Source organism: Mesorhizobium sp. M0571 (assembly GCF_040320985.1).
In the GTDB taxonomy this organism is placed as follows: Bacteria; Pseudomonadota; Alphaproteobacteria; order Rhizobiales; family Rhizobiaceae; genus Mesorhizobium.
The window spans coordinates 1-112,939 of the sequence record NZ_JAMYQT010000020.1; the positions used below are offsets into that span (position 1 = coordinate 1).

Annotated in this window: 110 protein-coding genes, 2 tRNA genes and 2 pseudogenes (1 of these 114 cut by a window edge); 68 read left to right on the forward strand and 46 right to left on the reverse strand. The window is 61.8% G+C overall.

Annotated elements, in window-relative coordinates:
* The 3 genes from NKI85_RS22445 to NKI85_RS22455 all read left to right on the forward strand — a co-directional run.
* Positions 1-810, forward strand: an 810-nt coding sequence (locus NKI85_RS22445) for a DMT family transporter (protein ID WP_352777944.1), incomplete at its 5' end; no start/stop codon positions are given.
* Positions 811-812: 2 nt separating this feature from the next.
* Positions 813-1,604 carry an ATP12 family chaperone protein gene (locus tag NKI85_RS22450; RefSeq protein WP_352532608.1) on the forward strand — a complete coding sequence of 264 codons (792 nt, stop codon included), beginning with the start codon at positions 813-815 and terminating at the stop codon, positions 1,602-1,604.
* 186 nt (positions 1,605-1,790) lie between these two features.
* Positions 1,791-3,677 (forward strand): MFS transporter, encoded by a 1,887-nt coding sequence (locus tag NKI85_RS22455; protein WP_352532610.1) that lies wholly within the window; start codon positions 1,791-1,793, stop codon positions 3,675-3,677.
* Positions 3,678-3,759: 82 nt separating this feature from the next.
* On the opposite strand, the gene NKI85_RS22460 is transcribed toward NKI85_RS22455, so the two are convergent.
* Positions 3,760-3,954 (reverse strand): DUF2735 domain-containing protein, encoded by a 195-nt coding sequence (locus tag NKI85_RS22460; protein WP_292660390.1) that lies wholly within the window; start codon positions 3,952-3,954, stop codon positions 3,760-3,762.
* Between the two features lie 318 nt (positions 3,955-4,272).
* Between NKI85_RS22460 and NKI85_RS22465 the strand changes: the two genes are divergently transcribed.
* Positions 4,273-5,313, forward strand: coding sequence for a glutamine synthetase beta-grasp domain-containing protein (locus NKI85_RS22465; RefSeq protein WP_352777947.1), 1,041 nt, complete (start codon positions 4,273-4,275; stop codon positions 5,311-5,313).
* Positions 5,314-5,428: 115 nt separating this feature from the next.
* Here the strand turns inward: NKI85_RS22465 and glnA are convergent, their stop codons facing one another.
* Entirely contained in the window at positions 5,429-6,838 is a 1,410-nt protein-coding gene (gene glnA / locus NKI85_RS22470) for a type I glutamate--ammonia ligase (RefSeq protein ID WP_352523841.1), read from the reverse strand.
* A gap of 54 nt (positions 6,839-6,892) precedes the next feature.
* The gene (locus NKI85_RS22475) at positions 6,893-7,231 is read right to left on the reverse strand and encodes a P-II family nitrogen regulator (protein ID WP_019857988.1); all 339 of its coding nucleotides are present in this window, start codon (positions 7,229-7,231) and stop codon (positions 6,893-6,895) included.
* 359 nt (positions 7,232-7,590) lie between these two features.
* On the opposite strand from NKI85_RS22475, the gene NKI85_RS22480 reads away from it, so the two are divergent.
* Both NKI85_RS22480 and NKI85_RS22485 read left to right on the forward strand, forming a co-directional pair.
* The gene (locus tag NKI85_RS22480; RefSeq protein WP_352523839.1) at positions 7,591-9,120 is read left to right on the forward strand and encodes an NAD(P)H-hydrate dehydratase; all 1,530 of its coding nucleotides are present in this window, start codon (positions 7,591-7,593) and stop codon (positions 9,118-9,120) included.
* Complete coding sequence (locus NKI85_RS22485) at positions 9,117-11,120, forward strand: hypothetical protein (protein WP_352777950.1); 2,004 nt, start codon at positions 9,117-9,119, stop codon at positions 11,118-11,120. Before NKI85_RS22480 ends, NKI85_RS22485 begins: the two co-directional genes overlap by 4 nt.
* An 82-nt stretch (positions 11,121-11,202) precedes the next feature.
* Here the strand turns inward: NKI85_RS22485 and NKI85_RS22490 are convergent, their stop codons facing one another.
* Positions 11,203-12,126 carry a M48 family metallopeptidase gene (locus tag NKI85_RS22490; protein ID WP_352777952.1) on the reverse strand — a complete coding sequence of 308 codons (924 nt, stop codon included), beginning with the start codon at positions 12,124-12,126 and terminating at the stop codon, positions 11,203-11,205.
* Between the two features lie 153 nt (positions 12,127-12,279).
* Positions 12,280-13,812, reverse strand: a complete 1,533-nt coding sequence (locus NKI85_RS22495; protein WP_352777954.1) for an acyl-CoA carboxylase subunit beta — start codon at positions 13,810-13,812, stop codon at positions 12,280-12,282.
* 387 nt (positions 13,813-14,199) lie between these two features.
* Between NKI85_RS22495 and NKI85_RS22500 the strand changes: the two genes are divergently transcribed.
* Positions 14,200-15,600: a DEAD/DEAH box helicase gene (locus tag NKI85_RS22500; protein WP_352777956.1), complete on the forward strand. Its 1,401-nt coding sequence runs from the start codon at positions 14,200-14,202 to the stop codon at positions 15,598-15,600.
* Positions 15,601-15,703: 103 nt separating this feature from the next.
* Here the strand turns inward: NKI85_RS22500 and NKI85_RS22505 are convergent.
* Both NKI85_RS22505 and NKI85_RS22510 read right to left on the reverse strand, forming a co-directional pair.
* Positions 15,704-16,676, reverse strand: a pseudogene (locus NKI85_RS22505) (alpha/beta hydrolase).
* An 8-nt stretch (positions 16,677-16,684) separates the two neighbouring features.
* On the reverse strand, positions 16,685-17,506 hold the full coding sequence (locus tag NKI85_RS22510; RefSeq protein ID WP_352523830.1) for an SDR family oxidoreductase: 822 nt from the start codon (positions 17,504-17,506) through the stop codon (positions 16,685-16,687).
* Between the two features lie 215 nt (positions 17,507-17,721).
* Here NKI85_RS22510 and NKI85_RS22515 point away from each other — a divergent pair, with 215 nt between their 5' ends.
* The 7 genes from NKI85_RS22515 (at position 17,722) to NKI85_RS22545 (ending at position 23,093) form a co-directional block, all read left to right on the forward strand.
* Entirely contained in the window at positions 17,722-18,756 is a 1,035-nt protein-coding gene (locus tag NKI85_RS22515; RefSeq protein ID WP_352777959.1) for a cysteine synthase A, read from the forward strand.
* Entirely contained in the window at positions 18,756-19,499 is a 744-nt protein-coding gene (locus tag NKI85_RS22520; RefSeq protein ID WP_352777961.1) for an alanyl-tRNA editing protein, read from the forward strand. Before NKI85_RS22515 ends, NKI85_RS22520 begins: the two co-directional genes overlap by 1 nt.
* 37 nt (positions 19,500-19,536) lie before the next feature.
* Positions 19,537-20,394 carry a 3-mercaptopyruvate sulfurtransferase gene (sseA, locus tag NKI85_RS22525; RefSeq protein ID WP_352777963.1) on the forward strand — a complete coding sequence of 286 codons (858 nt, stop codon included), beginning with the start codon at positions 19,537-19,539 and terminating at the stop codon, positions 20,392-20,394.
* Positions 20,394-20,957: a GNAT family N-acetyltransferase gene (locus NKI85_RS22530; RefSeq protein ID WP_352523826.1), complete on the forward strand. Its 564-nt coding sequence runs from the start codon at positions 20,394-20,396 to the stop codon at positions 20,955-20,957. Before sseA ends, NKI85_RS22530 begins: the two co-directional genes overlap by 1 nt.
* Positions 20,958-21,045: 88 nt before the next feature.
* Positions 21,046-21,603, forward strand: coding sequence for an OmpA family protein (locus NKI85_RS22535; RefSeq protein WP_352777965.1), 558 nt, complete (start codon positions 21,046-21,048; stop codon positions 21,601-21,603).
* A gap of 137 nt (positions 21,604-21,740) precedes the next feature.
* Positions 21,741-22,547 carry a 4-hydroxy-tetrahydrodipicolinate reductase gene (gene dapB, locus NKI85_RS22540; protein ID WP_352523824.1) on the forward strand — a complete coding sequence of 269 codons (807 nt, stop codon included), beginning with the start codon at positions 21,741-21,743 and terminating at the stop codon, positions 22,545-22,547.
* Positions 22,548-22,625: 78 nt separating this feature from the next.
* The gene (locus NKI85_RS22545) at positions 22,626-23,093 is read left to right on the forward strand and encodes a DUF1203 domain-containing protein (protein WP_352523823.1); all 468 of its coding nucleotides are present in this window, start codon (positions 22,626-22,628) and stop codon (positions 23,091-23,093) included.
* Between the two features lie 251 nt (positions 23,094-23,344).
* Here the strand turns inward: NKI85_RS22545 and ald are convergent, their stop codons facing one another.
* Positions 23,345-24,460: an alanine dehydrogenase gene (ald, locus tag NKI85_RS22550; protein ID WP_352777968.1), complete on the reverse strand. Its 1,116-nt coding sequence runs from the start codon at positions 24,458-24,460 to the stop codon at positions 23,345-23,347.
* A 157-nt stretch (positions 24,461-24,617) separates the two neighbouring features.
* Here ald and NKI85_RS22555 point away from each other — a divergent pair, with 157 nt between their 5' ends.
* Positions 24,618-25,091 carry an Lrp/AsnC family transcriptional regulator gene (locus tag NKI85_RS22555; RefSeq protein ID WP_023675099.1) on the forward strand — a complete coding sequence of 158 codons (474 nt, stop codon included), beginning with the start codon at positions 24,618-24,620 and terminating at the stop codon, positions 25,089-25,091.
* Between the two features lie 43 nt (positions 25,092-25,134).
* Here NKI85_RS22555 and NKI85_RS22560 read toward each other — a convergent pair whose 3' ends face one another.
* The 3 genes from NKI85_RS22560 to NKI85_RS22570 all read right to left on the reverse strand — a co-directional run bounded on the left by NKI85_RS22560 (position 25,135) and on the right by NKI85_RS22570 (position 27,387).
* Positions 25,135-25,965, reverse strand: coding sequence for a peptidoglycan-binding domain-containing protein (locus NKI85_RS22560; RefSeq protein WP_352777970.1), 831 nt, complete (start codon positions 25,963-25,965; stop codon positions 25,135-25,137).
* Between the two features lie 2 nt (positions 25,966-25,967).
* The gene (locus NKI85_RS22565) at positions 25,968-26,606 is read right to left on the reverse strand and encodes a hypothetical protein (protein ID WP_352777973.1); all 639 of its coding nucleotides are present in this window, start codon (positions 26,604-26,606) and stop codon (positions 25,968-25,970) included.
* A gap of 94 nt (positions 26,607-26,700) precedes the next feature.
* The gene (locus tag NKI85_RS22570) at positions 26,701-27,387 is read right to left on the reverse strand and encodes a 5-formyltetrahydrofolate cyclo-ligase (protein WP_352777975.1); all 687 of its coding nucleotides are present in this window, start codon (positions 27,385-27,387) and stop codon (positions 26,701-26,703) included.
* Positions 27,388-27,563: 176 nt separating this feature from the next.
* Between NKI85_RS22570 and NKI85_RS22575 the strand changes: the two genes are divergently transcribed.
* On the forward strand, positions 27,564-28,829 hold the full coding sequence (locus NKI85_RS22575) for an NAD(P)/FAD-dependent oxidoreductase (protein ID WP_352777977.1): 1,266 nt from the start codon (positions 27,564-27,566) through the stop codon (positions 28,827-28,829).
* Between the two features lie 151 nt (positions 28,830-28,980).
* A pseudogene (locus NKI85_RS22580) lies at positions 28,981-30,959 on the forward strand (bifunctional 2',3'-cyclic-nucleotide 2'-phosphodiesterase/3'-nucleotidase).
* A 56-nt stretch (positions 30,960-31,015) separates the two neighbouring features.
* Here NKI85_RS22580 and NKI85_RS22585 read toward each other — a convergent pair.
* Complete coding sequence (locus tag NKI85_RS22585) at positions 31,016-32,005, reverse strand: glycerophosphodiester phosphodiesterase family protein (protein WP_352777979.1); 990 nt, start codon at positions 32,003-32,005, stop codon at positions 31,016-31,018.
* A 199-nt stretch (positions 32,006-32,204) separates the two neighbouring features.
* Between NKI85_RS22585 and NKI85_RS22590 the strand changes: the two genes are divergently transcribed.
* Positions 32,205-32,339, forward strand: coding sequence for a hypothetical protein (locus NKI85_RS22590; RefSeq protein ID WP_352523813.1), 135 nt, complete (start codon positions 32,205-32,207; stop codon positions 32,337-32,339).
* A gap of 102 nt (positions 32,340-32,441) precedes the next feature.
* A complete protein-coding gene (locus NKI85_RS22595) occupies positions 32,442-32,729 on the forward strand; it encodes a Dabb family protein (RefSeq protein ID WP_352523812.1) in 288 nt (95 codons plus the stop codon).
* Between the two features lie 52 nt (positions 32,730-32,781).
* Here NKI85_RS22595 and NKI85_RS22600 read toward each other — a convergent pair whose 3' ends face one another.
* On the reverse strand, positions 32,782-32,907 hold the full coding sequence (locus NKI85_RS22600) for a hypothetical protein (RefSeq protein WP_352523811.1): 126 nt from the start codon (positions 32,905-32,907) through the stop codon (positions 32,782-32,784).
* Between the two features lie 127 nt (positions 32,908-33,034).
* Here NKI85_RS22600 and NKI85_RS22605 point away from each other — a divergent pair, with 127 nt between their 5' ends.
* From NKI85_RS22605 to NKI85_RS22670, 14 genes are all read left to right on the forward strand, one after another.
* A complete protein-coding gene (locus NKI85_RS22605) occupies positions 33,035-33,919 on the forward strand; it encodes a VOC family protein (RefSeq protein ID WP_352777982.1) in 885 nt (294 codons plus the stop codon).
* Complete coding sequence (gene kdsA / locus NKI85_RS22610; RefSeq protein WP_352523808.1) at positions 33,916-34,767, forward strand: 3-deoxy-8-phosphooctulonate synthase; 852 nt, start codon at positions 33,916-33,918, stop codon at positions 34,765-34,767. Before NKI85_RS22605 ends, kdsA begins: the two co-directional genes overlap by 4 nt.
* 130 nt (positions 34,768-34,897) lie before the next feature.
* Complete coding sequence (locus NKI85_RS22615; RefSeq protein WP_023717559.1) at positions 34,898-35,263, forward strand: PRC-barrel domain-containing protein; 366 nt, start codon at positions 34,898-34,900, stop codon at positions 35,261-35,263.
* A gap of 388 nt (positions 35,264-35,651) precedes the next feature.
* Positions 35,652-36,926, forward strand: a complete 1,275-nt coding sequence (eno, locus tag NKI85_RS22620; RefSeq protein ID WP_352777984.1) for a phosphopyruvate hydratase — start codon at positions 35,652-35,654, stop codon at positions 36,924-36,926.
* A gap of 135 nt (positions 36,927-37,061) precedes the next feature.
* Positions 37,062-37,382 (forward strand): FtsB family cell division protein, encoded by a 321-nt coding sequence (locus tag NKI85_RS22625; protein ID WP_352523806.1) that lies wholly within the window; start codon positions 37,062-37,064, stop codon positions 37,380-37,382.
* 171 nt (positions 37,383-37,553) lie between these two features.
* Positions 37,554-38,594 carry a pyruvate dehydrogenase (acetyl-transferring) E1 component subunit alpha gene (gene pdhA / locus NKI85_RS22630; protein WP_352523804.1) on the forward strand — a complete coding sequence of 347 codons (1,041 nt, stop codon included), beginning with the start codon at positions 37,554-37,556 and terminating at the stop codon, positions 38,592-38,594.
* Between the two features lie 15 nt (positions 38,595-38,609).
* Positions 38,610-39,995 (forward strand): pyruvate dehydrogenase complex E1 component subunit beta, encoded by a 1,386-nt coding sequence (locus NKI85_RS22635; RefSeq protein WP_352523803.1) that lies wholly within the window; start codon positions 38,610-38,612, stop codon positions 39,993-39,995.
* An 18-nt stretch (positions 39,996-40,013) separates the two neighbouring features.
* Complete coding sequence (locus NKI85_RS22640; protein WP_352777986.1) at positions 40,014-41,420, forward strand: pyruvate dehydrogenase complex dihydrolipoamide acetyltransferase; 1,407 nt, start codon at positions 40,014-40,016, stop codon at positions 41,418-41,420.
* A gap of 18 nt (positions 41,421-41,438) precedes the next feature.
* Positions 41,439-41,858 (forward strand): hypothetical protein, encoded by a 420-nt coding sequence (locus NKI85_RS22645; RefSeq protein ID WP_352777988.1) that lies wholly within the window; start codon positions 41,439-41,441, stop codon positions 41,856-41,858.
* Entirely contained in the window at positions 41,855-42,493 is a 639-nt protein-coding gene (locus tag NKI85_RS22650; protein ID WP_352777990.1) for an SGNH/GDSL hydrolase family protein, read from the forward strand. The genes NKI85_RS22645 and NKI85_RS22650 overlap by 4 nt, the downstream gene beginning before the upstream one ends.
* Before the next feature lie 11 nt (positions 42,494-42,504).
* Complete coding sequence (gene lpdA, locus NKI85_RS22655; RefSeq protein ID WP_352777992.1) at positions 42,505-43,950, forward strand: dihydrolipoyl dehydrogenase; 1,446 nt, start codon at positions 42,505-42,507, stop codon at positions 43,948-43,950.
* 98 nt (positions 43,951-44,048) lie between these two features.
* Positions 44,049-44,306 carry a GlsB/YeaQ/YmgE family stress response membrane protein gene (locus NKI85_RS22660; protein WP_352523796.1) on the forward strand — a complete coding sequence of 86 codons (258 nt, stop codon included), beginning with the start codon at positions 44,049-44,051 and terminating at the stop codon, positions 44,304-44,306.
* A gap of 136 nt (positions 44,307-44,442) precedes the next feature.
* Positions 44,443-45,408 (forward strand): lipoyl synthase, encoded by a 966-nt coding sequence (lipA, locus tag NKI85_RS22665; RefSeq protein WP_352523794.1) that lies wholly within the window; start codon positions 44,443-44,445, stop codon positions 45,406-45,408.
* A 12-nt stretch (positions 45,409-45,420) separates the two neighbouring features.
* Positions 45,421-45,882 carry a type II toxin-antitoxin system RatA family toxin gene (locus tag NKI85_RS22670; RefSeq protein WP_352777994.1) on the forward strand — a complete coding sequence of 154 codons (462 nt, stop codon included), beginning with the start codon at positions 45,421-45,423 and terminating at the stop codon, positions 45,880-45,882.
* Here the strand turns inward: NKI85_RS22670 and NKI85_RS22675 are convergent.
* Both NKI85_RS22675 and NKI85_RS22680 read right to left on the reverse strand, forming a co-directional pair.
* Positions 45,858-46,367: a CinA family protein gene (locus NKI85_RS22675; RefSeq protein WP_352523790.1), complete on the reverse strand. Its 510-nt coding sequence runs from the start codon at positions 46,365-46,367 to the stop codon at positions 45,858-45,860. The two genes, NKI85_RS22670 and NKI85_RS22675, sit on opposite strands and share 25 nt — an antisense overlap.
* Positions 46,364-47,584, reverse strand: a complete 1,221-nt coding sequence (locus NKI85_RS22680) for a bifunctional 2-C-methyl-D-erythritol 4-phosphate cytidylyltransferase/2-C-methyl-D-erythritol 2,4-cyclodiphosphate synthase (protein ID WP_352523788.1) — start codon at positions 47,582-47,584, stop codon at positions 46,364-46,366. The genes NKI85_RS22675 and NKI85_RS22680 overlap by 4 nt, the downstream gene beginning before the upstream one ends.
* 181 nt (positions 47,585-47,765) lie before the next feature.
* Here NKI85_RS22680 and dusB point away from each other — a divergent pair, with 181 nt between their 5' ends.
* The 8 genes from dusB (at position 47,766) to hflX (ending at position 57,988) form a co-directional block, all read left to right on the forward strand.
* Positions 47,766-48,791, forward strand: a complete 1,026-nt coding sequence (gene dusB, locus NKI85_RS22685) for a tRNA dihydrouridine synthase DusB (RefSeq protein ID WP_352777996.1) — start codon at positions 47,766-47,768, stop codon at positions 48,789-48,791.
* Positions 48,788-49,930: a two-component system sensor histidine kinase NtrB gene (locus NKI85_RS22690; RefSeq protein ID WP_352523785.1), complete on the forward strand. Its 1,143-nt coding sequence runs from the start codon at positions 48,788-48,790 to the stop codon at positions 49,928-49,930. Before dusB ends, NKI85_RS22690 begins: the two co-directional genes overlap by 4 nt.
* Positions 49,927-51,387, forward strand: a complete 1,461-nt coding sequence (gene ntrC / locus NKI85_RS22695; RefSeq protein ID WP_254817199.1) for a nitrogen regulation protein NR(I) — start codon at positions 49,927-49,929, stop codon at positions 51,385-51,387. The genes NKI85_RS22690 and ntrC overlap by 4 nt, the downstream gene beginning before the upstream one ends.
* A gap of 126 nt (positions 51,388-51,513) precedes the next feature.
* Positions 51,514-53,799, forward strand: a complete 2,286-nt coding sequence (locus NKI85_RS22700) for a sensor histidine kinase NtrY-like (protein ID WP_352523784.1) — start codon at positions 51,514-51,516, stop codon at positions 53,797-53,799.
* Positions 53,789-55,150 carry a nitrogen assimilation response regulator NtrX gene (gene ntrX, locus NKI85_RS22705; protein WP_352777998.1) on the forward strand — a complete coding sequence of 454 codons (1,362 nt, stop codon included), beginning with the start codon at positions 53,789-53,791 and terminating at the stop codon, positions 55,148-55,150. Before NKI85_RS22700 ends, ntrX begins: the two co-directional genes overlap by 11 nt.
* Positions 55,151-55,341: 191 nt before the next feature.
* Positions 55,342-56,205 (forward strand): D-amino-acid transaminase, encoded by an 864-nt coding sequence (locus NKI85_RS22710; protein ID WP_352778000.1) that lies wholly within the window; start codon positions 55,342-55,344, stop codon positions 56,203-56,205.
* A gap of 145 nt (positions 56,206-56,350) precedes the next feature.
* On the forward strand, positions 56,351-56,596 hold the full coding sequence (hfq, locus tag NKI85_RS22715) for an RNA chaperone Hfq (protein ID WP_006202172.1): 246 nt from the start codon (positions 56,351-56,353) through the stop codon (positions 56,594-56,596).
* The gene (hflX, locus tag NKI85_RS22720) at positions 56,597-57,988 is read left to right on the forward strand and encodes a GTPase HflX (RefSeq protein ID WP_352523780.1); all 1,392 of its coding nucleotides are present in this window, start codon (positions 56,597-56,599) and stop codon (positions 57,986-57,988) included.
* A gap of 6 nt (positions 57,989-57,994) precedes the next feature.
* Here hflX and mazG read toward each other — a convergent pair whose 3' ends face one another.
* Positions 57,995-58,819 carry a nucleoside triphosphate pyrophosphohydrolase gene (gene mazG / locus NKI85_RS22725; RefSeq protein WP_352523778.1) on the reverse strand — a complete coding sequence of 275 codons (825 nt, stop codon included), beginning with the start codon at positions 58,817-58,819 and terminating at the stop codon, positions 57,995-57,997.
* Between the two features lie 83 nt (positions 58,820-58,902).
* Positions 58,903-60,087, reverse strand: coding sequence for an amino acid aminotransferase (locus NKI85_RS22730; RefSeq protein ID WP_352778003.1), 1,185 nt, complete (start codon positions 60,085-60,087; stop codon positions 58,903-58,905).
* A 217-nt stretch (positions 60,088-60,304) separates the two neighbouring features.
* Between NKI85_RS22730 and NKI85_RS22735 the strand changes: the two genes are divergently transcribed.
* The 4 genes from NKI85_RS22735 to NKI85_RS22750 are packed head-to-tail and all read left to right on the forward strand — an operon-like array spanning position 60,305 to position 62,929.
* Positions 60,305-60,835, forward strand: a complete 531-nt coding sequence (locus tag NKI85_RS22735; RefSeq protein WP_502896076.1) for a sigma-70 family RNA polymerase sigma factor — start codon at positions 60,305-60,307, stop codon at positions 60,833-60,835.
* Positions 60,835-61,608, forward strand: coding sequence for an anti-sigma factor family protein (locus tag NKI85_RS22740; RefSeq protein ID WP_352523869.1), 774 nt, complete (start codon positions 60,835-60,837; stop codon positions 61,606-61,608). Before NKI85_RS22735 ends, NKI85_RS22740 begins: the two co-directional genes overlap by 1 nt.
* Before the next feature lie 27 nt (positions 61,609-61,635).
* A complete protein-coding gene (locus NKI85_RS22745; protein WP_352778006.1) occupies positions 61,636-62,343 on the forward strand; it encodes a Bax inhibitor-1/YccA family protein in 708 nt (235 codons plus the stop codon).
* Positions 62,344-62,374: 31 nt separating this feature from the next.
* Complete coding sequence (locus NKI85_RS22750) at positions 62,375-62,929, forward strand: DUF2076 domain-containing protein (RefSeq protein WP_352778009.1); 555 nt, start codon at positions 62,375-62,377, stop codon at positions 62,927-62,929.
* An 89-nt stretch (positions 62,930-63,018) separates the two neighbouring features.
* Here NKI85_RS22750 and NKI85_RS22755 read toward each other — a convergent pair whose 3' ends face one another.
* The 9 genes from NKI85_RS22755 to NKI85_RS22795 all read right to left on the reverse strand — a co-directional run bounded on the left by NKI85_RS22755 (position 63,019) and on the right by NKI85_RS22795 (position 72,774).
* Positions 63,019-63,618 carry a hypothetical protein gene (locus NKI85_RS22755; protein ID WP_352778011.1) on the reverse strand — a complete coding sequence of 200 codons (600 nt, stop codon included), beginning with the start codon at positions 63,616-63,618 and terminating at the stop codon, positions 63,019-63,021.
* A 399-nt stretch (positions 63,619-64,017) separates the two neighbouring features.
* Complete coding sequence (locus tag NKI85_RS22760; RefSeq protein WP_352778013.1) at positions 64,018-64,836, reverse strand: MBL fold metallo-hydrolase; 819 nt, start codon at positions 64,834-64,836, stop codon at positions 64,018-64,020.
* Between the two features lie 3 nt (positions 64,837-64,839).
* Complete coding sequence (locus NKI85_RS22765; RefSeq protein ID WP_352523768.1) at positions 64,840-65,634, reverse strand: TatD family hydrolase; 795 nt, start codon at positions 65,632-65,634, stop codon at positions 64,840-64,842.
* A complete protein-coding gene (gene metG, locus NKI85_RS22770; RefSeq protein ID WP_352523867.1) occupies positions 65,634-67,220 on the reverse strand; it encodes a methionine--tRNA ligase in 1,587 nt (528 codons plus the stop codon). Before metG ends, NKI85_RS22765 begins: the two co-directional genes overlap by 1 nt.
* Before the next feature lie 120 nt (positions 67,221-67,340).
* Positions 67,341-68,396, reverse strand: a complete 1,056-nt coding sequence (locus NKI85_RS22775) for a DNA polymerase III subunit delta' (protein WP_352523766.1) — start codon at positions 68,394-68,396, stop codon at positions 67,341-67,343.
* Positions 68,393-69,067, reverse strand: a complete 675-nt coding sequence (tmk, locus tag NKI85_RS22780; protein WP_352523865.1) for a dTMP kinase — start codon at positions 69,065-69,067, stop codon at positions 68,393-68,395. The genes NKI85_RS22775 and tmk overlap by 4 nt, the downstream gene beginning before the upstream one ends.
* 64 nt (positions 69,068-69,131) lie before the next feature.
* A complete protein-coding gene (locus NKI85_RS22785; RefSeq protein WP_352523863.1) occupies positions 69,132-70,262 on the reverse strand; it encodes a D-alanyl-D-alanine carboxypeptidase family protein in 1,131 nt (376 codons plus the stop codon).
* Between the two features lie 130 nt (positions 70,263-70,392).
* Complete coding sequence (locus NKI85_RS22790; protein WP_352778016.1) at positions 70,393-71,610, reverse strand: septal ring lytic transglycosylase RlpA family protein; 1,218 nt, start codon at positions 71,608-71,610, stop codon at positions 70,393-70,395.
* A 279-nt stretch (positions 71,611-71,889) separates the two neighbouring features.
* Positions 71,890-72,774, reverse strand: coding sequence for a GNAT family N-acetyltransferase (locus NKI85_RS22795; RefSeq protein ID WP_352778018.1), 885 nt, complete (start codon positions 72,772-72,774; stop codon positions 71,890-71,892).
* Positions 72,775-73,097: 323 nt separating this feature from the next.
* On the opposite strand from NKI85_RS22795, the gene NKI85_RS22800 reads away from it, so the two are divergent.
* The 4 genes from NKI85_RS22800 to rimO all read left to right on the forward strand — a co-directional run bounded on the left by NKI85_RS22800 (position 73,098) and on the right by rimO (position 75,975).
* Positions 73,098-73,187, forward strand: a tRNA-Ser gene (locus NKI85_RS22800).
* Positions 73,188-73,253: 66 nt separating this feature from the next.
* On the forward strand, positions 73,254-73,661 hold the full coding sequence (locus NKI85_RS22805) for a DUF930 domain-containing protein (RefSeq protein WP_352523762.1): 408 nt from the start codon (positions 73,254-73,256) through the stop codon (positions 73,659-73,661).
* A gap of 182 nt (positions 73,662-73,843) precedes the next feature.
* A complete protein-coding gene (locus tag NKI85_RS22810; RefSeq protein ID WP_352523761.1) occupies positions 73,844-74,503 on the forward strand; it encodes a TerC family protein in 660 nt (219 codons plus the stop codon).
* 158 nt (positions 74,504-74,661) lie between these two features.
* Positions 74,662-75,975: a 30S ribosomal protein S12 methylthiotransferase RimO gene (gene rimO / locus NKI85_RS22815; RefSeq protein WP_352778019.1), complete on the forward strand. Its 1,314-nt coding sequence runs from the start codon at positions 74,662-74,664 to the stop codon at positions 75,973-75,975.
* Positions 75,976-76,002: 27 nt separating this feature from the next.
* Here the strand turns inward: rimO and NKI85_RS22820 are convergent, their stop codons facing one another.
* Positions 76,003-76,911, reverse strand: a complete 909-nt coding sequence (locus NKI85_RS22820; RefSeq protein ID WP_352778021.1) for a LysR family transcriptional regulator — start codon at positions 76,909-76,911, stop codon at positions 76,003-76,005.
* Positions 76,912-77,113: 202 nt separating this feature from the next.
* On the opposite strand from NKI85_RS22820, the gene NKI85_RS22825 reads away from it, so the two are divergent.
* Entirely contained in the window at positions 77,114-78,331 is a 1,218-nt protein-coding gene (locus NKI85_RS22825) for a beta-propeller fold lactonase family protein (RefSeq protein ID WP_352778023.1), read from the forward strand.
* A gap of 111 nt (positions 78,332-78,442) precedes the next feature.
* Here the strand turns inward: NKI85_RS22825 and NKI85_RS22830 are convergent, their stop codons facing one another.
* The 8 genes from NKI85_RS22830 to NKI85_RS22865 form a co-directional block, all read right to left on the reverse strand.
* Entirely contained in the window at positions 78,443-79,510 is a 1,068-nt protein-coding gene (locus NKI85_RS22830; RefSeq protein WP_352778025.1) for a BMP family ABC transporter substrate-binding protein, read from the reverse strand.
* 48 nt (positions 79,511-79,558) lie between these two features.
* Positions 79,559-80,479, reverse strand: a complete 921-nt coding sequence (locus tag NKI85_RS22835; protein WP_352778027.1) for an ABC transporter permease — start codon at positions 80,477-80,479, stop codon at positions 79,559-79,561.
* Positions 80,479-81,591, reverse strand: a complete 1,113-nt coding sequence (locus tag NKI85_RS22840) for an ABC transporter permease (protein ID WP_352778104.1) — start codon at positions 81,589-81,591, stop codon at positions 80,479-80,481. The genes NKI85_RS22835 and NKI85_RS22840 overlap by 1 nt, the downstream gene beginning before the upstream one ends.
* Positions 81,588-83,180, reverse strand: a complete 1,593-nt coding sequence (locus NKI85_RS22845; protein ID WP_352778029.1) for an ABC transporter ATP-binding protein — start codon at positions 83,178-83,180, stop codon at positions 81,588-81,590. The genes NKI85_RS22840 and NKI85_RS22845 overlap by 4 nt, the downstream gene beginning before the upstream one ends.
* Before the next feature lie 154 nt (positions 83,181-83,334).
* Complete coding sequence (locus NKI85_RS22850) at positions 83,335-84,312, reverse strand: quinone oxidoreductase family protein (RefSeq protein WP_352778031.1); 978 nt, start codon at positions 84,310-84,312, stop codon at positions 83,335-83,337.
* A gap of 18 nt (positions 84,313-84,330) precedes the next feature.
* The gene (gene pcsA, locus NKI85_RS22855) at positions 84,331-85,149 is read right to left on the reverse strand and encodes a phosphatidylcholine synthase (protein ID WP_352523748.1); all 819 of its coding nucleotides are present in this window, start codon (positions 85,147-85,149) and stop codon (positions 84,331-84,333) included.
* Positions 85,146-85,760 (reverse strand): DUF1326 domain-containing protein, encoded by a 615-nt coding sequence (locus tag NKI85_RS22860; protein ID WP_352778033.1) that lies wholly within the window; start codon positions 85,758-85,760, stop codon positions 85,146-85,148. Before NKI85_RS22860 ends, pcsA begins: the two co-directional genes overlap by 4 nt.
* A 15-nt stretch (positions 85,761-85,775) precedes the next feature.
* Positions 85,776-86,714 carry a DUF2182 domain-containing protein gene (locus NKI85_RS22865; protein ID WP_352778035.1) on the reverse strand — a complete coding sequence of 313 codons (939 nt, stop codon included), beginning with the start codon at positions 86,712-86,714 and terminating at the stop codon, positions 85,776-85,778.
* A 61-nt stretch (positions 86,715-86,775) separates the two neighbouring features.
* Between NKI85_RS22865 and NKI85_RS22870 the strand changes: the two genes are divergently transcribed.
* Positions 86,776-87,987: a UbiH/UbiF family hydroxylase gene (locus NKI85_RS22870; protein WP_352778037.1), complete on the forward strand. Its 1,212-nt coding sequence runs from the start codon at positions 86,776-86,778 to the stop codon at positions 87,985-87,987.
* 220 nt (positions 87,988-88,207) lie between these two features.
* Positions 88,208-88,531 carry a heat shock protein HspQ gene (hspQ, locus tag NKI85_RS22875; protein WP_352523741.1) on the forward strand — a complete coding sequence of 108 codons (324 nt, stop codon included), beginning with the start codon at positions 88,208-88,210 and terminating at the stop codon, positions 88,529-88,531.
* Between the two features lie 122 nt (positions 88,532-88,653).
* Here the strand turns inward: hspQ and NKI85_RS22880 are convergent, their stop codons facing one another.
* Positions 88,654-89,283, reverse strand: a complete 630-nt coding sequence (locus NKI85_RS22880) for an invasion associated locus B family protein (protein ID WP_352523739.1) — start codon at positions 89,281-89,283, stop codon at positions 88,654-88,656.
* 229 nt (positions 89,284-89,512) lie between these two features.
* Here NKI85_RS22880 and NKI85_RS22885 point away from each other — a divergent pair, with 229 nt between their 5' ends.
* Both NKI85_RS22885 and NKI85_RS22890 read left to right on the forward strand, forming a co-directional pair.
* Entirely contained in the window at positions 89,513-91,333 is a 1,821-nt protein-coding gene (locus NKI85_RS22885) for an extracellular solute-binding protein (protein ID WP_352778040.1), read from the forward strand.
* 23 nt (positions 91,334-91,356) lie between these two features.
* The gene (locus NKI85_RS22890; RefSeq protein ID WP_352523735.1) at positions 91,357-92,034 is read left to right on the forward strand and encodes a DsbA family oxidoreductase; all 678 of its coding nucleotides are present in this window, start codon (positions 91,357-91,359) and stop codon (positions 92,032-92,034) included.
* A 6-nt stretch (positions 92,035-92,040) separates the two neighbouring features.
* Here the strand turns inward: NKI85_RS22890 and NKI85_RS22895 are convergent, their stop codons facing one another.
* Positions 92,041-92,475 carry a hypothetical protein gene (locus NKI85_RS22895; RefSeq protein WP_352523733.1) on the reverse strand — a complete coding sequence of 145 codons (435 nt, stop codon included), beginning with the start codon at positions 92,473-92,475 and terminating at the stop codon, positions 92,041-92,043.
* 650 nt (positions 92,476-93,125) lie between these two features.
* Here NKI85_RS22895 and NKI85_RS22900 point away from each other — a divergent pair.
* Positions 93,126-95,015 carry an ABC transporter ATP-binding protein/permease gene (locus NKI85_RS22900; protein ID WP_352523731.1) on the forward strand — a complete coding sequence of 630 codons (1,890 nt, stop codon included), beginning with the start codon at positions 93,126-93,128 and terminating at the stop codon, positions 95,013-95,015.
* A 279-nt stretch (positions 95,016-95,294) separates the two neighbouring features.
* A complete protein-coding gene (gene mgtE / locus NKI85_RS22905) occupies positions 95,295-96,659 on the forward strand; it encodes a magnesium transporter (protein WP_352778042.1) in 1,365 nt (454 codons plus the stop codon).
* Positions 96,660-96,716: 57 nt separating this feature from the next.
* Here the strand turns inward: mgtE and gor are convergent, their stop codons facing one another.
* From gor to rpiA, 3 genes are all read right to left on the reverse strand, one after another.
* Positions 96,717-98,105 carry a glutathione-disulfide reductase gene (gene gor / locus NKI85_RS22910; RefSeq protein WP_352778044.1) on the reverse strand — a complete coding sequence of 463 codons (1,389 nt, stop codon included), beginning with the start codon at positions 98,103-98,105 and terminating at the stop codon, positions 96,717-96,719.
* A 117-nt stretch (positions 98,106-98,222) separates the two neighbouring features.
* The gene (locus NKI85_RS22915) at positions 98,223-98,801 is read right to left on the reverse strand and encodes a DUF2059 domain-containing protein (protein WP_352523726.1); all 579 of its coding nucleotides are present in this window, start codon (positions 98,799-98,801) and stop codon (positions 98,223-98,225) included.
* On the reverse strand, positions 98,788-99,519 hold the full coding sequence (gene rpiA / locus NKI85_RS22920) for a ribose-5-phosphate isomerase RpiA (protein ID WP_352778045.1): 732 nt from the start codon (positions 99,517-99,519) through the stop codon (positions 98,788-98,790). The genes NKI85_RS22915 and rpiA overlap by 14 nt, the downstream gene beginning before the upstream one ends.
* Before the next feature lie 144 nt (positions 99,520-99,663).
* Here rpiA and NKI85_RS22925 point away from each other — a divergent pair, with 144 nt between their 5' ends.
* The 4 genes from NKI85_RS22925 to NKI85_RS22940 all read left to right on the forward strand — a co-directional run bounded on the left by NKI85_RS22925 (position 99,664) and on the right by NKI85_RS22940 (position 101,497).
* Entirely contained in the window at positions 99,664-100,347 is a 684-nt protein-coding gene (locus tag NKI85_RS22925) for a phosphoglycolate phosphatase (protein ID WP_352523722.1), read from the forward strand.
* Between the two features lie 103 nt (positions 100,348-100,450).
* Positions 100,451-100,525 (forward strand) — tRNA-Val (locus NKI85_RS22930).
* Positions 100,526-100,653: 128 nt separating this feature from the next.
* A complete protein-coding gene (locus NKI85_RS22935) occupies positions 100,654-100,905 on the forward strand; it encodes a PepSY domain-containing protein (protein ID WP_352523721.1) in 252 nt (83 codons plus the stop codon).
* Positions 100,906-101,020: 115 nt separating this feature from the next.
* On the forward strand, positions 101,021-101,497 hold the full coding sequence (locus NKI85_RS22940; RefSeq protein ID WP_352523719.1) for a hypothetical protein: 477 nt from the start codon (positions 101,021-101,023) through the stop codon (positions 101,495-101,497).
* A 9-nt stretch (positions 101,498-101,506) separates the two neighbouring features.
* On the opposite strand, the gene NKI85_RS22945 is transcribed toward NKI85_RS22940, so the two are convergent.
* Complete coding sequence (locus NKI85_RS22945) at positions 101,507-103,399, reverse strand: L,D-transpeptidase family protein (RefSeq protein ID WP_352778048.1); 1,893 nt, start codon at positions 103,397-103,399, stop codon at positions 101,507-101,509.
* Between the two features lie 226 nt (positions 103,400-103,625).
* Positions 103,626-104,372, reverse strand: a complete 747-nt coding sequence (locus NKI85_RS22950) for a 3-oxoacyl-ACP reductase family protein (RefSeq protein WP_352778050.1) — start codon at positions 104,370-104,372, stop codon at positions 103,626-103,628.
* Positions 104,373-104,470: 98 nt separating this feature from the next.
* On the opposite strand from NKI85_RS22950, the gene NKI85_RS22955 reads away from it, so the two are divergent.
* Positions 104,471-105,085 (forward strand): TetR/AcrR family transcriptional regulator, encoded by a 615-nt coding sequence (locus tag NKI85_RS22955; protein ID WP_352523714.1) that lies wholly within the window; start codon positions 104,471-104,473, stop codon positions 105,083-105,085.
* Positions 105,086-105,120: 35 nt separating this feature from the next.
* Here NKI85_RS22955 and NKI85_RS22960 read toward each other — a convergent pair whose 3' ends face one another.
* A complete protein-coding gene (locus NKI85_RS22960; protein ID WP_352778052.1) occupies positions 105,121-106,029 on the reverse strand; it encodes an alpha/beta hydrolase in 909 nt (302 codons plus the stop codon).
* A 47-nt stretch (positions 106,030-106,076) separates the two neighbouring features.
* On the opposite strand from NKI85_RS22960, the gene NKI85_RS22965 reads away from it, so the two are divergent.
* Complete coding sequence (locus tag NKI85_RS22965) at positions 106,077-106,529, forward strand: MarR family winged helix-turn-helix transcriptional regulator (RefSeq protein ID WP_352778054.1); 453 nt, start codon at positions 106,077-106,079, stop codon at positions 106,527-106,529.
* 44 nt (positions 106,530-106,573) lie between these two features.
* Here the strand turns inward: NKI85_RS22965 and NKI85_RS22970 are convergent, their stop codons facing one another.
* Positions 106,574-107,185 (reverse strand): pyridoxamine 5'-phosphate oxidase family protein, encoded by a 612-nt coding sequence (locus NKI85_RS22970; RefSeq protein ID WP_352523708.1) that lies wholly within the window; start codon positions 107,183-107,185, stop codon positions 106,574-106,576.
* 159 nt (positions 107,186-107,344) lie between these two features.
* Here NKI85_RS22970 and NKI85_RS22975 point away from each other — a divergent pair, with 159 nt between their 5' ends.
* Positions 107,345-107,899, forward strand: coding sequence for a nuclear transport factor 2 family protein (locus tag NKI85_RS22975; protein ID WP_352778056.1), 555 nt, complete (start codon positions 107,345-107,347; stop codon positions 107,897-107,899).
* Here the strand turns inward: NKI85_RS22975 and NKI85_RS22980 are convergent.
* Positions 107,799-108,152 carry a gamma-butyrobetaine hydroxylase family protein gene (locus tag NKI85_RS22980; protein ID WP_352523705.1) on the reverse strand — a complete coding sequence of 118 codons (354 nt, stop codon included), beginning with the start codon at positions 108,150-108,152 and terminating at the stop codon, positions 107,799-107,801. The genes NKI85_RS22975 and NKI85_RS22980 overlap by 101 nt on opposite strands.
* A gap of 199 nt (positions 108,153-108,351) precedes the next feature.
* Between NKI85_RS22980 and moaA the strand changes: the two genes are divergently transcribed.
* A complete protein-coding gene (gene moaA / locus NKI85_RS22985; RefSeq protein WP_352778058.1) occupies positions 108,352-109,347 on the forward strand; it encodes a GTP 3',8-cyclase MoaA in 996 nt (331 codons plus the stop codon).
* Between the two features lie 55 nt (positions 109,348-109,402).
* The gene (locus tag NKI85_RS22990) at positions 109,403-109,876 is read left to right on the forward strand and encodes a hypothetical protein (protein ID WP_352778060.1); all 474 of its coding nucleotides are present in this window, start codon (positions 109,403-109,405) and stop codon (positions 109,874-109,876) included.
* A gap of 51 nt (positions 109,877-109,927) precedes the next feature.
* Here the strand turns inward: NKI85_RS22990 and NKI85_RS22995 are convergent, their stop codons facing one another.
* On the reverse strand, positions 109,928-110,653 hold the full coding sequence (locus NKI85_RS22995) for a hypothetical protein (protein WP_352778062.1): 726 nt from the start codon (positions 110,651-110,653) through the stop codon (positions 109,928-109,930).
* A 197-nt stretch (positions 110,654-110,850) separates the two neighbouring features.
* On the opposite strand from NKI85_RS22995, the gene NKI85_RS23000 reads away from it, so the two are divergent.
* From NKI85_RS23000 to mobA, 3 genes are all read left to right on the forward strand, one after another.
* A complete protein-coding gene (locus NKI85_RS23000; RefSeq protein ID WP_352523698.1) occupies positions 110,851-111,207 on the forward strand; it encodes a hypothetical protein in 357 nt (118 codons plus the stop codon).
* Positions 111,208-111,329: 122 nt separating this feature from the next.
* On the forward strand, positions 111,330-112,250 hold the full coding sequence (locus NKI85_RS23005) for a DMT family transporter (RefSeq protein WP_352778064.1): 921 nt from the start codon (positions 111,330-111,332) through the stop codon (positions 112,248-112,250).
* A 64-nt stretch (positions 112,251-112,314) separates the two neighbouring features.
* A protein-coding gene (gene mobA / locus NKI85_RS23010; protein ID WP_352778066.1) for a molybdenum cofactor guanylyltransferase MobA crosses the window boundary here: on the forward strand, positions 112,315-112,939 show its 5' portion. Its footprint extends 5 nt past the window's final position; 625 of the gene's 630 nt are visible here — the first part of the coding sequence; it begins with the start codon at positions 112,315-112,317; its stop codon lies beyond the right edge, outside the window.

Consider the following 112,939-nt stretch of genomic DNA (forward strand, 5'->3'; position numbering starts at 1 on the left):
ATCTCGTATGCCGGCTACGACCCTGTTTTCCTGTCCATCGCCCGCTCGGTGATCGGCGGCCTGTGTGTTTTCGGTTGGTGCCGCTGGCGCGGCATTGCGCTGTTCACGCCCGACAAAACCCTTGTCGCCGGAATTCTGGCGGGTGCGCTTTTCGGTCTCGAGTTCCTGTTCCTTTACGTCGGGCTCGAGCACACGACGGTTGTGCGCAATACCTTGCTGGTCAACACCATGCCGTTCTGGATGCTGGTCGGCGGCCATTTCCTGCTGGGCGAAAGCATCACGGCGCGCAAGCTCATTGGCCTGCTGCTCGCTTTCGCCGGGCTGGTTGCGGTGTTTTCAGACAAGCTTAGCGCCAATGGCGGCGCGACGCTGAGCGGCGACTTGCTCAGTCTCGGCGCCGGCATTCTGTGGGCCGTGACTAACATTGTCATCAAGCGGTCGAAACTGGTGGAGGCAAGCGCCGAAAAGCTGCTGCTCTATCAGCTGGCCGGGGCCGCTGTCGTCGGCATTTTGGTGATGCCCTTTGCCGGGCCGCCCGTCCGCAGCTTTACCCTTCTGCCGACCTTGGCGCTGCTGTTCCAGGCCGTCTATGTCGTCGCCTTCACCTATGTGCTGTGGTTCTGGCTGCTGCGGCGCTACCCTGCATCTGGACTGTCGAGCTTCACCTTCCTGTCGCCGGTCTTCGGCGTGCTCTGCGGCGCCGTGTTCTTGAACGAGCCGTTGACCGTTCGTATCTTCCTGGCACTCGGCCTCATCGCCGCCGGTCTTATCGTCGTCAACCGGCCGGCCCGAAAACAAAGCCCCGGATGAGCATGCGCGATATATTGAACGACCTCGAAGCGGGAAAGCAGCTCTCCGATCCGGATCCGGTACGCCGTGCCCAAATCCAGATGAAGACGCACCTGCCGAAACGCTTCTACAAAGCCGTCTCGGTCACGCCGGTCGAAGATGGTTTTGCCGTCCATCTCGATGGCAAACCCGTCCATACGCCGGCCAAGGCGCTGCTGGCGCTGCCGACCGAAAAGGCGGCCGCTCTCGTCGCCGAGGAATTCGCCGCACAAGAGGAGATCATCGACCCGGTGACGATGCCGGTGATGCGTCTGGTCAACACCGCAATCGATGGCGTCGCCAGTGATCCCCAGGCGGTGCTGGAGGACATCCTGCGCTTCGCCTCATCCGATCTGCTCTGCTACCGCGCCGATGCACCACAGGGGCTGGTCGACCGGCAGAACCAACATTGGGATCCGGTCATCGACTGGGCGCGCAGCGCGCTCGGCGCCCGGTTCCATCTCGCCGAAGGGGTGATCCATGTCGAGCAGCCGCGCGAGAGTATCGCGCTGCTTGGGCAGCATCTTGCCCAGCGTGCCGATCCGCTGCGCCTTGCCGCCATCCACGTCATGACCTCGCTGACTGGATCGGCGCTGCTGGCGCTGGCTGTCGATTTCGGCGAGCTAGACGGCGAGGCGGCTTGGGCTGCCGGCCATGTCGACGAGGACTGGCAGGCCGAGCAATGGGGCCATGATGCCCAGGCCGTCGCGCGCCGCGCTGCCCGAAAGCGCGACATGATGGCGGCAGTCGGACTGCTCGAAGCTCTCAAAGGCTGACGGCACCGCCTGCTATTTCGCACTGCACATTAGACCAAAGTCATAATCCCAAAGGCGGTCTGCCTCTGGACGGCGCTTTCTGTCATTTTTTGCACCGGTGGCTGCACTGAGTCTGCGTTGCGAGGAAACGCGGACGATGACGCGCAGCATCGAGGACGGACGGATTTCACACGGGAGGATACGCTCATGGCAATGGCATCGACCGCCGGCAAAACAAGCCGCGGCATGACGCGCGAGGAGAAGAAGGTCATCTTCGCTTCCTCGCTCGGCACCGTTTTCGAATGGTACGATTTTTATCTCTACGGCTCGTTGGCCGCCTTCATCGGCGCCACCTTCTTCTCGTCGGCGCCGGAAGCGACACGCAACATCTTCGCCCTGCTCGCCTTTGCGGCCGGTTTCTTGGTGCGCCCGTTTGGCGCCCTGCTGTTCGGCCGCATCGGTGATCTCGTCGGCCGCAAATACACCTTCCTCGTCACCATGACGATCATGGGCCTGTCGACCTTCCTGGTCGGACTTCTGCCCGGATATGCGAGCTGGGGCATCGCCGCGCCGGTGATCCTGATCATCCTGCGCATGCTGCAGGGCCTGGCGCTCGGTGGCGAATATGGCGGCGCCGCGACCTATGTCGCCGAACATGCGCCCGACGACCGTCGCGGCTACTACACGTCGTGGATCCAAACGACGGCGACGCTCGGCCTGTTCCTGTCGCTGATCGTCATCCTGATCGTCCAGGGCTCGATGAGCAAGGACACCTATGCCGCTTGGGGTTGGCGCGTTCCTTTCCTGGTTTCCTTCCTGCTGCTCGGCATCTCGCTCTGGATCCGGTTGTCACTTGCCGAATCGCCGACCTTCCAGCGGATGAAGGACGAGGGCAAGGGTTCCAAGGCACCGCTGACGGAAGCCTTCGGCCAGTGGAAGAATGCAAAAATCGCGCTGCTGGCACTGCTCGGCCTCACCGCCGGCCAGGCCGTGGTCTGGTATAACGGCCAGTTCTACGCGCTGTTTTTCCTGCAGAACGTGCTCAAGGTCGAAGCGCAGTCGGTCAACATCATGATCGCCATCGCGCTGGCGTTCGGCTCGATTTTCTTCGTCGTGTTCGGCTGGCTCTCCGACAAGATCGGCCGCAAGCCGATCATCATGGCCGGCCTTGCACTGGCGATCGTCTGCACCTTCCCGTTGTTCAAGGCGCTGACCAGGGCAGCCAACCCGGCGCTCGCCACCGCGCAGCAGAACACGCGCGCGACGGTGACCGCGGCACCGGGGGACTGCAAGTTCCAGTTCAATCCGGTGGGCACGGCGAAATTCACGACGTCCTGCGATATCGCCACCTCTTTCTTGACCAAGAACTCAGTGCCTTATGACGTGGTAACGACGGCAGCGCCCGGCACTGCTGCGTCGGTCAAAATCGGCAACGAGACAGTTGAGTCGTATGACGCGACTGCGGCCGGCGATCAAGCCAAGGCCAAGGACGCTGTTTTTGCCAAAGCGGTAAACACGGCGCTTCATGACGGCGGCTATCCGCTGAAACGGGCAGCGGCCAAGGTGCCGGACCAGAAGCTTGAAGCCTTCATTGCGGCCAATCCCGAGCTGAAGCTCGATGCGGCAGCCATCCGCGCTGGCGACAAGGCTACCGTCCCGACCGACCAAGCGATCAAGGACAAGCTGCTGACTGCCGATGAGGCCGCGGGAGCCCCCGAGGTCACCGTCTACACCATACCGGGCGGCGGTCCCTTCGCCATGTTTGCCGACCCGGCCGCGGTCAACTGGCCGATGACGATCGCCATCCTGTTCATCCTCGTAATCTTCGTCACGATGGTGTACGGGCCGATCGCCGCGATCCTGGTCGAGATGTTCCCGACCCGCATCCGCTACACCGGCATGTCGCTGCCCTATCACATCGGCAATGGCTGGTTCGGCGGACTGTTGCCGGCGACGGTGTTCGCGCTCAGCGCCTACAAGGGCGACATCTACTACGGTCTCTGGTACCCAGTGGTGATCGCGGCGATGTCGCTGATCATCGGCATGATCTTCATCAGAGATACGCTCGGAACAAACCTTCACACCAAGCAGTAGCCGGCCTGTACCGGTTCCAAAACAGAGCCCGGCGCGAGCGATCGCGCCGGGCTTTGCAATTCATCAAATACGCGGAGAAGGCCTAGCTTTTGCGATCCTGTTTCGCTTCCTCGATCGCTGCTTCATGATACCAGGCGCTTCCGAAATCCGTGCGGTTGCGCAAAGAAGCAAGTTCTGCCGCGAACTTAGCCTTTCCGCTTAAATTTGAGGCAGACGCGCGCGCTGCCACCGGGAACATCAGGATTTTGGCCGACTGACGAGTGGAAGTGATTTCCATTATCGGTTTCCTTTCTTCGACAGAACCTTGCCGATTCAACCTTTCCCCAAGATAGGTTCAGCAACCGAATTAGGCAACATGATTACGAAAGGATCAGTATTTGCACATTATTTATGCAAGATATGCTTGTGAGTGATCCGAACGCAGCACGGCGGCGGCCCAGCGATTTGCACCGATGCGACCTCACTTTTGCCGCACCCTTCGCTGGCGAGAATGGCACACGAATTGCTTTTTATTAATCCGGCAGGTCGGCTGCTGGATAGGCCGGCTCGCCCCGGCACCATCCAGGGTTCGGTGATCAAGCAACGAGAGGCTAGAATGACGAAATACAAGCTCGAGTACATTTGGCTCGATGGATACACCCCGGTTCCCAACCTCCGCGGAAAGACGCAGGTCAAGGACTATGCCGAGTTTCCGACGCTCGACCAGCTTCCGCTGTGGGGCTTCGACGGTTCTTCGACCATGCAGGCCGAGGGCCACAGCTCCGACTGCGTTTTGAAGCCGGTCGCCGTCTATCCGGATCCCGCCCGCACCAACGGCGCGCTCGTCATGTGCGAGGTCATGATGCCCGATGGCGTGACGCCGCATGCGTCCAACAAGCGCGCCACCATCCTCGACGACGAGGGCGCCTGGTTCGGCTTCGAGCAAGAGTATTTCTTTTACAAGGACGGCCGCCCGCTCGGCTTCCCCGAGAGCGGCTATCCGGCGCCGCAAGGCCCGTACTACACCGGCGTCGGCTACAGCAATGTTGGCTCCGTCGCCAGACAGATCGTTGAGGAACATCTCGACCTTTGCCTCGCCGCCGGCATCAACCATGAAGGCATCAACGCCGAAGTGGCCAAGGGCCAATGGGAATTCCAGATCTTCGGCAAGGGTTCCAAGAAGGCCGCCGACCAGATGTGGATGGCACGCTATTTGATGCAGCGCCTGACCGAGAAGTACGGCATCGATATCGAATACCACTGCAAGCCGCTCGGCGACACCGACTGGAACGGCTCCGGCATGCATGCCAACTTCTCTACCGCCTATATGCGCGAAGTCGGCGGCAAGGATTATTTCGAGGCGCTGATGGCTGCCTTCGACAAAAACCTGATGGATCATATCGCCGTCTACGGGCCGGACAATGACAAGCGTTTGACCGGCAAGCATGAGACCGCGCCGTGGAACAAGTTCAGCTACGGCATCGCCGACCGCGGCGCCTCGATCCGCGTGCCGCATTCCTTCATCAACAATGGCTACAAGGGCTATCTCGAGGATCGCCGCCCGAACTCGCAGGGCGACCCCTACCAGATCGCTTCCCAGATATTGAAGACGATCGCCTCCGTTCCAACCAGCGCCGAGGTTTCGGCCGCGGCTTGAGCATTTGTTGCGGCGTGGACCTCAGGTCTGCGCCGTGATTTTCTCTCCAATCGCATCGCAATAAAAAACCCCGGCGTCTCCGCCGGGGTTTTCTATTTGGCTGTAACGATCCGGATCACACCGAATAATACATATCGTATTCGACCGGATGCGGGGTCATTTCGAAGCGCATCACCTCGGCCATCTTGAGCTCGATATAGGAGTCGATCTGGTCGTCGTCGAAGACGCCGCCGGCCTTAAGGAAGCCGCGGTCCTTGTCGAGGCTCTGCAAAGCCTCGCGCAGCGAACCGCAGACGGTCGGGATCTTCTTCAATTCCTTCGGCGGCAGGTCGTAGAGATCCTTGTCCATCGGCTGTCCCGGGTGGATCTTGTTCTTGATTCCGTCGAGGCCGGCCATCAGCATGGCGGCGAAGGCGAGATAGGGGTTGGCACCCGGATCGGGGAAGCGGACCTCGACGCGCTTGGATTTCGGCGATGAGCCAAACGGAATGCGGCAGGAGGCCGAGCGGTTGCGTGCCGAATAGGCGAGCAGCACCGGCGCTTCATAGCCGGGCACCAGGCGCTTGTAGGAGTTGGTCAGCGGGTTGGTGAAAGCGTTGATCGCCTTGGCATGCTTGATGATGCCGCCGATATAGAACAGGCAGCTTTCCGACAGGCCGGCATATTCGTTGCCGGCGAAGGTCGGCTTGCCTTCCTTCCAGATCGACTGGTGGACATGCATGCCCGAGCCATTGTCGCCGAACACCGGCTTCGGCATGAAGGTGGCGGTCTTGCCGTACGCATTGGCGACCTGGTGCACGACATATTTGTAGATCAGCATCTTGTCGGCGTTGCGGACCAGCGTGTCGAACTTGATGCCGAGCTCATGCTGGGCGGCGGCCACTTCGTGGTGGTGCTTTTCGACCCGCACGCCCATTTCGGCGAGCACGGTCAGCATTTCCGAGCGCATGTCCTGTGCCGAATCGATCGGCGGCACCGGGAAATAGCCGCCCTTGATGCGCGGCCGGTGGCCGAGATTTCCGGTCTCGTAATCGGTGTCGTCATTGGACGGCAGTTCGGTGGAATCGAGCTTGAAGCCGGTGTTGTAGGGGTCGGCCTTGTACTTGACGTCGTCGAACACGAAGAACTCAGCTTCCGGGCCGACGAAGATCTGGTCACCGATGCCTTCGGCCTTCATGTAGGCCTCGGCTTTCTTGGCGGTGCCGCGCGGATCGCGGTTGTAGGATTCCCCCGAGATCGGATCGAGAATGTCGCACAGGATGACCATGGTCGACTGCGCGAAGAACGGGTCCATATGCACCGTGTCAGGGTCGGGCATCAGCACCATGTCGGACTCGTTGATCGCCTTCCAGCCGGCGATCGAGGAACCGTCGAACATGACGCCATCGGCAAACATGTCTTCCTCGACCTCGACGACATCCATCGTTACGTGCTGCAGTTTGCCCTTCGGATCGGTGAAGCGCAGATCGACGAACTTCACGTCGTTGTCCTTGATCTGCTTCATGATGTCTTTGGCTGTCGTCATGTCCCTGCTTCCCTATGTGATGACGTTTTGAACATGGCCTTTTAACGGGAAAATTCAGACGGCGTCCATGCCGGTTTCGCCGGTCCGGATACGCACCACCTCCTCGATGTTGGAGACGAAGATCTTGCCGTCGCCGATGCGGCCGGTCTGGGCGGCCTTGCGGATGGCCTCGATCGCGGCTTCGACCGCATCGTCGCCGAGCACGACCTCGATTTTCACCTTCGGCAGGAAGTCGACGACATATTCGGCGCCGCGATAAAGTTCGGTGTGGCCCTTCTGGCGGCCAAAGCCCTTGGCTTCGGTGACGGTGATGCCTTGCAGCCCGGCCTCCTGAAGCGCTTCCTTCACTTCGTCTAGCTTGAACGGCTTGATGATCGCTTCGATCTTTTTCATGTAAAAAGTGGCCTCCACTGCCAAAAAAGACGGGTTGTGAGCCCCGCTTGCGCCTCAATCAAGCACGAACTGTGCCAGTTGATGCGGTGCCGGGCAGCCTCACATGATTTGGATAGCATGCCACGCGGGAATGTACATTCGCGTCATTCGCTGCATTGGATGCGCCATGAATGCCGCGAGCCTACACACCGCCGCTCCCGCCGTCCGCACAAAAATTGAGCAGATCGGATATTTCATGGGCAGCCATGGAATTGCGAACTCGTCGTTCCGAGCGCTGCCGGAGTGCTTCGTAGCCTTCGCTGTTTGCTTCGGATCAAAAACTGGACAATGCTTCGGGAGATGATGTGCATGTCGCCCGCATGAGCAACGAACTTCTGTCTCCGTCCGAAATGGCCGAGGCCGACCAGCTGGCGATTGCCGCTGGTCCATTCGACGGCATCGGGCTGATGCGCAATGCCGGCGCTGCGGTTGCTGCCGTAGTGCTCAAGCGCTACTCGAACGCAACACGCGTCCACGTGCTTTGCGGCCCCGGCAACAATGGCGGCGACGGCTATGTCGTGGCCCGCATCCTTCGGGAGAGCGCCGTCGACGTCTCTTTATGGGCGTCCGGATCGCCCACAGACGGCAGCGATGCAGCACTCGCTGCTTCGGAGTGCCCGGTCGAGGCTGGACCGCTGTCTGATTTCGTTGCTAAGACGGGCTCGATCGTGGTCGACGCGCTTTACGGGGCGGGGCTGTCCAAACCGCTGTCCGGCGACGCCGCCAAGGCGATCGAGATTGCTGCGGAGCTGAACTTGCCGGTTGTAGCGGTCGATCTGCCGTCGGGCGTTGCCGGTGAGAGCGGCAATGTCCTCGGCCAGGCCTTCCGCGCCCGAACCACCGTGACCTTTGCGCGAAAAAAGCCTGGTCACCTGCTGTTTCCGGGCCGCGAGCTGTGCGGCGACATCGTGGTCGCCGATATCGGCATAAACAACAGCATCGTTGCGCAGCTTCAACCGCGGACATTCGAGAACATTCCGGCGCTCTGGCTTGGCGGCCTTCCGGTTCCGGCCGTCGACGCCCATAAGTATAAACGCGGCCATGTCGGCGTCTTTTCCGGCGAGCCGTCAGCGACGGGTGCTGCGCGGTTGTCGGCATTAGCCGCGGCCAGGAGCGGGGCAGGGGCCGTCACCTTGCTGTCACCGGCGAACGCCATGCAGGTGAACGCGGCGCATCTGACCTCGATCATGCTGCGCAAGGTAGACACCGTCGCGGATGTGGACGAATTCGTCGGCAGCCGCCGGCCATCGGCCTTCGTTCTCGGCCCGGGATTTGGCATCGGGGAGAAAACGCGCGATTTTGCCCTGGCCGTGCTCGGCGGCGCCCGTGGGCAGGACAGCGGGATCGACGGGCTGGTGCTCGACGCCGACGGCGTCACCTCGTTTCGCGACGCGCCGGATGCCCTGTTCGAAGCCGCCCGTCGACCGAATACGCCGGCTCTGGTGATGACGCCGCATGACGGCGAATTCGCCAGGCTTTTTCCAGATATCGCCGGGGACAAGGACCTGTCCAAACTCGCCAAGGCACGCGCCGCAGCCGAACGGGCCAGCGCCACTCTCGTCTACAAAGGTGCCGACACTGTGATTGCGGCCCCCGATGGCCGGGCAGCGATTAACAGCAATGGCGCGCCTTGGCTGGCCACCGCCGGTTCGGGCGACGTGCTGTCGGGCATCATTGCCGCGCTGCTGGCGCAGGGCATGCCGGCCTTCGAAGCGGCCTGTGCGGCAGTCTGGATCCATGCCGAGGCCGGCAGCCGTTTCGGACCGGGGCTGATCGCGGAGGACCTGCCGGTGGCACTGGTGCCGGTGCTGCGCGAGCTTATCGAAGGTCGCGAGATGGCTGCCGAATGAACCGCCTGTTCGCGCTGCTCGTTGCGATCGTTATTGCCGTATTCATGGCGCAGCCCGCGCGCGCCGAAGCTCCACTGACGATCGTCGACGACCCGGCCGTTCTCACCGCCCTCGATAGCACAGGCTATGGGTTCGCCGGCATTTTCGGCGTCGATGGCAAGGGCGATTTGAGGACGCTTTACGACAAGGCGCCGGCCTATCACGCGATCGTCGAAACGGTTGCAAGCGACGTCGCAGCATTGCGGGCCGAGATGAAGGCCGGCGGGCGGCCACTTTATGAGGTGACCGACGGCAATGTCGGCCGCATCATGGACATGCGCTGGCTGAAGACCGACGCAGCACGCTTCCGCCTCGTCGGCATCGTAAATCGGCTCGATCGGCGCGATTTTTCCGCGCTGAAAGGCGACAAGAGTTGCGGCGAAGTGCGCTTCGTCTATCGTCTCGCCTATAGCTTCAAGAAGAACGGCAAGGTTCTGGCCTCGCGTCTGCCGTTCAATTTCAGTGCCGTCTACAGCGCCGCGCCGGATGCCGACGGCGGTTGTGTCGGCGTCGCCGGACGCTGGACACCGCAACTCGATGAAAGCGTCGATGCCGGCTGGCTGGCCGGTGGCCCGCTGGAAATGTCGGCGCTCACCTTCAAGCAGCTCGAGCTCAATGCGCAGGTGGTCCGCTTCCCCTCCGGCCAGGAGACCGAATTCGGCGGGCAGGCTGCCTATCTCATGCGCATCTTCGGCATCGATGGCGCGGCTGCCAGCGAAAAGCCGTTGGAAAACACGCCCGATGCGGCACGCCTTGCCGAAGACACCGCGCTGAAAGCAAAACTTGCGGACTATGTCCGCACCAATGTCGCGACGGTCGATCTCGGCGTTTACCAAATCCCCGACGAATTCTTGGCAAAGAAGGTCGTCTCGTGGTCGACCTTCGGCAGCGCGAGGCAAGCCAACCACCCATTCACGCCGCTGTTCCAGCCCGCGGATTTCGCCGGGATCGACTACTCCGCGCTAAAGCTGGTGCGCACGCCCGAGGCGCTGGTCGAGCGACTGGACAACGGCGCCTGCCACGGCTGCCATCAGGCGGGCTCGACCGCCGGCTTTCATTTCATCGGCCTCGACGACAAGACGACCTCGCCGCTCAACCGCATCGAGGTCGGCATCTCCCCGCATCTCCACGCCGACATCCCGCGCCGCGGCGCCTGGCTGCGCGCGACTGCCGACGGCAAGGAACCGAACCGCTTCCGCCCGCTGTCGTTCGCGCCGCCGGCGACATGGAACGATGCCGGCGAAATCGCCTATTCGCCGGCCGAAATGGCGATGCCGTGCCTGATGCCACAGGATGCGGCCCGCTTCGGCGCGACATGGCAATGCGGCGCCGGCACCGTCTGCACGCCGCTGGCGACCGCGTCCGGCGTGCGCACCAAGCTGGCGCAATGCCTGCTGCCCAAGGATAGCGAAAACATGTTTTCCGGCCACCCCTGTTTAACGGGGTCCATCGCCAGTAACCCGGCACAGCCTTTCAATGACCGCTATACCATCACCGGCCAGTTCGCGGCGTTCGCGCCAGGCATTTCGCGTACCAGCTACACCTGCCGACCGCCGAAGATCGGCGTGCCGGCGGGTATCGCCTATCGCGGCTGCGACAACCGGGATCGCAGCTTTACCGCCTTCAAAACGGGCAAGCCGATGCCGAACGAGATTTGCGGGTTGGTTGGCGGCAATAAATTCGACACCTGCGTGGCGACCAATAATTTCGACCAGTGCCTGGGCGGCGCCGTCAATCGCGGTAATCGTCCTGCCTGCTCGGCCGACCATTTCTGCCGCGAGGATTACATGTGCCAGTCGCTGCCGCCCGACACGCCCGGTATCGGCAAGGCGAAGGGCATCGGCTTCTGCTCGCCGACCTATTTTATCTTCCAGATGCGCATCGACAATCACGCCACGCCATGGGCGAGTGCTGTCCGCGCGACGACGGGGGCCGGGTTTGGAGCGGCGGAAGCGGAATAGGCTGTCAGTTACGGGTGGCGGCGATCGGCAAAAAAAGCGTCCCGCACTTGGGTCCCGCTGACACCAATGTGCGAACACCGCCTTAGCGTTGAAGATAGTCCTCCATGTGCCCAGTCCACGTCTTGTTGAATTCCGCAATATGTCGTTCGGCTGCGTTCGGGCCCAGCAGCGTCGAGAGTGCCGTGACGGCTATGGGTTGGATGTCGGGCGCTTCTCCGTACCCAAGTGCCGCCAGCCTCTGTGCCCATGACGGATGCGTCGACCTTTCGTCATCTGGACGTTCCCACGCCCTGTGAACGCAAGCGTTCAGGTAAATGTGTTCCGACAACTGCCCGGCCATTTCTAGAAGGCGGTCGAGTGGTGGCCGTGGTGGTCGCATCGCTCCCATCAGTTCCTGGTGCAAAGGGTCATATACCTTTTCCTTGAAGTGCGCGTCTGCTGCAGCAACAAGCAACAGAGCGCGCGCAGCTTGTTCAGCGTTACCGGATACTGCCGCATGACGATCCGCCTTGATCTCGGCTTCGCGCGATAGCCGGATATTCTCCCGTTCAAAAGATTTCGACAGCCAGCCGATTGCAGCGTGAAGGAGGCTGCCTGAGATCGTCGTTCCTGGAGGTGCGTACTCGAAGACAAATTCGAAACTGTTCTCGAATTCGGCGAGATTGAGACCGCCATTTGTGTCCTTGTTCCGCACATGCGCGTCTTCATGGGCAAAAATTGCGGCGAGGGCCTTTTCGTCGGCCACGGCGAGGAGGGGAATGCCAACGGTCAAAAACAAGCGGCTGCCGAGAAGTCCGAGCAGCGTACGCTCTTCCCGCACACTGGCGTTAAGGTTGTCCTCCAGCGTAATGACCGTGCGCGCCGCCCGGCGCCGTCCAGCAATCATTTCCCACAGCGCCCACAGCCCAGGCGCCTCCGCTCTGCTCACGCCCTTGACCTTGCTGCGCCGAAAACCGGCAAACAATGTGCCGAACAGGAATGCCGCTGCGGTGGTCGCGATCGGCATGGCAACAAAGCCACTGACGATGAATCAGATCGGATGGCTGTCGAGCAGGGACATCCAGACGCAGAAAATGATGGCAGCCGGGGCAACGAAAAATAGGACTGCAAACCTGCCAAACCGCCGCCCAGCGCTGATGATCATGCGCGACATTCAGAATCACAGCGGGATGTTGTCGTGTTTCTTCCAGGGGTTCTGCATATCCTTGTTGCGCAGCATCCTGAGTGCGCGGGCGATGCGCCGGCGGGTCGAATGCGGCATGATCACCTCGTCGACATAGCCGCGCTCGGCGGCAACGAAGGGCGACAGGAAGCGATCCTCGTAAGCCTTTGTATGGGTTGCGATTTTCTCAGCGTCGCCGATATCCTTGCGGTAGATGATCTCGACCGCGCCTCTCGCACCCATCACCGCGATCTGCGCCGTCGGCCAGGCATAGTTCATGTCGCCGCGCAAATGCTTTGACGCCATCACGTCATAGGCGCCGCCATAGGCCTTTCTGGTGATGACGGTGATCTTTGGCACGGTCGCTTCCGCATAGGCGAACAAGAGCTTGGCGCCATGCTTGATCAGCCCGCCATATTCCTGCGCGGTGCCCGGCAGGAAACCGGGAACGTCGACGAAGGTGACGATCGGAATCGAGAAACAGTCGCAGAAGCGCACGAATCGCGCCGCCTTGCGGCTGGCATCCGAATCGAGCACGCCGGCCAGCACCATCGGCTGGTTGGCGACGAAGCCGACCGTGCGGCCCTCGACACGGCCGAAGCCGGTGACGATGTTTTTGGCGAAACTCTGCTGGATCTCGAAGAAGTCACCCTCGTCGGCAACTTTAAGGATCAACTCCTTGATGTCGTAGGGTTTGTTGGCATTGTCGGGGATCAGCCGGTCGAGCGACAGATCGTGATCGATGACCGACTGGTAGCATTCGATCTCGGGAATTTCCGCCGTGTTGGAAGCGGGCAGCAGATCGATCAGCCGGCGCATCTGCAGCAGCGCCTCGACGTCATTGTCGTAGGCCCCATCGGCGATCGAGGACTTCGTCGTGTGGACGGAGGCGCCGCCGAGGCTTTCTGCGGTCACCGTCTCGTTGGTGACGGTCTTCACCACATCCGGACCGGTGACGAACATGTAGGAGGTGTCGCGGACCATGAAGATGAAGTCGGTCATCGCCGGCGAATAGACGTCGCCGCCGGCGCAAGGACCCATGATCAGCGAAATCTGTGGGATGACGCCGGAGGCCAGAACATTGCGCTGGAAGATCTCGGCGTAGCCGCCGAGCGCCGCCACGCCTTCCTGGATGCGGGCGCCGCCGGCGTCGTAGAGGCCGATGATCGGCGCGCGGTTGCGCAGCGCCATCTCCTGCACCTTGACCACCTTCTCGGCATGCGCCTCGGACAGCGAGCCGCCGAACACCGTAAAGTCCTTTGCAAAGAGGTACACTGGCCGGCCATTGACGGTGCCCCAGCCGGTGACGACGCCGTCGCCGGCGATCTTGGTCTTCTCCATGCCGAAATCGGTCGAGCGGTGCTCGACAAACATGTCGAATTCCTCGAACGAGCCTTCGTCGAGGAAGACGTCGATGCGCTCACGGGCCGTGAGCTTGCCCTTCTTGTGCTGGGCGTCGATGCGGGCCTGTCCCCCGCCCATGCGGGCGACCTCGCGGCGGCGCTCGAGTTCCTTCAGCACGTTCTTCATGACCGGTCCCCGAAACGGAAAGCTGGATTGTGGTAATCATGCCCGCGGGAGAGCGCAAGCGCCGCTTCCTCATGGCCTTTGCTGCACTGCAGCATCAGGCCCCTTGCATTTCGATGCGAACTGGGCCATATGCGGCGGTATAGGCGCTTGGGCCGGGATAATCCGGCCTTCTCGATGAATGAGACTGGTTGCGTCTGTTTTCCCTCTTCCCGACATATCGGCAAGGTGGCGAAAAAGCCCCGTGGCATGATGCCTGCGGGCACGACAGCGCAGCCGTGTGGACGATAGCGTCCGCCCGCCTTGTCGTTTCATGACAATTTTCGACGGCAGGTTGCGCCCTGCCGCCGCCGACGTTTGCGGCCAGGAGCCGCGTGAAAGAAGAATATTTTGACCAATGAAAACACAGCGGAATTGAACGGTTTCGCCGCACTTGGAATTTCCGGCGCGCTGCTCAAGGCCACCCATGCCGCCGGCTTCACCGATCCGAAGCCGATCCAGGCTCAGGCGATCCCGCCGCAGCTCGAAGGCCGCGACATTTTCGGCATCGCTCAGACCGGCTCGGGCAAGACGGCGGCGTTCGCGCTGCCGATCCTGTCGAAGATCATCGCACTCGGCACTAAGCGCCGGCCGAAGACGGCCCGCGCCCTGATCCTGGCGCCGACGCGCGAACTCGCGGTGCAGATCGAGGACATGATCAAGCTGCTCGCCAAGGGCGCACATGTCTCGACAGCGCTGGTGCTCGGCGGCGTCTCGCGCTTCAGCCAGGTGAAGAAGGTTGCCCCTGGCGTCGACATCCTGATCGCAACGCCCGGCCGACTGACCGATCTGGTGCGTGAAGGTGACCTAGTGCTTGCCGACACCAAATGGCTGGTGCTGGATGAAGGCGACCGCATGCTCGACATGGGCTTTATCAACGACGTCAAGCGCATCGCCAGGGCGACGGCGCCGGACCGTCAGACGGTGTTGTTCTCGGCGACCATGCCGGCCGAAATCGCCGAACTGGCGAAGGGCCTGCTGAAGAACCCGATCCGCGTCGAAGTCGCTCCCCACAGCACTGCCGCGGCCGAGATCGTGCAGGGCGTCGTCTTTGCCCGCACCAAGCAGAAGCGCCAGGTGCTGGCCCAGATGCTCGCCGGCGAGGCGATGAAATCCGTTATCATCTTTTCGCGCACCAAGCATGGCGCCGACAGGGTGACCAAGGACCTCGAGCGCGACGGCTTCAAGGCCGCCGTCATCCACGGCAACAAGTCGCAGAATGCCCGCCAGAAGGCGCTCAACGATTTCCGCGAGGGTTCGGTGCGCATTCTCGTGGCGACCGACATTGCGGCGCGCGGCATCGACGTGCCGGGCATCAGCCATGTGGTGAATTTCGACCTGCCGGACGAGGCGGAGAGCTATGTCCACCGCATCGGCCGCACCGGCCGTAACGGCATGGACGGCATCGCCATCACGCTTTGCGACCCGTCCGAAAACGCCAAGCTGCGCCAGGTCGAGCGCATCATCCGCACCAAGCTGCCGATCGTTGCCGACCATCTCGGCAGTCCCGATCCGCAGCGCAATCCCGCCGAGAAGAACGAGCGCAGCTTCGAACCGGCCAACGATCGCAACGACCACAACGGCCGTCGCGACGGCAGGCGGCCCGGCGGCGCAAACAACGGCTTCGGCAAGAAGCGGTTCGGCGACAAGCCGGCCTTTGCGGGCGAGCGCAAGCCGGAAGGCGCCAAGCCCTTCAAGGGCAACAACAAGCGCCGCTTCGGCGGCAAGCGGCCGGCAGCGCGCGCTGCATAATCAGGCCCGTTGCGGCCGGCCGGGCTTGGCTTGGCCACTCACGACTGAAAGAGGGCGACCGGAGTGATGCTTCGGTCGCCTTCTTTCGTTTGAGGCGTTAGGTTCACTTCACCACCGCCTCGACCCACACGACCATCCGCTGCGCGAGGAAAACCGTGGCCGACGGCGACAGCGCGTCGCCCGCAATAACGTGGTTGTCCCGGTCGCCGGTATCGTCGACCGGCACCAATTCATGTGCGGCGCCCCAGCGCTCGGCTATTTCGCGCGTGCGATCCGGTCGCACTATTTGTCCGAATCCGAAAAGATGAACAGGGCAGGGATGGACGCCTTCTCCACCGGCGCGCCATAGGCAAGCTCTGTCAGCGCCGCCATCGGCAATGTCGCAGCGATCGGTAGCGGTAGGTCCAGAACCTTTCATGCAGCGCGTTGCGCGGCACGAAGCTGCGCTCCTTGCCGGCGACGAGCTCGGCGATCTGTCTGCCCCACGGTAGGGTCAGCAGTTCGGCGCCGACAGCCTTGACGCCGAAATTCGGCGAGATGAATGCGATCGCCGCGACACCGTCCGATGTGCTTGGCTGCGTCGCGGCCCAGGCCGCCAGCGAGCCGCCGGTCGAGGTGGGCTATGACGATCACCTTGTCGCCGATCGCCCGGCCGATGGCGAGCGCTTCCTCATAGTCGTTGATCCAGGCGTTGACGCTGCCTTGCGCAATCGCGGCGCCGTCCTGCCCATGTCCCGTCAGGCGCGTGTAGAAAAGATTGGCGTCAAGCTGGTCGGCCACCTCGTCGGGCAGTGGACGAACCTCGCCCTTCGACGCAGAAAAACCGTGGATGTAAACGATCGCGAGCGGCGTTTTGGCATGGATCATCGGGTCGGCCCAGATGATTTCCTTGTCCAGCCCGTCGCGGATGCCGGGCACGGCCGCCTCCTGGCGCGCCAGATAGCCTGCGGATCGTCGCCGATTGCTGACGGATCGAAACGGATCGTGGCTTCGGCCGGGACGCGCGGACCAAGCGCCAAGGCCAGGACGAAGATGAGGAAAAGACCCAGCACCGCAAACACGATCCGTTGCCCCATTGCAGATCCTATTCGACCGGCGGCTTGCGGTCGAAATTCAGCGGCCGTGCCTTCCAGCGGGTCACCGTGCTGATTACCCATCGGCAGAACGGCCTCGGCAGTATTCTGAGCAGCTTCAGCGTCCAGCTCAGGCGGCGCGGGAAAGTGACTTCGAAGCCGCCGCATTGGATGCCTCGCGCGATGCGGCGCGAAGCCAGATTGACCGGCATCAGGCCCGGCATCGGCAGGAAGTTCTTCTCGGTCAACCGCGTGTCGACAAAGCCCGGATTCATCACCTGGATGCGGACGTTCATCTTGTCGAAATCGTATCTCAGCGACTCGGCCAAGATATTGACTGCCGCCTTGGTGCCGCCATAGGCGGCGGTGGTCGGCCAGCCGAAATAGGCGGTGACCGAACCGATCAGCACGACATGGCCGCGCGACCGTACGCGCATGCGTTCTATGACCGGCACCAGGCCATTGATGATGCCGAAATAATTGACTTCGAAAGACTGACGGAAATTGCGCGCGACAAGGTCTTCGCCCGGCGTTGCGATATAGCTTCCCGCGTTGAACACCGCCAACACGATCGGACCGAGATCTTTCTCGATCGCTGCAACCGTCTTTGCCATGCGTTTTTCGTCGGTCACGTCGCAAGGATAGGCTGCGACACGGCCCGCCATCTGCGCCGTCTCGATGATGAGCGTATCGATCGGATGGTCATCGGGCGCAGTCACCGCGACGACATAGCCCTGAGCGGCAAGATCCTTGGCCAGCGAACGGCCGATACCGCTGCTGCCGCCTGTAATCCAGGCGACGCCATGTTTCGGATTGGCCCGATAGAGTGTCATGCTGCGCCCCGCCGGCTCTTCTTAGCCTGTGCTCTAGCGGTGAAGAAATCGAATGAAAAGAGTGCTTTTCGGTACATGGTTGAAATGAATGCCGGCCGGCCGCGCCTGGCTGCAGGAATTGCAGTGTGCGAAATGCGACTGGACCAGGCAAATTCTTGCCTTGAAACCGAAGCTTCGGGTTTCTAGGGTTTCGCCGCACCCACAAAGGAATCTCCATGCCCCGTTCTGTGATCGACGCGATCGGCAACACGCCCCTGATCCGCCTCAACAAGGCCTCGGAAACAACCGGCTGCGAGATCCTGGGCAAGGCCGAATTCATGAATCCCGGGCAGTCGGTCAAGGACCGCGCCGGCCTGTTCATCATCCGCGATGCCGAACAGCGCGGGCTGCTGCGGTCCGGCGGCGTCATCGTCGAAGGGACGGCCGGCAACACCGGCATCGGATTGACGCTGGTTGCGAAGGCGCTTGGCTATCGAACCGTGATCGTCATTCCTGATACCCAAAGCCAGGAGAAGAAGGATACGATCAAACTGCTCGGCGCCGAGCTGATCGAGGTGCCCGCCGTGCCCTACAAGAACCCGAATAACTATGTGAAGCTGTCGGGCCGGCTGGCCGAGCAGATGGCGAAGACCGAGCCGAACGGCGCGATCTGGGCCAACCAGTTCGACAATGTCGCCAACCGTGACGGCCACATCCGCACCACCGCCGAAGAAATCTGGAACCAGACCGGCGGCAAGGTGGATGGTTTCGTGTCGGCGGTCGGTTCCGGCGGCACGCTGGCAGGCGTCGGTTTCGGGCTGAAGGCCAAGAACAGCCAGGTCAAGATCGCGCTGGCCGATCCGCTAGGCGCTGCGCTCTACTCCTTCTACACTACCGGCGAGCTGAAATCCGAGGGCAGTTCGATCACCGAAGGCATCGGGCAGGGGCGGATCACCGCCAATCTCCAAGGCTTTACGCCCGACTTCGCTTTTCAGATCCCCGACGAGGACGCACTGCCGATCGTATTCGACCTGATCCAGGAGGAGGGGCTTTGCGTTGGCGGCTCGACCGGCATCAACATTGCCGGCGCCATTCGCCTGGCGCGCGAGCTAGGCCCCGGCCATACCATCGTGACCGTCCTTTGCGACTACGGAACGCGCTACCAGTCGAAGCTGTTCAATCCTGAATTCCTGCGCGAAAAGAAGCTGCCGGTGCCGGGCTGGATGGAACAGCGGAGCACGATTTCGGTGCCGTTCGAGAGGGTCGCGTGATGGCGTACAAGACCGAAGCGCTGTTTCGTGACGATGCCTATCTGGGGGCGGCCGACGCCACTGTCGTCGCAGTCGATGATCGCGGCGGTATCATTCTGGACCGGACGGTGTTTTACGCCACATCGGGCGGGCAGCCGGGCGACACCGGCAGTTTGGAACGCGCCGACCGCACCGGCATCGCGATTGCCGCTACGATCACCGGCGAAACCAAGGACGAGATCATCCATGTGCCGGCGCCCGAGCAGGCGGTTCCGCTGCTGGGCGAGCGGGTGAAGCTCGCCATCGACTGGCCGCGGCGGCAATTGCTGATGCGCATGCATTCAGCCTGCCATCTGCTTACCGTCGTCTGTCCGTTCCCGATCACCGGTGCCGCGGTTTCCGAGGAGGACAGCCGTGTCGATTTCGACATCCCGGACGCCGGCTTCACGAAGGAAGACGTGACGGCCAGGCTGATGGAACTGGTGCGGGCCGACCACCCGATCTTCACCCGGCTGATCTCCGACGAGGAGCTGGCATCCAATCCGGGGCTGGTGAAATCCAAGAATGTGCGGCCGCCGGCCGGCACGGGAAAGATCCGATTGGTCTGCATCGGCGAGAATGCTTCAGTCGACAGCCAGCCTTGCGGCGGCACCCATGTGAAGAGCACCGGTGAAATCGGCGAGATCCATATCGGCAAGATTGAGAAAAAGGGCCGCGAGAACCGGCGCTTCCGCATTCGCTTTGGACCGATGCCGGCGGCCTGATACATAGGGACTGCGACAGGCGGGCAGGAGAGAAAAAATGGCCGACGACAGTCCCTTTACCATCGATGCTGATTGGCTGCAGACGCGTCTCGGCGAGCCTGGCCTGACGATCGTTGATGCGTCCTGGTATCTGCCGGCGCAAAAGCGCGACGCACGCGCCGAGTATGACGCCGCGCATATTCCAGGCGCCCGCTTCCTCGACCAAGATGCGGTTTCGGACCCTGATGCGGCTCTGCCGCACACGTTGCCGTCGCCGCAGCATTTCGCCCAATATGTCGGCGCGATGGGCATTTCGGCCGACGACACTATCGTCGTCTATGACGGGCCGGGGTTCTTTTCGGCGCCGCGTGCCTGGTGGCTGTTTCGCGTCATGGGCGTGTTCCAGGTCTACATACTCGACGGCGGCTTCGATCGTTGGAAAGCAGCCGGACGGCCGGTTACAGCGGAGCCCACGAAGATCGCGCCTTGCGTGTTTTATGCCAACTTAGACGCCGCCCGCGTCGCCAGCCTTGCCGATATGCGCCGGATCGTCGAGACAGGGGAGAGCCAGATCGCGGATGCCCGCTCGCCTGGCCGTTTTGCCGGCACCGAGCCGGAGCCGCGCCCTGGCATCCGCTCCGGTCATATGCCGGGCGCGCACAATGTGCCGTTTTCGGCGCTTTCGGAAAACGGCGAATTGTTGCCTAAGGACAGGCTGCGCAAAGTGATCGAGGAGGCCGGCATCGACCTGTCGAAGCCGGTCGTCACCTCCTGCGGGTCGGGCGTCACCGCGGCAGCCATCACGCTAGCCTTGGAGACGCTTGGCCATGCCGACAACAGGCTTTACGACGGTTCATGGACCGAATGGGGTGGGCTTTCCGACACGCCCGTCGTGACAGGCAAGGACCGACGGTGATGGAAAACGGAGCACTGGAAGACATCGACGTCACCGTGACGTTTCTCGAAATGCATGTGCCGCCTGCCTATTCGCCGCCGCTGCCGTACAACCGCCAGATCGCGCTGCTCAAGACCAAAGACATTCCGCTGCATTTCTACCGCTATTTGATGGATCGGGTCGGCCGTAAATGGCACTGGGTCAATGTGCTGAGGCTGAATGATGAGGAGCTTGCGGCGGGCATCCACCGCGAGGACCGCGACATCAGGGTGCTTTATCTCGACGGAGCGCCCGCCGGCTTCTTCGATCTCAAGCCGCATCTGCCGGAAGAAGTGGAGCTCGCTTATTTTGGCATGATGGAGCACGCGACCGGGCAAGGGATCGGCCGCTGGTTCCTCGGCGCAGCAATCGCGGCCGCCTGGTCGCACGGGCCGAAGCGGGTGACGGTGCAGACCTGCACCCTGGATCACCCGGCAGCACTGCCGCTTTATCAAAAGCTCGGTTTTGCGCCGGTGGCGCAAAAGAAGGAGGTCGTGCATCCGATGCCTTTTGCCGAGCGTGCCGCCAGCGTCATGCGGCCGTGATTTTTCAGGTTCGTTCATTCAAGCGTCAGCTTGCCTTTGCCATCTTGTCCGCACCAACAATGCGGCCGAGGGCTGAAGGAGACAAGACATGCTGACCCGACGCACATTTGTCGCCGCGCTGATTGCGGCACTGGCCATGCCGACCCTTGCCGCCGCCCAGGCGACCACGCCTTCGGCCACCATGATCGAGCGCCAGCTTGAAGCCGCGCCGCGGGTGAAGCTGCGCCCGAACCAACGCGTCACCATCCGCGAATTCAAGAGTCGACCGGACTTGCGGCGCATGGCTCGCTCTATCGACATTCAGTCGATTAATTTTGCCTTCGGCTCGGCTGCCATTTCCGAATCTCAATACGCCAAGATCGAAAACATCGCCGATGCGCTTCAGCGCATTCTGCGGCACGATCCGGGTGCCCGTGTACTGATCGAAGGCCATACCGATGCGGTCGGCTCCTTCCGGTCGAATCAGATTTTGTCCGAGCAGCGTGCCGCCTCGCTGAAGCGTATCCTGGTGCGCGAATTCGGCGTGCCAGGCTATGCTCTCGAAACCGTTGGCTACGGCGAAGAGTTCCTGCTCGTGCAGACGCAGAATGAGAACTGGCGCAATCGCCGGGTGACGCTGCGCCGCTTCGACGACTTCATCCGGTAAGTCTGTCCGGAATTCCGGCGATTTTGATCGTTCTGTCCCGGTCTGGATCAACACTCAAAAAAGAGCCCGGCTTGAATGAGCCGGGCTCTTTCCATATCGCTGTCGTTTAAAAGCCGATGATGATGGAGGATCGAACGATGGCAATACGCGTGGTGATGGCCGGTGCGACCGGCTGGGTCGGCAAGGCGCTGGTCCCGGCGATCGTCGCGCAAAACGACATGGCGCTGGTGGGCGCTGTGTCGCGTAGCGGCGCGGGGCAGGATTCCGGCCTGCTGGTTGGCATGCCGGCCACTGGCGTGACCGTTTCGGCTTCGTTGGCGGAAGCGCTGCGAGCCCCGTCTGATGTGCTGGTCGACTACACCAAGCCGCATGTGGTTAAAGATCACGTGCTGCTCGCCATCGACAAGGGACGGCACGCGGTGATCGGCACCTCGGGACTGGGTGCGGCCGACTATGCCGACATCGACGCCGCGGCGCGCGCCAACGGCGTCGGCGTCGTTGCCGCCGGTAACTTTTCCATCACCGCCACGCTGATGAAGCGGTTTGCACTTATGGCGGCAAAATACGTGCCGGATGTCGAGGTCATCGATTATGCCAGCGCAAAGAAGCCCGACGCGCCCTCCGGCACCGCACGAGAGCTTGCAGAAGCGCTGGCCGACATCCGCAAGGCTTCGACGGCAAAGCCGGTCTCCGAAGTCTCCGGCGTGCCGGGAACACGTGGTGCGGCGGTTGGCGCGGGCGAGGGGGTGCAGGTGCATGCGCTTCGGCTGCCGTCCTACATCCTGTCCTGCGAGGCACTGTTCGGCCTGCCCGACGAGCGGCTGACCATCCGCCACGATGCCGGCTCGTCGGCCGCGCCGTACGTGGCCGGCACGCTGCTCGCCATCCGGCGGGTACAGGAGGTCAAAGGCCTGGTGCGTGGTCTCGACGCGCTGATGGACTGATCCGTTCCGGCAGGAATCGGGTGGGAAGCTTTGCCTTGGGAGCATAATTTCCGGTCAACGAGAACCGGAGATTTCGCCATGACCGTGAAATTCAAAGCCTTGCCGACCGATGCGGTCCGCGCACTTCAGCGCGGCGGACCGGACGCTTATGGCCTGACACCAGAGCGGAAGGTTTCGGACGGCGACGGAGTGCCTTGCCGTCACTGCCTGAAGAACGTTGCTGCGGGAGAAGACTATCTTGTTCTGGCCTATCGGCCTTTTCCTGAGCTGCAGCCTTATGCTGAAACCGGGCCGATCTTCCTGCATTCGGAAGAATGCGAACGCGCCGCCGAGGTCGAAGTGCTTCCCAAGATGCTCGAAAGCAGCGATTATATCGTGCGCGGCTATGGCAAGGACGACCGCATTGTCTACGGCAGCGGCGGTGTCATCCCGACCGACGTTATCGCGACACGGGCAGAGACCTTGTTCGAGCGCGACGACATCGCTTATGTCCACATCCGCTCGGCGCGCAACAATTGCTATCAGTGCCGGATCGACCGCGCGTAAACCGGACAAGCTGCACCGGCTTAGGGTTGTCGTACTCCCGTCGCATTCTTGCGGTAGAGAGGGATCGTCGATCGACTTGCCGACCGCGGATGAACCGGCGGGAAATCTCGACAACCGAGGAAGCGGGGCTTGGGCTCCGCTTTTTTGTTATCCGGTTATTCCGCGCGTCCGACGCTTTTCAGTTTTTCACAAAGAAAAGCCCGTCGGATAGACCGACGGGCAGCTTCGCTGGAGAAGCAGGTTCGGACAGCTCAGGCCGCGAGAACCGCCTTTGGCTCGACCAGCTCGTAGCCGAGCGCTTCGGCCACCGCGCGGTTGGTAATCTTCCCCTTGTGGACGTTCAGGCCGTTGCGCAGATGGTGGTCGTCGATCAGTGCCTTGAGGCCCTTGTCAGCGAGCTGCAGGCCATAATGCAGCGTCGCATTGTTGAGCGCATGGGCAGAGGTGACCGGCACCGCACCCGGCATGTTGGCGACGCAATAATGAATGACGCCGTCGACCTCATAAGTCGGTTCGGCATGGGTTGTGGCGTGCGAGGTTTCGAAGCAGCCGCCCTGGTCGATGGCGACGTCGACCAGCACGGCGCCTTTCTTCATGCCCGACAGCATTTCGCGCGTCACCAGCTTGGGCGCGGCTGCTCCCGGGATCAGTACGGCGCCGACGACGATGTCAGCCGAAAAGCATTCTTCCTCCAGCGCCTCGACGGTCGAGTAGCGGGTGTGGACGCGGCCGCCAAAGATGTCGTCGAGCTGACGCAGGCGCGGGATCGAGCGGTCGATGATGGTGACGTCGGCGCCAAGACCGGCCGCCATCCGGGCGGCATGCAGGCCGACGACGCCGCCGCCGAGCACAGTAACTTTGCCGGGCAGCACGCCGGGCACGCCGCCGAGCAGGACACCGCGACCGCCATTGGCCTTCTGTAGCGCGGTGGCGCCCGCCTGGATCGACAAGCGACCGGCAACTTCCGACATCGGTGCCAAGAGCGGAAGGCCGCCGCGCTCGTCGGTGACGGTCTCGTAGGCGATGGCGGTCACGCCGGAGGCCAGCAGGCCCTTGGTCTGCTCGGGATCCGGCGCGAGATGGAGATAGGTGTAGAGGATCTGGCCGTCGCGGAGCTGAACCCATTCGTTGGGCTGCGGCTCCTTGACCTTGACGATCATGTCGGACTTGGCGAACACGTCGGCGGCTGTCTTGGCGATCGTGGCGCCGGCGGCGCGGTAGGCATTGTCGTCGGCGCCGATGCCGGCGCCAGCGCCGGTCTCGACCAGCACTTCATGACCATGAGCGACATATTCGCGGACCGAGCCCGGCGTCAGCCCGACGCGGTATTCGTGATTCTTGATTTCCCGGGGGCAACCGACGCGCATCTTTTGTCTCCTGATCCGGCCCTTTGGGGCTCGTTCCCTGTCTAGGGATAGTCAACCACGAATCCTTCGGTAAGTGTTTGCGAATGCGCTTGCCTGAGAGGCCGCTGTTCGATAATCGTTGCGCGAAACAGTAGAATTATCGCAGGAACCCGCAAAAATGCCGCTCGACAGGATCGATATCGCCATTCTCGAGACGTTGCAGAAGGATGGGCGGATACCGAACGCAGCCCTTGCCGAGAAGGTCGGCCTGTCGCAGTCGGCCTGTTCGCGGCGGCTGGACAATCTGGAGAAATCCGGAACCATCCGCGGCTATCATGCCCGGCTGTCCAATGCTGCACTTGGGCACCAGATGACGGCGATCGTGCATATATCGCTGTCCGGGCAGTTCGAGAAGACGTTGTCGGATTTCGAAGCGGCGATAAAGCGCTGCCCGAACGTGCTGTCCTGCCATCTGATGTCGGGCGAATATGACTACATCCTGCGCATCGCGGCGAAGGATCTCGTCGACTACGAACGCATCCACAAGGAGTGGCTGTCGGCAATGCCGCATGTGACGAAGATCAATTCGTCGTTTGCGTTGCGCGAGATCGTCGACCGTACGGCCGTGGGGATGAAGCCTGAACTCGCATGAGATGAGTGCAGCAGCACGTCTGAATCCGTTTGAGCGACATGCATTAGGTATTTGGCCTGACGACCAGATTCTGGAATGGAACGGTTGCTACGCTTGGCAAGGTGTAACCTGCGCCTCCCGGTAGACATCCCATTGTTTGCCATCCAACAATGCCGTCGGTTGGTAATCCGCAAGAGCTTTGAAAATCCGCAACGGCCTTCTTGGCGAATGGCGACAACAGGGTTTCGGTTTCAAATGTTGCTTTGGGATCCTTGGGCTTCAAAAGAGCGTCGAGCGCATTGTCGTCGGGAAGCTGGGACGTGGCATAAACGGCTGTGCCCGCAAGCGCTATTTCAGCGAAGGTGCCGGCTTCGTTTCTAAGGCCTGCGGAGCGGTATCGGTCAGCGAGCTGCGAGCTGAGTTTCGCGGCAACACCCCATCGCTCTTCGTCGATGGCCTTCCTCAGGTCAACGAAAACGGGTTCGTAGTCCTGCGGTACGACCCATCCGTCCGGAATTTTCCCGCTTAGAAAGTCTTCGGTTTTCGAGGAAACGCCTGACGAGGAAACCTTGAAGACAATCGGTCCGGCCAGCCGGCAAGATTCCCATCTGACGCGGCCTCTCGGGAAACGGATGCGCGCCAATGCTTCTGCACGGTATTGCACATCGGCTGAGCAAGCTGCTTCCGGCAAAGTTGCCTTGCCTTCGTCGTCGGTGTCCGTAGCCAATTGCTCCGGCATCGTGGCTGTCTTGCGATATATATGCGCTGGTACCCCAACCGGAGGTTTGTCATTTGTCGTGACAGCAAATGAAACGGTAATCGATTGTGCCGAGATAAACTCGACGGGCATCACGGCGACAACTGCAACGAGGCAAATTACTCTCAAAATGCGCATGGTCAGCTCTCGATGATCTTGAGATGGATTGTTTGCGGTTTTTCAGTGTTGCCTGACCTGGCGGCAGCGGCGGCAACCCGGTAGGCGATGAAAATCAAGACGCAGGCGATTACCCACAAAACCGCGACGATAGCCAAGTAGTTGTTCGCAACGAACTGGTCCAAGGAGTATTTTCCGATCAATTTCGGATCGGCCTTCTGGCCGGGTTCGTTCTGAAAATACAGAAGTGGCTTGACGTCCTTGGATCTTAATACGACCCGGACCTCGAATGCTGTTCCGGCCGGCAGATCGACCTTTTGCGTGACAATGGCTGCATTGGGTACAATCGCCTCGGGCAAAGCCCAAGGCGGCACTTTCAGCATCTGCGCATATGTCTCGGGCGACTGCCCCGCGGCTCCGAAGCACGCTTCACTCTTGGGGCAGTCAAGCCCTATCGTCACGTCGGATATTCTGACTTTCGGGGACGCATTGGTGAAACGGTAAACCATGTAAGGTGGCGACGCATCTCGGCCGTCCTCAATGATTTCGTATCTCAGATAGGGAGTCGTGTTTATTTCTTCATAATACGTGGACAAAACCCACGTAATTACCGACACGAGAACCGTAATCACGTATGGAGCCGATGTTGTGAACATCTTCATTGTCCCGCCCGGCAACAGTCTAGCAAGCTCAACAATTGGCTGCAAAACGAATTTTGGTCGCTGGGCGATCGAATTACGGATGGGCCTGTCTTGTTCAACGCCGAGGCGGAAGATCGGGTCGCTGAGTTGCCGGGCAGACCTCGGTCAACACACGGTCCATCGGAATGTCGTGCGGCTGCGGGTAGATGGTGGCGATGCGCTGCAACTCGTAGCCGACGCCGATGACCAGCGGTTTGAACGGCATCGCGGCTAGCGTGCGATCGAAGAAGCCGCCGCCATAGCCGAGGCGAAACTGTCCGGGATCGATGCCGACGATCGGCGAAATGACGATGTCGGGCAGCATCGGGTCGCCCTCGGCTGGTATCGGGATATTCCAGATACCCTTCTCCAGCCGGTCACCGGGAACATAGGCGCGAAAGACAAGCGGCCGGCCTTTCTCGACGACGACGGGCAACGCCGTGCGGCCGCCCCGCGCGTTAACGGTTTCCATCCACGGGCGCAGGTCCGGCTCGCCGCGAAACGGCCAGTAGAGGCTGACCATGCGGCCGGCGATGTCGCCGATCACCGCGTCGAGACTTTCGGCAATGCGCTGCGACATGGCCGTGCGCAGGTCGGCGGAAACTGCAAGGCGGGATGCGATCAACCGCTCGCGCTCGGCCTTGCGCCAGCGCTTTACGTCGGTCCAGTCGGAGAGCGGCGCTCGGAACTCCGGATCGAGCTCGTACATAAAACAAGGCGGCGAGGCGTACTGCGCAGAGCCTTCATCGTCATCCCTAGCCATGCTTCACCTGCAATATACTGTTCCAATCAAGCCATATCTGGGACGTAAGCTATATCTGGGAATGAGTCTGCAGCATGCGTATTCACGACATCAAGCGACGAGTCCCAGGCAGTTGCAGCTCAGGCATTGCTGCACTGCACAACAGCGCTTACATCAGCCTTGATGAGGTGAGTGAGATGAACGCAGCCAACCATCATGTCGTCGTCGTAGGCGCCGGTTTCGGCGGCCTCGAATTCACCCGCGCACTTGCCGGCGCGCCGGTGCGCATCACCATGATCGACAGGCGCAACCATCATTTGTTTCAGCCGCTGCTCTACCAGGTGGCGACGACGGCGCTGGCGACCTCCGAAGTGGCCTGGCCGATCCGCCATCTTCTGCGCAAACGCAAGGACGTGACGACGCTGCTCGCCACCGTGACCGGCATCGACCGCACCGGCAAGCGCGTGCTGCTGCGGGATGGCGGCGCGGTCGCCTACGACACGCTGCTGCTGGCCACCGGAGCACGGCACGCCTATTTCGGCCATGACGAATGGGAGCCGTTCGCGCCGGGGCTGAAGACGCTGGAGGACGCCACCACCATTCGACGGCGTATTCTTTTGGCTTTCGAGCAGGCCGAGCGGGAAACCGATCCCGCCAAGCGCCAGGCACTGCTGACACTCGCGATCGTCGGCGGCGGGCCGACTGGCGTGGAACTGGCCGGCACCATTGCCGAACTGGCGCATGAGACGCTGCGCGGCGAGTTCCGCAACATCGACACGCGCGAGACGCGCGTGGTGCTGATCGAGGCCGGCGACCGCGTTCTTGCCAATTTCGCGCCGGAACTCTCCGATTATGCAATGAAGGCGCTCGAACGGCTCGGCGTGACGGTCGAACTCGGCCGGGCGGTTACGCGCTGCGATGCCGAGGGTGTCGTCTTCGGCGACACCCACTTGCCGGCCAGGACAATCCTTTGGGCGGCAGGCGTCGCCGCTTCGCCAGCCGCCGAGTGGCTCGGCGCGGCAGCGGACCGCGCGGGCAGGGTGCTTGTCGAGCCCGACCTCACTGTACCGGGAGACCCGGAGATTTTTGTCGTCGGTGACGCAGCGCACGTCCTGCGGCCGGATGGCCGGTTGGTGCCGGGCGTCGCGCCCGCTGCCAAACAGCAGGGACGGCATGTCGCCGCGACGATCAAGGCCAGGCTCGCCGGCGACGCGACATCGCGTCCGTTCCGCTACAGGCATGACGGCGACCTGGCGACGATCGGCAAGCGCGCCGCGGCCATTGATTTTGGCTGGATCAAGCTCACCGGCCGACCTGCCTGGTGGCTGTGGGGCTTCGCGCATATTTACTTCCTGATCGGCTTTCGTAACCGGCTTGCGGTTTCTCTGAGCTGGCTATGGATCTACTTCACCGGTCAGCGCAGCGCCCGGCTGATCACGCAGGGCGACGACGACAAGGGCTGATTTTTCGGTGGCGGATGTTCATCCGCCGGTCACCTTTTCCTGATCGACTGGACTTGCTGTTGGACCGGACTTCCTAATGGACTTGAGGGAATTTCGGCGCGAAGCTTTGCTTCGGGCAGGACTTGCCACGCCGTGGAAGAAAGAGAAACGAATGTCTCAATTGCGCCACCTCGTCTCACGCCGCGATTTCCTCGCCGCCGCCGCCGCCAGCGGAGCGCTGATCATGTTTCACCCGTTCTCCGCCCGGGCTCAAGTCAACCAGGCGCATCTGAGGATCATGGAGACGACCGACATCCACGTGAACGTGCTGCCTTACGATTACTACGCCGACAAAGCCAACGACACGATGGGGCTGTCGCGAACGGCATCATTGATTGAAGCCGTGCGCAAAGAAGCCACCAATGCGATGCTGATCGACAATGGCGACCTTCTGCAGGGCAACCCGATGGGCGACTACATCGCCTATGAGAAAGGCATGAAGGACGGCGACCTTCATCCGGTCATGAAGGGTATGAACCTGCTCGGCTACGAATGCTCGACGCTCGGCAACCACGAGTTCAACTACGGCCTGTCGTTCTGGACAAGGTGCTGGCCGGTGCCAATTTCCCCTTCGTCTGCGCGAATTTGATCCGCGGCACGGAACTTGCCGCGAACCCGCGCGACGACAAGCTCTATCTCAAACCCTACGTCATCCTCGATAGGAAGATCAAAGACGGGTCGGGCGCCGAGCAGCCGATCAGGATAGGCATCATCGGCTTCGTGCCGCCGCAGATCATGGTCTGGGATCTGAAAAATCTCGAGGGCAACGTCAAGACGCGCGACATCGTCGAGTCGGCCAAGGCGTGGGTGCCGCAGATGAAGGAAGAAGGCGCCGACATCGTCATTGCGCTCTCCCATTCCGGCATCGACGTGAAGCAGGGCGACATGATGGAGAATGCCTCCTTCTTCGTCGCCGGTATCGAAGGCATCGATGCGGTGTTCACCGGTCACCAGCATCTCGTCTTCCCTGGCAAGAAGGACTTTCAGTCGCTGGAGGCCGTCGATGCGGCAAAAGGCACGTTGCAAGGCAAGCCCGCCGTCATGGCTGGCTTCTGGGGTTCGCATATGGGGCTGATCGATCTGTTGCTGGAGCGCGACGGATCGACATGGAAAATCGTCTCGGCGACCTCTGAGGCAAGGCCTATCTTTGAACGGGTCGACAAGGCGAACAAACCGACGGTCGCGGACGACCAGCGCATCGTCGACGCGCTCAAGCTGGATCACGAGGCGACGCTTGCCTATGTGCGCCGGCCGGTCGGCAAAACCTCGGCGCCGCTCTATTCCTATTTTGCGCTGGTCGCCGACGATCCGTCGGTACAGATCGTCAGCCAGGCGCAGACCTGGTACTTGAAGGACATCCTAAAGAACACCGAGTGGAAGGATTTGCCGCTGCTTTCGGCGGCGGCACCGTTCAAGGCGGGCGGGCGCAACGGCGCCGATTATTATACTGACGTGCCGGTGGGCGATATCGCCATCAAGAACGTCGCCGACCTCTATCTCTATCCAAATACGGTGCGCGCCGTCGAAATTACCGGGGCTGAGGTGAAGGAATGGCTGGAAATGTCGGCCGGCATCTTCAACCGGATCGAGCCGGGCAAAGCCGACCAGGCGCTCATCAACACCGATTTCCCGTCCTATAATTTCGACGTGATCGATGGCGTCACCTACAGGATCGACCTGTCGCAGCCGCCGAAATATGATCCCAAGGGCGGGCTGGCGAATGCCGGCTCGAACCGCATCATCGAGTTGATGTTCGACCGAAAACTGATTGATCCGGCACAGAAATTCGTCGTCGCCACCAACAACTATCGCGCCGGCGGCGGCGGCAACTTCCCGGAGATCAATGCCTCGAAGGTCATCTACGAAGCGCCCGACACCAACCGCGACGTGATCGTGCGCTATATCATCAGCAAAGGCACCATCAACCCGTCGGCGGACGCCAACTGGTCGTTTGCACCGCTGCCGGGAAGCAGCGTCGTGTTCGAGACCGGCGCCAAGGCGAAGGAATTTATTGCGCAGGTGACGTCGCTGAAGATCGAGCCGGCGGGCGAGGGCGAAGCGGGGTTTTCCAAATACCGCATCACTCTTTGAGGCGAGGATTTGAGCGTCGGCTCGAGCTACTCCGGCGTAAAGGTTCTGTCCCGTCCTCAAGCAGGTGGTGCGAAACGCCGCTTGACGGCAGGCATGACCAGATCCAGCGCGTCCGTCGAAATCCCACCGGAATAATCGTCCGGCAGTTGGTCGATCGAGGCGGGATCGTCGAGGCCTTGCGAAAAGTCGCCACCGAAATAGGGACCGAGCAGGTAGACGCGGCTGCCGACGCTGTCCATACGGTCGAGAAAACGGTCGGGCCAGCCCCACATCCAGTTTGCGACATTGACAGGAACGAGCAAGGTGCCTTGGCGGCAGGCATCCGGAACGTAGCCGCTCCAGCCGAGCGCAGCATAGCGCAGAATGCAGCGCGTCAGGGATGCGCGGCTCAGCGTATGCATGTCCGGCAACGCTGCCTTCACGGCTTCTATAGGTCTGTCCCCGCCGTAGACCGCCAGATCGGCGCGCTCGGCCGGCGTCAATGTGGCGAGCCAGCCGGCCAGCATTTCGCCTTCCTTGGGATCGTTGCTTTTGATGTTGATGTTGAAGCGCCGGTTCGGGAAGCGTTGCAAGACTTCGTTCAGCGACGGCATCATGCCGATTCCCTTGCCGCGAAACGGAAAGGTCCTGCCGCCGTCCGCCGTGTAGCCATAGCCGACATCGAGCTTCCTCAATTCGGACATTGCATGGCTGCGCGTTTCTCCCTTACCGTCGGCGCGACAATCCAGCTTCCAGTCGTGGAAGACAGCGAACTTGCCGTCCGTGGTGGGATGGACATCGAGTTCGAGCGCGTCCGCGCCGAGTGCGAAGGCGGCCTCCATCGAGGGTATCGTGTTTTCGAGGAAGGAATGGCGCGGCGGCAGCATGCGATCGGCCGTGCATGTTTCCGGTCCGAGATTCGTGCGGTCGAAATCCTGAGCCAAGCCGCGATGGGCAAGTACCGAAGGGGTACCGGCCGGCCGGCTCGACAGCAGCGAGGTATTGTTGAGCCAGATGCCGCCCGCAGCGACAAGAATTGCAACGAGGAAGATTTTCCGTTTGCGCATAATGTGATTCCGATTGACCCGTAAAAGCCCGATCCTGGGTCACGATCGGGTTTTTTGACGGCCGCGAGCTTTTTAAAGCGATCGGCCCAAGCACGCATCGCGGCAAAGCAGATTTAACCACGCAAAAAATTTCAGGGGAGGGTCCCGGCAGCGCTGGAATCGCTATGGTTGCAACCGGCCATATGCGATAGTTTTAGCCATGCGTTATGTTATCGTTATCACGGCCGTCACTTTCTTCCTGATCTGGGACGGCATTTACAACCAAGGCCGTTACCTCGACAGGACCGTCAGGGAGGTAACCCGCGTCGTGCAATATGTAACCAGCATGGTGTAGTTTCTCTTCTTCGCCACGGGTCGCCGACGCGACATCCTGCCGATTGACGGCACGCTCCAGCTGACACAAAAGGACGCCGGTCCAACGGTCCAGGAGGCTGGGTTGATCCGGCATATCGTTTTCTTCAGCGCGCGGCGTAAAGTGGACGTCGAAGCAGTGCGTACGGGTCTGCTGGCGCTCGGCAAGATACCCCACTCGCGCCATTTCGAGGTGATGCTCAACACCAAGGTCGACCCGCTTTCGGATGAAATCGATGTGGTCGTCTACGCCGAGTTCGAGAACGAAGCAGCGCTCGCCTCCTACAAGGCGCATCCGCTCTATGCAGAGACGACCAGCCGGGTAAAACCGCTGCGCGAATTGCGTTATTCCGCCGATATCGTGGCAAGTTGATAGGCCCAAGGCAGATTTCACGTTGCGGAACGGGTTCGCGCCGCAGCCGGATTCATTCCGTCTGAGCCGCGGAGGTCTCGGTCGGATCGACGCCCGGCCGCTTTGGCGCGTTCCAGATCAGCACGACGATGATTGCCATCGCAATAACGGCCAGGGCGATGAAAAGGTCTCTTCCCATGGCAATGAGCTAGGATGATTTTTGACGGCGGCAAGTCGGCTCCTCGCCGGCCGGGCACTGTGATCGCCGCCGAGGCGCCGGGTAAGCCCTTGAACCATTTTCAGGAATGAGGCACACCGCGCGGGACATGACCGAGAACACGCCCGCAAGCCCTCTTCCGCTCGATCACCTTGTGCTGCCGACCGCGAGCCTCGATGTTGCGCGGGCGCGCTTGACCTTGCTCGGCTTTACCGTCGCGCCGACGGGTATCCATCCCTTCGGAACGGAAAACTGCTGTGTCTTCCTCACCGACGGTACCTATCTCGAGCCGCTCGCGGTTGCCGACCGACAGGCCGTGGCAACGGCGATCGGGAACCGCAATGTTTTTGTCGCGCGGGATCGCACCTATCGCGAAAGAAACGGCGATGAAGGATTTTCTGCCGTGGTGCTGGGCACCGAAAGCGCCGCCGCGGACCACGCGCGCTTCATCGAAGCCGGCCTGTCGGCGGGAGACACGCTCAGCTTTTCGCGCGCCTTCGCCGATGCGACAGGAAAGAGCGACACCGCATCGTTCAAGCTGGCCTTCGCGGCTCCAGGCAGGACAACGGACGCTTTTCTCTTCGCCTGCGAGCGGATCAATGCGCCGAAGGTCGACCGCTCCGCGTTGCAGTCCCACACCAACGGCGCAACGGGCACTGTCGAAGTCGTGGCAGTCAGCGGCGAACCTTCCGAACAGGGCCATGTGATTTCGATCGCAGCCGGGATCGAGGCGCAGAGCGGCACTGTCTATAAGCTGCCGAATACCGCTGTGACCGTTCTGGATCCTGCAGCCTTTGCGGCACGCTTCGGCATTCCTGCCGGCGCGCCGTCTGAACTCCGCTTTGCTGGGATCGTCTTTTCGGTTAGGCACGGCGACACGGTCGCAAAGCTGCTTGCAGCCAATTCCGTCGAACACGACATACGCGGCGGTGATATCATCGTGCCGCCGGCGTCAGGGCAGGGCGCAGCCTTCATTTTCCGGGAGATCGCATGAACAAGCTCAATCCTCTGATGCCAAATTCTTCCGTTGCGATCGGCAAAGTTATCTTCGGCAACAGCGCGCCCCTATCGTTGATCGCCGGTCCGTGCCAGCTGGAATCGCGGCAGCACGCTTTCGACATGGCTGGCGCGCTGAAGGAATTGACCGAAAGGCTCGGAATTGGGCTTGTCTACAAGACCAGCTACGACAAGGCCAATCGCACCTCGCTTGGCGGCACGCGCGGTGCGGGACTTGAAGCGGCAATGCCGATCTTCGACGATTTGCGCAAGAATTTTTCGCTGCCGATCCTGACCGACGTCCACACCGAGGAACAGTGCGCGATCGTCGCGCCGCATATCGACATTCTGCAGATTCCTGCGTTCCTCAGCCGGCAGACCGATTTGCTCATTGCCGCGGCAAGAACCGGCAAGGTGGTCAATGTAAAGAAGGGCCAATTCCTCGCACCGTGGGACATGAAGAACGTCGTCGCCAAGATCACCGGCTCCGGCAACGCCAATGTCTTGGTGACCGAGCGCGGCGCATCCTTTGGTTACAACACGCTGGTGTCCGACATGCGGGCGCTGCCGATCATGGCCGAGATCGGCGCGCCGGTCATTTTCGATGCCACCCATTCCGTGCAGCAGCCGGGCGGGCAGGGCGGTTCGTCTGGAGGCGACCGGCGCTTTGTTGAGACGCTAGCGCGGGCGGCTGTCGCGGTTGGCGTCGCCGGTGTCTTCATCGAGACGCACCAGGACCCCGACAACGCGCCTTCCGACGGCCCCAACATGGTGCCGCTGAGGGATCTTCCAGCATTACTCGAACGGCTGATGGCGTTCGATCGCATCGCCAAGAGCGCGGGTTGAACCAGCAGTTGCGGTCTAGCGCCACAGTAGCGTCGCCAAGAAAACTTTGAAGAATTTCGAACCCGCCTGGAACCTTAGACCGCGGCCCTCATTGTCAAAATCTAATGTCAACGACGATGAGGAGCACACCATGACGACCCAGACAGGACACACCGAAGCCATTGCCGCTTCGCGGGTTATCGGCACATCGGTCTACAACACGGAAGGCACTCATATCGGCGACATCGAGGACGTCATGCTCGACAAATTATCGAACGGAATCATGTTTGCCGTGATCGGTTTTGGCGGTTTTCTCGGCATTGGCGAGAAATACCACGCCATTCCGTGGGCGAGCCTCGATTATGACGAGAACAGGGGCGGCTATGTCGTGCCGTTCACCAAGGACCAGCTGATGGCCGCTCCTTCCTATTCGATCAACGAGCTGACCGGCGCCGACGGCGAGGCCGCGCGTGACGCCTCATACAACTACTACAAGGTCGAGCCTTACTGGCACTGACCAAGTCGCCTGGAATCAAAAAGGCCCCCGCGAAATCGGGGGCCTTTCGATGTGGCGGGATGCTACTGCGCAATTTGCAGGGCCGGTAAAGGCGACGATCCCTGCGGGGGTTGCTGATTGTCGCACGACGTCAGGAACGCAGCCGCAATCAGGAACAAACTCACAATACCGCTCAACTGGGACATGGCGAAACTCCTCCTGTTTCGCCCCGCGCGACAATAGCCATAAACCAGGAACCGGCATGCCGCGCATGACAAATGATAACAGCGCTTTGTGCTTCGTGAATCCCGTAGCGCGCGGGCAATATTTGCAAGTGCCTCGATTGCGTTTTGCAGCGCTTTGGCTAAGAGGTGCGCGACGCTTCAATCGATCAATCGGGGACATCGCAATGACGGCCATCATCGACATTGTCGGGCGTGAAATCCTGGACAGCCGCGGAAATCCGACCGTCGAGGTCGACGTCGTGCTCGAAGACGGTTCTATGGGCCGCGCCGCGGTGCCGTCCGGCGCCTCGACCGGCGCGCATGAGGCGGTCGAACTGCGCGACGGCGGCCCCCGCTATCTCGGCAAGGGCGTGCTCAGGGCGGTCGAGGCAGTGAACGGCGAGCTGTTCGAGGCGATCGGCGGCATGGAGGCCGAGAATCAGATCCATATCGACCAGACCATGATCGAGCTCGATGGTACGCCCAACAAGAGCCGGCTCGGCGCCAATGCCATTCTCGGTGTGTCGCTGGCGGTGGCCAAGGCCGCGGCGGAAGCGGCCGGCCTGCCGCTCTACCGTTATGTTGGCGGCACCAAGGCGCACGTGCTTCCGGTGCCGATGATGAACATCATCAACGGCGGCGCGCATGCCGACAACCCGATCGATTTCCAGGAATTCATGATCCTGCCGATCGGCGCGCCGACGCTGCGCGACGGCGTGCGCTGGGGCTCGGAGATCTTTCATACCCTGCGAAAGAAGCTGAAGGATGCCGGCCACAACACCAATGTCGGCGACGAGGGCGGCTTTGCTCCCAACCTGAAAAGCGCGCCGGCCGCGCTCGACTTCATCATGGAATCGATCGAGAAGGCCGGCTTCAAGCCAGGCGAGGAGGTCGCACTCGGACTCGACTGCGCGGCGACCGAGTTCTTCAAGGACGGCAACTACGTCTATGAAGGCGAGAAGAAGACCCGCGACCCGAAGGCGCAAGCCAAATATCTGGCCAAGCTCGCTGCCGACTACCCGATCATCACCATCGAGGACGGCCTGGCCGAGGACGACTGGGACGGCTGGAAAATGCTGACCGACCTCATCGGCAAGCAAACGCAGCTGGTTGGCGACGATCTGTTCGTCACCAACACGGCGCGGTTGCGCGACGGCATCCGCATGGGTGTCGCCAATTCGATCCTGGTCAAGGTCAACCAGATCGGCTCGCTTACCGAAACGCTCGACGCCGTCGAGACCGCGCACAAGGCCGGCTATACCGCGGTGATGTCGCACCGCTCGGGCGAGACCGAGGATTCGACCATCGCCGACCTCGCCGTTGCCACCAATTGCGGGCAGATCAAGACGGGCTCGCTGTCACGCTCGGACCGCATGGCCAAGTACAACCAGCTCATCCGCATCGAAGAGGAGCTCGGCAAGCAGGCGCGATATGCCGGCAAGTCGATCGTTAAAAGCTGATTTTCGACAGAAAATCCGGGTGGGCGAGGGCGGGGACATTCCCGCCCTTTTTGTTTTCAGGGCACCGAATCCAGAAATCCGTAACCGTCCATTAAGCACAATCGGGCGACAAAGGCGGCGTCGAGGATTCGGACCATGTGGACACGCCAGCACAAGCAAAGAAATACCGGCCGGCTTATCATCCCCTCGCTCTGCGTGGTGTTCCTGACCTATTTCGGCTTCCATGCCTATCATGGCGAGTTCGGCATCTATTCCAAGTATCGGCTCGAAGCCGAGACTGTCGAATTGCAGGGCAGGCTCGATGCCGTCAAGGCACGCCGGATCGACCTGGAGCGCCGCGTCCAGCTGATGCACGAGGGCACGCTCGAGAAGGACATGCTGGACGAGCAGGCGCGCAAGGCGCTTAATCTGTCCCATGCCGACGAGATCACCATCATGCTGCCGGCCGCAAGATAACTTGATTTCAGTTAATCGGCGATATTTGCAATGATTTTAATCCCTTAGATGCATGACAGCCATGCGTTTTCGGCATGGCGAAAGCCTTCCCTGCATGTTAGCCTGCCTCAAATCGGTGGGAGAACTGATCTCCCTCGCTGTCCGCCAAGAGACGCCAACAGGGAGTGATGCATGGCCACCGCCGCCAGAAAAGCGCCTGCCAAATCCAAATCCGACGGCAAAACGCCGGGCCTTTCCACCCCAAAGCCTGTTGAATTCACTAAAGACCAGGAGCTTGCCGCCTACCGGCACATGCTGCTCATCCGCCGCTTCGAGGAAAAGGCCGGTCAGCTTTACGGCATGGGCTTCATCGGCGGTTTCTGCCATCTCTACATCGGCCAGGAAGCGGTCGTTACCGGCATGAAGATGGCGCTGATCGATGGCGACCAGATGATCACCGCCTATCGCGACCATGGCCACATGCTGGCCATGGAGTTGTCGCCGCGCGGCGTCATGGCCGAACTGACCGGGCGCCGTAGCGGCCTGTCCAGAGGCAAGGGCGGCTCCATGCACATGTTCTCCAAGGAGAAGCATTTCTACGGCGGCCACGGCATCGTCGGCGCGCAAGTGTCGCTCGGCACCGGCATTGCCTTCGCCAATCGCTATCGCGGCAACAACAATGTGACGCTGACTTATTTCGGCGATGGCGCTGCGAATCAGGGCCAAGTCTACGAAAGCTTCAATATGGCCTCGCTGTGGAAGCTTCCGGTGGTCTACATCATCGAGAACAACCGCTACGCCATGGGCACCTCGGTCTCGCGCTCGTCGGCCGAGACGGATTTTTCGCATCGCGGCGCCTCCTTCAAGATTCCAGGCATCCAGGTCGACGGCATGGATGTGCGCGCCGTAAAGGCAGCCGGCGACCTCGCCACCGAATGGTGCCGCGCCGGCAACGGGCCGCTCATTCTCGAAATGCAGACCTATCGCTACCGCGGCCATTCGATGTCGGATCCGGCAAAATACCGCTCCAAGGAAGAAGTACAGAAAATGCGCTCCGAACGTGACCCGATCGAACAGGTCAAAGCGCGGCTGCTCGATAAGAAATGGGCGAGCGAGGACGAGCTCAAGGCGATCGACAAGGAGGTCCGCGACGTTGTCGCCGACGCCGCAGAATTTGCCCAGAACGACGCGGAGCCGGATCCGTCCGAGCTCTGGACCGATATCGTACTTTAACGAGAGGGCAAGGACATGCCGATCGAAATTCTCATGCCCGCCCTCTCGCCGACCATGGAAGAGGGTAGTGTTTCCAAATGGTTGAAGAAAGAAGGTGACAAGGTCGCCGCCGGTGACGCTATCGCCGAGATCGAGACCGACAAGGCGACGATGGAAGTCGAAGCCGTCGATGAAGGCACGCTTGCCAAGATCGTGGTTCCTGCCGGCACGGAAGGTGTCAAGGTCAACAGCGTGATCGCTGTGCTGGCCGTCGATGGCGAAGACATCGACGAGGCACGCGAAGGCATCGGCGAGGAGCCTGCCAAGGCTGAAATAGCAGAGCCGGCGCCTGCCGCGGCCAAGAGCGAAGTTGCAGCACCTGTTGCCGCCGCGCCCAAGCTGGAAATTGCCGCCGATCCGGACATCCCGGCTGGCACTGAAATGGTCTCGACCACGGTGCGTGAGGCGTTGCGTGATGCCATGGCCGAGGAAATGCGCCGCGACGGCGACGTCTTCGTCATGGGCGAGGAAGTCGCCGAGTACCAGGGCGCCTACAAGATCACGCAAGGCCTGCTGCAGGAATTCGGTCCGAGGCGCGTGGTCGACACGCCGATCACCGAGCACGGCTTTGCCGGCGTTGGTGTTGGCGCGGCGATGGCCGGCCTGAAGCCGATCGTCGAATTCATGACCTTCAACTTCGCCATGCAGGCGATCGACCAAATCATCAATTCAGCCGCCAAGACGCTCTATATGTCCGGCGGCCAGATGGGCGCTCCGATCGTCTTTCGCGGCCCGAACGGCGCGGCTGCCCGCGTCGCCGCGCAGCATTCGCAATGCTATGCCGCCTGGTACAGCCATATTCCCGGCCTGAAGGTGGTGATGCCTTATACCGCCGCCGACGCCAAGGGCCTGCTGAAGGCGGCGATCCGCGATCCGAACCCGGTCATTTTCCTCGAGAACGAAATCCTTTACGGCCACTCCTTCGACGTGCCGAAGATGGACGATTTCGTGTTGCCGATCGGCAAGGCGCGCATTCACAAATCCGGCAAGGACGTCACCATCGTCTCGTTCGGCATCGGCATGACCTACGCGATCAAGGCGGAGGCGGAGTTGCGCGGCATGGGCATCGATGCCGAGATCATCGACTTGCGCACCATCCGCCCCCTCGACTTCGACACGATCATCGCCTCGGTCAAAAAGACCAATCGCCTGGTGGTGGTCGAGGAAGGCTTTCCGCAGAACTCGGTCGGCGACCATATCGCCAACCAGGTCTCGCAGCGCGCCTTCGATTTCCTCGACGCACCGGTCATCACCATTGCCGGTAAGGACGTGCCGATGCCTTATGCGGCGAACCTCGAAAAGCTGGCGCTGCCCAATGTCGGCGAGGTCGTCGAGGCGGTCAAAGCCGTCACGTATCGCTGAGCAGGGCGGGAGGACAAAATGCCGATCAACATCACCATGCCAGCCCTGTCGCCCACGATGGAAGAGGGCAATCTTTCCAAGTGGCTGGTCAACGAGGGCGACAAGGTCTCGCCGGGCGACGTGATCGCCGAGATCGAGACCGACAAGGCAACGATGGAAGTCGAAGCTGTCGACGAAGGCACGGTCGCCAAGCTGGTGGTTCCGGCCGGCACTGAGGGCGTCAAGGTCAATGCGCTGATTGCGGTGCTTGCGGCCGAAGGCGAGGATGTGAGCGCTGCCGCGAAGGCTGGTGACGGTACTGCATCGGCAAAGGCCGAGGCCAAGCAGGATAAGGCGCCAATCTCCCCACCCGTGGGGGAGACGTCGACGAAGTCGACAGAGGGGGGCGCTGTCCCGCCAGCCGCACGGAGCGAGGCGCCCCCCTCTGGCCTGCCGGCCATCTCCCCCATAGGGGGGGAGATCAGCCAATCGGACGGCCGCACCTTCGCTTCGCCGCTTGCCCGCCGCATCGCCAAGGAGGCCGGTGTCGACGTAGCGGCGGTGACCGGCTCCGGCCCGCATGGCCGCGTCGTCAAGTCCGACGTGGATGCCGCGATTTCCGGCGGTGGCAAGACGGCGCCGGCAGCAAAAGCGGCCTCTGCGGGCGCCCCGGCTCCGGCTGCCGCGCCAAGGCCGATGTCCGACGAGCAGGTGCTCAAACTGTTCGCCGAAGGCTCCTACGAGCTTGTCCCGCATGACAATATGCGCAAGACAATCGCGCGGCGGCTGGTCGAGGCCAAGACCACCATCCCGCATTTCTATCTAACGCTCGACTGCGAACTCGATGCGCTTCTGGCGCTGCGCACGCAGATCAACACGGCAGCCCCGGTGAAGAAAACCGAGAAGGGCGAAACGCCGGCCTACAAGCTATCGGTCAACGACATGGTGATCAAGGCTCTTGCCATGGCACTGATGGCGGTGCCGGATGCCAATGCCTCGTGGACCGAAAACGCCATGGTCAAGCACAAGCATGCCGATGTCGGCGTTGCCGTGTCGATCCCCGGCGGTTTGATCACGCCGATCATCCGGCGTGCCGACGAAAAGACGCTGTCGGTCATTTCCAATGAGATGAAGGACCTTGCTGGCCGTGCCCGCAGCCGCAAGCTGAAGCCGGAAGAATACCAGGGCGGCACCACGGCAGTGTCCAATCTCGGCATGTTCGGCATCAAGGATTTTTCTGCCGTCATCAACCCGCCGCATGCGACGATCCTGGCGGTCGGCGCCGGCGAGCAGCGCGCGGTGGTCAAGAACGGCGAGATCAAGATCGCGACTATCATGTCGGTGACGCTGTCGACCGATCACCGCGCCGTCGACGGTGCGCTCGGCGCCGAACTGCTCGTCGCCTTCAAGCGCATGATCGAAAATCCGATGGGCATGCTGGTTTAAGAGAAGGGAAACGGGGCGGTGCGGAAATTCTTCACCAGCCTTTTTGCCTTCTTCCTTTCCGGTTTGGCCGGCGGATTGGTGGCGCAGCAATTGGCGGTCATTACCGACGCTCAGGAAGAATACATCCTCGTTTTCATGACGTCGGTATTAGTAACCGTCATCCTGACAGCCGTGTTTTTCATCGCGCAGTTTATGCCGAACCCGCAAAAGGCAATAAATCTGACGATGTTTGTCGCGGTTGGGTTTTTTCTGCTCGTCGGGGTTGGCCTGATCGGCTGGACTTTCTCCCAGCCGCCGGGCAAGCGCCAGTGGTCGGGCGATCTTCCCATTGTCGCCGGTCTCGTCCTGCCGGGCATCGCTACGGTGCTGGTCCAGTGGCTTTTCGTGCGCTGGCTATTGGGGCGCTCCCAACCAGGTTTCGGCGGGGCAGGCACATGAAGACGGTCCTCTGCTACGGCGATTCGCTGACCTGGGGCTATGACGCGGCAAGCCTCGGCCGTCATCGGCTGACCGATCGCTGGCCGAGCGTGCTGCAGGCGGCATTGGGCAGCGGCGTCGAGGTCATCGCCGAAGGCCTGAATGGCCGAACCACCGCCTTCGACGATCATTTGGCCGGCGCGGACCGCAATGGCGCAAGGCTGTTGCCGACGATCCTGACGACGCATGCACCGATCGACCTGATCGTCATCATGCTCGGCGCCAACGACATGAAACCGTGGATCCACGGCAATCCGGTCGCGGCCAAGCAAGGCATGCAACGCCTGATCGATATCGTGCGCGGTCACGATTACCCGTTCGATTGGCCGGCGCCGCAGATCCTGATCGTCGCGCCGCCCGTAGTCAGCCGCACGGAAAACGCCGAGTTCAAGGAAATGTTCGCCGGCGGCGATGACGCGTCAAAGCGGCTGGCGCCGCAATATTCCGCCCTTGCCGACGAGGCCGGCTGCGGCTTCTTCGATGCGGGCACGGTGGCCGAAACGACGCCGCTCGACGGCGTCCACCTCGACGCGGAAAACACGCGCAACATCGGGCAAACGCTGGCGCCGCTCGTGCGCGTCATGCTGGAATTGTGAAGGAGAAAGCCGTGGCTGAGAACTACGACGTCATCATCATCGGCTCCGGCCCCGGCGGCTATGTCACTGCCGTGCGTTCGGCGCAACTTGGCTTCAAGACGGCGGTTGTCGAGCGCGAGCACTTGGGCGGCATCTGCCTGAACTGGGGCTGCATCCCGACCAAAGCGCTGCTGCGCTCGGCCGAGATCATGCACTATTCGGATCACCTGAAGGACTACGGCCTGAAGATCGACGGCAAGGTCAGCGTCGACACAGCCGCCGTCGTCGATCGTTCGCGAAAGGTCTCGCTGCGGCTCAACGGCGGCGTCGGCTTTCTGATGAAGAAGAACAAGGTCGACGTCATCTGGGGCGAAGCCAAACTGACGAAACCTGGTGAGATCGTCGTGTCGAAGTCTTCGAAGAAGCCGATGGAGCCGCAGCCGCCGGCGCCGAAGGGCGTCAAGGGCGAAGGCACCTACAGCGCCAAGCACATCATCCTGGCGACCGGCGCCAGGCCGCGCGCGCTGCCCGGCATCGAGCCGGACGGCAAGCTGATCTGGACCTATTTCGAGGCCATGGTGCCGAAAGAGATGCCGAAATCGCTGCTGGTGGTGGGCTCGGGCGCCATCGGCATCGAGTTCGCTTCGTTCTACCGCACCATGGGCGCCGAGGTGACCGTGGTCGAGCTGCTGCCGGCGGTAATGCCGGTCGAGGACGCCGAAGTCTCCAAATTTGCGCAAAAGCAGTTCGAAAAGCAAGGCATGAAGATCATCCTCGAAGCCAGGGTGACAAAAGTCGAGAAGGGCGCCAATTCGGTCACCGCGCATGTCGAGATGAAGGACGGCAAGGTCGAGAAGATCACCGCCGACCGCATGATCTCGGCCGTCGGCGTGCAAGGCAATATCGAGAATCTCGGCCTCGAGGCGCTCGGCGTGAAGACCGAACGCGGCTGCGTCGTCGTCGACGGCTACGGCAGGACCAATGTGCCCGGCATCTATGCCATCGGCGATGTCGCCGGACCGCCGATGCTCGCCCACAAGGCCGAGCATGAGGGCGTGGTGTGCGTGGAAAAGATCGCCAATTTCCCCGGCGTGCATGCCATCGACAAGCTGAAGATCCCGGGCTGCACCTATTGCAATCCGCAAGTCGCGTCGGTCGGACTGACGGAAGCCAAAGCGAAAGCCGACGGCAAGGACATCCGCGTCGGCCGCTTCCAGTTCGCCGCAAACGGCAAGGCGATTGCGCTCGGCGAGGACCAAGGCTTCGTCAAGACCATTTTCGACAAGAAGACCGGCCAGTTGCTGGGTGCCCACATGGTCGGCGCAGAAGTAACCGAACTGATCCAGGGCTTCGTCGTGGCGATGAACCTGGAGACCACCGAGGAAGAGCTGATGCACACGATCTTCCCGCACCCGACGCTGTCGGAGATGATGAAGGAGAGTGTGCTCGACGCCTATGGTCGCGCGCTGAATGCATGATAAATTAGTTGCGCGAGACTCACACGGAAGACCCAAAGGAACTCGACGGCAAGGCAATTCGTTTCGCACGCATCATCCATCATACAAGGAGAGGGCATATGGAAATGAACGGCGTGGGCTGGGTAGCAGCCATCATCATTGGTGGCCTGGCGGGGTGGCTCGCCGAGATGGTCATGAAGAGCAATACCGGCGTCCTCATGAACATTATTCTCGGCATTGTCGGCGCCATCGTGCTGAATGCCATCTTGCAGGCACTGAACATCGGCATCTTCGGCGTCGGCTGGATCGCCTATCTGATCACCGGCTTCATCGGCGCCTGCATTCTGATTGCGGTCGGACGGCTGGTGCGCCGCTAACCTCTGTCGGCACTTGCTATGCGAAAAAGCCACCGCGGCATGCGCGATCGCGGCCTTTTTCTTTTCGCCGAAAAGTCCTAGATGACGTGGGTAGAGCGAGCGCCGGATAGGCGCTCGCGAATGAGCCGGGTTTCACATGGTCACCGTCCTCGACACGATTGCCAATGCGCCGCGCCCGCGGCATCCCGAAAAGGCGCACAAGCCGGATCAGGACGTGCTGCGCAAGCCTGACTGGATCCGCGTCAAGGCGCCGATGTCGAAAGGCTATGCCGAGACGCGCGAAATCGTGAAGTCTCACAGACTGGTAACCGTGTGCGAAGAGGCCGGCTGCCCCAATATCGGCGAGTGCTGGGAGAAGAAGCACGCCACCTTCATGATTATGGGCGAGATCTGCACGCGGGCCTGCGCCTTCTGCAACGTCGCCACCGGCATCCCCACTGCACTCGATCCCGACGAGCCGACGCGTGTCGCGCATGCGGTCAAGCAGATGGGCTTGAGTCATGTCGTCATCACCTCCGTCGACCGCGATGATCTCGCCGACGGCGGAGCCCAGCATTTCGCCGAAGTTATCCGCGCAATCAGGGCGGCGACGCCGTCGACGACGGTCGAAATCCTGACGCCCGACTTCCTGCGCAAGGACGGCGCGCTGGAGATCGTCGTGGCGGCCAAGCCGGACGTTTTCAACCATAATCTAGAGACCGTGCCGTCGAACTATCTGACGGTTCGGCCGGGTGCGCGCTATTTCCACTCGATCAGGCTCTTGCAGCGGGTCAAGGAACTCGACCCCTCGATCTTCACCAAGTCCGGCATCATGGTTGGCCTTGGCGAGGAGCGGAACGAAATCCTGCAACTGATGGACGATCTGCGTTCGGCCAATGTCGACTTCATGACCATCGGCCAATATCTGCAGCCGTCGAAGAAGCACCATCCGGTGATCCGCTTTGTCACGCCGGAGGAGTTCAAGTCCTTCGAGACGATCGGCAGAACGAAAGGCTTCCTGCTGGTGGCGTCGAGCCCGCTGACGCGCTCGTCGCACCATGCAGGCGACGACTTTGCCAGGTTGCGCGCGGCGCGCGAAGCTTTTCTCAGGAAGTCCGCCTAATACACTGGTTTCATGCCACAATTCGAAGCCAATCGCCGCGTTTCGCATACGCCGGAGCAGATGTTCGCTCTGGTCGCCGATGTCGAATCCTATCCGCAATTCCTGCCGCTTTGCGAGGCACTTTCGGTTCGTTCGCGCAAGGAACGCGACGGACGCACCCTGCTCATCGCCGACATGAGCATCGGCTACAAGGCGATCCGCGAGACCTTCACCACGCAGGTGCTGCTGAAGCCGGACGAGAACGCCATCGACGTCAAATATATCGACGGCCCGTTCAAATATCTGAGCAATGTCTGGCGCTTCGACCCGGCGGACGGCGGCGGTTGCAACGTCTGCTTCTTTATCGACTATGAGTTCAAGAGCCGCATTTTGGGTGCGCTCATGGGAACCATGTTCGACCGCGCCTTCCGCATGTTCTCCGAGGCGTTCGAGAAACGTGCCGAAATCATCTACGGTGCGCCATCGGCAGCCTGATCCGCAGCGAGCGCGCGCAAACCCAGTTCAAGCGCATGCCGGACCGTCTCCCGGCGGATGAAATCACGGCCCTTGTCGGCGAACAGCTGGCATTCGCTGACCACCGGCCGGCCAGCCACGGCAACGCCGAACCAGACCAGGCCGACAGGTTTTTCCGCCGAGCCGCCGCCCGGACCAGCGATGCCTGTCACCGCCAGGGCGAGCCCGGCCGGCGAATGGGCCAAGGCGCCGGCCGCCATCTCCACCGCCGTCTCGCGCGAGACCGCGCCGTGCGCCTCGAGCGTGGCGGCTGAGACGCCGAGCATCTCGGTCTTGGCCTGGTTGGAATAGGTGATGAAGCCGCGATCGACCACCGTGGAAGAGCCGGCGATGTCGGTCAGCGCGGCGATGATCATGCCGCCGGTGCAGCTCTCGGCCGTCGCCAGCATGATGCCGCGCTGCTGGCAGGCCTGAAGCAGGGCATCTGCGAAATCGTTGTTGCTCATTCGGGGACGTCACCTGGAAATACGACGCTGGCGGTCGCGATGGCCGCTATGCCTTCCTCGCGGCCGATAAAGCCGAGCTTTTCGTTGGTTGTCGCCTTGATCGAGATGCGGTCCCGGGAAATTCGCAGTATTGCGGAAAGCGTTTCGGTCATGGCCTCGCGATGCGGGCCGACGCGCGGCGCCTCGCAGATCAGCGTGATGTCGGCATTGGCGATGCGCCCGCCGCGCTCGCGCACCAGCTTCGCCGCGTGTTCGACGAAAATGCGTGAAGCGGCCCCTTTCCACTGCGGGTCGGAGGGCGGGAAATGCGTGCCGATGTCGCCGGCGCCGCAGGTGGCGAGCAACGCGTCAGTCAACGCATGCAGGCCGACATCGGCATCCGAATGGCCGGATAATTTCCTGTCGTGTGGAATGGCGACGCCGCACAGGGTGACATGGTCTCCGGGCTCGAAGGCATGAACGTCGTAGCCATTGCCGGTTCGGATGTCCGGAAACCGTGACCCGCCGGAAAGCCGCTGATCCGCCATTGCAATATCCCGTGCCCAGGTCAGTTTGACATTGTCCGGCGAGCCGGGAACGATCTTCACCGGAATATGCGCCCATTCGGCGATTGCCGCATCGTCGGTGAAATCCGCTTTGCCCAGATGATGAGCCTTTTCGTGCGCGGCTAGGATCGGCCAGAACGGAAAGCCTTGCGGTGTCTGTGCGGCATGGAGCCCGGCCCTGGACACCGTTTCGCCGATCATGCCTTCGGCCGTTTCGCGCTTGAGCGTATCGGCAACAGGCAAAGCAGGCAGTGCTCCCTGGCGCTCTTCAATGGCGGCGATCGTGCGGTCTATCAGTTCCGCATCGACAAACGGCCGAGCCGCATCATGGATCAGGACCCGGCCCGGCGCGTGGCTTCTCAGCGCCAGCAGCCCAAGCCGGACGGACTCCTGCCGTGACGTACCGCCGGTCACAGCGACAACACGGTCGGCATTCGCGCCGGCGGCGCGACGGAAAAGCGCGCCGTCGTCGGCATGAACAGCAACGACGACAGGTCCGATCTTCGGATGCGTCAGAAAGGCGTCGAGCGTGCGTGCGATGACAGCGCCGCCGCCAATCTGCTGGTACTGCTTCGGCCCATTGGCCTGTCCGGCGCGCGCGCCGCGGCCGGCCGCAACGATGACCACGGCGACCTTGTCGTCCGCAGCTTGCTTTTCGCTCACATCTCTCATGCCGAGACGCTTAGCGCATGATCCCGAAAAGTGGTATCGCTTTCGGAAGACCTAGGGTTGGTGCGGTCCGGCGATCCGTATTTTTCCCAAATGCGCCTTAATGTCACGACATTGCGCGTTGCACATTGCCGTCGTTCTGGCTAGAGAATGTGCAGCAATCGAAGGTGCTTGGTTTTTGTGCATGCCTGATGTGACCAAATTGGCCTCGCCGCTGGACGTGGGTGGCGTGAGAATCCGCAACCGCGTGTTTCTCGCGCCGATGTCGGGCATTACCGACGAACCGTTCCGGCAGCGCGCCCATGCGCATGGCGCCGGGCTGGTGGTGTCGGAAATGGTGGCGAGCGGTGAGCTTGCAAAGGGCAGGGCCGGTTGCGGCATGCGCATCCGTCATTCCGGGCTGCCTGTCCACATGGTCCAGCTTGCCGGCCGCGAGGCGGTGCACATGGCCGAGGGCGCGCGAATCGCAGCCGGCGAGGGCGCCGACATCATCGACATCAACATGGGCTGTCCGGCCAAAAAGGTGACGGGCGGCTATGCCGGTTCGGCACTGATGCGAGACCTCGACCACGCACTGTCGCTGATCGAAGCGGTAGTCGGCGCGGTCGAGGTGCCGGTCACGGTCAAGATGCGGCTCGGCTGGGACGAAGGCGCGCTCAACGCGCCGATGCTGGCGCGACGCGCCGAGCAGGCCGGCGTCAGGATGGTGACGGTGCACGGCCGCACACGTTGCCAGTTCTATCAGGGCAAGGCCGACTGGCGTGCCATCGCACGCGTCAAGCAGGCCGTCTCGATCCCGGTCGTTGCCAATGGCGATGTCGGCTCGCCGGCAGAGGCAGCGTTGATCCTCGAGCAGTCTGGCGCCGACGCGGTGATGATCGGCCGCGCGCATTATGGCGCGCCGTGGACTGCCGGCAGCATCGTAGCGGCCGCGCTGGCCGAGCCAGTATCCGGCATGCCGGAAAGCCCGGGGGCGCTGTCGGACTACGTCGTTGCCCATTACGAAGACATGCTGACGCTCTATGGCGTGGAAAGCGGATTGCGCCAGGCGCGCAAGCATCTCGGCTGGTATCTCGACCGGCATACCGCCGCAAGCGACGACCGGCGCAGGGCCATACTCACGTCTTTCGGGCCTGGGCGTGTCATCGCCTTGCTGCGCGACATGTTTTCAAGCGCTCCCGAAGCGGCGAACCTGCGGAGTGCGGCATGAACGCCACCGTCACACAGAGCACGGATATGGCGGACGCCGCGCATATTGTGCTCAACACCATTCGTCGGCCGGTGATCATGGTCGATCCGCAAGGCTTCATCACCTTCGCCAATGCCGATGCCGAGGATTTTTTCCGCTCGAGCGCCACGATGCTCGCCCGCAACACGCTGCACAAGCTCATTCCTTTCGGCAGTCCGCTGCTGACGCTTGTCGACCAGGTTCGCGAGCGCCGAGCGCCGGTCAACGAATACCGAGTGGACGTGTCGTCGCCGCGTCTCGGCATCGAGAAGGTGGTCGACCTCTACGTTGCGCCGGTGACGGAATTTCCAGGCTCCGTCGTGGTGATGTTCCAGGAGCGCTCGATGGCCGACAAGATCGATCGGCAGATGACGCATCGCGGTGCCGCGCGCTCGGTCACCGGCCTCGCCGCGATGCTTGCCCATGAGATCAAGAACCCGCTGTCCGGCATTCGTGGTGCCGCCCAGCTGCTAGAGCTGTCGGCATCCGACGAGGATCGCGCGCTGACCAGGCTGATCACCGACGAGACCGACCGCATTGTCTCGCTGGTCGACCGCATGGAGGTGTTTTCCGACGAGCGGCCGATCGACCGCTACCCCGTCAACATCCATATCGTGCTCGACCATGTCAAGGCGATCGCCAAGAATGGTTTTGCCAAGCGGATCAAGATATTAGAGGACTATGATCCATCGTTGCCTCCGGTTTTTGCCAACCGCGATCAGCTCATCCAGGTGTTCCTCAACCTAGTCAAAAATGCCGCCGAGGCGATCGGCAGCGATCCGCAGGGCGAAATCGTGCTGTCGACCGCCTTCCGGCCGGGCATCCGTGTTTCGGTGCCGGGAACGCAGGATCGCGTATCGCTGCCATTGGAATTCTGCGTGCGTGACAACGGCTCGGGAGTTTCGGAGGATATTCTGCCGATCCTGTTTGATCCCTTTATCACCACCAAGCCGAACGGCTCCGGTCTCGGTCTGGCGCTGGTCGCGAAGATTGTCGGCGAGCATGGCGGCATCATTGAATGCGAATCGACGCCGCGCGGGACCACCTTCCGCATCCTGATGCCGGCGTGGAAAGAAACTCAGTTTGGCACCGACGACGACGGTGAAGGAGACCGCAAATGACCGTTCGCGGCAATATTCTCGTCGCTGACGACGATGCGGCCATCCGCACTGTCCTCAACCAGGCGCTTTCACGCGTCGGCCATGACGTGCGTGTCACCTCCAACGCTTCGACGCTGTGGCGCTGGGTGGCGGCGGGCGAGGGCGATCTGGTCATCACCGACGTCGTTATGCCTGACGAGAACGCCTTCGACATGCTACCGCGCATCAAGAAGGCGCGACCGGAACTGCCGGTCATCGTCATGAGTGCGCAGAACACGTTCATGACCGCGATCCGGGCCTCCGAAACCGGAGCCTACGAATATCTGCCAAAGCCGTTCGACCTGACCGAGCTCCTCAATATCGTCAACCGCGCGCTTTCCGAGCCGAGGCGGCCGAAGATCGATACGCGTGCCGACGAGCCGCCGGAAACGATGCCGCTGGTCGGCCGCTCGGCGGCCATGCAGGACATCTACCGCATGCTGGCGCGCATGATGCAGACCGACCTGACGGTGATGATCTCAGGCGAGTCGGGTACCGGCAAGGAACTGGTGGCGCGCGCGCTGCACGAATATGGTCGTCGTCGTGGTGGTCCGTTCGTCGCCATCAACATGGCGGCGATCCCACGCGACCTGATCGAATCGGAGCTGTTCGGGCACGAGAAGGGCGCCTTTACCGGCGCGCAGAACCGTTCCACCGGCCGTTTCGAGCAGGCTGAAGGCGGCACGCTCTTCCTCGACGAGATTGGCGACATGCCGATGGAAGCGCAGACGCGGCTGCTGCGTGTGCTGCAGCAGGGCGAATACACCACGGTCGGCGGCCGCACGCCGATCAAGACCGACGTGCGCATCGTCGCTGCTACCAACAAGGACCTGCGCACGCTGATCAATCAGGGGCTTTTCCGCGAGGACCTGTTCTACCGCTTGAACGTCGTGCCGCTCAGGCTGCCGGCGCTGCGCGAGCGATCGGAGGACATTCCGGACCTCGTCCGTCACTTCTTCAAGCTCGGCGTCAGCGAAGGCCTGCAGACCAAGCGCATTTCCACCGGCGGCATCGAGTTGATGAAGCGCTACCCATGGCCGGGCAACGTGCGCGAACTCGAAAACCTCATCCGCAGGCTGGCTGCACTGTATTCGCAGGACGAGATTTCCGCCGAGATCATCGAGGCGGAGTTGAAGACTGGCGAAAGGCCGGTCGTTCCAGGTGGCGGCAACCTCATTCCCGACGACCTTTCCATCGGCCAGGCGGTGGAGCATTTCCTGCAGCGCTATTTTGCCTCGTTTGCCGGCGACTTGCCGCCAGCCGGGCTCTATCAGCGAATCCTTTCCGAGGTCGAGTATCCGCTGGTCCTCGCCTCGATGACCGCAACGCGCGGTAACCAGATCAAGGCCGCCGAACTGCTGGGACTCAACCGCAACACGCTACGCAAGAAGATTCGCGAACTCGGCGTCAACGTCTACAAATCCTCCAGGCAGGTCTAGACGAACCCTTACGAGCGCTTTCCAGGGGATCGATCGCCGAAAGATTTCCGTCTCGGCCACACTTGTTGCATAATCGCCACAATGCGTTGCATACATCCGACGCAATCACTGGCTCCAGACGGCGACATGGCTTCACAGACACCAATATTGAGAGAGCCGCTTTTCAGCGGTACCGGCGCGCGGGACGGGCGCCGGCTGCTTGCACTGCCCGGCGTGGTCGCCGTTGCCGGTGCGCTGGTGACGGCGGCAATCTCCTTCGCCATTCTTGTCGGCGCCACGCCGATCACGCCCGACGCGAGGACCACGCTGGCACTGATTGCGCTCAACGCCGCGTTCGTTCTGTTCCTGATTGCGCTGGTCGGCCGCGAAGTGCATCGCATCCTGATGGCACGCCGGCACGGCAAGGCTGCGTCGCGCCTGCACGTGCGCATCGTGGCGATGTTTGCGCTGGTCGCCGCCATTCCCGCGATCATGGTGGCGATCATCGCGTCGATCACGCTCGACATCGGCCTCGACCGTTGGTTCGAGATCCGCACCAAGACGATCGTTAATTCGTCGTTGTCGATCGCCGACGCCTATGTGCAGGAAAACGCACGGAATCTTCAGGGCACGACGTTGTCGATGGCTTACGACCTCGACGCTTCCCGTACGCTTTACGGCCTCGATCGCACCGGTTTCCTAGATCTTATGAACAAGGAGGCCGTAGGACGCTCGCTGGCACACGCAGCACTCATCAAGCCCGATGGTTCCTTTGTCATGAGCGCCAAGACCGACGCGGACTTTGCCATGCCGGAGCCGCCGGAGGGTGCCGTGGCAAGTGCTGCCGACGGCAAGCCGGTGCTGATCGAGCCGCGCACCCGCAACATCATGGGCGCCATCGTCAAGCTGCGCGAGATTGAAGGGCTCTATCTCTACACCATTCGCCTCGTCGATCCCGAGGTGATCAAGGCACGGCAGATCGTCAAATCCAACACCGCCGAATATCGCGGTCTCGAAGACAATCGCCGCACCTCGCAAGTGGCTTTCGCGCTTCCCTATCTATCACTGACGCTGATCATCATCCTGTCCGCCATCTGGACCGGCATTGCGGTGGCCGACCGCCTGGTGCGGCCGATTCGTCAGCTTATCGGCGCGGCCGACGAGGTCGCCACCGGCAATCTCGACGTAGCCGTGCCCGTCCGCCCTTCCGACGGTGACGTCGCCTCACTCGGCGACACCTTCAACAAGATGCTGATGGAGCTGAAATCGCAGCGCAACGAGATCCTGTCGGCCAAGGATTTGATCGACGAGCGGCGGCGCTTTTCGGAAGCGGTGCTTGCCGGCGTCACCGCCGGGGTCATCGGCGTTGATCCATATGGCATCGTCACTATCGTCAACCGTTCGGCCGAAACGATGCTGGCCATATCCGCTACGGCAGCGCTTGGGCAGAACCTTTCCGCCGTGCTGCCGCATGTCGGCCGCGTCTTCGAGATCGGCCGCAAGTCGGGCAAGCCGGTCTATCGCGAACAGGTCACCTTCTATCGTGCCGGCACTGAACGGACCTTCAACGTGCAGATCACGATCGAAGCCGGCGACGACGGTTCGGAGGATAAATCCTACGTCGTGACAGTCGACGACATTACCGACCTGGTCCAGGCACAGCGTTCCTCCGCATGGGCCGACGTGGCGCGGCGCATCGCTCACGAGATCAAGAACCCGCTGACGCCGATCCAGCTTTCGGCCGAGCGTATCAAGCGCCGTTACGGCAAAGTCATCACCGAGGACCGTGAGGTTTTCGATCAATGCACCGACACCATCATCCGGCAAGTGGAGGACATCGGCCGCATGGTCGACGAGTTCTCGGCGTTCGCCCGCATGCCGAAACCGGAAATGAAGGCCATCGATCTGCGTGATTCGTTGCGCGAAGCCTCGTTCCTGGTCGAAGTGAGCCGGGCCGACATCACCTTCGAGCGCGCCTTCGGCAGTGAGCCGCTCAAAGGCACGTTCGACAGCCGCCTGATGGCGCAGGCTTTCGGCAACGTCATCAAAAACGCTGCCGAAGCCATCGACGGACTTGATGCAGAGGATCGTCCGCACGGCATAATCCGGATTCAAGCCGGGCGTCAGAATGGCGCGATTCGAATCGACGTCATCGACAACGGCAGGGGCTTGCCGCGCGAAAACCGGCAGCGCTTGCTCGAGCCTTACATGACGACACGCGAGAAAGGCACCGGACTTGGCCTCGCTATCGTCAAGAAGATCGTGGAGGACCATGGCGGGCGACTCGAATTGCACGATGCTCCAGCGGAATTCCACGACGGGCGGGGCGCAATGATTAGCATCATCCTGCCGGTTGCCGCCACCGTTCCGATACGCGGCGAAGGTAAGACGGAACACGAAAGAGAAACTGAAAAGGTCGGTAATGGCGTCTGATATTCTCATCGTCGATGACGAGGAAGACATCCGCGAGCTTGTCGCCGGTATCCTGAGCGACGAAGGTCACGAAACCCGCACGGCATTTGATGCCGACAGCGCGCTGGCGGTGGTTGCCGACCGGGCACCCAGGCTGATCTTCCTCGACATCTGGCTGCAGGGCTCGCGCCTGGATGGCCTAGCCTTGCTGGACGAGATCAAGACGATGCACCCGAACCTGCCGGTGGTGATGATCTCGGGCCACGGCAATATCGAAACGGCGGTCTCGGCCATCCGCCGCGGCGCCTATGATTTCATCGAAAAGCCATTCAAGGCCGATAGGCTGATCCTCATTGCCGAACGGGCGCTCGAAACGTCCAAATTGAGACGCGAGGTTTCGGATCTCAAGCTGCGCAGCGGCGAGACTTTCGACCTCATCGGCATGTCGTCGGCGATGAGCCAATTGCGCCAGACCATCGAGCGCGTCGCGCCGACCAACAGCCGCGTCATGATCATCGGCCCCTCCGGCTCGGGCAAGGAACTGGCGGCGCGCGCCATCCACGCGCTGTCGGCGCGCAAGACTGCACCGTTTGTGACGCTGAGCGCCGCCAACATCACGCCAGAGCGTATGGAGATCGAGCTGTTCGGCACCGAATCGAACGGCGTCGAACGCAAGGTCGGTGCGCTGGAGGAAGCCCATCGCGGCATTCTCTACATCGATGAAGTGGCCGACATGCCGCGCGAGACGCAAAACAAGATCCTGCGCGTGCTGGTCGAACAGCAGTTCGAGCGGGTAGGGGGCACTAAGCGCGTCAAGGTCGACGTGCGCATCATCTCGTCGACCTCGCAGAATCTGGAAGCCATGATCGCCGACGGCCGTTTTCGTGAGGATCTTTATCATCGCCTGGCCGTGGTTCCGGTCATGGTGCCGGGACTGGCCGAGCGTCGCGAGGACATTCCTTATCTGGTCGATAATTTCATGAAACAGATCGCTCGCCAGGCCGGCATCAAGCCGCGCCGCATCGGCGACGATGCGCTGGCGGTGCTGCAGGCGCACAACTGGCCGGGCAACGTTCGCCAGTTACGCAACAATGTCGAGCGGCTGATGATCCTGGCGCGCGGCGACGATGTTGATGCGCCGATCACCGCCGATCTCCTGCCTGCCGAGATCGGCGACGTCATGCCGCGCACTCCAAACAAGTCCGATCAGCACATAATGGCGCTGCCGCTGCGGGAAGCGCGCGAACAATTCGAGAAGGACTATCTGATCGCCCAGATCAACCGTTTTGGCGGCAACATCTCGAAGACGGCCGAGTTTATCGGCATGGAACGCTCCGCATTGCACCGCAAACTGAAGTCGCTGGGCGTCTGACAGCCAACCAGTCGTGGCCCACGCAATTATCGGTTACGGCGGCCGTGGAATCGCATAAGAAAGCACTACAGCGCCGCGCGTCTTTTGGGACGCGCAAAGGACGCTGTAGCATTTTGATTTTTGCGCATGATCCTTTCCGAAAATCGATTCCGATTTTCGGGGTCATGCGCTGACTTCTCCAGGGATTACCCATGTCGCGCATTGCCTATGTGAACGGACGCTATGTCGCTCACGCCGAAGCTTCCGTGCATATCGAGGACCGTGGCTATCAATTCGCCGACGGCGTCTACGAGGTCTGCGAGGTAGCAAGGGGGTTCATCGTCGACATGCCGCGCCATCTCGCCCGTTTGAACCGCTCGCTCACCGAACTCTCGATCGACTGGCCGATCACGCGCGGCGTGCTGCCGCTCGTCATGCGCGAAGTGGTGCGCCGCAACCATGTCGTCGACGGCCTGGTCTATGTCCAGGTGACACGCGGTGTCGCCAGCCGTGAGTTTTTCTTCCCGCCGGCAGGCACGAAGCCGTCGCTGGTGGTGACCGCCAAAAAAGCCGATCCTGCAGCTGCCGCGAAGCGGGCCGAGAGTGGGATCCGGGTTATCACGGTGCCGGAGAACCGATGGGATCGGGTCGATATCAAGTCGGTCGGCCTGTTGCCGAACGTGCTGGCCAAGCAGAAGGCCAAGGAAGCCGGCGCCCAGGAGGCGTGGTTCGTCGATGTTGACGGCACCGTCAAGGAAGGCGGATCGTCGAATGCCTGGATCATCACCAGGGATGGCGTGCTGGTGACGCGTCCGGCCGAGCACGGCATCTTGCGCGGTATCACCCGCACGACGCTGTTCGACGTGGCCGCCAAGCTCGGCCTGAAGATCGAGGAGCGCGGTTTTTCGGTTGCCGAAGCCAAGGCCGCACGCGAGGTCTTCATCAGTTCCGCGACCACGATCGCCATGCCGGTGGTGGCAATCGATGGCGCTCCCGTCGCCAACGGCCACCCGGGTTCGATAACAGTTTCATTAAGGCAGGCCTTTTTTGACGTTGCGGAAAAAAGTCCAGCCTGATAACCGCACAGATGGAATGAACATCAATATATCTCGTTCTGCTTGTCGTTGCTGACGGCAAGATGGTGTTTGCGTGCTTGACATGTGCCGGCTAATTTGGCGCATTGGCTCGCAAACCGAAGGGGATCGGCGAAAGACAAGAACAATGGCGGAACGATCGCAAAATCTTCAGGACCTGTTCCTGAATTCAGTTCGCAAGAGCAAAAACCCACTCACCATCTTTCTCATCAACGGCGTGAAGCTGACCGGGGTGGTCACTTCGTTCGACAATTTCTGTGTACTGCTGCGTCGCGACGGCCATTCCCAGCTCGTCTACAAGCACGCCATTTCCACGATCATGCCGAGCCAGCCGGTTCAGATGTTCGATGGTGAGGAAAGCCAGGGCGCCTGATTGGCACGTGAGAAAGACGCGGACCGCAGCGTTCGCGGAAAACCAGCACATCAGACCGGGACAGTGGCCAAAGGTCCGACCCGGGCAGTGGTCATCGTGCCGGTGCTTACCCGGCAGCCGCGTGGCGACGACGACACCAATCGCCCGCGCCTGACCCGTTCCGCCGAGGCCCGTCGCGACGAGGCGGTCGGCCTTGCCAGCGCCATCGACCTTGACCTGGTTCACACGGCGGTGGTGACCGTCAACGATCCACGCCCTGCGACCTTGCTCGGCAGCGGCAAGGTCGCCGAGTTCGCCGAGATCGTCAAAGAGGGTCACGCGGAAGTGGTCATTGTCGATCATCCGCTGACGCCGGTACAGCAGCGCAACCTTGAAAAAGAGTTGAACGCCAAGGTGCTGGACCGCACCGGCCTGATCCTTGAGATTTTCGGCGAGCGCGCCCGCACCAAGGAAGGCACGCTGCAGGTCGATCTTGCCCATCTGAACTATCAGAAGGGCCGCCTTGTGCGGAGCTGGACCCACCTCGAGCGCCAGCGCGGCGGCGCCGGCTTTCTCGGCGGCCCCGGCGAGACGCAGATCGAGTCGGACCGGCGTGTGCTTCAGGACAAGATCACCAAGCTGAAGCACGAGCTAGAAACCGTGCGCCGCACCCGCGACCTGCACCGCGCCAAGCGCAAGAAGGTGCCGTTTCCGGTGGTGGCGATCGTCGGCTACACCAATGCCGGCAAGTCGACGATGTTCAACCGGCTGACCGGAGCGGGGGTGCTGGCGGAAGACATGCTGTTTGCCACGCTCGACCCGACGCTGCGCCGTGTGCGCCTGCCGCATGGCACGCCGATCATCCTTTCGGATACGGTCGGCTTCATTTCCGACCTGCCGACACATCTGGTCGCGGCCTTCAGGGCGACGCTGGAGGAGGTGGTCGAGGCAGACCTCGTCATTCATCTGCGCGACATCTCCGACCCCGATACGGCGGCGCAGGCCGAGGATGTCGAGCGCATTCTTGCCGACCTCGGCGTCGATGCGCGCGATAGCAAGCGCGTCATAGAAGTGTGGAATAAGATCGACCGGCTCGACGAAGGCAACCGGGCGCGGCTGCTTGCCGATGGCGCTGATGGCAAGAAGGCGCCGCCGATCGCCATATCGGCGGTTACCGGAGAGGGTATCGATACGCTGAAGGCGATCATCGAGACGATGATGTCGGGCGAACTGGAATCGTTTACCGTCACGCTCAAGCCCGACCAACTCGGCGTCGTCGACTGGCTCTACCGCAACGGCGACATTGCCTCGCGCGATGACAATGAGGATGGCAGCGTGACCATCTCGCTCAAGGCCACACACAGTGCTCGGCAAGAGATCGAAAGCCGATTGCGCCGTCAAAACAACGGGTAGGGGCTTTTATTTCGCGTTTTTTGCCTGCTGCCAAAGCGCTTCCATTTCGTCCAGCGTCGCCTCTTCGAGGGTGTTTCCCGACGCGTGCAGCGTCCGCTCGATATAATGGAAACGTGCCCGGAATTTTTCGTTGGTGCCGCTGAGTGCCGCTTCGGAATCGATTTTAAGGTGCCGGCCGAGATTGACGACGGCAAACAGCATGTCGCCGAATTCGTCCTTGATCGGCGCAGTGTCGCCTTTGGCCAGCGCCTCGCGCAATTCGCCGATCTCCTCCTCGATCTTGTCGAGGATCGGTGCCGCCTCGCTCCAGTCGAAGCCAACGCGGGCGGCCTTTTCCTGCAGCTTGAGCGCCCGGGTCAGCGCGGGCAGGGCGACCGGCACGCTGTCGAGAAAGCCTTGGCCGTGGTCTTCCGGGTGGAGCCCGCGGGCGAGGCGCGCACTGCGCTTCTCCGCCTTCTCCTCCGCCTTGATCTTTTCCCACATGCCCTTGGCCATGCCGGCGCTGCGCGCCTTCTCGTCGCCGAAGACATGCGGGTGGCGGCGGATCATTTTAGTGGTGATGGCCTGGACCACATCGCCGAATGAAAATTCGCCGGCCTCCTCGGCCATTTGCGCGTGGTAGACCACTTGCAGCAGGAGGTCACCGAGCTCATCGCGCAGATCGTCGAGGTCGCCGCGCGCGATTGCGTCCGCCACTTCGTAGGCTTCCTCTATCGTGTATGGCGCGATTGTCGAAAAGTCCTGCTCGACGTCCCACGGACAGCCGGTTTCCGGCGCCCGCAGCGCTGCCATGATCTCGATCAGCCGGGAAATGTCTTTCGATGGATTCATCTGGCGAACGCTATCCTGCGCCCGGCCGCGCGGCCAACGGCTTCAGCCGGCGAGGGCGCAATGTCCACAGTTGGACGCCTATGTCAGTCGAGCACGGAGACAATCGCCTTGGCGAGCGCGTCCATGCCGTCCTCAGGCAGGCCGGCAACGTTGATGCGGCTGTCGCCGACCATATAGATACCATGGTCGGCGCGCAGCCGCTCGACTTGCGCTTCCGACAGGCCAAGCCGGGAAAACATGCCGCGATGGCTGGCGACGAAATCGAAACGATCGGAGGTCGACTGCCGGCGCAGCGCCTCGGCGAACTGGACGCGAAGCCGCAGCATGCGCAGGCGCATCTCTTCAAGCTCTGCTTCCCAGTCGGCCCGCAATGCGGGGTCTTCAAGCACCATGCGCACCGCAGCCGCGCCATGGTCCGGCGGCATCGAATACATGGCGCGCGCCGCCGACAGCATCTGGCCCATCGCCACATCCGCCTGAGTGCCGTCTTTCGCCATGATCATGGCCGCGCCAACGCGGTCGCGATAGACGGCAAAGTTCTTCGAGCAACTCGAGGCAACGACCATTTCAGGGACTTTCGCCGCCAGCAGGCGCAAGCCGGCGGCGTCCGCATCAAGCCCCTCGCCAAAGCCCTGATAGGCAATGTCGACAAAGGGCAGCAGGCCGCGCTCGCTGACAAGATCCGCAACGGCAGCCCATTGCGCCGCGTCCAGATTGGCGCCCGTCGGGTTGTGGCAACAGCCATGCAGCAGCACGACGTCGCCGGGATGCGCGGTTCTCAATGCATTCAGCATGTCGTCGAAGCGCACCGCGCCCGAGGCAGCGTCGAAATAGGGATACTCGTGTATATGCAGGCCAGCGGCGCGCATCACCGGCATGTGGTTCGGCCATGTCGGGTCCGACAGCCAGATCGTTGCCTCGGCGCGTGTCCTTTTCAGCAATTCGGCGACCAGCCGCAGCGCGCCGGAGCCGCCGGGCGCCTGCGCAGCGCGGATGCGCGTCATGTCGGCCGCCGGGCCGAACACCAACCTAGCCATTGCGGCATTGAAGGCGGTGTCGCCGGCAAGGCCGAGATAAGTCTTGGTGTCCTGGCTTTGCAGCAGGCGCTTTTCGGCTTCGCGCACAGCGCGCATCACCGGCGTCTTGCCGTCGCGATCCTTGTAGACGCCGACGCCGAGATCGACCTTGTCGGGACGCGGATCGGCGCGATAGAGGCCGATCAAGGCAAGGATCTTGTCGGCAGGCGCGGGCTGGAGATTTTCGAACATCGATAAGGTTCCGTTGGCGGCGGAGTGATACGCAAACCGGCCGTGCTTTGCCAGCGGTTTCATGTGCGCCAACTCAACGCCGGTTTTCCTCGAGCCCGGCCGATACTATCTGCCGGACTAGGGCAGGCGCGATATCTCCCAGAAAGAGCGCAGCGAGCCGCGCAAGAAAAATTCGGGGAAGCGGGATTAAAATCCCGACCTGCTCCGTAAACAGGACATGAAACGGCCGATGCCACGCTTCGATATTCTGGGACAGCTCGGTTCGCTGCGCCGCTACGCACGCTCGCTGACACGCGACAGCGCCGATGCCGAGGATTTGGTGCATGATGCGCTGGTGCGCGCCTATGAGCGACGCGGCAGCTTTCGCTCCGGCGGAAATCTTCGCGTATGGCTGCTGTCGATCGTCCACAATGCGTTCATCGACGGCTTGCGATCCCGCAAATCCGAAGCGATGCGCGTCGAGCAGGCCGGCTATCTCGCCGAGGCCAGCGTCCAGGCTCCCCAGGAACATTCAGTTCGTCTGGCACAGGTGCGCGACGCCTTTTTCACATTGCCGGAAGAGCAACGTTGCGCGCTGGATCTCGTTGCCATCGAGGGGCTTAGCTACAGCGAGGCGGCCGAGGTCAGCGGCGTGCCGCTTGGCACGCTGATGTCGCGCATCGGCAGAGCGCGTGCGGCCCTCCGCGAGATGGAGGACGCGGCACCGGCATGCACGAAAGGCCATCTGAAGATCGTCGGAGGTCGATGATGAACCAACTGCGCGATCCTGTGACCGATACCGATCTCTATGCCTACGTCGACGATCAGCTGGACGTTGCGCGGCGCATCGAGGTCGAAGCATTTCTTTCCGCGCGCCCGCAAGCGGCGGCGCGCGTGATGTCCGATCTCCGGACGCGTGACGAGCTGCGCGTGGCGCTTGCCGGATCGAAGGCCATGGCGCAGCCGAGAACGACCGATGCGGCACGGCGGCTGGAGCGAGGCTTGGCGCGCGGCCGCGTTCTCGGTGCTTTGCAGCGGGCGGCGGCGGTCGCTGTTTTCGTTGCCGCCGGCTGGCTTGCGAATGGGCTCATCGGACCGATATCGGTGACGGAAGTCGTCGCCTCGACCCATCCGCCCGCTTTTGTGGAGGAGGCGATCCGGGCGCACCGGACGACGCTCGTGCGCGAAGCCATGTCGTCGCAATCCGAAGCGCCCAACTACAATGCCGACGAAATCCGCGCTGCCACGGCGATCATTATGCCGTCACTGCCAAAGGACTGGAAAGTCCGTGACGTGCAGATCTACCCGTCACAGTTCGGCCCGAGCGTCGAGATGGCTGTCGAGACAAGGGAGATGGGCCTGCTCTCGCTGTTCGCTATCCGGCCCGGAACATTCGACGTCGTCAGGCCGACTGTCGTTCCGTCGGGCGAAGTTTCCTCGGCCTATTTCCAGATCGGCGAGGTCGCCTACGCAGTCGTCGCACGTAGCGGCGTCCAGGGCCTCGATCGCACGGCCGAAGCGCTCGCCAGAACGCTTTACTAATCGACTACCTCGAAGAAGGAGAACCAAATGAACAATCTGGGATATATCGGGGCCGGAGCCCGAGCCGGAGCAGTCTATGACGAGGGCCTGCGCCGGCACATGCTGCGCGTCTATAACTACATGGGCCTTGGCCTCGTCGTCACCGGCTTGATCGCGTTCGTGGTGTCTTCCACGCCCGCCCTTTACGTGCCGATCTTCTCCACTCCGCTGAAATGGGTGGTGATGCTGGCGCCGCTGGCCTTTGTGCTGCTGTTCTCATTCCGGATGCAGACGATGTCGGCAGCCGGCGCGCAGGCGATGTTCTGGGCTTTCTGTGCGGTCATGGGCCTGTCGCTGGCTTCCGTGTTCCTGGTCTTTACCGGCACCAGCATCGCGCGCACCTTCTTCATCGCCGCCACCATGTTCGGTGCGACCAGCCTTTACGGCAACACGACCAAACGCGACCTGACGCAGTTCTCGTCCTTTCTGATCATGGGCCTGATCGGCGTGGTGATCGCCAGCATCGTCAACATCTTCCTGGGCTCGACCGCGCTGCAGTTTGCGATCTCGGTGATCGGCATCGCCGTCTTCGTCGGGCTCACCGCCTGGGACACGCAGACGATCAAGGAGCAGTACGCCGAAAACTTCGGCGCGGAAACGCAGCAAAAGCTCGCCGTCTTCGGCGCATTCTCGCTCTATCTGAACTTCATCAACATCTTTCAGCTGCTGCTGAACTTCACCGGCGAGCGCGAATAGACGCGTCAGACCAAGACCGGAGTAGTACATCATGGACAGAAACGACCAGCAGGCGATCGGACAGCTCTTCGAGAAGCTGGCAAATGTCGAGCGCCAGGCGCCGCCGCGCGATGCCGAAGCAGAGCGCTTCATCCAGGACCAGCTCACCCAGCAGCCTGGGGCGCCATATTACATGGCACAGACGATCGTGGTGCAGGAACAGGCCCTGAACGCAGCGCAGGCGCGCATCGAAGAACTGGAAGAGCAGGCGCGGCAGCCGGCCGGCGGTGGACCGCTCAGCGGCTTCTTCGGCCGCAGCGGAGGCAGGCGCACAGGCTCGGTTCCGCGGGTAGGGCACACGGCCTCCGCTGCAACGGAGGAGCCGCAAGATCCGCCACAACGGGCAGGCGGCGGGTTCCTTGCCGGCGCCGCGCAGACTGCGATGGGCGTGGCCGGCGGCGTGCTGCTCGGCAACGCGATCGCCGGCATGTTTGGTGGCAACGAAGCGCAGGCAGCCGAACAGCCGGCACCCCAATCAGACGAAGCTGGCCAGCCAGACGATGCTGGCTCCGATAATGGCGGTGACTTCGGCGATATGGAATTCTGACGAGCGACCCAGCCTGCGCCGGTGCTCGTGGCGTTGCCGGTCAGCAGACAGGCGAGGGCAGCATCCGGGAAGCGAGCCCTCGCCGGCGGCTAATAGCCCAAGCGCTTCAATTCAGCCTTGACCGCCCTGATCGTCTTGAAGCGGAAACGCTTTGTCGTGCCGTCGCGCCATCCGCAGTCGCAGGTGGCGTCGAACTTTTGGCTCACTTTCAATTGGGTCAACGCTTTCTGACCCGGTTTGGGGGTGTCGAAGAAGCGAACTTCATAGAGCGTCCCCGAGACATCGTAGTGCGACACTGGCCAGGCAAGTATGACGATCAGCTCCTTTGCCGGATCGTGATCGGCGTTGACGAGGCCGAGCGCTGTAATCTCCGGCGTGCCGCCTTCGTGTTCGCCAACCGTGACCTGGATTGCACGGTACCCGTTGGGCTGCTGCTGTAGCGCGACGAGTGGGCGTTCCGGATATTCCTCAGTGGTCTGGTAATCGACGAACAGCGTCTGGAGCCCTTTCCAGGTCACGGCTGTCGTGTGCGGGTCAGCGTTGTCCGCGAACCCAACAACACGTTTCGCGAAAGCCAGGTCATTCTCGCCTGGAGCATGATTGAGATCCTGCGCTCGCGTGTCGGTGAATGCGCAGGCGACAGCGAAGACAAAACCTGCAAACGACCAAAGTCTCTTCATGATTCGCAACTTAGCATGCTGTTGCGAATGTTTGCGATCTCACTCCAACTAGAACTGCAATGCGGCGCTCAAGAAGTTTAGCTTTGAGCGCACGTCATGAGAACGAGCGTGCGCGATCTCTGCAAGCCTCGCTTGCGCCATACGGCCGGGGCACTGGGACACGATCGGCGATCACGTTGAAGCGGGAGAGACGCTGGAAAATGTCGCGTCTCTAACTTGCTCAACCGTCGCATTCCTAAAATGGCTACAAGCTTCAGTCGCATAAGATAGATTATGGAACTGACATGGCCGATAGGATGTGGCGTGGAGATAGCATAAGCGAGCCGCTGGGCGGTTTTGGAGCGAGAATTGGTTTCATGCATCTCGCGAGACCTAATCCTGGAACCCAGCCATGAAAAACTTGGTCCTTCACGCTGATTTGTAAGGGATTTCGATCCTCATGCCGTCATAGGCAGGCTCGACGTTGACCGGCGTCTCGGCCATCACCGTGGCGTAGTCGAGCGGCACATGCATATGCGTCAGCACGGCGTTCTTCGGCGCCAGTCTTTCGATCCAGCCAAGCGCCTGGCCAAGCGACAGATGACTCGGATGGATGGTGTACTGCAGCGCATCGATGACCAGCATGTCCAGCCCTTGCAGACGCTCGGCGGTCGCTTCGGGAAAGTCGCTTATGTCAGGACAATAAGCGAGATTGCCGATACGAAAACCCAGCGAGATGATGTCGCCATGGATCTGCGGCAGCGGTTCGAGGGTGAGGGCACCGCCCTCGCCTCCGATCACCACCGGCCTGGCGTGGTCAATGATATGGGCGTTGACGATCGGCGGGTACGAACTGCCTTTCGGCGTTTCGAAACAGTAGCGAAACGCTTCCCGCAGCCGCAGCATGGTGGCCTGGTCGGCATGGATGTCGATCCGGTGGCGCTGCTCGATCACGAAGCCACGCAAATCGTCGATGCCGTGGATATGGTCGGCGTGCGGATGCGTATAGATGACCGCATCGATGCGCCTGACCGATGCCAGCAGCATCTGCTCGCGGAAATCCGGGCCGGTGTCGATGACGACAGTGGTCCGGGCGCCATTCGCCGCGATCCGCTCGACCAGCGCTGCGGTGCGCATGCGCCGGTTCCGGGGGTTCGCGGGATCGCAATTGCCCCAGTCGCCGGTGATGCGCGGCGTGCCTGGCGATGAGCCGCAGCCGAGGACGGTAAGGCGCAACCGGTCGCTCATGCGTCAGGCGCCCGGCGCGCTCGGGCGCGGCATTTTCCTGAACAACCGGAAGAAATTATCCGTGGTGACGGTCGCGATCTCGGCGTCGCTGACGCCGATCGTCTCGGCCAGCACCTTGGCTGTATGCGCGACAAAGGCAGGCTCGTTGCGCTTGCCGCGAAACGGGATCGGCGCCAGATACGGCGCGTCGGTTTCGACCAGCAGACGGTCGTGCGGCAGATCGGCGGCGATGGCGCGCAGCTCGGCGGAGTTCTTGAAGGTCAGGATACCCGAAAAGGAAACATAGCCGCCGAGCGCTACGCCGATCTCGGCCAGCCTGTGCCCCGACGAAAAACAGTGCAGGATGAAGGGGAAGGCGCCCTTCCCTGTTTCCTCTTCGAGAATATCAGCCATGTCGTCGTCGGCGTCGCGGGAATGGATGACCAGCGGCAGACCGGTCTCGCGCGCGGCGGCGATGTGGGTGCGAAAGCCCTGCGCCTGTGCATTGCGCGGCGCGTGATCGTAGAAATAGTCGAGCCCGGCCTCGCCGATCGCCACCACTTTGCGATGAGCGGACAGCCGGACCAGATCCTCAACCGTGACATCAAGCTCTTCAGCCGCATTGTGCGGATGAGTGCCGACAGAGCAATAGACATCGTCGAAAGTCTCTGCAATATCAACTATTTGTTGAAAACGCTTCACCCGTGTCGAGATCGTCACCATACGTCCCACCCCGGCCGCGAGGGCGCGGGCGACGATAGCCGCCCGCTCCTCGGCGAAATCCGGAAAGTCGAGATGGCAATGGCTGTCGACCAGCATCAGGCGTTCGCGTCCGGCTGTTCGACATAACGTGGAAACACCGGTTCCGGCACCGGCAGCGCCGTGCCGGGTACCAGCGCATCGCCTTCCGCGACATGCTCAAAATTACGGCTGTCTGCCGGCACCGCCAAAAGATCGAGCAGCTTTGCCGCCGAGTCTGGAATAAAGGGCTGGCACAGCAACCCGACACGCCGGATCACCTCAGCCGTCGTCCACAGCACCGTTTCCATGCGTGCCGGATCGGTCTTCTTCAGCGCCCACGGCTCCTGCCCGGCGAAATAGCGGTTGGCTTCGGCCACCACGCCGAAGATCGCCGCCAGCGCCAGATGGATACCCTGGTCGGCCATCGTCCTGCGCGCCGTGACAAGGGCGACATCTGCCTGATCGAGGATCGCCTTGTCGGCGTCGCTCAATTGGCCACGCTTCGGCACCACGCCGCCGCAGTTCTTGGCGATCATCGACAGCGAGCGCTGTGCCAGATTGCCGAGATCGTTGGCAAGGTCGGCATTGGTGCGGTTGACGATCGCATCATGGCTGTAGCTGCCGTCCTGGCCGAACGGCACTTCGCGCAGGAAGAAATAGCGCACCTGGTCGAGCCCGTAATGCTCGATCATGGCGAACGGGTCGATGACGTTGCCGACCGACTTCGACATTTTCTCCCCGCGGTTGAACAAAAAACCATGCGCGAACACGCGCTTCGGCAATTCGATGCCAGCCGACATCAGGAAAGCCGGCCAGTAGACCGCGTGGAAGCGCACGATATCCTTGCCGATGACGTGGACGTTTGCCGGCCAGAAAGACCATCTCTCATTGGCCGGATCCGGATAACCGGCGGCGGTGATGTAGTTGGTCAAGGCGTCGACCCAGACATACATCACATGCTTGTCGTCTCCCGGCACCGGCACGCCCCATTTGAACGTGGTGCGCGAGATGGACAGATCCCTCAGGCCGGATTTGACGAAGCTGACGATCTCATTGCGCCGCTCCGCCGGTCCGACGAATTCGGGGCTGTTCTCGTACAGTGCGAGCAGCCTGTCCTGATAGGCGGAAAGCCGAAAGAAGTAGCTTTCTTCTTCGGTCCATTCGACGGGCGAGCCGAGCGGTTCACGGCGCACGCCGTCGTCGCCGACCTTGGTTTCGGCCTCGTCGAAATAGGCTTCCTGCCGCACCGAATACCAGCCGCTGTAGCGGTCGAGGTAAATGTCGCCATTCTCAGCCATGCGTGTCCAGATCGCCTGGCAGGCCTTGTAGTGCCGCTCCTCGGTAGTTCGGATAAAAACGTCGTTCGAGCAGCCGGTCGCTTCGAGCATCGAACGGAAGATCGCCGAATTGCGATCGGCAAGCACCTTCGGCGTCAGGCCTTCGGCGTCCGCCGTCTGCTGCATCTTCAAGCCGTGCTCGTCGGTCCCCGAGACGAAGAAGACGTCCTTGCCGTCGAGCCGCTGGAAGCGGGCAAGCGTGTCGCTGGCGATCACATTGTAGGCATGGCCGATATGCGGCTTGCCGTTCGGATAGAAAATCGGCGTCGTGACGTAGTATTTTTCGCGTGACATGGATGAGCCGTCATGAATGTCAGAATGAAAGATGTCGCGGTGAGATATCGCATCGAAACGGCAATTGCCATCCGACGCCAATGTGGTGGATTCGAAGTTCCTGCCATTGGTTGGGATCAACGCTCAGGGACATCAAAGCCACGCCAGCGGCCGTCACATTCGCATTGCAGAATTCAGGCGGTCGATCATGGTCAGGGCGTGCTGCTTCTTGTCGAGATTGTAGGTCTCGGTTTCAGATATAGCGTTCAAAGCCTCGTGCCAAGTATCCGACAGCGTTTTGGCCCGCGCGAGATCGCCGGCCAGCGCGGCCTGGCTGGCGCCGGCCGACAGCAGATCAAGCGCTCGGCGATTGAAGATGTCGAATGGGATCGCCTGGTCACGGGCGGCGACCGCCTCGGCAAGACGGTAGGCGCCGGCGACATCTATTTTTTGGACCATCACCAGGGCGTCGAGGGTGGAGGCGATTTCCAGCCCGCCATATTGCGTCAACAAAATCGCGTTGCGGGCGCTGCCCCCTGCCCGTTCCGCCAGCGCCGCGCGCGCTGCGGGATCCTCCGGCGGCGGCGGCTCGATGCCCTCCAGAACCGTCATCAGGCTATCGGCGTCGAGCGGCGTCAGCCGCACCATCTGGCAGCGTGACCGTATCGTCGGCAGCAGGCTGCCCGGCGCATGGACGATGAGGATGAACAATGTCCGCGCGGGCGGCTCTTCAAGATTCTTAAGCAAGGCATTGGCGGCATTGGTGTTCATGTCGTCGGCGGGATCGACGATGACCACCCGGTAGCTGCCGTCATGCGAGGTCAGCGACAGAAAGCGGCTGACTCTGCGGATCTCGTCGACGGTGACCACGGTCTTGAAGCTCTTGGTCTTGTCGTTCGCGGGGCGCGTCAGATGCAGCACCGAAGGATGCGCCCCGGTGGCGATCTGGCGAAACAGCGACGAAGCCGGATCGGGAACGGCAAGGCTTTCCGGTGCCTGCTCGAAGACCGGGTGCTTCAACAGGTGATGCGCCAGGTGAAAGGCCAGCGTCGCCTTGCCGATGCCGACCGGCCCGGCAAAGATCAGCGCGTGCGGCAGCTTTCCCGAGCGATAGGCGGCGGCAAGCATGTTGGCCGCCGGGAGATGTCCGACGAGGCGCGGCGTTTCGGATGGCTCCGGCACCCCGTCCAGCGTGTCGTGCTGTTCAGGAGCGATCCGTTCGAAAATCATGCCGGCGCCGCCTGTCTGTTTTGCGCCGGCATCATCCTCTCGAGGGCCGCGAAGACGGTGGCGGTAACGACATTCTCCACCATGTCTGGGTCGGCGGATGCATCGATGACGGTGCAGCGTTCGGGTTCAGCCGCGGCGATCGCCAGAAAAGCCTCGCGGCGGCGCTGGTGGATCGCCAATGTTTCCTTCTCGAAGCGGTCCGGGCCGTCACTGCTGCCTCGCCGGGCGGTAGCGCGCCTCAGGCCTTCGGCGGGATCGATGTCCAAGATCAGCGTCATGTCCGGCACCATGCCGTTGATGGCAACCTTCTCCAGGGCGTCCATGAATGCCAGGTCGAGGCCACCGGTGACGCCCTGGTAGACGCGCGAGGAATCCATGAAGCGGTCGCAAAGTACGATCGAGCCGCGCTCGACTGCCGGCCGGATGACCTGTTCGACGTGGTCCGAACGCGCGGCGGCGAAAAGCAGCGCTTCCATCTTGGGGCCGAACGGCTCGGCCGCGCCTGAAAGCAGGACATGTCTGACCGCCTCCGCACCCGGCGAGCCACCTGGTTCACGCGTCACCAGCACATCGTATTTCTTGGCGCGCATCTTCTTTGCCAGCCGCTCGATCTGCGTCGACTTGCCTGCTCCTTCGCCGCCTTCAAAAGTGATGAAAAATCCGCGCGCCAAAGCCTCTGTCCATGCTTCGGGGACCGTATAGTCCCAGCGGGAAAAAAGGTCCACCGCGACCGCACTAACGCAGCCAGCCGACGGCCAGTTCCTTGGCGGCATCGAGAGCGCGTTGCGGCAGCGAGCCGACACCGATCGACTCGGCGGCAAAAAGCGGCGTCTCCTGGCTCAGCGTGTCGCCGATCCACACGCGCAGCGCACCCACCGGCTGCCCCTCCTCCACGGGCGCTGCAATCGGTCCGTCATAGACGATCCTGGCCGTGAGCTTGTCGCGGTTGGTGATCGGCAGGAAGATCTCCACCGGTCCTTTTGCCTTTAACGCGACGCCGGATTTGGCGCCGCCAAAGACCTGGGCTTCGCCAACCACTTCGTCGTTGGCGAATACCTCAGTCTTCTCGAACGAGCGAACGCCCCAGTCGAGCAGCTTTCGCGCTTCCTCGGCGCGCTCGCGGTCGTTTGCCAGCCCGCTCATCGCCGCCATCACCCTTGTCCCATTGTGGCTGACCGAGCCGACGATGCCGAATCCGGATTGCTCGCTGGCGCCGACTGCAAGGCCGTCGGCGCCTATATCCATGGCCAGCAACGGGTTGCGGTTCCTCTGGGAGATCTTGTTCCAGGTAAAATCCTTCTGGCCATAATAGCGGTAGAGATCCGGGTAGTTCCGCCAGAGATGCAAGGCCAGAAGCGCAAGCTCGCGAACGCTAGTTTGCTGCCCATCGGCCGGCAGACCGGTCGAATTGACGAATGTCGATTTCTGCAAGCCGATCTGGCGGGCGCGCTCGGTCATCTGCGCCGCGAAATTCGCCTCGGACCCGGCCATTCCTTCAGCGATGACTATACAGCCGTCATTGGCCGCCTGCACGGTCACGCCCTGGATCAGGTCTTCGAGCCGGATCGTCGACTTGAGTTTCGCGAACATGGTCGATGTCCCCGAAGGAGCGCCGCCCTTGCGCCAGGCGTTCTCGCTCACCACGAAGGTGTCGTCGAGCGTCATGCGCCCCGACTTGATAGCGTCGAAGACCACTTCCATCGTCATCAGCTTGGCCAGCGAGGCCGGCGGGATCAACCTGTCGGCATCCTTGGAAAACAGCACGGTGCCGGTTTCGGCATCGATCATGAAGGCCTGCGCGGCCTTGGTCTCGAAAAGCTGTGCTGAGGCCGGCATAAGCGAGAGCAGCAGCAGGCCGAGCGCCATGAGCCCGGTGAAAGGGTGGAAAAATTTCATCAGTTCGACCAATCAGCCGGCGCTTTTGCAAGTTGGGCCGAAGCTATCAGGCTTTTGCCTGGCGGATCAATCGTGCACGGAAAAACCAGGCAGCCCGAGGTCAGTTGCGTACAACAAGCGCATCCGGCGCACCATGCGACCACGCGGCTTTCAGCATCTCGTCCAGGCTGCCACGGCCGTCGGCATAGAGGTTGACCGAGTACCAGTCCTTGCCGTCGAGATCGGAGCGCTGGATCTCGGTCTTGCCGAAGCTGGAAAGCTGCGCCGCCACCCGCTCGGCCTCGGCGGCGTTCTCGAACGAACCCGCCGCAACATAGTCCATAGGCGACCCGGCTGGAGGAGCTTGCTGTCTCCACGATTGAAGAATCTCGGCGGGCGACATGCCGGCGCCATCCAGTGCGACAAAGGCGTTGGAGGCGCGCTGCACACGCTCATCGGCATAAGACAGCGACGCCACGGTGAATGGCGATTGCGCCGGCAGGTTGATCTCCGGACGCTCCGGCACGATCGGCCCGTAATCAGGTAGCGTCACATCGCCGGAGGCTGGTGCCTGCGTCGCAATGACTGCTTCCGACGCCTGCACGGAATTCGTCAGCTGACCGGGGAACGGCACCGCCGCGGCGCTCACCGGCAGGCTCGGCGACGGCCCATTCATGGCGACCATGACACCGCTCGGCAGACCGTCCGACGCATCCGGTGCCCTGTTGCCGGGATGGTACGAAGCCATCAGATATTGGCCGTCATTGCCTTCGAGCGGCGCACGGCCGACATATTCGACCTTCACCTCGGCCGTACCGACATTGGCGTAATCGAGCATTTCAGCAGCGCGCTTCGACACATCGATGATGCGCCCATCATGATAGGGTCCGCGATCGTTGACGCGCACGATCACCGAGCTGCCCGTCTTGAGATTGGTTACCCGCGCATAGCTCGGCAGCGGCATGGTCGGATGCGCCGCCGTCAGATCGGCCATGTCGTAGACTTCGCCGTTGGCGGTCAACCGGCCGTGGAAGGCCTCACCATACCAGGATGCGAGGCCAACCTTGGCGTAACGCTTGTCTTCCTTCGGATAGTACCACTTGCCGCGTACCTGATAGGGTTTGCCGAGTTGGTCGCGTCCGCGAGACGTCTTGAACAGCACGCGCGGGCTGGCTTTCACACCGTATTCGGCTTCGGAAAAATATTCCTTGGAGCGAGGTTTCTTGTTGACCATCGCCTTTTGCTGCGGCCCGGCACATGCCGCAAGAAAGGCTGCCGACAAGGCAAACAGCGCGAAAGCGGAAGCGCGACGAAGACGCGGGCGCGCCGTGGTCTGCATTTTTCGATTGTCCCCTACAGTCTCGACAAAGGCACCGCAACGTGAACGTCAGCGGTGCCAAAGCACCCACTCCAGAAACGCCGGCGACGCCCTACCCCAATCCTTTTGTGCGCAGGAATTGTTTATCACCGTATTAACCGATTGTGGTCGGAACCGGGCGAGATTGTGGCACGGGACCGTCTCGCCGATCGGCATGAAAATCATCGCCTATCGATCAGCAGCGCCATTCGTGCCGCACGCGCCTTGCGGCTAAGCGTTGGCGTGTCTGCGAGCGCAAATTCAGGGACCGAATATCACAAGTTCGGTGAACGTTAGATCTCCAAGTGCGGGTGGTCTGGGACCCTTGAAGTATTTCAGCCCCTTGTTGGGGCGGTACCACCCCGACAAACCTGGAATCGGCTCCTTGGCGTCGACAAAGCAAACCAGGATTCCGCTTCGCAAGAGAAAGCGCCCCATGGCACCGGCGCACCGGCTCAAATCCGTGAGCGAGCGGCAATAGATGATCTGATGGCATCGGATAAGACCGTGCAACATTCGGCGCGGCATCAACACCAAGGGGAACGCTGCTCCGTCGCAAATGCAGATCAACGACAGGCAGCCCAGCGCCGAGTGTTCCGAGAGTATGTATCTCTCACTCTCGGACAACATCGCCAATTCCGGAAGATCAGGACGGAATTCGAGCACGCGACATGATCGCTGCGCCGAATTCAAAGCCGGCAGGAAGGTAAATTGTCCCTTGGAAAAGAGGCGAAAGCCGAGCGCCCGGTTGGCTTTTGATGTCGCTTGTGCCGGCGAAATGTTCGTGTAGGTCACATCCCTCCGCTTGAGAACCGCCGCGACCAACATGGCGCCATAGGGACGGAATTCTGCGTCGACTGACCAGCTTGAAAGGTTGCAGCGGATTTCGTCGCCCTCCGGCCCCTGGTAACGGGCATAAAGGGTGAGCACAACGCCGACGATCCGACCGGCGTGCTCCAAAGCAAAGCCATATTGTGGGAGCTCGGCAACCGCAGGCCGCTGCGACAAACGGGTCAGAGCCTGTATCCAGTAACTCCGGTTACGCTGCGGAAAGCCCCTGCACAGGCAGTCGACCACTCCCTCCCAGTCGGTTTCGCGAATTGGTCTACAGCGAAGACCGGGCGGGAGAGCGCCAAGTACGGCCAAAATCAACTCCAGAATACGATTTTACTTAGACGTGCTTAACGCTCCAACATATCGGCGCACAACGATTAATAGTCTGTGCGGCTTTTAAAAACGATTTTCCACACTCGGCATAAAACACAAGTCGGATTGGCCATGACGCATCGATGACCGCCCCCCGTTCTGGCCCGCACCGAAACTTGCCGCCGGCGTGGTTGACTTGGCATTGAATGCGGCTTTACAGGAATGAAGCGCGAACCGGTCGGGGAACGTCCTGGTGCCAATCCGGTACCGACTGCTCGAACCCGCCCCTCTCGCGATATCCTAAGTGGTTGAAAAATCACCTTGGAGGGATGGCCGAGCGGTTTAAGGCACCGGTCTTGAAAACCGGCGTGGGTGCAAGCCCACCGTGGGTTCGAATCCCACTCCCTCCGCCATTGTAGCACTTGCGTCGAGATGACCAGGAAGTGAGCCCACGATCGGGTTGATTTCTTCGCCCAAATATGGTGCTTCTCCCGCCCATGAATAAACTATTTTTTGCGGTCCTTGCATGGATGGCGCTGGCTTGGCCGGCCAGCGCGATGGACAGCGCATTGCGCACCGGCCTGCTCAAACTCGACCCGCAAACCCGGCTGGAGCAGCGATGCGACGCCGAAATTCTCGACCGGATTACCCGTGACGACCACAAATACAAAGCCGATCGCGTCGTCGCCTACGCCTTTGCGACGCCCGAAATGGGCGCCGATGCGATCAGGAGCCCGGGCGCTGCCTTTCGCAGCAAGGGACAATGGTACCGGCTGAAATTCAAATGCGAGACAGCGCCGGACCATATGCAAGTCCTGCAACTCCGCTACCGGATCGGCGAGGAAATTCCGGAAAGCGACTGGCCCAAATACAACCTCTACAACTAGACATCCGCGACCTCTGGCCCCATGTTTCGGGTCGATCGTCGCAAACTCCGTATGTTGCGGCCGCGACCGGCGGTTTACCGACCTTGTCTCAACCAGTCCCTTGACGCGCGGGAACCATACACGTTAGGGCGTCGAGGCACTCGACGCGAACGGTCGGCCAATCAGCAAGGGACTTCCAGTCGATGGAAATTTTCACCGCCGCAGGCCTCACGGCCCTGCTCCAGGTCATCGCCATCGACCTCGTGCTTGCGGGCGACAACGCCATAGTCATAGGCCTTGCCGCGGCCGGCCTGCCGATCGAGCAGCGCAAGAGAGCGATCCTTATCGGCGTGGTGGCGGCGACGGTGTTGCGCATCGGTTTTGCCGCGATCACTGTCACCCTGCTCCAGATTGTCGGCCTACTGCTGGCCGGCGGCATCCTGTTGCTGTGGGTGTGCTGGAAGATGTATCGCGAACTGCGCACCTCCCATGCCGACGAAGTGGAGGCGACGGAGGCGTTGTCCAATTCCGATATCAACAGCGATAATATGGTGGCCGGCAAGGCGCGTAAGAAGACCCTGGGCCAGGCGGCATTGCAGATCGTCATCGCCGACGTTTCGATGTCGCTCGACAACGTACTGGCGGTCGCCGGCGCGGCACGCGATCACTTCCAGGTGCTGGTGATCGGCCTCGTGCTGTCGATCGCGTTGATGGGCCTTGCCGCGACCTTCATCGCCAAGCTGCTGCACCGCCATCGCTGGATCGCCTATATCGGCCTTTTGATCATCTTCTATGTTGCACTCGACATGATCTATCGAGGCGCGGTCGAAGTGTTGCCGCATGTCAGCAATGCGGTGAGCTGACGCTTCGACAGGATTTTCGCATCGACGCCGGCCTTTGAATTCGAATCGACCAGCCTTTGGCGACGTCGGCGGTTGCGTTTCGCCGCAGCCGCTGCCCATACCAATGCCGCGACAAGTGTGGTAGTGCGCCGCCAATCCTGAAATCTGGAAAAGCTTTGATGTCCGCCCCTCGCGTCAGTTTCGTCAGTCTTGGATGCCCGAAGGCCCTCGTGGATTCCGAGCGCATCATCACGCGCCTGCGCGCCGAAGGCTACGAGATCGCGCGCAAGCATGACGGCGCCGACCTGGTCGTCGTCAACACCTGTGGCTTCCTCGATTCGGCCCGCGACGAATCGCTCAATGCCATCGGTTCCGCACTTTCGGAGAATGGCAAGGTCATCGTCACCGGCTGCCTCGGCGCCGAGCCGGACGTCATCCGCGAAAGACATCCCAACGTCCTCGCCATCACCGGCCCGCAAGCTTATGAAAGCGTGATGGCGGCAGTGCATGAGGCTGCTCCCCCGAGCCACGATCCCTACATCGACCTCTTGCCGCCGCAAGGCGTCAAGCTCACGCCGCGCCACTACGCCTACCTCAAGATTTCGGAAGGCTGCAACAACCGCTGTACCTTCTGCATCATCCCGGCGCTGCGCGGCGATCTCGTCTCGCGGCCGGTCGCCGACGTCCTGCGCGAAGCCGAGAAGCTGGCCAATGCCGGCGTCAAGGAGATCCTCGTCATCTCGCAGGATACCAGCGCCTACGGCATCGACATCAAATACCAGACCAGCATGTTCGGCGATCGCGAAGTGCGGGCGAAATTCCTCGATCTGTCGCAAGAGCTGGGCAAGCTCGGCGTCTGGGTGCGCATGCATTACGTCTATCCCTACCCGCATGTCGCGGACGTCATCCCGCTGATGGCCGAAGGAAAGATCCTTCCCTATCTCGACATTCCGTTCCAGCACGCCTCGCCGCAGGTGCTGAAGAACATGCGCCGGCCCGCCCATGGCGAAAAGACGCTCGAGCGCATTCGTGGCTGGCGCGAAGTTTGTCCGGACCTTGCCATCCGCTCCACCTTCATCGTCGGCTTCCCCGGCGAGACGGACGATGATTTCGAGATGCTGCTCGATTGGCTGGACGAGGCCAAGATCGACCGCGCCGGCTGTTTCAAATACGAGCCGGTCAGAGGTGCCCGCTCCAACGACCTCGGCCTCGAGCAGGTTTCGCAGGAGATCAAGGAGGCCCGCTGGCACCGCTTCATGCAGCGCCAGCAGAAGATTTCGGCAACGCAGCTCACCAAGAAAATCGGCAAGCGCCTGCCGGTCCTGATCGATGAGGCGCATGGCAATTCGGCCAAGGGTCGGACCAAATACGACGCGCCCGAAATCGACGGTTCGGTCCACATCCAGTCACGGCGGCCGCTGCGCGCCGGCGACATCGTCACGGTCAAGATCGATCGCGCCGACGCTTATGACCTCTACGGCTCGGCGGTCTGACGATCGACAGGTGCGAGGGCCTTTCTGCTAGGACGTGACTGTTTCGCTTACGCGGATAAGCATCCGCCGGAGCCAGGCGTGACCGGGATCGCTGTCGTTCTTCCGGTGCCAGAGCAGGGTTTCCTGATAGCCGGGGTAATCGAAGGGTAGCGGAAAAGAGCGCACACGCGGCCAATCCGCAAGGCGAATCACGTTTGCCGACAACGTGCAGATCATGTCCGTATCGGCGATGATGGCCGGCACGGCGAGCGCATAAGGCAGGCTCATTGCAACGGTCCGCTTTAGGCCGCGGTCGTCCAGCAGGCGATCGATGTAGCCCTTCAGGTCGCCGACGTGAGTGACCAGCAAATGCGGATATTTCAGGAAGAGTTCGAGCGTCAGTCCGTCGCGGATTTCAGGATGTTCGGTCGAGACGATCGATATCCATTTCACGTGGAAGAGCGATGCACGTTTGATCGTCGTCGGCGCGTCTGGCAGGATAGTGATCGCAAGGTCGATCGAGCCCTTCTCGAGGCAATCGACGATCTCCTGGCGGTGCAAGCTGCGCAAGACAATCGAAATTGTCGGCGCCGCTGAACGGAGCATTGGAATCAGCCTAGGCATCAAGGTCGCCGCGATATGGTCAGTGGTCGCGATCCTGAAGACGCGCTCCGACCGCTCCGGCGAGAAATGGCCGAAACCTCCCAACGCATCCTGGATCTGACGCAGCGCGGCCCGGATCGGATCGGCGAGGTCGAGCGCCTTTTCGGTTGGCCGCACGCCCTCCGCGTGACGGATGAAGAGATCGTCGGCGAAAAACCGGCGTAGATTGGCGAGGCGCTTGCTCATCGCCGGCTGGCTGAGCCCGATGCGAGCCGCCGCGCCGCTCACGCTCCGTTCACTGAGCAGCGCGTCGAAGGCAACAAGCAGGTTCAGATCGACTGCAGCCAGATTCACACCGACCTCCGGTCGAAGCGTCATTACCAGCAGGAATATGGGGATACCAAATATCGATTGGACGACTGAAAGCAAACTTGGAAATTGGCGTATGACACAAATGGAGACAGTTCCGATGCGACGCCGGTTTCTCATAGCAATTGCTTTTTTTCTAATGCCGAGCTTTCCCGGCGCACAGCCGTCCGAAGATCGGGGCGGAACCGTGTTTGTACTCTCCGACATCGATATGGTGCCGACCGTGTACGAGACGGGGGAGCTCGGGCCTCCCGACCTGGACCATCGCGATACGCTCTCAGTCGTCACCTCGCCGGCGGAGAAATCCCGCTCTATCGCGATGATCGAAGTTTCGAATTCGACCTACGGGCCGCCGGGAGCACTCGACATCTCCTTGGGCGGCCAGTTCGCTTTCGTCGCCGAGACTTTCCGCCAACGGCCCGAAGGGGCCACCCGCCTCGATGAGCTGCAGCAAGGCGACACGATCCGATCGTTGCGGCTGGATGGCGGCCGCTCGGCGGTGGTCGACAGCGTTCGGATCGGAATACAACCGCAGGCGATACATCTCAATCCAGCAGGTGATCTCATCGTTGCAATCACCAGTGATGCCGACCGCGAACTCTCTTTTGTTCCGGTCAGGGAGGGCCGGTTCGGTCCTGTCTCCAGTTTCGGTCTGGACCTTGAGCCGTCAACGGGTTTCATTCCGTTGAAGGCGACCTGGGTGCAGTGGCATCCAAGCGGCCGGTATATTGCGGTCAATCTCGTCGACCGTGGCCAGGTTGCCTTCTACGAGGTCCTGCGCGCGCAGAACGGAGCGATTTCGGGCATTCGTCCCTGGGGCAATCGCGTCCAGACGAATAAGTTCCCCTTTGTTGGCCGCTTCTCGCCGGACGGCCGCCATTATATCACCTCCGATGTCCAATGGGGAATCGATACGGTCGGTTTCTATGGAGTTCAGGAGGGCGTTCTCACCACGGTCCGGCTCGCCGATGTCGGGGCGACGGGCGACGCTGCACGGCATACCGTGCCTCACATCGCACTTGGCGGCTGGGGCGCTGAGACGATCGCCTTCAGCCCTGATGGCCGCTTTCTCGTCACGTCCAATCTTCGCGGCACCGGCAAGCCGGACGGCTCGCGCGACCGGACCGAGCACGCGTCGCTCAGCCTCTATCAGCTGGACGCTGAAACAGGGCGGCTGATACCACACGGCGAATGGCCGCTCGCAGGCGTTCTGCCGCAAGGATTGGCTTTTGATCGGATGGGACAGAAGCTCTTCGTTGGCGTCAATCGTTACCGCAATGACGAAACGCCGTTGGGCGGTGCCGTCGAGATATGGGGGATCACTACGGAAGGGCGCCCTGCGCTCGCTCCCACGTCAGATCGCATCAGGCTGCCCGCGGGCGTCCACACCATAGTCGCCCGCTGATACCAGCAGGTAGTCCGCTTCCAGCTGACGCGTACGAAAAAAGGGCGCACAAAGGCGCCCTCTTGGTTCCGACGAAGCGGACCGGAACCAGGGTCGGCATAGCGCGGCTGCTTACTGCGGCAGCTTGTCGTCGACGCCCTTCACGTAGAAATTCATCCCGAGCAGCGTGCCGTCGTCGGCGACCTCGCCGTCCTTCAGCCACGGTGTGCCATCCTGCTTGGCGATCGGCCCGGTGAAGGGGTTCCAGCCGTCGGCGATCTTCTTAGTGGTGGCTTCGGCCATCGCCTTCACGTCGTCGGGCATGTTGGTGAACGGCGCCAGCTTGACGGCGCCGTCCTTGATGCCCAGCCAGACATTGTCGGGCTTCCAGGTGCCGTCGAGCGCCGCCTGGACCCGGCTGATATAGTACGGACCCCATTCGTCGGTGAGCGAGGTCAGTTGCGCGTGCGGTGCGAACTTGATCATGTCGGAGGACTGGCCGAAGCCGTGCAGCTTGCGCTCCTCCGCCACCTGCAAGGCAGCGGTCGAGTCGGTGTGCTGGACGATGATGTCGGCGCCCTGGTCGAACAATGCCTTGGCGGCGTCGGCTTCCTTGCCCGGATCGAACCAGGAGTTCACCCAGACGATCTTCGCCTTGAAGTTCGGGTTGATCGACTGCGCGCCGAGCATGAAGGAATTGATGCCCATCACCACTTCCGGGATCGGGAAGGAAACGATGTAGCCGGCGACGCCCGACTTCGATTGCTTGGCGGCGATCTGGCCAAGTACGTAGCGGCCTTCATAGAAACGCGCATTGTAGATGCCGAGATTTTCGGCCGTCTTGTAGCCGGTGGCGTGCTCGAACATCACCTTGGGGAATTTCTTGGCGATCTTCACTTCCGGGTCCATGAAGCCGAAGGACGTGCCGAAAATGATCTTGCATCCCTCGCGTGCCAGGCGTTCGAAGGCGCGGTCGGCATCGGGGCCTTCGGAGACATTCTCGAGATAGGCGGTCTCGACCTTGTCGCCGAGTGCCTTTTCCACCTCGAGCCGGCCCTGGTCGTGCTGGTAGGAGTAGCCGAAATCGCCGATCGGGCCGGTATAGACCCAGCAGGCCTTCAGCTTGTCCGCCGCCTCGGCTGAGGCCGCCAGCGACAATGCGGCCGTCGTCGCCATCAGGGCAATAAGTAGTCTTTTCATTGTGTTACCTCTCTGAGTTAAGCCTTGGAGCTTCCGTCTTTTTGTTTGTCAACGATCCGGAACGAATGGCTGCCCCAGGCAAGCCGGCGTGTTCATCATCGTCAAACGCTTGTTGCGCGAGATTAGAACGAGAACCACGATGGTTGCCAGATAGGGCAACGAAGAAAGCAGTTGCGAGGGGACCGGAATGCCAAAAGCCTGTGCATGAAGCTGGCCGATCCACACTGCACCGAAGATATAGGCGCCGGCCAGCACCCGCCATGGCCGCCAGGAGGCGAAGACGACCAGAGCCAGCGCGATCCAGCCACGACCGGCGGTCATATTCTCCACCCATTGCGGCGTGTACACCAGCGACAGGTGGCCGCCGGCAAGCCCTGCACAAGCGCCGCCAAAGATCACCGAAAGATAGCGGTAGCGGATGACGTGGATGCCGAGCGCATGGGCGGATGTGTGGCTGTCGCCGATCGAGCGCAGAGTGAGCCCGGTGCGGGTCTTGAACAGGAACCACATGACAACGGCAGTCAGCGCGATCGAGATGTAGAAGATCGGATCCTGGCCGAACAGCAGCCTGCCGACGATCGGGATTGCGGTGAGGCCGGGAATATCGAGGTTTGGCAGCCTCTGGCCGGGCTGGCCGACAAAATTCGTCCCCATCATGCCGGAGAGGCCGAGACCGAGCAGCGTCAGCGACAGGCCCGTCGCCACCTGGTTGGTGGCCAGCGACAGCGTCATGACGGCAAACAGCAGCGAGAACAGCGCGCCCATTGCGATCGCCGCCAACAGCCCGATCCACGGCGAGCCGGTGAGATAGCCGGCGCCGAAGCCGCCGACCGCGCCCATGATCATCATGCCTTCGACGCCGAGATTGAGCACGCCGGAGCGCTCGACCACCAGCTCGCCGATCGCCGCGATCAGCAGCGGCGTCGCCGCCGTCGCGATGGTCAAGAGGATGTTGACGGTAATGTCCATCAGCGGGCTTCCTCCATCTTCGGCGCTGCCTCGAGCTTCGGCGCGGAAAAGCCGGTCAGGCGAATGCGATAATGAATGAGCGTGTCGCAGCCGAGCACGAAGAACAAAAGCATGCCCTGGAACACCCGCGCCACCTTGTCGGAGATGCCGAGCGCGCTTTGCACCGCCTCGCCGCCGAGATAGGTCAGCGCCAGCACAAGGCCTGCGGCGACGATGCCGAGCGGATTGAGCCGGCCGAGGAATGCCACGATGATGGCGGTAAAGCCGTAGCCCGGCGAGATCACCGGCTGCAGCTGGCCGATGGCACCAGAGACCTCCGAAATGCCGGCAAGCCCAGCCAATGCCCCGGACAGCAGGAAGGCAAAGAAAACCATGCGTCTGAGGCCGAAACCGGCAAAGCGCCCTGCCCTTGGGCTCGAGCCGAGCACGCGGACCTCGAAGCCCTTCAGCATACGGCTCATCAGGATCCAGATCAGCACCGCCGCGACCAGCGCGAAGACAAATCCCCAGTTTGCCCTGCCGGAATCCGGGAGGATCTCCGGCAGTATGGCCGAGTCGTTGAACTGGATGGTCTGCGGGAAACCATGGCCCTGCGGATCGCGCCACGGCCCGCGCACCAGCCAGTCTAGGAAGAGCTGGGCGACATAGACCAGCATCAGGCTGGTCAGGATCTCGTTGGTATTGAAGCGCGTCTTGAGCAGTGCGGGGATTGCGGCATAGGCCGCCCCGCCGACCATGCCGAGCAGAAGCATCAGCGGCAACACCAATGGACCTTCGAACTGCGGAAACAGCACGGGGATGATCGAGCCGACAATACCGCCCAGTATGAACTGGCCTTCGGCGCCGATGTTCCAGATGTTGGCCTTGTAGCAGACCGACAGCCCGACCGCGATCAGGATCAGGGGGGCGGCCTTGATCGCCAGCTCATGCAGCTGCCAGACCTGGCTGATCGGTTCGATGAAGTAGATATGGAAGGCGGTCAACGGGTTGACGCCGAGCAGCGCGAACATGATGGCGCCGGCAATGATCGTCAAAACGAAAGCGATGAAAGGCGACAGTGCTGAAAACAGCATCGAGCGCTGCGGGCGTTTGACGAGTTCGAGGCGCATCAGGCCGTCTCCAGCGTGTGTTCGGCGTGGCCGGGCTCGGCGCCGCCCATCAGCAGCCCGATCTTCTCGAATGTCGCTTCGGCTATCGGCAGCGGCTTCGATAATTCGCCATTATGCATGACCGCGATTGCATCGGATATCTCGAACAGCTCGTCGAGATCCTGGCTGATCACCAGCACCGCCGAACCGCTGCGCGCCAGCTCGATCAGCGCCTGGCGGATGTGGGCCGCCGCACCCGCGTCGACCCCCCAGGTCGGCTGGTTGACGACCATGACGCTTGGTCGGCGGTCGAGTTCTCGGCCGACGATGAATTTCTGCAGATTGCCGCCCGAAAGAGCAGCAGCCTCCGGATCCGGCGCGCTCTTGCGCACGTCCATCGCCTTGATGATGCGCTGGGCAGCGGCATAGATCGCATCGCTCTTGACCATTCCACCGGCGCTGACAAACATTTTGCCGTCGGTGGCATGGCGCGACAGAAGCAGGTTTTCCGAAAGCTTCATGCGCGGCGCTGCGCCATGGCCGAGCCGCTCTTCCGGGACGAAGGCAGCGCCCATAAGGCGCCTACCGGTGATGGTGAGGCCGCCGGCATCCTTGCCGCGGATGCGGACCGAGCCGGCATCCTGCTGCAGCACCTCGCCGGAGACGGCTTCGAAGAATTCGCCCTGGCCGTTGCCGGCGACGCCGGCAATGCCGATCACCTCGCCGGCGCGGACCTTAAGGTTGATGTTCCTGAGCGGGATCGAGAACGGTGTCGCCGGCTTGCGGGTGAGTGCGCGGATTTCAAGCAAGGTCGAGGCGGTCTCGATATCTTCTGCCGGCGCGCGCACCACGGCCTGCACCTCGTTGCCGACCATCATCCGTGCCAACGAAGACGCGGTTTCCTGGCGCGGATTGCAATGGCCGACCACCTTGCCGTGACGCAGCACGGTGGCGCGGTCGCAAATGCGTTTGACCTCTTCCAGCCGGTGCGAAATGTAGAGAATGGATTTTCCTTCCGAGCGCAGCCGTTCGAGCGTCTCGAACAGCTTATCGGCTTCCTGCGGCGTCAGCACCGAAGTCGGCTCGTCGAGGATGATGAGCTGCGGCGTCTGCAACAGGCAGCGGATGATCTCGATACGCTGACGCTCGCCAACCGACAGATCGCCGACCAGCGATAGCGGGTCGAGCGGCAGTCCGTAACTGTAAGAGAGCGCCCTCGCCTTGGCCGCGATCGTGCTTATCGGCGAGCCGTCATCCAACGACAGCGCGATGTTCTCCGCCGCCGTCAGCGCCTCGAATAGTGAAAAATGCTGGAAAACCATGCCGATGCCGAGCTTTTTTGCGGCGCCGGGGCTGGTGATCCTGACCGCCTGGCCATTCCAGAAAATCTCGCCGGAATTCGGTTCCAGCGATCCAAACAGCATTTTCACCAGTGTCGACTTGCCAGCACCGTTCTCACCAAGCAACGCGTGGATCTCGCCCCTGGCGATGTTGAGGTCGACATGGTCGCACGCCGTCAGCGTGCCGAATATCTTGGTAAGGCCACGAACCTCCAGCAGGTTTGCGCCGTCCTGATCTGCACTCACAGTGCCTCCATCTGGTTTGCCAGACATGTTCTGTGTTCCCGCTAACATGGTATGCGCGGCCCGCTGTCGCCGGTAAGCGCCTCGCGACTTGAAAGAGCTTCAAGAATTTCAGCGGAAACTCAAGCGGTAAAGAGCAGTTCGCAAGAACCGCGGCGTCGGCGGGCCGAAAAACTGCGGGCGTTCAAGGGATAAGTATCGTTGTCCCGGTCGTCCTGCGTCCTTCGAGATCGGAATGCGCCTTGCCGGCATCACTGAGCGCGTAACGCTGATTGATCCTGATCTTGACGGCACCGCTGAGCACCACATCGAATAATGCGGCGGCGGAAGCCTCGAGGTCTTCGCGCTTGGCATTATAGACGAACAGCGTCGGCCGCGTTGCGAACAACGAGCCCTTCTGCGCCAGCAATGAGATGCTGAAGGGCGGGATCGGCCCAGACGATTGACCGAAGCTGACGAACGTGCCGAGCGGCCGCAGGCAATCGAGCGAGGCTGGAAATGTGTCGTTGCCGACCGAATCATAGACGACGTCGCATTTCTTGCCACCGGTGATGGCGGCAACGCCGGCGACGAAATCCTGCTCGCGATAGTTGATGACGTGGTCGAAGCCATGCGCCTTGGCGAGCTCGATCTTGTCGGTCGAACTTGCGGTGCCGATCACCGTCGCACCGAGATGCTTGGCCCATTGGCCGAGGATCAGCCCAACACCGCCGGCCGCCGCATGAAACAGGATCGTGTCGCCGGCTTTCACTTTGAAGGTACGGCGCAACAGATACTCGGCGGTCATGCCCTTCAGCATCATCGCCGCGGCCTGATCGTCGCCGATGCCGTCAGGCACTTTCACCACGCGATCGGCGGCGATCACGCGCCGCTCCGCATAGGCGCCGGTGGTCACGGCATAGGCGACGCGATCTCCGGGCTTCAGCCAGTCGATTTCTGCGCCGACCTCCAAAACCACGCCGGCCGCCTCGCCGCCGGGAATCAGCGGGAACCCACTGGGTAGCGGATAAAGGCCCGAGCGATAATAGACGTCGATGAAATTGAGACCGATGGCGGTGTGCTTGACCAGGATCTGTCCCGAGGCCGGCTGCCCGGGATCGGCATCCTCATAGGTCAGGACCTCCGGACCGCCATGGGCATGGATGCGGATCGCTTTGGACATTTTTTGGCTCTCTTGGGATCAGGCTTTTTTGTCATCCGGCTTGGCGCCGAGATTTGGAAAGAACTGCATGATAGCGCCGATGCAAGCGAGGTAAAGCCCGGTGACCGTAATCCCAATTTTGATGAAAACGCTCACCTGCTCGCCCAGCACGCCGATCTGGTCGTAGAAGGAGGCAAGGGCGGCCTGCGCCAGCGCCAGCGCGCCAAAAGCGCACCAAAGCAGTGTCATGCCGAGATTGATGCGCCGCAGCCGCTTTACCCGCACCGGATGGATGAAATGGATCGGCACGAAGGTGAGGATGCCCGCCACCACGACCACGGCGAAGGAAACCCATTGTCCCGGTTCGATGACGAACAGCGTGAACACCACCATGTTCCAGACGACAGGAAAGCCCTTGAAGAAATTCTCCTTCGTTTTCATGCCGGTATCGGCATAGTAGATGGCGCTGGACACCACGATGATCGCCGCCGACAGGAAAGAGAGGCGCTCGCCCATGAAGCCGCGCTGATAGAGCGCGAAGGCCGGGATCAGCACGTAGGTCACGTAGTCGATGATGTTGTCGAGGAGTTCGCCCGACCATGTCGGCAGGATTTCCTTGACATCGAGCTTCCTGGCGATCGGCCCGTCGATGCCGTCGACGAACAGCGCCAGGCCCAGCCACCAGAACATCGCCGTCCAGCGCTGCTCGCTCGCTGCCACCAGCGACAGGAACGCCAGGAACGAGCCCGACGCGGTCAAAAGATGGACCGAGAACGCCCGCGCCTGCGGCCATGTGACTTTCTTCTTCGGCCGCGGAATCCGGTCGGCGATTTTCCTGGCCGTCGTCTTCTTGCTCACGGGCCCCGCCAGTCCAGCTTGCAGATTTCGGCCGAACGGCCGGCAAAGTTCCAGTTGCGGCCAAAGGCCCGCATTTTGCTCTTTTCGGATTTGGCGACGATGATTTCCGGTGCGATCCAGTATTCCGAATTGCTGACGACCGTATCCTTGTCACGGTCCTTGCCGACGATCGGCGTCACCGCACCATCGATGATCCTCGGTATCTGGAAGATGCGCGTTTTCTCACGCATCTCGTAGGTGATCGGCACCTGCTCGACGCCGAGGAACTTTCCGACCAGGATGGAGAGCAGCGATGTGGTTCCGCTGGCCTTGCCGGTGAAGATCTTCGTCAGTGCCTTCACAGCGTAAACCGAAGCGCGCTTGTCGATGAACAAGCCGGCAGTCCAGTTGCCACGGCTCATATAGCCGGGGATTTCCATGACCAGCCCAAGATTGAGACCGGACAGGTCGACCTCGCCGAAATGGCCGGCATCGATGCGGAATCCGGCCCAGGTCTGGCAATAGCCTTCTGTTGGCGGATGACTGCCGAGCGACAGCACGCACGGGCAAAAAACCGTGCAATTGCAGGAGAGGACGAGCTCTCCCTTCATTGCCCAGCCTTCATCTGTCATCGAATTATCTCCCCCTCATGTCGAGACTACTAGCAGCGCGGCTGCCCAGACAAGCAGTATTGCACCGGCCAGCCGCGTGAGCAGATTGCCTGCCGTCTGTTTTTCGACCAGGGTGAACAGGCCGATCAGCGCCATCCAGAACACGTTCATCACACCGACTGCAAACATCACCAGCATCAGTGCCCAGCAGCATCCAAGGCACCATAGGCCCTGCTCCATGCCGAGCCGGAAAATGCGAATGGGCTTGGCGCTCCAGTTGGCGAACAGGACCGAGAACGGATTTCTGCACTTCTCCAGACAGGCTTCCTTCAACCAGCTGAACTGATAGAGACCGGCGATCGACAGCGCGGCTGCTCCGGCAATTCCAACCGCCGGATCGAGCATCTGCCCGGATGACGCGAATGCATGGACTGCCAGCGTCAGGGCTGCGAACGTTGCCGAGGCGGCAAGCCAGACGCTCAAATATCCAGCGACCAGGACCAGCGGATGGACGATCGGTTCCCTCTTGATCCGGGCGGTATCTGCGATCTCGCAATAGGTGCGGATCATCGGCGCCGCGGAGGGCAGCATGGTCGCGATGGCCATCAACAACCACATCGCGGTGAGTGCCCCGCCTTGCGCACCTATGCTTGCGCGAAGCGGCGCAGGCGCAAGGCAGAGGGCGGAGAAACGCGCAAGGAAATCCGGCAGCGGCAGTTGCGGCAGGTATTCCAGCATGGTGTCGCCGGGTGCATCGGCGCCCGGGAGCCGGCTTACGGCACCACGAATCGCCATCGCGCCGAGAAGGAGCCAGGCAAGGGCGACGCCCATGCCAGCAACAACGCTCACCGTCAGTCGAGGGCTGCGCGCAACGCTCGCCATCGCGCGGCCGGTACGGTCGAGGTGGCTGAAATCGTCTTGTTGGCCGGTCATGGCAACCGAATGGGCCGAATCGCCGCGTTGATCAAGACGCATCACCTGACCTATATGGACCAACAGGTCGGATAGGCCTCGCCTCGCAATCCGGAAGCCGAATTTGGACCATCGGGAAACAGCACGGATACTGGTTGCCGGCAGCGGCCCGGCGGGGCTGATCGCGGCGCTTGGCTTTGCCGACGCCGGCTTTCCCGTGACGCTGGTAGGGCCTGAGGCAGCCGGCCCCGATGGCCGGACGACAGCCTTGATGAACCCTGCCCTGAAGATGTTCGAGCGGCTCGGGGTCCTCGACCGCCTCAGGCCACACGCAGCGCCGCTCAAGGTGATGCGCATCGTCGATGCAACCAGCCGGCTGATCCGCAGCCCGACAGTGACCTTTCGCGCCAGCGAGATCGACGAGGAGCAATTCGGGCTGAACTTGCCCAACGGTGTCCTCAGCCGCACGCTAGCCGAGGCTGTTGGCGCACATTCGGGCATCGAGTGGCGAAAGTCGATGGTGGAGGCATGGCGCCTCGATGCCGACCATGCCCATGCCTTTCTCGCCGACGGCAGCGAGGTTGAGGCGTCGTTGGCAGTTGCCGCCGATGGCCGCCAGTCGCCGGCCCGCGAGGCAGCCGGTATCCGGACATCGGTCCGATCCTATCCGCAAGCGGCGCTGGTGCTCAATTTCGGTCACCGCAGCGACCACGCCTTTACCTCGACCGAATTCCACACCGAGACCGGTCCGTTCACACAGGTTCCCCTGCCCGGCAACCGGTCCAGCCTTGTCTGGGTGCTCGAACCGGATATCGCCAAGGACCTTGCAGCACTCGACGACGCCGAGCTTTCGACGCGGGTCGAACAGCGGATGCAATCGATGCTGGGCCGTGTGTCGGTGGAACCCGGGCGGCAGGTCTATCCGCTTTCAGCGGTGAGCCCATGGCGATTTGCACAGCACCGCGTGGCCCTTGTCGGCGAAGCCGCCCATGTGTTTCCGCCGATCGGCGCGCAAGGCCTCAATCTCGGCATCAGGGATATCGAAGACCTGATTGGAATCGTTCGGGAAAATTCCTCCGATCCAGGCGCCGCGAAGGCACTTGCCGCCTATGATTTCAAGCGGCGGCCGGACATTCTGGCGCGCAGCAGCGCGGTCAAGCTGCTCAACATGTCGTTGCTTTCCGACATGCTGCCGGCCCAGCTGGCGCGTAGCGCCGGTCTTGGCGTGCTTGAGGGGTTTGCGCCGCTGCGCGCGTTTTTCATGCGCGAGGGTCTTCGACCTGGCAGCGGTTTTGCAGCATTTTTTGGTGGATTGCGAAACCCGGCTGGGCGATAGCGATCTTGGGCACCGCCCTTGATCCGCGTGCTGCAAGCTCAACCCGGCATCATGCGCTTCGGGATTGAATTGACGCGGCGTCTGCGCCAAATAACGAAGATGTCGACCGCAAGGTCTAGGCCAATCTTTGTCGGCCCGATGCGTAAGAGTCTAAAGTCTTGGAGCGTTCCTTGCGTGTTCCAGGATGCGTGGCGTTCAGGAAGTTAAAGTGGTGAGTGCGATGAAGACAGCCAAATTCTCGATCGGACAGGTGGTTCGCCACCGGCTGTTTCCGTTCCGCGGCGTCATTTTCGACGTCGATCCGCAATTCGCCAATACCGACGAATGGTACGAGGCGATCCCCGCTGACGTGCGGCCGCGCAAGGACCAGCCTTTCTATCATCTGCTCGCCGAGAATTCGGAAACGGAATACATCGCCTATGTGTCCGAGCAGAATTTGCTTGAGGACCGGTCGGGCGAACCGGTCCGGCATCCGCAGATCGGTGAGATGTTCGATAAGAAGTCGGACGGGCGCTACGAGCCGAAGCACCAATCGAGACATTGAGTTAGCTGGGACTGGGCTGGGACTTGGCCGGCTTGACACATGGCTGGACCCGACAATCGGCCGGTTCAAACGAAAAAAGCGGGGCATGAACCCCGCTTTTTGTTGGTTTGAAAACCCGTCGATCAGTTGGCGGCCTTCGCCTTGTCCTGCTCTTCCTTGAGCTTCTTGGCAAAATCCTGATTGTTCTTGGCGACGAACTCCTGGAGCTTCTTCTGCCGGTCCTCGATGTCCGACTGCTGCAGCGGCGGGCCGTCGAAGGCGCCGCTGAAGCCGGTCAGCGCAATCTTGATCGGGTTCGGCTGGTTCTGGAAATTGACCGAGGTGAGCGTCAGCGCCGATCCCTTCTTGAAGGATGCGACGAGTTGGTCGGTCAGCGGCACTTCCGCCACGCAGCGGTCCGGGAAGCAGATCACATAGTCGAGCTTCTGCGCCTTGCCGGCGTCGATCTGGAGGCCGATGCCGGGAGGAACCAGACGGCCGGTCGGAACCGTCACCTGGAACACTTTGCGGTTCACCTTGCCCTTCAATTCGATCAGGCTGACTCCGGTGATGAGCTGGCCGTTGCCGGCAGTAGTGATGTTCTGGACGTTGCAGATGTCGACGTCTTCCTGCTTGGTGCAGGCCTTGAACCAGCCTTGCGGAATCTGCTGTTGCTGCTGCGCGGAAGCAGCGGGGAGCCCGGCGCCGAGAAAGCCGACCACACCAGCGGCCATGACCGACAGGCGGTACGCGTTGCTGTTCAGGCTCGTCATGTCGTGCATTCCTCTCAAATGATCCCGGAACCGGCTTTTCGCGCCGTGTGGTCCAGCTACCTGTTGCCGAAATGAGGCAACAGAATGACTTCGGACGGCGTGTTACACTGCAAGCGATGCCGAATCCAGCCCGGGCCTTGCGAATCTTAGCCGAGGGATTGGGTCAAGGGGTTGGCCGGTGCACGACCGGCTCATGTATGCTGCGCGTCGAATCGGGAAGGAGACGGTCATGGGCCGCGTTGTCGTTTGGCTGATCGCCACAATGTTGTTTGTCGGCCTTTCCCTGCAGTCGGCCCTGTCGGAACCGAAGCACGCGCTTGCCATGCAGGACGAGCCGGCGCTGCCGGCCGACTATGATCATTTCAACTACGTCAATCCCGGCGCGCCGAAAGGCGGCAGCATTACCTCTTGCGTCGTCGGCAGCTTCGACACTCTCAATCCGTTCATCCTGAGAAGTCTGCGCACCACCGCGCGCGGCATGATGGATCAAGCTTTTGGCAATCTTGTCTTCGAGCCGTTGATGCAGCGCAACTACGACGAGGCCTTCAGTCTCTACGGCCTGCTCGCCGATACCGCCGACATGGATCCCGAGCGCAAGAGCATCGAATTCCACCTCGATCCCAACGCCAAATGGTCGGACGGCGAGCCGGTGACGCCGGAAGACGTGTTGTTTACCTATGACGTCTTCACCGAGAAGGGCCGCCCACCTTACAGCCAGCGAATGAAAGCGATTGCCAAGCTCGAAAAGACCGGCGACCGCAGTGTGCGCTTCACCTTCAACGACAAGGCCGACCGCGAATTTCCTTTGATCATTGCGCTGACGCCGATCATCCCGAAACACGCCTTCAACAAGGACACCTTCGACAGGACGACGCTAAAGCCGGTGATCGGCAGCGGGCCTTACACGGTGGCGCAAGTCGTGCCCGGTCAGCGCATCGTGTTCAAGCGCAATCCGGACTATTGGGGCAAGGACGTGCCGTCCAAGCGCGGCTTCGACAATTACGACCAGATCACCATCGAATATTTCCTCAACGCCAACGCCAAGCAGGAAGCGTTCAAGAAAGGCATCTGCGCCATCGACGACGACAGCGACCCGGTCAAACGCGAGCGCGATCTCGATTTTCCGGCCTTCCACAGGGGCGAGGTCATCGCCGAAACTTTCGATACCGGCATTCCGCCGGTGGTCAACGGTTTCCTGTTCAACACGCGGCTGCCGAAATTTTCCAATCCGGTCGTGCGGCGCGCGCTCGGCATGCTCTACGATTTCGAATGGGCCAACAAGAATCTGTTCGGCGGCAAATACACGCGCACGATGAGCTTTTGGCAGAATTCCGAGCTGTCCGCGCTCGGCCACCCGGCCAGCGAAAAGGAAAAGGCCCTGCTGGCCCCCTACCCCGGCCGCGTGCCCGCAGATGTCATGGACGGCACCTACAGGCCGCCCGTTACCGACGGCTCCGGCCAGGACCGCAAGGTGCTGAAGGCGGCATTCGAGCTGCTGAAGAGTGCGGGCTATACGGTGCAGGACGGCGCGATGCTCGATCCCGAGGGAAAGCCGTTCGGTTTCGAGATCCTGACCGCCTCGCAGGACGAAGAGCGACTTGCCGCTATCTATCAGCGCACCCTTGAGAAGCTCGGCATCGATGTCGGCATCCGCAGCCTCGATGGTGACCAGATCCAGTCGCGCAAGCAGCGTTTCGATTTCGAGGTGCTGGTCGGCTCGACCGGTTTCAACAACTCGCTGTCGCCCGGTATCGAGCAAACCGGGCGCTGGGGATCCGCTGCCGCCAAGGCCGAAGGATCGTTCAACCTCGCCGGCGTCGCCGATCCGGCGGTGGATGGGGCGATCGAGGCGATGCTGAGAGCTCGTTCGAAGGAGGACTATGTCGCCGCCGTCCGCGTTCTCGACCGGCTGCTGATCTCCGGCAACTACATGGTGCCGACGCAGCACAACAACCAGCAATGGCTCGCTTATTGGAACTATCTGGAACACCCGCAAAAGACGCCCATATACGGTTATCAGTTGCCGACCTGGTGGCGCAAACCGAAGTGACCTCTTCAGAACAGGAGATCAAGATGAACGACGAGAACTCGATTACCGTCGATGTGGTCTCCGACGTCGTGTGCCCCTGGTGCTTTATCGGCCAGAAACGGCTCGACAAGGCGATTGCCGCCGTCGATATCGACGTTCACATACGTTGGCGGCCCTTCCAGCTCGACCCGACGATTCCGCCCGAAGGCAAGAACCGCCGCGACTACATGGTGGCGAAATTCGGCAGCGAGCAACGCATCCGCGAAATCCATGCCCGGATCGAGCCGTTGGGCGAGGCTGAAGGGATTTCCTTTGCCTTTGACGCCATCAAGGTCGCGCCCAATACGCTGGATGCGCACCGGCTCATTCGCTGGGCCGGGACGGCCGGCGAGGCCATTCAGAACCGGGTGGTGCGCCGGCTGTTCCAGCTGAATTTCGAGGAAGGCGCCAATCTCGGCGATCATGCCGTGCTGATCGAAGCCGCCCGCGAGGCCGGCATGGATGCGTCCGTGGTCGAAACGCTTCTGCCGACCGACGCCGATGTCGAGGCGGTGCGCACCGAAATCGCCACCGCTTCGCGCATGGGCATATCGGGTGTGCCGTGCTTTCTGCTTGAAGGCAAATATGCGGTGATGGGAGCCCAGGACGCCGATACGCTTGCCGATGCGCTCCGCCAGGTCGCCGCGGCCAAGGCACGCGGCGAACTGGAAACGGCGAACTGAGCCGGACTATTTCACCGTCACCTTGGCCTTGCTGACGAAAAAGCCATGGCCATGCTTGCCGGTGCAGGTCAATCCCTTGGTGGATGACTGGCAGAAAAACGGCCCCTTGCTCCAGCTATTGCCATAAGCCAGTTTGGCGACGTCGCCGCAGCAGCCTTGCTCGCCAGGATTCTTGATCAGCGTCGCCGGACCTTTCGGGCCGAGGATGATGGTGACGTAGCTGGGCTCGACGCGCGAACAGCTCAGTTCCGGTCCGCCATCCTGCGGCTCGTAGGTGCTGGTGCCGCCCTTCGGCGTGTAGATGCAGCCGATATTGCCGGACGGCGTGTTGAACTCGACCTGCCCTTCAGCACTTGCCGGGATGGCCTGGCTGCCGGCATGTGTTTGCGGCAGCCAGGTAAATGTTGCGAGCGTCGCGGCTAGTAGTATTCGTGCAAGCATAAAGGACTCCCCCCAGTTCAAACCCGAACGCACCCGGCAGGTTCGATCCGCAGCACATCATTGTCAAACTCAGTTTGTGCGCGCTCTAAATAAGCACGATCTAATAGTTCTGGTTCGCGTCATGGACTGTGCCGGCAAGGCTTGGCCGCGGCAAGGTATCGACAAGACGGTTCAACCCACGAATCACAGTCACTTTCTGGCCGCCGACGAGGTTGGACATGGTCGTAAAATGCACGCTGAAGGCAGAACAGTTCGCGTACCCAGGCCGGTTCAAGGTGTGAAGATCGGCCGCTGGCCACGCCCTTGTGTTCACAAAGCTGTGCGAACGGCTTCCCTGAGGGAAGGTGTTTAATTCACCCGCGCAGGCTGGCAATCCTTTGAAATTGCGCACGTAATCCGCCTCTCGACATGTGATGGCATGGCGCCGTGATCATTCATTCTGTTGCTCGACGGCAACGGCCGGCGAGCCAATCCACCTGCGGCTGGAGAAAAGCTAATGGAAAATGATCAATTGGTGTTACTGTGCGTAACAAAAGAAAAATCGTTTGGGCGGGATAGTGATTCGGGTCGATAGACCAACGCGACATTCAATATCGGAAAAATGGCTCCGCGGTGCCGCAAGGCCGTCGCCCCTGACGCCCGTATCGTCGATGCGCAGCTTCTGGGGACTGATGCGAGCCTACTGGTTCTCGGACCGGTGGATGGAAGCGTGGACGCTGACCCTGGTGATCGCGCTGCTCACCGCGCTCTCCAGCAAGTCAGGCGTTTGGTTTGCCGTAGCGTCCGGAGAGCTGGTCAACTCGATCGCCTTTTTCCACGATGCCGCAAACACCACCCCGCTTCAGACACTGCTGACCAATGCCGGGATACTTGTCCTTCTGGTCGTGCTCAAGGATGCGGGTTTTACCGGTATCCGCAGCCTGGTATCCGCAACGTTGCATCGCAAATGGCGCGGCTGGCTGGACAGCCAGTTCAACGAAGCCCTGCTTGACGCCAATCACACGCATTTCCACGCTCAGCATGGCTCGTCAGGCGCCGCCGCTCCCGACAATATCGACCAGCGCATCCAAGAATCGATCAAGGATATGACGGGCGGAGCCATCGGCCTCGCCATGGGGGTTCTGGCCGTTGCCACTTCATTGTATTTCGTCGGCCAGCAACTGCTTGCACACTCCGCAGAGGTCAAAGGGCTGGAATTCCTTGGCAGCTATGGCAGCGCCGTCCTCGCCTTTCTGGCGGTCGCCACCTACGTGCCGTTGAACACCTGGATCGCGGTCAAGCTGGGCAGGCTGCTGGAACGGCTCAACGTTAGAATGCAGCAGGCCGAAGGCAGCTATCGCGGCGAGCTGATCACGTTCCTGCGCCGCAGTTTTCACGTCGCCGCATCGCAGGGCGAGGATGTGCAGAAGACAGTGCACAGCCAGCGCTATGTCGACATTGACCGCACATGGGCGCGGCTGAACATCGTCAACACCGGCTACAATTCGTTCGAGCTGATCTACAATTTCATCGGTGCCCGCATCGTGGCCTACGGGCCAGGCCTTGTTCCCTTCATCCACAACGGTTTCGATCTCAAGGGCTACATAACCGGCTCCGAGATGGTCAACTCGCTGATCAGCCAATGTTCATGGTTCATACATGTTATGCCTGCCATAGCCGCGGTGCGAGCCAACAGCCAGCGCGTCACAGAACTCGCAAACGCCATCGAAAACGTCCAGCACCCGCAGGAATTCTACAGCCTGACCGGCCGCTCCGAGTTTCGCTACGACCGCCAGAACCCGGTGTTCGGCCTGACCATCCAGAAGCTCGAGCTGGCGCATCAGGGCGAGGACGCATCACCGTTCCTGAGCGCCGCGAATTTGCGCTTCCGGCGCGGCGAGTGGACGTTCCTGAAGGGCGAATCAGGTTGCGGCAAGACCTCGCTGATCAAGGCGATCAACGGCCTGTGGCCCTATGGCCGCGGCACCATTGTCTTCCCGGAAGGGGTCAAGAGTTTCTACGCCGCCCAGGAAGTCAAGCTGCAGCAGGTCTCGCTGAAGCAACTGGTCTGCCTGCCCGGTTCCGAGCATGATTACGCCGACCTGCAGGTCGCATCCGCCCTGCACAAGGCCGGCCTCGGCGATTTCATCGAGCATTTGGCCGATGAGAGCCGTGAAGGAAAGATCTGGGATCAGGTTCTCTCGGGTGGGCAGAAACAGAAGCTGGTTGTCGCCCGCATCGTGCTGCAGCAGCCGGGATTGCTGTTCCTCGATGAAGCCACCGGCGCGCTCGACCCCGATGGAAAGATCGCCTTCCATCAGGCGATCAAGGACAATTGCCCCGACGCAACCGTGATCTCGATCATGCACGAGGCGGCGCCGCCGAGATCGCTCGCGGGCACCGAATTCTACCACAGCGTGGTTGCCATCGCCGACGGCGTCGCCACCAAGAAGCCGCTGGTTCCGAGCTTGCCGGTCGAGCTCACCACCATCCTCACGCAGCCAACGCGGCCGGCCGAGGACAAATGGCTGCGCTTTCCCCGCCGGCTGAAGCAGAGATAGCCGCGGCGCCACTGTCGTTGCCGGCATCCCCAGGCCAGCCTGCCACGTAGCCCGATCACAGTCTCGCGATCCAGCCGGTCTGCTGCTGTTTTCAGCTGCTCTTGCGATTGACTCGGCAAGGCGCGCTCCTATGTTCCGCCGGCTTGCAGAATCTCACCCGAACCCGCGAGCAGAAAGGTCACCGCGCCATGCTTGGCGACAGTCACAGTCGAACGCAACCGCCGTCCGCTTGACGTGACCTGACCGGCTCACGTCCTGCCGGACGGCAAAGAGTGAGCCATGAACGAATTTTCCCCTGTCGCGGGCGGCGATGCCATCGCCATCGCCCGCGTGCTTGCCAACGAACACGTCGCCGACATCGTCGAGGCCCTGAACCGGGAGCCCCGCGAGACGGCATCGGAGCTGCTCTGCGAAGTGCCGTTCGAGCGGCTGGTCGAGATCTTCGACCAGCCTGAACTCGACGGCGCATCCGAACTCGTCGAGGCGCTACCCCGCATCAAGGCAGGCAGACTGCTTGCCGCCATGTCGGTCGACCGCGCCGCCGACATACTGCGCGATCTGAACGAACCGGCTCGTTCCGAATTACTCGGCGGCCTCGCGCCGCCGTTGCGCGCGACGCTGCTTGCCATTCTCGGCTACCCCGAGGGCAGCGCCGCCTCGCTCATGACGACCGAATATGTCAGCGTGCCCTCGGACTGGAGCGTGGCCCGCACGCTGGATTACATCCGCAAGGTGGAGCGGACGCGCGAAACCGTCTACGCGATCTACATCGTCGATCCGCAAACGCATGTCCTGTTGCGCTCGACCAGCCTGCGCCGTCTGATCGCAGGTGAGCCCGACGAGTTGATCATGGCAATCGCGCCGGATCGCGCACCTGTCACCGTTTCGCCGCTGACCGACAGCGGGAAGGTCGCCCAACTGATCTCCAAATATGATTTGCTCGCCGTTCCGGTCGTGGACAACGGCAAACTCCTCGGCATCGTCACCATCGACGATATCATCGACACGATGATCGAAGAAACGACGGAGGACGTGCATCGTTTCGGCGGCATGGAAGCTCTGGACGAGCCCTACATGAAGATGAGCTTTCCGGCGATGATCCAGAAGCGCGCCGGTTGGCTATGCGCGCTGTTCGTCAGTGAGATGCTGACCGCCAATGCGATGCAGAGCTACGAGGGCGAGCTGGAAAAGGCGATCGTGCTGACCCTGTTCATTCCATTGATCATGAGCTCCGGCGGCAATTCCGGTTCGCAGGCGACCTCGCTCGTCATCCGGGCGCTGGCGCTGCGCGAGATCGGCCTTGGCGACTGGTGGCGGGTGGCCCTGCGCGAGCTGCCCACCGGCCTGGTGCTTGGCTCGATCCTTGGCGTAGTCGGCGTCTGCCGCATCGCGCTCTGGCAGTATCTCGGCTTCTACGACTACGGCCCGCACTGGCCGCTGATCGCCATGACGATCGGCGCCACGCCAGTCGGCATCGTCACCTTCGGCTCGCTGTCGGGATCGATGCTGCCGTTCGCCCTGAAGCGCATCGGCTTCGACCCGGCCAGCGCGTCGGCTCCGTTCGTCGCCACGCTGGTCGATGTCGCCGGGCTGGTGATTTATTTTTCGGTGGCGTTGGTGATCCTGCGCGGAACGCTGCTGTAAAAAAACTCACGCGCTTCCATCGCGGCAATCTCGTTGCCGCGATGGGTTCTTGTCGCGTCAGACGCGCTCACCATCTCTCACCCGGTAAGTCGGCTTGTACATGGTGACGAGTTCTTCCGCCGCGGTCGGATGCACCGCCATGGTACGATCGAAATCATCCTTGGTCAGCCCGGCCTTCAGCGGTATGCCGAGAAGCTGCGCCATTTCGCCGGCATCCGGCCCGAGGATATGGGCGCCGAGGACTCTTTTCGAGGCGCTGTCGACGACCAGCTTCATCAGCATCTTTTCGTCGCGGCCGGAAAGCGTATGCCGCATCGGCCGGAAGGTGGCGCGGTAGATTTCGAGATCCGAAAAGCGTTTTGCCGCCTCATCCTCCGACAGGCCGACCGTGCCGATCTCGGGCTGCGAAAAGACCGCGGTAGCGATCGTGTCGTGGTCGGGCGCCGTCGGATTGTCCTTGAAGGCGGTCTCGACGAAGCACATCGCCTCGTGGATTGCCACCGGCGTCAATTGCACGCGGTGGGTGACGTCACCGATCGCCCAGATGTTGTCGATATTGGTGCGGGAGTATTCGTTGACGTGGATTGCCCCGGTCTTGGTCATCTCGATGCCGACGCCCTCCAGGCCCATGTTCTCGGTGTTGGGAATGCGGCCGATGGCGAGCATGACCTGGTCGACCGTCAGCATGGTGCCGCCGGTGACAAGCGCGTCGAGCCGGCCGTCGGGCCGCTTCCTAACCCACTCAGACACCGCGTGGCAGAGGATTTTTATCCCCTTCTTTTCCATCGTTTCGTGCAGCATGCGTCTGAGGTCCATGTCGAAGCGGCTGAGGATCTCCTTGCCGCGGTAGACCAGCGTGGTGTCGACGCCAAGGCCATGAAAGATGTTGGCGAATTCGACCGCGATATAGCCGCCGCCCTCGATCATGATCGCCTTCGGCAGTTCCTTGAGGTCGAAGGCTTCGTTGGAGAAGATGCAGTGCTCATGGCCGGGCAATGCGGGATGCGGTGCCGGGCGCCCGCCGGTAGCGATCAGGATCTGGTCGGCGGTAACGGTGCGATCCTCACCGAGAAGATGCACCACATGCGGATCGACCAGCACGGCGCGCGAGTGAAAGACTTCGCCGCCGGCGCCCTGCACATTGTTCTGGTAGATGGCCTCCAGCCGGCTGATTTCGCGGTCCTTGTTGGCGACCAGCGTCGGCCAGTCGAAACGCGCCTCAGGCACCGTCCAGCCATAGCCGGCGGCGTCGGCGAAATGCTCGGGGAATTGCGAGGCGTAGACATAGAGCTTTTTCGGCACGCAGCCGCGGATCACGCAGGTGCCGCCATAGCGGTATTCCTCGGCGATGCCGACCCGCTTGCCGAGTGCTGCCGCGACGCGCGCCGCCCTCACCCCGCCGGAGCCGCCGCCGATGACGAAAAGATCGTAGTCGTAACCGGCCATGGCTGAGCTCCTGCCCCTCAAACAACGAGACAGGTAGGCTGCCAGCCACCAAAAGAAAAGCCCGGACTCACCGGGCTTTCTGGTCTAGTGGCGGTCAGGCCGCTCGGAAGTCCGCGATCAATTCGGTGTGGCGTCCGCGGGAGCTGCGCCATCGGCCGGAGCGGTACCGTCGGCAGGTGCAGCCGGCGCCTTGGCATTCGCCGCTGCACCCAGGGTCTCGCCGACCTGCTGGGCGAGATCGCGAGCCAGGCCGTTCTGCCAGATTTCGGCAGCCTTCACCAGCTCGCGCGTCACGATCGGGCCGTTGTCGAGCAGCTTCTTGCCGGCATCGGAATTGTAGAAGGCGGCGATTTCAGTGAGTTCCTTTTCCGAGAAGACTTTTGCATAGGCGAGCGCTGCTTCCTTTTCCAGGTCGGCGCGGCGCGATGCCAAGCCCATTGCCTTCTCGTTGATGGTCTTGGCGATCAGTTCCTGCATGTCCGGGTTCTTCTGGATCAGCTGCTGCTCGAGCGCCGCCGCCGCTTGCGGCAGGATGTTGTCGAACGTATCCGTCGCATGGATCGCCGCGACCGCGGCGCGCGCCGCCTTCAGATGGGCGTCGGTGACGTCCTGCGAGAATGCCGGCGACGAAAACGCGAAAACGGCCGAGGCCGCCAGAATGGCAAAAAAGCGGCCAACCCGGTTATGCAACATCATGATCGGTAAAACTCCCTGGTTTTCGGGCGACATGGACGGTTTGGATGCCGTCGCCGCCGGCTATGATGGCCGTTGATGCCAGCCCGATGAAAAGACCATGCTCAACCACGCCCGGAATGGCGTGGAGAGCATTCGAAAGCGCTCTTGTATCCGGAATGCGGCCAAAAGATGCATCGAGGATAAAATGGCCGCCGTCTGTAACAAATGGCTGGCTCCCCGTCATCCTCAATGTAACAGGGCCGGAAAGGCCAAGGTTTGCAGCCGTCGCGCCAACCGCAATTTCGGTGGCGCGCAGGCCAAACCGGTTGACTTCGATGGGCAGCGGAAAACGGCCGATCATCTCGACCATCTTGGAGCTGTCGGCGATGACGATCATGCGGGCGGAGGCCGCCGCGACGATCTTTTCGCGCAGCAGCGCGCCGCCGCCGCCCTTGACCAACGTCAGAGCCGGATCGATCTCGTCGGCGCCGTCGATGGTGAGGTCGAGCTCCGGCGTTTCCTCGAGCGTCGACAGCGGCACACCAAGCTCGGTGCAAAGGACGGCGGTGCGCTCCGAGGTCGGCACGCCGATGACAGTCAGGCCGGTGGCGACCTTGTCGGCGAGCAGCCGCACGAACTCATCCGCTGTCGTGCCGGTGCCGATGCCGAGCCGCATGCCATCCGTGACATGGGCAAGCGCTGCCCGCGCGGCCTCAACCTTCAATTGCCTCGCATCCATGCCGGGTCCCGCGATTTGTTCCGGCGCTCGTAGCATTTTTGCCGGGCTGGTCAAAGGACCTTGCCCGCGGTGGATAAGCCGGCTTGCCTGAACGGGCCGCAGCAGTTATCGCCTGCCGGCAATCAAATCGTCACAGGACAGGCCATGACCCGACCGATCATCGTGTTCGACCTCGACGGGACGCTGATCGACACGGCGCCGGACCTGCTCGACAGTCTCAACCACAGCCTTGCCGCCAGTCAGCTCGCGGCCGTCGACGAAGCTGGCTTCAAGCGCTTCGTCGGCCATGGCGGCCGGGTGATGATCGAGCGCGCCCACGCAGCGCAGCACAGGTCGCTGGCAGTGGAGGAGCACGACCGCCTGCTAAAGCTGTTTCTGGACCATTACACCGTTAACATCCCCGGCAAATCGCGCCCCTACCCCGGCGTCCCCGAGGCGATCGCACGGTTCGAGGCGGCCGGTTACCTGCTGGCCATCTGCACCAATAAATACGAGGCCAATTCGGTGGCGCTGATCGAGGCACTCGGCATGACCAGGCATTTCGCGGCGATCTGCGGCCAGGACAGTTTTCCGTTCCGCAAGCCAGACCCGCGCCATCTCACTCTGACCATCGCGCGCGCCGGCGGCGACCCGCATCGCGCACTGATGGTCGGTGATTCGCAGACCGACATCGACACGGCAAAGGCCGCCGGGATTCCGGTGGTGGCAGTCGATTTCGGCTACACCGACCGTCATGTGCGAGAGTTCGAACCGTCGGCGGTGATCTCGCATTTCGATTCGCTGACGCTCGATCTGGTACAAAGGCTGATGGCCGCGGCAGAAGACTGAAGCCGGCCCATGGTCCAGACCGCCAGATGCCGACCGACAAGTGGTTGACTTCGCAGGCCGGCCTCCCTTATATCGCGGCGCGCTTGGCCTTCGGGCAACGAGCGGGCGATTAGCTCAGCGGGAGAGCACACCCTTCACACGGGTGGGGTCGCAGGTTCAATCCCTGCATCGCCCACCATTCTCACTCCCCGCTATTTCTCTGTCTGACCGCAATACAGCGCATCGCCGCGATAGGGCGCCATTCCAGACCCTGGAACAAACCTGCCTGGAAACGAGTTTCTGCTCATCGAAATGTGAGGGAAAGCCATGTCCAGACTTGTTTTGGCGGCCGCCGTGCTGCTTGTCGGCGGATCGGCCTTTGCCGCGGACGAAAATCCGGTGCCGCCACAGAATGCCAAGAAGCTGTCGGAAATCATCGCCAAGGTCGAGCAGCGCGACGATTTCCGCTACATCAAGGAGGTCGATTGGGACAGCGGCGCCTACACCGTCATCTATTACACGAACGACAAGGCGAAGGTCGAAATCACCTACGATCCGGTGACAGCCCAGCCGGAATAGTGCTGTCCGCCAACGGTCCGCACCGAAGCACGGCGCCTTGAGCGCCGGCTTTCCACATCCTCTTGCGCCAAGGCATCTTTGATGGCTGACTGCGCTTCTGTCATGGGGGATAGGCATGGCGACAGTAAAGCACGTATCGAAACGCGTTCTGATGATGCTCGCGGGTTATTTCATTGCGGTATTGGTCGGGCTGATCGCGGTGGCGGCGATCTATGGCGGGCTGATCTCGCTGCCGAATGCGCCGAATTATTTCGACGTCATGGGCGTCACACCCGTCGCGGTGCTGCTGTTGCCGCCGCTCGGCATGTTTATCTATTTTCTGACAATCGTGCTGACCGCCCTGCAGACGCTGATCTTCGCGCTAATTGCCGAGTTTTTCTCGCTGCGCAGTTTTTGGCTGCATATGATCTTCGGCGCCGCGGCTGCGGTGGCCGGTTTCGCCCTGATCTGGCCCAGTGTACCTGATGACACGAACCCGGAGCGCTGGGCCGATATCTGCATCATTGCCGCGGCAGGCGTTGTCGCCGGCCTAGTGTATTGGCTGATCGCCGGACGCGAAGCCGGCTTCCGTCGCCCGCTCTTTCAGCGCTAGAACCTTCTCTCAGCTAGCCGGCGAACGCACTGCTTCCGTGCTGTCGAGCGCCTGCTGCAGCCGTGTGTCACGGCCGTAGACGTCGTTGAAATATTCGACGTTGCCGGACAGGTCCGGCCATGCGGTGAAATAGGCGACATAGACCGGGATCTTGCGTGTCACGTCCTCGGTCGAATGTCCGTGCTTCAGTCGGTCCTCGATGTAGTCGACCGAGGTGCCGAGCACGGCAGCCGCCATGCCGCGCGGATCCTGCAAGCGCACGCAGCCATGGCTGAGCGCGCGCATGTCGCGCTGGAAAAACGACTTCTGCGGCGTGTCGTGCATATAGATTGCGTGCTTGTTGGGGAACAATATCTTCAGCTCCCCCAGCGCATTGGCCTCGCTCGGCAGCTGGCGCACGCCGTAGGGTATCTTTGCGCCGTAGGCACCCCAATTGACCGAGGAGGAGGGAATGCGCTTGCCGCGCGCATTCACCACCTCATAGCCGGCGCGGTCGAGATAGCCCGGATCCCGGCGCAGCCGCGGCAGCATCTCGTTGACCAGGATCGACTGCGGCACGCCCCAATAGGGATGGAAGTCGACCTGCTCGATCTGATCATAGAAGAAAGCAGTCTGGTTGGTGGGCCTGCCTACGACGGCACGGGTCTTCAGCTTCTCCTCGCCATCGTCGATATAACTCGCGGTGAAAGCCGGCTGGTTGATGAAGACGCGCGGGCTGCCGAGGTCGGAAGGCAGCCAGCGCAACTCTTCGAGCGCAACCCGAACCTTCTGAATCTTGTCGGCTTTGGACGTTCCAGCCAACGATGCAACCGTACGCGGCCCGATGACACCGTCGCCTTTCATGCCGGCCCGTTTCTGCACCGCCTTGATCACCGGCACCAGCTCCGGATCGTAGACCTCGCTGGTGGCGAGCCTTGCCAGCACCTCGCCATAGGCGCCGCCCATCTCGTCATCGAGATTGCGCGCGATCTTTGTCAAAAGCTTCGGCAGCTCGGGGCTGGTCTGCCCCGGCTTCAACAGCAGATTGGGATCGACGACAACTTCATTTTCGGCGCTGGCCTGGAGCGCTTCCAGTTCGACCCGCAGCGCCTGATACTCGGCATTCTGTGGATGCCGCGATTCGAGGTAGGTGCGCACTTGCTGGGTATGGGCCAGCGTCTTCAACACCCCTTCCATGTCGAGCGGCTTCGGCGGAAAATCATAGTAGCCGGTCATGCGGTTGGGATCGACGCGGCCGCTTTGTGCGTCACGGGCGTAGCGCAGAACGCGCGCCGACAGCGCCATCTCGAAGCGGACCAGCTCTTTCAGGCGTTCATCGGCATTGCCCGATGTGCTTGCTGCCGGAACTTCGACGGTGTAGTCGGCGGGCGTCAGGCCGTAGCTCGCGGCCTCGCCCAGCACCCGCACGGCATCCTGGGCGCGGCTGTTGGGACTGGTTCCCGTCACCCATATGAAATCCGGATTGGCTGAGTAATAGGCGATCAGCGCCTTGGCGATGTCCTTCTCGGCGTAGAGGTCATAGCCGTCGAGCCCGGCAATGGCTTCGCGGAATGCAGCCCCGGTGGCCGCCGGCTCAAACGCGGCATCCTGCGGCGTTGCCGGTTCAGGCGCTGCCGCCAGCGCCGAAAAATCGACGCGCACCAGCGGATCGCTCTTGTAGGTGTAATAGGACGGGCTGCTGATTTGCGCCGCACCACCACCGCTACCGGCCGGCACCTTTGGCTTCGGTTTGTACTTTGACGGTGGCGGCGGAAAATCACCTTTCGGCCGCCCGTGCTTGACGCTGCCGCCGAAAAGCATGTCGAAGAACCCTTGCGCTTCAGCCTGCGGCGCACCGAAGGCCAGCATTGCCGCGGCCATCGCAAATGGCAGCACGGTTGCTTTGTTTCCAAGGAGTTTCATGGATCACCCGCTCCGGTTGAACCGGATCCCGTTCCGCACCACTTCGACGGTCTCGCCCACCGCATGGCGGATGTAAGGCGTGACTATACTGATTCATACCGATTTCGTTAAGCTTCCATGAATTTCGGAACGTCTGTTGCAGAACAGTTTCACAACGTCGTAGGGCCGAAGCGGTTGCACTTCCGCTTCGGCCCCATGAAACGACGAAGAACGCGCGGCGCAGGCGTCAGGCGTTGGCGCCACCATCGATGGTGAGTGCCGCGCCGGTCACGAAGCGCCCTTCGGGGCCGGCAAGCCACGCAACCATGCCGGCGATCTCGTCGGCCGTGCCGAAGCGAGGCATCGCCATCTTCTGGCGCTGATGCTCGGCGTGCGGGCCGACCGCCGGATTCATGTCGGTATCGGTCGACCCCGGATGGACGACATTGGCGGTGATGCCGCGCGGACCGAGATCGCGTGCAAAGGCCTTGGTCAGGCCAACCAAGGCAGCCTTGCTGGCCGAATAGGCGCTCAGGCCAGCATCGGTAGCACGCTCGGCCAGATTGCTGCCGATCGAGATGATCCGGCCACCCTCGCCCATATGCGCTGCTGCCGCCTTGGCGGCGACGAACGGGGCTCTGAGGTTGACCTCCATCGTCTCATCGAAGTCGGCAAGCGACAGGGCATCGATCGGCGCAGCGCGCCAGATGCCGGCGCTGTTGACGAGGATGTCGAGCCGTCCGAAGGCTTTTACTGCCTCATTGACTGCCGCCTCGATCGCGGCAGCATCGCGATTGTCGGCCTTGATGGCAAAGGCCCGACCGCCGGCCGCCTCGATTTCCCCGACCACCGCAAGCGCCCTTTCCTCGCCATTCACATAGGTGATCGCCACGTCGGCGCCGTCGGCCGCGAGCCTTCGTGCGATCGCCGCGCCGATACCGCGGCTGCCGCCGGTGACCAGGGCGGCCTTGCCGTTCAAACTCCTGGATGACATTTGCTTCTCCGTTTTGTAGTGATTGATACATAAATATCTGCCAGCCTTGCTGAACCACGTCAACTGAATTATGTATCGATCAACACAGAAAGAATGCCATGCCGGAACGAGGCCGTCCCCGCACCTTCGATCGAACCGCCGCCTTGCGGCGTGCAATGGAAGTGTTTTGGGCCAAGGGTTATGAGGGCGCGTCGATAAGCGACCTGACCGCTGCAATGGGCATCAACTCACCCAGCCTCTATGCCGCCTTCGGCAGCAAGGAAGCGCTGTTCCTCGAGGCAACCGAGTTTTACACGCGGGTCGAGGGAACCGAGATCTGGTCCGCGCTGGAAAAGGCGCCGACGGCGCGCCAGGCGGTCGAGCGATTCCTGCGCCAGACGGCCAAGGCCTATTCGCAGACCGGTCGTCCGCAAGGCTGCCTGATCGCGCTCGGCGCTTTGCACCAGGATTCAAGCCGCGGCGCCATCTGCGATGATCTGCGCCGTCGCCGCGCCGAAAACCGCGAAGCCTTGCTGAGACGGCTCGAGCGTGGCGTGCTCGAGGGAGAATTGCCGGTCGATTTCGACTTCCGCACGGCCGCGACCTTCTACGCGACTGTGCAGCACGGCATGTCGATCCAGGCGCGCGACGGTGCGTCGCGTGCAGCTCTTCTGGCGACCGTGGCCGGGGCAATGGCGGCTTGGAAGGCGATGGCCGGAACCGGGGCGGCGTGACGGTCGAACCCGGCAGACAAGAACAGATATTCAGGTCACTGCAGAGACGGCTCCCGCCGCCCTGCAACGAAGCCAACGGCGCGCTCCACCACACCCTTGTCGGCGAGAATGCGGCGGTGGCCGAGCCCGTCGGCCCAGTGAAGCCGCACATGCTCACCGGCGTGCGCGTAGAGCATTGCATGATCGGCGGACACTTCGCGGTCGTCCGGCGCGTGGATCACCAGCGTCGGCAGCGGCGTGCTTGCGAGCTGGCGGTCACCGGTGAATTCGTGCAGCGGCCGGCCGGCGATGCGCTCGACCCGGTCGGCCATGGCGACCTGCGAGCGCGAGCCGACATTCAGCATGCGGCTGAAATCAGCAAAGATCGCAGGCAAGGAGCTCGGCGCGGCGATAAGCACCAGCCGCCCGGCCGCCAGTGGCGGGATGTTTCTGATCGAACCGGCGACGGCATTGGCGGCGACGGCACCACCAAAGGAATGGCCGACGATGGCGGTAAACGGGCCGAACCATTCGCCGGCAACCCGTGCCGCATCGACCGCACTGACCAGGGTAAGCCGGCGGCCCTGCGACTGGCCGTGGCCCGGCAGATCGAGCGAGACCACCTTGTAGCCGGCATCGCGATAGGCTTCGATCAGCGTGCGCATGTATTCGGTGCGCGAACGCCAGCCGTGGATGACGAGCACGGTGCCGGCAGCCGCCCTGCCCGGCTCGGGCCGGAATTCATGCACCATGACGCAGTCGGTTCTGGTCTTCAGCCGATGATGGCGCGCTTCGGTCATGAAATCGGCGGCGCGATCGATTGCGCGGCGCTCGCCTTCGCTCAGGCTCTTCTCGTGCGGCGTGCGGCAGAACAGCTCGAATGCGGCGCGCCCGGTGAGTCGCGGCGCCACAGGCTCGGCCACGCCGAACGTGCCGCGGATGACCTTCAGTCCAAATGATGCCATAGTGGCGATCCATCCATTGGTTCAAGCATGAACATAATAGTTCAAACATGAACATTAAGCAAGACCTGCCCTGGGATAACCCGCGTTTTCGCAACTGGGTCGCGGTGGCGCGCGCCTGCCACGTGCTGGAACGCACCCTGGCGGTGAAGCTCGCGCCGCTCGACTTGAAGCCGGCGCAGCTCGATGTGCTGATGAACCTTTACCGCCATCCCGGCATGTCGCAGCACGATCTCGCCCGCCGCCTGCTGGTCGGCCGCTCCAATGTCACCATGCTTTTGCCGCAACTGGAGACCCGCGGCCTGCTGCGCCGCGAAGGCGACGAGAAGGACAAGCGCGTGCTGCGACTGACGCTGACCGGGGCCGGCGAGGCATTGCTGATGCAAGCGCTGAAGGTCCATATGGCGCTGATCGAGAAGGCGATGAGCCAGTCGACGCCGGAACAATGCGACATGATCGGCGAACAGATGCGTAGAGTTGCCGAGGTGTTGAAGACGGCCTGACGGCCCAGTGCTTCACCACCAAATTCCCTTACCACCAAATTCCTTCACCACATCGATTTTTTCGCGCGCTCCGGCCATTCCTTGTCGTAGACCTCGCCGTCGATGTTCTTGCGGCTGGTGATCTCGAGGATCTGTCCGGGGGTCGGCAGCGATCTCGGGTCGACATGCCTTGCCGGATTCCACAGTTCCGACCGGTGGATGGCGCGGGCGCATTGGAAATAAACCGCATCGATCTCGACGACCGCCACCGAGCGCGCCGGCTTGCCCTCGACTGCGAACGAGGCGCAGAGTTCGGGATCTATGGTGATGCGGGCGCGGCCATTGACGCGCAGCGTCGTGCCGGAACCCGGTACCAGGAACAGAAGCGCGACGCGCGGATCGCGAAGGATGTTCCTCAGCGAATCGGCACGGTTGTTGCCGCGCCGGTCCGGCATCATCAGCGTTTTCGGATCGTGGATGCGGACGAAGCCGGCGAGATCGCCGCGCGGCGAGCAGTCCAGCCCTTCCGGCCCGCAGGTTGCGAGCGCAGCAAACGGCGAAGCTTCGATGAAGGCGGCGTATTCGGGAATCAGCTGGTCGAGTTCCTTGACCACCGACGCCTCGCCGGGCAGGCCATAGAGCGCTTCGAGCTGTTCGACGCTGGTGATCATAGACATGTTTTCGTCTCCAAACCTTTGCCGGCGCTACTCCAGATGCATGACGTTTTCACGACACGATGCCCGTTTGTCGTCATCAGGAAACGGGTGTCGAGGGAACGCGAACAAGAGCAAACCGCTTACCTGCACGATCGTGCTGACGGATACGGAGAACCGAAAATGGATAAACCGCTCGACCGGCGACGCACCGCCATGGGACTTATTGAAAACATGTTCAATGTTGAAATGCGTTTCCTGCAATCAGGGTCGGAGAGCCTCGATATGCTTGCCAGCGCATTCCATGCCGAGATTGTCGTGCATGAGCCGCAGTCCCTGCCCTATGCCGGTGACTGGAACGGCCTCGACGGCATTGGCGCCCTTTTCCGCAAGATGCGGGAAATCTGGAGCGACGTGGCGGTGGAGGACCTTCAGACCGCCCAAAACGATGACATGGTGTTCATGAGTTGCACGCTTTCGCTGACATCGCGGGCCAATGGTGCAACCATCAAACAGCCGTTTGCCGAAGTCTTGCGCTTCAAGGATGACCGGCTGATCGAAGGCACGCCGTTTTATCACGACACCGGCGAGAGATACTGGCGATCCTGCGTTGACCGGAAGCGTCCGCGGGAACCATTCAACGATCGCGGCTCAGCCCCTTCTCTTCCAGCTCGGCGAGATAGGCGGCCCAGCGTGCGTCCTTCTCATGACCCAGCGTATGCAGGTAATTCCAGGTGAAGATGCCGGTGTCGTGGAAATCGTCGAAGGTGATGCGCACGGCATAATTGCCGACCGGCTCGATCTTCAGGATCGTGACGTTGCGCTTGCCGGGAACGGTGACGCGCTGTTCGGGCGAATGGCCCTGCACCTCGGCCGATGGCGAAGCGACGCGCAGAAGCTCGGCCGGCAATTCGAACGGCTGATGGCCCGGAAAGGTCACAGAAAGCAGCTTGCGGTCCTTCGAGACCCTGAGTTCCTTTGGCGCTGTCATGGTGGTGGATCCTGCGGAGAACCGTCCTTCCCTACGCCGCTTCGCGTCGAGGGAAAAGGCCGCATGGAAACTTCCGACATGATCTGTCGGCTGGGGAATGTTGCCGAAGATTGCGAGCTTCTATCTTGAATGGCAAGTTGGCTCGTATCACATAGCCATATATAACGAAGCCGTTCACGGCCACGGGAAGCGCATAAGCATGGATATGATCGATCCTTTCGGTCGCACGATCACCTACCTGCGCGTGTCGGTCACCGACCGCTGCGATTTTCGCTGCACCTATTGCATGGCAGAGGACATGACCTTCCTGCCAAAGAAGGACCTGCTGTCGCTGGAAGAGCTCGACCGGCTTTGCACGGTCTTCATCGAAAAGGGCGTGCGCAAGCTCCGCCTCACCGGTGGTGAGCCGCTGGTGCGCAAGAACATCATGCAACTGGTGCGCCAGCTTTCCCGGCATCTCGAGAGCGGTGCGCTGGAAGAGCTGACGCTGACCACCAACGGATCGCAGCTTTCGCGCTTTGCCGCCGAGCTCGCCGACTGCGGCGTCAAGCGCATTAACGTTTCGCTCGATATCCTCGATGCCGACAAATTCCGCCAGATCACCCGATGGGGCAATCTGGACAAGGTCATGGACGGCATCGACGCCGCGCAGGCGGCGGGGCTGAAGGTAAAACTCAACGCGGTGGCCTTGAAGGATTTCAATGACGCCGAATTGCCGGAAATGCTGCGCTGGGCGCATGGCCGTGGCATGGATCTGACGGTCATCGAAACCATGCCGATGGGCGAGATCGATGCCGATCGCACCGACCAGTATTTGCCGCTGTCGCTACTGCGTGCAGCACTCGAGCGCCAGTTCACGCTGAGCGATATTCCCTACAAGACCGGTGGCCCGGCCCGCTACGTCCATGTCGCCGAGACCGGCGGGCGACTGGGCTTCATCACGCCGATGACGCATAATTTCTGCGAAAGCTGCAACCGGGTCCGGCTGACCTGTACCGGCACCCTTTACATGTGCCTCGGCCAGGAAGACGCCGCCGACCTGCGCGCGCCGCTGCGTGCGTCCGAAGGCAACGAGCTGGTCGCCGACGCCATCGACGAGGCAATCGGCCGCAAGCCGAAAGGCCACGACTTCATCATCGACCGCCGCACCAACCGCCCGTCGGTATCGCGGCACATGAGCGTCACCGGCGGCTGATTTTTCGCCGATTTCGTGCAAGATCGCCCTCGGTCATCGACTAACGTGGCATCGCATGAAGCTTTTTTTCTCTATCCTGGCGTCTTTGATGGCTGTTGCGGTGACGGAAGTAGTTGCCGCGCCATTCACCTATACGAACGCACGCTTCGGTACTGTCTGCACCTTTCCGGATGAAATCTTCACTCTTCGCCAGCCTGAGCCGGACAATGGCGATGGACAACGGTGGCTCACTGCCGATGGCGCCAGCCTGATCTGTTCAGGCATCCTCAATATCGATGATGACACCCCGAAAGCTTTCGTCTCCGCCGAGCAGGCCAGCAGGGAACCGGGCTACAAGATCACCTACAGCAAGACCGGCAAGGACTGGGCGGTACTGTCGGGCATCAAAGGCGGGAACATCTTCTACGAACGCCGCCTGTTCGGAAAAGATGGTGTCATCCGCACGGTCTGGATCGACTATCCGCCAGCCCTGAAATCGAAATACGACCCGCTCGTCGGTGCCATCGCCGGCAGCCTCAGGGGACCGTGAGCATCCGGCCCCGTCTCGACGTGTTCGCAGCCTATTGTTTTTGCTGATGAATTACGGCTGACGCGTGTAATTGTACTGCACGGCGAGCCATTTCTTGCCGCTACCATTGGCCTGGAGGAAGTGCTGCTCGGCCACCTCGTGGTTGTCGCCATCCCTGGAAATGATGAAATCGGAGGCCGTGAACCGCCCTTCGACCTCGGGCCCGAACCCGACGAAACCAAGCGGCTCGAACAGCAGTGAAATCTTGCCGTCCTGCTCACCACCAAAACTCCAGGCGGGCATGATCCCCGCCGGGAAACGCGTGTCCATGGAAACATATTTCCAGCGGCCCTCCACCCGGTCATAGGTCAAATAAGCTATCCGCTGGAAGTCTGGGATTTTCGAGCCAGGCCCCGGACGCATCACCTCTTGCATGAAGGGGCCGATCATCGTGCGCTCGGCCACCAGCCCGGTCATCACGATCGGCTGGGCGCCGGGCGTTGGCCAGATCGTGTTGACGACGTTCCATTTACCGACGCGGCGAGAGAGCTCATCCGCTTCGGGACCCGGCGTGGACATCCGTTCGACTGCCGACGCCGAAGCGCCGTTCTCGGCGAATGCAGGTGCAGTCGCCATGAGGATAACCGCCAGCGCAGAAGAGCATCGGAATAGCGACGAAACATGCCGCCTGCTGCCCGCGCCAAGCCTGCCTGCATTGCCTCGTGCATTCATCATGGACCACCTCCCAGATAAGATCAGAAGCCTACAATGACTAATTTGGTGAATCTTGCCGAGCAAATTTGATCTCGTCGAAAAATTTCCTGGAGCCGCAGCGTGATCGATTTGCCCTCCAAAGCCGCCCTTTTAAAACGGCACCTTTCGGCGGCACACCCAGAAAAAGTCTTGTCCGCAAACGGTTGCCGGATTTACCGCGCGCCTGTTCAGGCCTAGCCTCTGTTCTGGAGCGGTTCTTCGCTCAAGTGGGGGAATACGACATGCGCAAACTCATTCTTTCTCTCGCATTGCTCAGCCTCGCGGCTCTGCCCGCGGCGGCCCAGTCGATCGGCGGCACCTATGCCGTTGCCGGCACCAACTTCGATGGATCGTCCTATGGCGGCGACGCAACCATCACGCTGACCAGCGAGACGACCTGCACGATCCATTGGGAGACAGGCGGCTCGTCCTCGGACGGCATCTGCATGCGCAACGACGATGCCTTCTCCGCCGGCTATGTCATGGGCAAGGCGGTTGGCCTTGTCGTCTACAAGGTGCAGGAAGACGGTTCGCTGCAGGGCCTGTGGACGATTGCCGGCAAGGAAGGCAACGGCACCGAGGTACTGACGCCCAAATAAGCCCTGCCGCTCTTGCGAGGGGGACGTCACGGGCCACAGAAAGGCTGTGGCCCAGCCCTTTGACATTGCTGTTTTGCGGGTGCCTGCTAGACGCTTGCTGCAGGACTCACCCGGTAATCGCCTTGCCTCTTTCGCCAAACCTGCGCGGCGCGTTGTTCATGATGGTGGCCATGATTGGTTTCACCCTCAACGACGCGATCACCAAATTCTCGTCGGAATCGATGAACATGGCGCAGGTCATGCTGATCCGCGGCGCCTTCGCTTCGCTTTTCGTTGGCCTGCTTGCGTGGCAACGAGGCGCGCTTGCCCGGCCAAGCTCGATGCTGCAGCCGACAGTTGCGCTGCGCGTCGTCAGCGAGGCCGGCGCCACGGTGTCGTTCCTGGTTGCTCTGGCACATCTTCCGATCGCCAATGTCTCCGCCGTGTTGCAGGCCCTGCCGCTGGCGGTGACGATGGGTGCCGCACTCATGTTCAACGAGGGCGTCGGCTGGCGGCGCTGGCTGGCCATTGCCGTCGGTTTTGCCGGCGTGCTGATCATCGTGCGGCCGGGCTTCGAAGGGTTCAGCGTGTTTTCTCTGCTGGCGCTGGCCAGCGTCGCATGCTGCGCGGTGCGCGACCTCGCCACCAAGCGGATCCCGCAGGCAATTCCGACGTTGCTGGTGTCGACCGCCACCGCTCTTGCCATGACGGTTCTGGGCGCGGCACTGCTTCCGCCGATGGGCGGTTGGACGCCCATGACGGGGAAAAGCACGGCGTTCCTGGCGCTGGCGGCGGTGCTCGTGCTCATCGGCTACCAGTTCATCATCATGGCCATGCGGGTGGGCGATATCTCCTTCATCGCGCCGTTCCGCTACACTGCCCTGCTCTGGTCAATCCTGCTTGGCTTCACAATCTTCGGGGATATCCCCGATCTGCCGATGATCCTCGGTGCCACGATCATCATCGCCTCAGGCCTCTATGCACTCTACCGCGAACGGATCGTCGGCCAGCGAAAGACAGCCGCCGAAAGCGCTGGACCGGACATGGCGCCGGACGGCATATAGGCGACCGTGGACGACCGTCTGATTTGAAAACTTGATTTTGGTCATTGGGTCTAGGCAGCAAATGATGGGCCGACCTATCGCAGGGATCATTCTAGCCGGCGGCCGGTCGAGCCGGATGGGCGGCGGCGACAAGACGCTGCTTGCGCTTAGCGACGGCACCCTGCTCGATCGTGTCGTTTCGCGCCTTGGCCCGCAGGTCGGACCGCTGGCGCTCAGCGCCAATGGCGATCCGGCACGGTTTGCCGCCACGGGGCTTCCCGTGCTTGCCGACACCGTCGAGGGTTTTGCCGGGCCGCTTGCCGGGATCCTGACCGGCCTCGAATGGGCTTCCAACACGACTTGCCAGGCGCTGGTCACGGCTGCCGGCGACACGCCTTTCCTGCCCACGGATATGGTCGAGCGGCTGCTCGCGGCAGCCGATGAACGCTCCGGCTCGATCGCGGTCGCCTGTTCCGGCGGCAAACGGCATCCGACGTTTGCGCTCTGGCCGCTGGGGCTCGACCAGGCCTTGCGACAATTTCTCGTAGAGGAAGACAACCGGCGCGTTTCGGCGTTCATCGACCGGCACGGTTTTGTCGAGGTGGAATTTCCCATCCTGAAATCCGGCGGGTCCGAGATCGACCCGTTCTTCAACATCAACACTCCCGACGACCTTGCCCAGGCCGCCCATCTGTTGCAGAGCATCGAGC

Excerpts from the sequence above, each read along its gene's own strand:
- NKI85_RS22450 (WP_352532608.1), top strand. The coding sequence starts at position 813 with ATGCGCGATATATTGAACGACCTCGAAGCGGGAAAGCAGCTCTCCGAT.
- NKI85_RS22455 (WP_352532610.1), top strand. The coding sequence starts at position 1,791 with ATGGCAATGGCATCGACCGCCGGCAAAACAAGCCGCGGCATGACGCGC.
- NKI85_RS22460 (WP_292660390.1), bottom strand. The coding sequence starts at position 3,954 with ATGGAAATCACTTCCACTCGTCAGTCGGCCAAAATCCTGATGTTCCCG.
- NKI85_RS22465 (WP_352777947.1), top strand. The coding sequence starts at position 4,273 with ATGACGAAATACAAGCTCGAGTACATTTGGCTCGATGGATACACCCCG.
- glnA (WP_352523841.1), bottom strand. The coding sequence starts at position 6,838 with ATGACGACAGCCAAAGACATCATGAAGCAGATCAAGGACAACGACGTG.
- NKI85_RS22475 (WP_019857988.1), bottom strand. The coding sequence starts at position 7,231 with ATGAAAAAGATCGAAGCGATCATCAAGCCGTTCAAGCTAGACGAAGTG.
- NKI85_RS22480 (WP_352523839.1), top strand. The coding sequence starts at position 7,591 with ATGAGCAACGAACTTCTGTCTCCGTCCGAAATGGCCGAGGCCGACCAG.
- NKI85_RS22485 (WP_352777950.1), top strand. The coding sequence starts at position 9,117 with ATGAACCGCCTGTTCGCGCTGCTCGTTGCGATCGTTATTGCCGTATTC.
- NKI85_RS22490 (WP_352777952.1), bottom strand. The coding sequence starts at position 12,126 with ATGCCGATCGCGACCACCGCAGCGGCATTCCTGTTCGGCACATTGTTT.
- NKI85_RS22495 (WP_352777954.1), bottom strand. The coding sequence starts at position 13,812 with ATGAAGAACGTGCTGAAGGAACTCGAGCGCCGCCGCGAGGTCGCCCGC.
- NKI85_RS22510 (WP_352523830.1), bottom strand. The coding sequence starts at position 17,506 with ATGACACTCTATCGGGCCAATCCGAAACATGGCGTCGCCTGGATTACA.
- NKI85_RS22515 (WP_352777959.1), top strand. The coding sequence starts at position 17,722 with ATGCCCCGTTCTGTGATCGACGCGATCGGCAACACGCCCCTGATCCGC.
- NKI85_RS22520 (WP_352777961.1), top strand. The coding sequence starts at position 18,756 with ATGGCGTACAAGACCGAAGCGCTGTTTCGTGACGATGCCTATCTGGGG.
- sseA (WP_352777963.1), top strand. The coding sequence starts at position 19,537 with ATGGCCGACGACAGTCCCTTTACCATCGATGCTGATTGGCTGCAGACG.
- NKI85_RS22530 (WP_352523826.1), top strand. The coding sequence starts at position 20,394 with ATGGAAAACGGAGCACTGGAAGACATCGACGTCACCGTGACGTTTCTC.
- NKI85_RS22535 (WP_352777965.1), top strand. The coding sequence starts at position 21,046 with ATGCTGACCCGACGCACATTTGTCGCCGCGCTGATTGCGGCACTGGCC.
- dapB (WP_352523824.1), top strand. The coding sequence starts at position 21,741 with ATGGCAATACGCGTGGTGATGGCCGGTGCGACCGGCTGGGTCGGCAAG.
- NKI85_RS22545 (WP_352523823.1), top strand. The coding sequence starts at position 22,626 with ATGACCGTGAAATTCAAAGCCTTGCCGACCGATGCGGTCCGCGCACTT.
- ald (WP_352777968.1), bottom strand. The coding sequence starts at position 24,460 with ATGCGCGTCGGTTGCCCCCGGGAAATCAAGAATCACGAATACCGCGTC.
- NKI85_RS22555 (WP_023675099.1), top strand. The coding sequence starts at position 24,618 with ATGCCGCTCGACAGGATCGATATCGCCATTCTCGAGACGTTGCAGAAG.
- NKI85_RS22560 (WP_352777970.1), bottom strand. The coding sequence starts at position 25,965 with ATGCGCATTTTGAGAGTAATTTGCCTCGTTGCAGTTGTCGCCGTGATG.
- NKI85_RS22565 (WP_352777973.1), bottom strand. The coding sequence starts at position 26,606 with ATGAAGATGTTCACAACATCGGCTCCATACGTGATTACGGTTCTCGTG.
- NKI85_RS22570 (WP_352777975.1), bottom strand. The coding sequence starts at position 27,387 with ATGGCTAGGGATGACGATGAAGGCTCTGCGCAGTACGCCTCGCCGCCT.
- NKI85_RS22575 (WP_352777977.1), top strand. The coding sequence starts at position 27,564 with ATGAACGCAGCCAACCATCATGTCGTCGTCGTAGGCGCCGGTTTCGGC.
- NKI85_RS22585 (WP_352777979.1), bottom strand. The coding sequence starts at position 32,005 with ATGCGCAAACGGAAAATCTTCCTCGTTGCAATTCTTGTCGCTGCGGGC.
- NKI85_RS22590 (WP_352523813.1), top strand. The coding sequence starts at position 32,205 with ATGCGTTATGTTATCGTTATCACGGCCGTCACTTTCTTCCTGATCTGG.
- NKI85_RS22600 (WP_352523811.1), bottom strand. The coding sequence starts at position 32,907 with ATGGGAAGAGACCTTTTCATCGCCCTGGCCGTTATTGCGATGGCAATC.
- NKI85_RS22605 (WP_352777982.1), top strand. The coding sequence starts at position 33,035 with ATGACCGAGAACACGCCCGCAAGCCCTCTTCCGCTCGATCACCTTGTG.
- kdsA (WP_352523808.1), top strand. The coding sequence starts at position 33,916 with ATGAACAAGCTCAATCCTCTGATGCCAAATTCTTCCGTTGCGATCGGC.
- NKI85_RS22615 (WP_023717559.1), top strand. The coding sequence starts at position 34,898 with ATGACGACCCAGACAGGACACACCGAAGCCATTGCCGCTTCGCGGGTT.
- eno (WP_352777984.1), top strand. The coding sequence starts at position 35,652 with ATGACGGCCATCATCGACATTGTCGGGCGTGAAATCCTGGACAGCCGC.
- NKI85_RS22625 (WP_352523806.1), top strand. The coding sequence starts at position 37,062 with ATGTGGACACGCCAGCACAAGCAAAGAAATACCGGCCGGCTTATCATC.
- pdhA (WP_352523804.1), top strand. The coding sequence starts at position 37,554 with ATGGCCACCGCCGCCAGAAAAGCGCCTGCCAAATCCAAATCCGACGGC.
- NKI85_RS22635 (WP_352523803.1), top strand. The coding sequence starts at position 38,610 with ATGCCGATCGAAATTCTCATGCCCGCCCTCTCGCCGACCATGGAAGAG.
- NKI85_RS22640 (WP_352777986.1), top strand. The coding sequence starts at position 40,014 with ATGCCGATCAACATCACCATGCCAGCCCTGTCGCCCACGATGGAAGAG.
- NKI85_RS22650 (WP_352777990.1), top strand. The coding sequence starts at position 41,855 with ATGAAGACGGTCCTCTGCTACGGCGATTCGCTGACCTGGGGCTATGAC.
- NKI85_RS22660 (WP_352523796.1), top strand. The coding sequence starts at position 44,049 with ATGGAAATGAACGGCGTGGGCTGGGTAGCAGCCATCATCATTGGTGGC.
- lipA (WP_352523794.1), top strand. The coding sequence starts at position 44,443 with ATGGTCACCGTCCTCGACACGATTGCCAATGCGCCGCGCCCGCGGCAT.
- NKI85_RS22670 (WP_352777994.1), top strand. The coding sequence starts at position 45,421 with ATGCCACAATTCGAAGCCAATCGCCGCGTTTCGCATACGCCGGAGCAG.
- NKI85_RS22675 (WP_352523790.1), bottom strand. The coding sequence starts at position 46,367 with ATGAGCAACAACGATTTCGCAGATGCCCTGCTTCAGGCCTGCCAGCAG.
- NKI85_RS22680 (WP_352523788.1), bottom strand. The coding sequence starts at position 47,584 with ATGAGAGATGTGAGCGAAAAGCAAGCTGCGGACGACAAGGTCGCCGTG.
- dusB (WP_352777996.1), top strand. The coding sequence starts at position 47,766 with ATGCCTGATGTGACCAAATTGGCCTCGCCGCTGGACGTGGGTGGCGTG.
- NKI85_RS22690 (WP_352523785.1), top strand. The coding sequence starts at position 48,788 with ATGAACGCCACCGTCACACAGAGCACGGATATGGCGGACGCCGCGCAT.
- ntrC (WP_254817199.1), top strand. The coding sequence starts at position 49,927 with ATGACCGTTCGCGGCAATATTCTCGTCGCTGACGACGATGCGGCCATC.
- NKI85_RS22700 (WP_352523784.1), top strand. The coding sequence starts at position 51,514 with ATGGCTTCACAGACACCAATATTGAGAGAGCCGCTTTTCAGCGGTACC.
- ntrX (WP_352777998.1), top strand. The coding sequence starts at position 53,789 with ATGGCGTCTGATATTCTCATCGTCGATGACGAGGAAGACATCCGCGAG.
- NKI85_RS22710 (WP_352778000.1), top strand. The coding sequence starts at position 55,342 with ATGTCGCGCATTGCCTATGTGAACGGACGCTATGTCGCTCACGCCGAA.
- hfq (WP_006202172.1), top strand. The coding sequence starts at position 56,351 with ATGGCGGAACGATCGCAAAATCTTCAGGACCTGTTCCTGAATTCAGTT.
- mazG (WP_352523778.1), bottom strand. The coding sequence starts at position 58,819 with ATGAATCCATCGAAAGACATTTCCCGGCTGATCGAGATCATGGCAGCG.
- NKI85_RS22730 (WP_352778003.1), bottom strand. The coding sequence starts at position 60,087 with ATGTTCGAAAATCTCCAGCCCGCGCCTGCCGACAAGATCCTTGCCTTG.
- NKI85_RS22735 (WP_502896076.1), top strand. The coding sequence starts at position 60,305 with ATGAAACGGCCGATGCCACGCTTCGATATTCTGGGACAGCTCGGTTCG.
- NKI85_RS22740 (WP_352523869.1), top strand. The coding sequence starts at position 60,835 with ATGAACCAACTGCGCGATCCTGTGACCGATACCGATCTCTATGCCTAC.
- NKI85_RS22745 (WP_352778006.1), top strand. The coding sequence starts at position 61,636 with ATGAACAATCTGGGATATATCGGGGCCGGAGCCCGAGCCGGAGCAGTC.
- NKI85_RS22750 (WP_352778009.1), top strand. The coding sequence starts at position 62,375 with ATGGACAGAAACGACCAGCAGGCGATCGGACAGCTCTTCGAGAAGCTG.
- NKI85_RS22760 (WP_352778013.1), bottom strand. The coding sequence starts at position 64,836 with ATGAGCGACCGGTTGCGCCTTACCGTCCTCGGCTGCGGCTCATCGCCA.
- NKI85_RS22765 (WP_352523768.1), bottom strand. The coding sequence starts at position 65,634 with ATGCTGGTCGACAGCCATTGCCATCTCGACTTTCCGGATTTCGCCGAG.
- NKI85_RS22775 (WP_352523766.1), bottom strand. The coding sequence starts at position 68,396 with ATGATTTTCGAACGGATCGCTCCTGAACAGCACGACACGCTGGACGGG.
- NKI85_RS22785 (WP_352523863.1), bottom strand. The coding sequence starts at position 70,262 with ATGGCGCTCGGCCTGCTGCTGCTCTCGCTTATGCCGGCCTCAGCACAG.
- NKI85_RS22790 (WP_352778016.1), bottom strand. The coding sequence starts at position 71,610 with ATGCAGACCACGGCGCGCCCGCGTCTTCGTCGCGCTTCCGCTTTCGCG.
- NKI85_RS22805 (WP_352523762.1), top strand. The coding sequence starts at position 73,254 with ATGGTGCTTCTCCCGCCCATGAATAAACTATTTTTTGCGGTCCTTGCA.
- NKI85_RS22810 (WP_352523761.1), top strand. The coding sequence starts at position 73,844 with ATGGAAATTTTCACCGCCGCAGGCCTCACGGCCCTGCTCCAGGTCATC.
- rimO (WP_352778019.1), top strand. The coding sequence starts at position 74,662 with ATGTCCGCCCCTCGCGTCAGTTTCGTCAGTCTTGGATGCCCGAAGGCC.
- NKI85_RS22830 (WP_352778025.1), bottom strand. The coding sequence starts at position 79,510 with ATGAAAAGACTACTTATTGCCCTGATGGCGACGACGGCCGCATTGTCG.
- NKI85_RS22835 (WP_352778027.1), bottom strand. The coding sequence starts at position 80,479 with ATGGACATTACCGTCAACATCCTCTTGACCATCGCGACGGCGGCGACG.
- NKI85_RS22845 (WP_352778029.1), bottom strand. The coding sequence starts at position 83,180 with ATGTCTGGCAAACCAGATGGAGGCACTGTGAGTGCAGATCAGGACGGC.
- NKI85_RS22850 (WP_352778031.1), bottom strand. The coding sequence starts at position 84,312 with ATGTCCAAAGCGATCCGCATCCATGCCCATGGCGGTCCGGAGGTCCTG.
- NKI85_RS22860 (WP_352778033.1), bottom strand. The coding sequence starts at position 85,760 with ATGACAGATGAAGGCTGGGCAATGAAGGGAGAGCTCGTCCTCTCCTGC.
- NKI85_RS22865 (WP_352778035.1), bottom strand. The coding sequence starts at position 86,714 with ATGCGTCTTGATCAACGCGGCGATTCGGCCCATTCGGTTGCCATGACC.
- hspQ (WP_352523741.1), top strand. The coding sequence starts at position 88,208 with ATGAAGACAGCCAAATTCTCGATCGGACAGGTGGTTCGCCACCGGCTG.
- NKI85_RS22880 (WP_352523739.1), bottom strand. The coding sequence starts at position 89,283 with ATGACGAGCCTGAACAGCAACGCGTACCGCCTGTCGGTCATGGCCGCT.
- NKI85_RS22885 (WP_352778040.1), top strand. The coding sequence starts at position 89,513 with ATGGGCCGCGTTGTCGTTTGGCTGATCGCCACAATGTTGTTTGTCGGC.
- NKI85_RS22890 (WP_352523735.1), top strand. The coding sequence starts at position 91,357 with ATGAACGACGAGAACTCGATTACCGTCGATGTGGTCTCCGACGTCGTG.
- NKI85_RS22895 (WP_352523733.1), bottom strand. The coding sequence starts at position 92,475 with ATGCTTGCACGAATACTACTAGCCGCGACGCTCGCAACATTTACCTGG.
- NKI85_RS22900 (WP_352523731.1), top strand. The coding sequence starts at position 93,126 with ATGCGCAGCTTCTGGGGACTGATGCGAGCCTACTGGTTCTCGGACCGG.
- mgtE (WP_352778042.1), top strand. The coding sequence starts at position 95,295 with ATGAACGAATTTTCCCCTGTCGCGGGCGGCGATGCCATCGCCATCGCC.
- gor (WP_352778044.1), bottom strand. The coding sequence starts at position 98,105 with ATGGCCGGTTACGACTACGATCTTTTCGTCATCGGCGGCGGCTCCGGC.
- NKI85_RS22915 (WP_352523726.1), bottom strand. The coding sequence starts at position 98,801 with ATGATGTTGCATAACCGGGTTGGCCGCTTTTTTGCCATTCTGGCGGCC.
- rpiA (WP_352778045.1), bottom strand. The coding sequence starts at position 99,519 with ATGGATGCGAGGCAATTGAAGGTTGAGGCCGCGCGGGCAGCGCTTGCC.
- NKI85_RS22925 (WP_352523722.1), top strand. The coding sequence starts at position 99,664 with ATGACCCGACCGATCATCGTGTTCGACCTCGACGGGACGCTGATCGAC.
- NKI85_RS22935 (WP_352523721.1), top strand. The coding sequence starts at position 100,654 with ATGTCCAGACTTGTTTTGGCGGCCGCCGTGCTGCTTGTCGGCGGATCG.
- NKI85_RS22940 (WP_352523719.1), top strand. The coding sequence starts at position 101,021 with ATGGCGACAGTAAAGCACGTATCGAAACGCGTTCTGATGATGCTCGCG.
- NKI85_RS22945 (WP_352778048.1), bottom strand. The coding sequence starts at position 103,399 with ATGAAACTCCTTGGAAACAAAGCAACCGTGCTGCCATTTGCGATGGCC.
- NKI85_RS22950 (WP_352778050.1), bottom strand. The coding sequence starts at position 104,372 with ATGTCATCCAGGAGTTTGAACGGCAAGGCCGCCCTGGTCACCGGCGGC.
- NKI85_RS22955 (WP_352523714.1), top strand. The coding sequence starts at position 104,471 with ATGCCGGAACGAGGCCGTCCCCGCACCTTCGATCGAACCGCCGCCTTG.
- NKI85_RS22960 (WP_352778052.1), bottom strand. The coding sequence starts at position 106,029 with ATGGCATCATTTGGACTGAAGGTCATCCGCGGCACGTTCGGCGTGGCC.
- NKI85_RS22965 (WP_352778054.1), top strand. The coding sequence starts at position 106,077 with ATGAACATTAAGCAAGACCTGCCCTGGGATAACCCGCGTTTTCGCAAC.
- NKI85_RS22970 (WP_352523708.1), bottom strand. The coding sequence starts at position 107,185 with ATGTCTATGATCACCAGCGTCGAACAGCTCGAAGCGCTCTATGGCCTG.
- NKI85_RS22975 (WP_352778056.1), top strand. The coding sequence starts at position 107,345 with ATGGATAAACCGCTCGACCGGCGACGCACCGCCATGGGACTTATTGAA.
- NKI85_RS22980 (WP_352523705.1), bottom strand. The coding sequence starts at position 108,152 with ATGACAGCGCCAAAGGAACTCAGGGTCTCGAAGGACCGCAAGCTGCTT.
- moaA (WP_352778058.1), top strand. The coding sequence starts at position 108,352 with ATGGATATGATCGATCCTTTCGGTCGCACGATCACCTACCTGCGCGTG.
- NKI85_RS22990 (WP_352778060.1), top strand. The coding sequence starts at position 109,403 with ATGAAGCTTTTTTTCTCTATCCTGGCGTCTTTGATGGCTGTTGCGGTG.
- NKI85_RS23000 (WP_352523698.1), top strand. The coding sequence starts at position 110,851 with ATGCGCAAACTCATTCTTTCTCTCGCATTGCTCAGCCTCGCGGCTCTG.